The following is a 115,343-nucleotide window of genomic DNA, read 5'->3' on the forward strand; positions in this document are numbered from 1 at the left end:
TCTCGTATTTTTAGATCCTTATGCGATGGATTATATTTTTCTTCATACTCATTTTTAACTATACTACTTTATCAGCTAAAGAATGGAAAAGTCTTAGGGTTTATAAAAAAGAGACTCAAAAAGATACGCTATTACCTTCCGATTGGTTAAAACAAGATAGAACTAGAAATACCTTGGTATGGCAAGAAGCTAATCTGTTTAATCTTAAAAATAATTCATCACAAGAATACAAAAGCATTTCTCAGCGACGCGATTTTTACAAATGGCTTTTTAATGAATTGAAAAAAAAGAAACATGAGGTTGTTTGGGTGAAAATGGCCTATTTTATTTCAAAAAAAATGCATCTTATGGAAGTGTTTCCTTATTCAATCTTTTCAAAAAAGGATATAAAAACCTATGCAAAGAAAGGAAGTGAAACCGTTTTTAATAATGTGTTTATTGAATTACAAAGACTTTATAATTCCCAATCAATATTAAAAACAGAAAAGGCTTTGGAATGGGATAAAACTATTTTAAAAAAGGAGCAATACGAATGGATAGACAATATCTATAAAACCATAGATGCTAGGAATTTAAAAACCTTAGAGCGTATTGCAAAAGGAAAGTTTTTATACGGGCTATTAGTACCAAAGGCTGTCAGGTTTAAAGGGGAGCTTTCAAAAGCTGTGACACGCTATAATTATGCTATTGAAGTACTTAAGCCATATTGTGAAAACAGATACAAATAATATCATACTATCTTAGATTTTAGTTGTATATTTGCACGCAATTATAACGTAATTGCATCATGACTGCACATCAAAATAAAATAGTAGGAGAAGGATTAACCTACGATGACGTCCTTTTAGTTCCAGCTTTTTCAGAAGTTCTTCCACGTGAAGTTAATATTCAAACAAAATTTACTCGTAACATTACTATTAATGTACCTGTTATTTCGGCAGCAATGGATACAGTTACCGAGAGTAAAATGGCTATAGCCATGGCGCAAGAAGGAGGTATTGGCGTTTTGCATAAAAACATGACTATTGAAGCGCAAGCTTTAAAAGTTAGAAAAGTAAAACGTGCTGAGAGTGGTATGATTATAGATCCTGTTACTTTGTCTCTTACAGCCAATGTTAAAGATGCCAAACAGAATATGGCAGAGCATGGTATTGGAGGAATTCCCATTGTTGATGATGAAGGTGTATTAAAAGGCATTGTAACGAACCGTGATTTGCGTTTCGAGCATGACAATTCAAGACCCATTGTTGAAGTGATGACTGGTGAAAACTTGGTGACTTCTTCTGTAGGTACTTCTTTAAAAGATGCTGAAAAAATCCTTCAGAAGCATAAAATTGAAAAATTACTTATTGTTGATGATTCTTATAAATTATCTGGGTTAATTACGTTTAGAGATATCACGAAGCTTAGTCAGAAACCAATAGCTAATAAAGATCAGTATGGGCGTTTACGTGTTGCTGCTGCTATAGGTGTTACTGGTGATGCTGTTGATAGGGCTGAAGCTTTAGTAAATGCTGGTGTTGATGCTGTTGTCATTGATACAGCACATGGCCATACTAAAGGTGTGGTTGGTGTATTAAAAGAAATAAAATCTAAGTTTCCGAGTTTAGAAGTTATAGTTGGTAATATTGCGACAGGTGCAGCTGCAAAATATTTAGTTGATGCAGGAGCAGATGCCGTAAAAGTTGGTATTGGACCAGGATCAATTTGTACAACACGTGTTGTTGCAGGTGTAGGATTTCCACAATTTTCTGCGGTTTTAGAAGTTGCTGCTGCTTTAAAAGGTACCGGTGTGCCAGTAATTGCAGACGGTGGTATTCGCTATACAGGAGATATTCCAAAAGCGATCGCAGCTGGGGCAGATACGGTCATGTTAGGGTCGCTATTAGCAGGGACTAAAGAATCTCCTGGGGAAACTATTATTTACGAAGGAAGAAAATTTAAATCTTACCGTGGTATGGGGTCTGTGGAAGCCATGAAACAAGGTAGTAAAGATCGTTATTTTCAAGATGTCGAAGACGATATTAAAAAACTAGTACCAGAAGGTATCGTTGGTAGAGTGCCTTATAAAGGAGATTTATACGAAAGTATTCATCAATTTATAGGTGGTTTACGAGCTGGTATGGGATATTGTGGAGCTAAGGATATAGAGGCATTAAAAGAAAATGGGAAGTTTGTAAAAATCACGGCAAGTGGTATTAATGAAAGCCATCCTCACGATGTAACTATTACTAAAGAATCACCTAATTATTCCAGATAAAGTAGTTTTTTTTGTTATTATATAAAAAGAGAAATTACAATAAGAGCGTAATCAAACGGGTTTTAATGCTGTGTTGTGTTGTATAGTGTTTCAACTAAAGTTGTAATTGGGCAAGGCATCGTTTTTAATTTTTCCAAATATTAATGTTTTCGTTATCCGATTTGTATAATATTAAATTTGGTTTAGGCATTGCTCCATTAAAAACTAATTTTGAAGAGAATAACAGTTTTTCATTACCGTAGTAGGCTACCCAATGAGGAACAAACGGTTTTTTAAGTTGTATTATGGTTTTTCGAGTTCCATCATTATTCAAGATGTCAAAAGACCGTTTCCCCCAATATGCTAATAATAATTCTCCATTTTTAAAGTCGGCATCAAATATTTGATTTCTATTAATTGGAGCATCACTAATTTGTAAGTCTATTAAATGTGTCCATTCTTTAATTATTTTTCCTGTTTGATCAGTTAACCAACAAGAACTATCACCTAGAAGAAGAATTTGATTGTTGTTAATAGCTCTTATTCTTTTGATTGGAACGTCAAACTTAAAATACTTTTTTGAGTTTTGACCTTTTTTCAAACTATAGATATTCGGGTATCTTCCAAAAATAATTTCTTGATCAGAGTTCATGAAAAAACCGCCATCTCCAATTCGCCATTTATCTTCGAACCAACCCCAAATTTCAGACAGTTTTTCACCAATTTGAGTTTTAAGAATTCTTATTTCAAATTTATCGGTCTTCTCTAGATATCTTTGTTCAATTATGTAAATATGGTCCCCATTGCTAGAAAACATATAATCACTCGCAGGAAATTCAGATTTCAAAAGTATTTCAGGATCTGAATTTGGATCCCAAATCATTACACATGCATGATGATCTGTATCATTAATAGGGCTAACATACGACCAAAGAACATATTTGCCTACGACTATCATATTACCTCCAGGATGTGCAAAAACTTGAAAAGAAGTAACAAATGCTATAATAAATATTATTCGTCTAATTTTTTTCTTCATTACCTTCAATTGTGCCTAACTATGCTTCCCGATACAGTCTTGTTTTAGACCTTGAATAAATTTGGATGGCAAGTTATTTTTGATAAACTAAAATAAGGATTTTTATTACTAGTAGAAAAAATATTGTGAAGAGGTAGTATGTTCTTTTTAAATAGTGGCTAATTTTTTATAATTAATAAGTGTAAAAAGCGCATTATAGGTGATTTTAGCCGTTGTAGACTTGTCCGCGATGTGGTTTTAAAGCATCTCTTACAGGTTTCATTTTATCTTCTTCAACAACTAAAAAGGCTATAACATGTGTATCATTTAAATTTTCAATGCCAGTGATAGAAATATTTAGATTTTCTAATTGGATGTATTCTTTTAAGTGAATTTCATGATGTTGTGCTATTTTAGTAGCATCTGGTCCGCGAAAATCCCAAATAAGTTTTAATTTGCGCATAAAAAGAAAAGTAATAATATTGCAATCCAAATATAATCTAAAAAGCGTAATAATAGCCTTTTTTAATCGTTTATAAAACAACTTGTAATATAGGTTTATATTACTATTTTTGTAAACCATTGAATAATTTTTCACTCTCATGCCATTAAGATATTTAGTTACTTTTTTATTAATCACATTAATATTAAATGTTAAAGCACAATCTGCCCAAGAAGGTGTTCTTTTTTTCGTTGATGATAACCCTGTTTATACATCGGAATTTTTAAGAGTGTATAACAAAAACCTGGACTTAGTTCAAGACGAATCTCAAAAAGATGTTGATGAATATTTAACACTTTTTACTAATTACAAATTAAAATTAAAAGAAGCTAGAGCTTTAGGGTTTCATGAAAAGCCATCATATAAAAGAGAATTAGCTAGTTATAAGAAGCAATTAACAAAAAGCTTTATGACCGATGCTAAGGTTACTGATGCCATGGTAGAGGAAGCCTATGAACGTATTTCTTATGATGTAAAAGCAGCGCATATTTTAGTGAAAGTGGATGCAAATGCAAGTGCAAAAGATACACTTATAGCTTACAATAATATTTTGAAGCTTCGAAATAGAACTTTAAATGAAGGGTTTGAAGTTGTTAGAAAAGAAGTGCATAATGGACAAACTGTTTTTGGAGAATCATTAGGTTACTTTTCTGGTTTTAGAATGGTATATAAGTTTGAGACTGCCGCTTTTAATACTAATGTTGGAGAGATATCAAAACCTTTCAGAACCCGTTTTGGGTACCACATAGTTCATGTTCTAGATAAGCGTAAATCTAGAGGAGAACGCACCGTAGCACATATTATGGTTGCTGAAAAAAAGGTAGGGGCTTTAGCTGAAAAACCAGAAGTTAGAATTCAGGATATTTATAAAAAAATTAATCAAGGTGAAGACTTTGATGTTTTAGCAAAACAATTCTCTGATGATAAAAGCTCTGCTTCGAAAGGCGGCGTACTAAAACCTTTTTCAAGCGGACAATTGGGGTCGCAAGAATTTGAGGATGTTGCTTTTGGTTTAAAAAAGGTTAATGATGTATCAGAACCTTTTAAAACTAAATATGGATGGCATATTGCTAAATTAATAGCAAAAAAGCCAATACCAGAATTTAAAGCTATCAGACCTGAATTAGAAGAGAAAGTAAAACGGGATGATCGTTCTAAATTAATAGACGAAGCTTTATATGCATCATTAAAAACAAAGTATAATATTAAAAAAGGACAACCGGCATTAGATTATTTTGAGTCTATACTTAATGATGACTATTATAAAAGAGTATGGAAGTTACCAGGTGATTTTAGCGAGAATAAACCATTAGTTAAAATTGGTAAAAAACAGTTTTTGTATAAAGATTTTGGTCACTATTTATTAAAAACACAGCGAATAGGTGTGCAAAGGACTTCAATTAGATTAATTGTTTTAAGTAGATATGACGATTTTTTAAACTATCATTTAATTAAGTATCAAGAGGATAATTTAGAAACTGAAAATGAAGAGTTCGCTCATATTATTAATGAATATAGAGATGGTTTATTATTATTTGATTTAATGGAAAAGACCATTTGGAATGCAGCTAAAACAGATTCTATTGGTATTCAGGATTTTTACAAGGTACATAAAAGTAAATATATATTACCCCAGCGTATTGATGCTATAGTAGCTTCTTCATCAAAACAAAAAATATTAAAAAAAGTAGCCAAATTGTTAGACCAAGGCATGGCATTAGACCAAATAAAAAGACTTGTAAACAGTAAGGATAAAGTAGAAGTGATGTTTACTTCTGGTATCATGGATGCAGAACATCAGGCACTTCCTAAATCTTTTCAATTTAAAAAAGGCATTTCAAAGATTTATAATCATAATGGAGCTTTCGTGATTGTTCAAGTTAAAGACGTATTACAAAAAACGAATCAAACTCTTGAAGAGGCTAAAGGAATTGTTATAAGTGACTACCAGACCTTTAAAGAAGAAAATTGGTTAAAAGATTTAGGTAATAAGTATAAAATTAAGATCAATCAAGAAGCTTTAAACAAGATAAAGAATCAAATTAAAAAGTAAATAAGTAGGTGGGGGACAAAATCATCATATTTTTTATGTTATTAACGGTATTGTCATGTGATTTTTTTAAAAAAGCAGATGAGCAAATTCCGGTTGCTAGAGTAAATGAAACCTATTTGTATTACGATGATATCAAATATTTAGTATCTGAGGGAACATCAAAAGAAGATAGTACTTTGGTAATACAGAGTTTTATTAATCGTTGGGCAACGCAACAGTTATTTGTAGATGGAGCTATGCTTAATCTAAGTGAAGAAAAGCAAGAAGCGTTTAATAAATTAGTGGTTCAGTATAAAAACGATTTATATACCAAAGCATATATAGAAGCTTTAGTTAAAAGAAGTATCGATACCACAGTTAATAAAGAAGAAGCTCAAGATTATTATGATGGTAATAAAGAAGTTTTTAAACTAAATGAAGAGCTTCTTAAATTTCGTTATATACATGTAGATGAAAATATTATTGATTTTAAAAATATTAAAGAAAAGTTTAAACGTTATAATGATGAAGATAAAAAAGAATTGGACTCTATATCTATACAGTTTAAATCCTATTCATTAAACGATTCTATATGGATAAAATTAACTCAGATAGTTGATAAAATTCCGGTAGTTACCCCCGAAAATAAAAATCAACTGTTAAAAAAATCTAATTTTGTACAACTCAAAGATTCATTAGGAGTATATTTGATGCAAATTAATGATGTTTTATTGAGAAATGATAATGCTCCCCTTGAGTATGTTAAACCTACCATAGATCAAATAGTTATTAATAATAGAAAACTTGAGCTTATTAGAGAATTAGAAAAAGACATAACAAAAGATGCCATTAAAAATAAACAATTTGAAATTTACGATTAATTTGAAACATATATCAGTTTTATGCATAGCCTTACTAATAGTAAATGTTATGTCTGCACAGGAAATTATTGAAGAAGAAGCAAAAAAAGAAGTCGTTAAGAAAGTAGATTCAACGCTTACGCAGAATGCTAAAAAAGTGGATGGAGTTGCCGCCGTTGTAGGTGATTATATTATTTTAGATTCTGATGTGCCAAGAGAAAGAGAGCAAATAATAGCGTCTGGAGGCTCGGTAGAAGGCGTTACAGATTGTCAATTATTAGGAAAATTACTGGAAAATAAATTATATGCACACCATGCCATTCAAGATAGTATTCAAGTATCCGATGCAGAAGTTAGGCAGGAAGTTGAATATACGATTCAGCAATTTTTACAGCAAAAACCAGATATAGATGAGCTTGTTAAATTTTATAAGCAAGAAGATGAAAAAGGCTTAAGGGATTATATATTTGAAATTATTAAAGGAAATAAACTTTCTGGCAAGATGCAAGCTAAGATTGTTGAAGAAGTTGAAATAACTCCAGAAGAAGTTCGCATATTTTTTGATAAAATACCAGAAGATGAACGGCCTGTTTTTGGTACCGAACTTAAAGTAGCCCAAATTGTTGCTAAGCCAAAAATATCTGAAGAAGAAAAACAAAAAGTGATAGATCGTCTAAAACAATTCAAAGTAGACGTTGTTGAAAATGGTGCTAGCTTTCGTTCAAAAGTCGTTCTTTATGGTCAAGATCCAGGCATGAAGCAGTCAGGATATATTTATACATTGAACAGAAAGAAGCCTAAGATGGTAAAAGAGTTTAGGCAAGTAGCTTTCTCACTTCAAGAAGGGGACGTGTCGGATCCTTTTGAGACAGAATATGGTTATCACATAGTATATTGTGAAAAAATCAGAGGCCAGGAATATGACGTAAGTCACGTTTTGTTATTCCCAAAAGTTTCAAGTGAAGCCGTAAAAGAAGCTAAAGAACGTTTAGAAAATGTAAGGAAGCGTATTGTTGATGGAGATATTACATTTGCGGATGCTGCAAGAGAATCGAGTGATGAAAAAGAAACGCGTGGCGATGGTGGTCAACTTATTAATCCAAGAACTCAAGATTACAATTTTGATTTGACAAAAATGGGTCCTGAACAATATGCACAGATCCAGAATTTAAAAGATAATGAAGTGAGTCAGGTTTTAACAGAACAAGATCGCAAGGGGAATCTTTCATTTAAGATTATGAGGGTTACAGACAGAATAGATGAGCATGAAGCCAGCTATGCAAGAGATTATTTAAAAATTAAAGAATTAGCACTTACCGAGAAAAAAATTAAGGCTATTGAAAAATGGCAAGAAGAAAAAATATTAGATACATATATAAAAATTAGCGGATCACATAGAGGTTGTGAATTTTCAGGTAATTGGTTAAAAAAGTAAATATATGTCTGATGTAGTTGCTATCGAACAATTTGTAAAACAATATAAAGATTTAAAAACTGAAATTGCGAAGGTAATTATTGGGCAAGATGATGTTGTAAATCAAATTTTAATCTCTATATTTTCAGGAGGACATTCATTACTTATAGGTGTTCCTGGATTAGCAAAGACCCTCATGGTAAATACTATTGCACAAGCATTAGGGTTAGACTTTAAGCGTATTCAATTCACTCCGGATTTAATGCCAAGCGATATATTAGGGAGTGAGATTTTGGATGAAGATCGTCATTTCAAATTTATAAAAGGACCTATTTTTTCAAATATTATTTTAGCCGACGAAATTAATAGAACCCCACCAAAAACACAAGCGGCTCTTTTAGAGGCTATGCAAGAAAGAGCAGTTACTGTTGCTGGACACCATTATAAATTAAGTTTACCATATTTTGTTTTAGCAACCCAAAATCCTATTGAGCAAGAAGGAACTTACCCATTACCTGAAGCGCAATTAGACCGTTTTATGTTTGCAATCAATTTAGATTACCCTTCTTTTAAAGAAGAAGTAGAAGTCGTTAAAGCCACTACTTCCGATACTCAGGCTAAAGTTAATGCTTTGTTTTCGGCGCAGCAAATAATCGATTTCCAACACCTTATTCGTCGTATTCCAGTAGCAGATAATGTTATTGAATATGCAGTTTCCATGGTAAGCAAAACAAGACCTAACGGAAATGTGGCAGCAGATTTGGTTAAAACATATATAGATTGGGGAGCAGGACCAAGAGCCTCTCAGAATTTAATTTTGGCAGCGAAAACACATGCAGCTGTTAATGGTAAATTCTCCCCGGATATTGAAAATGTTCAGGCTGTAGCGAATAGTATTTTAAGGCATAGAATCATCAAAAACTACAAAGCAGAGGCCGAAGGTATTTCAGAAGAAGAAATCATTAAGAGTCTGTTTTAAATTTTTGTACATTGAGGTCATATCGATGTATATAAATAGTAAGCATAGAATTTTTGGATTAGATATTATTAGAGCATTAGCTATTTTATTGGTTTTATGCTCACATTCTACACTGTTACTTTTTCCAAATCAAAATAATGTATACCTAACTGTCACTCAGTTTTTCGGAACAGTTGGAGTAGACCTTTTCTTTGTTTTAAGTGGTTACTTAATTGGAGGGATCTTGCTAAAACAGATCAATGAAGGAAAAGTAACGGTTAAAGACTTTCTGTATTTCTGGGTACGAAGGTGGTTTAGAACTTTACCAAATTACTTCTTAATTCTTATTTTAAATATTCTGCTCTTTTATTTTTTACATGAAAAAATCATCGAAAATATTTTTTATTTTTTTGCTTTTTTACAGAATTTTTCAAGCCCACACCCGGGCTTTTTTACAGAAGCGTGGAGTTTGTCCATTGAGGAGTATGCCTACATAGTTGGCCCTTTAGCCCTACTTATTTTAATGACCTTTTTTAAAAATTGTTCTAAAAAGACTTTATACATAGTAATGTCGCTGGTCATCATAATTATAATAACTTTTTTACGCATAAATTATCATACGAATCATGATATCATTTCACATCACGATTGGAGTAAGCACATAAGGAAAGTAGTTATTTATAGAATAGATAGCATTTATTATGGTTTCCTTGCTGCATTTTTAGCGCAAGTATTTCATTCAGCTTGGAATAACTATAAAAAATGGTTTTTAGTACTAGGGATATTGTTATTTATTGGATTGCATAGCTGTGTTTTCTTATTTAATATGCAACCGGAAAATTCCCAATTGTTTTTTAATGTTTTTTACTTACCATTATTATCAATAAGTCTATTGTTGTTTTTTCCTTTTTTTAGTAGCTGGAAAACAGGTGGGCCTTTTAAGAATACAATCACTAAGATAAGTGTCCTGTCCTATGCTTTATACCTTATTAACTATTCTATAGTGCTGCTTACAATTCAAAACTTTATTAGTGTAGAGGGGACACCATTGGTGATCAAATTTTTAATTCTCTTACTGTATTGGTTTTTATCATTTGGATTATCATATTTATTATTTAAATATTTTGAAAGACCAATGACTAATTTAAGAGATTCAAGTTTTTTTAAATGAATAAGGAGATTTATAAGAGCTATGATTTATTCCGATAGAAGAAAAGAAATGTCTCTTTTTAATCGATTAACTTCTTCGTCAACCAATATATTATAAAACCCTCTTATGGATTGTTTTTTATCAACCAAGGAAACATAACTGCTGTGATAAAAATCAAGGCCATCTTTTTTAGGCTTAAAATCAGTTATAAATTGATTAGCCTGATCTCTGGTTTTATCAGTATTAGCATATAAAAACTGCCATGTATCATTAGGAATTTCCGTTGATTCTGAGTAAGATTTTAAAACGGAGATGCTATCATTTTTTGGATCGATTGTATGCGAAACGATCATAAAATGATGGTTATTTTTAAAGGCTTTAGCAATGTCTATTAATTCATCCCTCATTGGTGGACAAATACTTGGACAGCGCGTAAAGAAGAAATTTGAAATGAAGACTTTATTCTCGATATTTTTAGTGCCAAAAGTTTCATTCAGTTGATTCGTAAATCCTTCGTATTTAATTGAATAATGTGTTTTATTTCCTGAGTCATCAATCTTATAACTTAAAACAGGAAGCTTTTCTGAATTGTTTTGACAACTCAAAATGAGCAATAAAATAAGAACCCTAAGAAGTTTCATCTGGCTTTTGATTGTATCTTTTTAATTTTTCATCCATCTCCTTGTCATATAAAAACATAAACATACTGGCCATCATGTCTTGATTAATATTTGAGGTATTATTCGTTTTTAAAACTAACTCGTATTTGTGATCGGAATAAAGTTCAATGCCTTTTTCACCAGAAAAATAGGTAACCTCCTCGAGGCCTATTTTATTTATATAATTTTTCGCTTTACTAACAAATAATGTAGAGTCAATAGTTTTGTCTCTAAAAGATAGAGTTTCAGAAAAAGGATGTAAATGAGTAGCAATAAGGTGTAAAGTGGTGTTTTCTGATAATTGTAACTGTTCAGTAATATCTGTTTTATAAATAGCCTCACCTGGAAAAATAACCCAGTGTCCAGAATAAGAAATACCATCTTTATAAGTATAACTATGATTTTTAGTCTCAATAGGTAAACACATATTTGGGTTTTTTGTAGTTGGACCATCATAAGGGTTTTCGGAATCGTATGGTAAAACAATCATAACTGGTTTTGTCATAATTGGTTTCATATTTTCGTTGTGCTTCTCATAGCCAATATTTATTTCATGTTTAACAGAAAATGCATCTCCAACAATATTATGATTTAGAGTTTGAGTGGTTAAAAATAAATTTTCGTTACTAAAAACAGGAAAGCCAAAACCTTTAGGAAGTCGATAATTTTCAATACCACTAGTCATTGTTGTTAAACGTGGATATTGTGAGCCAATTCTATGATTTAATCCCCACCTCCCATAGTGTTCACTATCATAAAAATCAATATTTGTGTGACATATAAAGTCATTTGAAATGTCGCTATCTTCGTTGTTATTTATGGCTTTAGTTTCAAAAGAAGTTATCCAAAGTAAGTCTGATTTTTTAGAATTTAATTGAAATGGTTTTATTACTTGGGGCCCTTCCATAGATTTATATATATTATCAATTACCATCGTTGGAGTAATTAGTGAAATAGAATGATCTTTTGAAGTTATATTCCATGTATTGTCAACGAATCCAAGTTTGTGAGACAGGTATGTTTTTACAATAGCTTTATGTCTATTAGAAAGATTTAGATAATAGAGACCGGCAATTGTAATTACCAATAAAATTAGAAAAACAAAATATTTTGTTACTTTAGATTTCATTTAAACCATTTCATTATTAGAATAACGAAAATACTAATTAAAACAATAGAGTAATAATGTCAAAAAGGTTATTGATTAGAGTATTATTAATTATTAGTTTCGTAATTCCATTAATATTAAGTTTTTCTGTTTGGTTCTCAAATAGAGGATTTCCAACTACACCATTATTTTTTAAAACTTTAGAATTTAATTATTATATAGATGTATTGCTATTAATAGTTTTTTGTGCGTCAGCTGTTTGGTTTCTTTTAAAAGATAAGGGGAGCGGAGGCTTATGTTTTTTTCTTATATACATTTTATTGTCTGTTTTTGATCAAACACGAATTCAACCTTTCTTTTTTGAAATTGCCATAATTATTTTCTTTTACTATTTATTTAGGAATAATTTTAATCATTTTAAAATGGCCTTTTTCCTGCTTATGGCAGGTACTTACATTTGGAGCGGTTTACATAAAGCCAATGTTGTTTTTTATGAATTTTGGTTTGAAGGCTTAAATAAAAGAATACCATTTATCCCCGTTTTTTTTAGACAAATTTTTACTTGGTTAGTGCCTTTTATCGAGGCATTATTTGGAGTGGCATTACTGTTTAATAAAACTAGAAAACTTGGTATTTATATGTTAGCACTCATGCATGCAATGGTTTTAATAACCTTGATTTATAGTGGTGTAGGTTTTACTGTATTTCCATTAAATATGATTAATGTTGTATTGCTTTTTATGCTATATAATGGTTTTGATTGGAATATATTTAAATTAAGGAATAGCAAGAGCATAAAAATAAAAATCGTTGCTTTTTATGCTTTAATATTACCAGCCTTAAACCTGATAGGTTATTATGATCATTTATTGGCATTTAGTTACTTTTCCGGCAAGCCATCATATTGCAATATCTTTTTTTTAAATAAAGAAGACAAAAGTAAAGTTCCTGAAAAGGTTCAGAGCATTATAAGAGAGCACGAAGGAAGATATTATATAAATGTAAATGAGTGGAGTCTTGTTTACGTAAATTTATTATGTTATCCGGAAGATCGTGTTTATTTATATTTACAAGATTATTTAGAAACGTTTACAGGGACGAAGACAACCTCCTTACAGTATTATAAAAAATAATATGAAGCAAAGAGTTTTTGGCTTAGATTTAGTTAGAGCAATTGCTATAGTCATGGTTGTTTTTTCACATGTTGCATGGATAATCCCTAAAGACAAGAAGTTAACATTGGATGTCTTGAGTGTTTTTGGGGTTCTTGGTGTAGAAATCTTCTTTGTACTCAGTGGGTTTTTAATAGGCAGAATTATATTTAGAATATACACTTCTGATGATTTTAGTTTTTCGAGTATTTTTTATTTTTGGATCAGGCGTTGGTTTAGAACGTTACCAAATTATTATTTAGCATTACTGATTAATATTTGTGCAGCTGTTTATATTGGAATGACACTACCAGATGGTTTATGGAAATATGTTTTCTTTATTCAAAATTTTTCATCGGAAATGCCAAGGTTTTTTATGGAGTCATGGAGCTTATCTATTGAAGAATTTGCATATCTTTTATTACCATTATGCTTGTTTTTTACACTTTTTATAAAAACAAAAATTTCAAAGCCTAATACGTTTTTAGGGATGACGCTTCTAATTATTTTTCTATTTATTATTTCAAAGACAATTTACAATTTTAATGAGCCAGTTCGAACATTGATTAATTGGAATAATAGCCTTAAATCTATCGTTATTTATAGAATAGATGCTGTTTATTACGGTGTATTAGCTGCTTATATTTCAATTGTAAAAACGAAATTTTGGAAGCGCATAAAATATACTTCTTTTGGTTTGGGAATGCTTCTATTTTTAAGTTGGAATGTATTAATGTTAATCAAAGCAGTGCAAATTGAAGAATATTCTTTTGTATGGAATGTATTATATCTCCCAATGAACTCTATTATAATCATGTTAATGTTTCCTTTGTTAAGTCAAATGAATACTGCTCCTGAGTTTATTTTGAAACCTATTACTTTTATTAGTGTTATTTCATATGCCATATACGTTATACACTATTCTGTAATATTACAATTACTTAAATACTTTATACCCTCTAATAATTTACCTGATTTTGATATTATGGTCTATATCATAGTATATATATCCTCGACTATCTTGATATCTTATATCATTTATCGATTTTTTGAAAGCCCAATAACTAAATTAAGAGATTCAAATTTTATCAAAAAAAGATTTATTTAATAAGAAGACTTATTAAATCATCAATTTTATTCATTTTTTAGTGATAAAACGTAAGTCATATTAATTAATAATGTCACTATAACAAATTAATATTATCAGGTAATGTATTGCACCGTTTATTTTTAAAACTTTGTTTTTATTTTGTAATTTGCATGACTTTTAAATTAACTGATACTTAAAATATTTTTTATGGCATTTGACATCGATATGATTAAGGGTGTATACACCAAAATGGTTGAACGCGTTGATAAAGCGCGCGAAATAGGCGGAAAACCATTAACACTTTCTGAAAAGATTTTGTATTCTCATCTTTGGGATGGGAATCCTACAAAGACATTTGTAAGAGGAAAGGACTATGTAGACTTTGCACCAGATAGAATAGCGTGTCAAGATGCGACAGCTCAAATGGCATTATTACAGTTTATGCAAGCTGGAAAATCTAAGGTAGCTGTGCCTACTACTGTGCATTGTGATCACTTAATACAGGCGAAAGAAGGTGCCAAAACAGATTTAAAACATGCTAACGCAGTAAGTAGTGAGGTATTTAATTTTTTAGAGTCTGTTTCTAATAAATATGGTATCGGTTTTTGGAAACCAGGAGCTGGGATTATTCACCAAGTAGTTTTAGAAAATTATGCTTTTCCGGGAGGTATGATGATAGGTACAGATTCTCATACAGTAAATGCAGGTGGATTAGGAATGGTTGCTATTGGTGTTGGAGGTGCTGATGCTGTAGATGTGATGGCGGGTATGGCTTGGGAATTAAAGTTTCCTAAACTAATAGGAGTCAGGTTGACTGGTAAATTATCTGGTTGGACAGCTCCAAAAGATGTTATTTTAAAAGTAGCTGAGATTCTTACTGTTAAAGGTGGAACAGGAGCTATTGTTGAATATTTTGGTCCAGGTGCTACATCTATGTCTTGTACAGGAAAAGGTACTATTAGTAACATGGGGGCTGAAATTGGAGCGACTACATCAACATTTGGTTATGATGATTCTATGGAGCGATATTTACGTGCCACAGATAGAGCAGATGTTGCAGACGCTGCAAATAGTGTAAAAGAATATTTAACTGCTGATGCAGAAGTGTATGCAAATCCTGAGCAATATTTTGATCAGGTTATTGATATAAATTTATCTGAATTAGGTCCCCTTTTAAATGGACCTTTTACACCAGATTTATCTACTGAAGTAGGCTCAGCAATGACGGAAAAAGCAAAAGCTAACGATTGGCCAGTTAGAGTAGAATGGGGCTTAATAGGTTCTTGTACAAATTCTTCTTATGAAGATTTATCACGTGCCTCTTCCATTGCTCAACAAGCTTTAGATAAAGGGTTGAAAATGAAGGCAGAGTTAGGTATTAATCCAGGTTCTGAGCAAGTTCGTTATACGGCTGAAAGAGATGGTATTCTCAATGTGTTTGAGAAATTGGATGCTAAAATATTTACGAATGCATGTGGGCCTTGTATTGGACAATGGGCTAGATATAGCGATCCTAAAAATGCACCTAAAAACAGTATAGTACATTCGTTTAATAGAAACTTTGCTAAGCGAGCAGATGGCAATCCAAATACACATGCGTTTGTTGCTTCTCCAGAATTAACAGCCGCAATAGCTGTTGCAGGACGTCTAGATTTCAACCCACTTAGAGATAAGTTAATTAATGAAAATGGACAAGAAGTTATGTTCGATGAACCAACAGGGTGGGAATTACCACCAAAAGGTTTCGCTGTAGAAGATGCTGGTTATGTAGAACCAGTTGCAGATGGAAGTAGCGTAAAAGTATCTGTTAGCCCAACATCAGAAAGGTTACAATTATTAACACCATTTGAACCAATTGGAAATGAAATTAAAGGTGCTAAATTATTAATTAAGGCATTTGGTAAATGTACGACAGACCATATATCTATGGCTGGACCTTGGTTGCGTTTCCGTGGGCATTTAGATAATATTTCTAATAACTGTTTTATTGGAGCTGTTAATGCGTTTGGACAAAAAACAAACTTTGTTAAAAACCAACTAACAGGTGATTATGCTGGTGTTCCAGATACGGCGAGGGCTTATAAAGCTGCTGGAGTTAAAACCGTAGTTGTAGGAGATCATAACTATGGAGAAGGTTCATCTCGCGAACACGCAGCTATGGAGCCTAGACATTTAGGTGTTGCTGCTGTTATTGTAAAATCATTCGCACGTATTCATGAAACAAATCTTAAAAAACAAGGGATGTTAGGATTAACGTTTGCTAATGAAGCAGATTACGATTTAATTCAAGAAGATGACACATTTAACTTTACAGATTTAAATGCATTTACTCAAGGAAAACAGCTAACTTTAGAAGTAGTTCATGCGGATGGAAGTAAAGATATTATTATGTTAAATCATACCTATAACCAATCTCAAATAGAATGGTATAATGAAGGATCTGCCTTAAACTTGATTAAAAAACAAAATGCTGTATAATTAACAGTATTTTATTTATAAGTAAATCCAGCTTTTTAAGCTGGATTTTTTGTTTTATCATAATAAATAAAATCATTTATAATTGTATTTTTACTAAAACACTATATATGAATTCTAGAACGGCTCAACTAAAAGCTTTTGATAGGTTGTTAACTATCATGGACGAACTTCGAGACCAATGTCCGTGGGATAAAAAGCAAACTATGGAAACTTTACGTCATTTAACAATTGAGGAAACATATGAGCTAGGTGATGCTATTTTAGATAATGATTTGGATGAGATTAAAAAAGAATTAGGAGATGTGTTATTACATATAGTTTTCTATTCAAAGATAGGAAGTGAAACGAATGATTTTGACATTGCAGACGTTTGTAATAGTATTTGTGAAAAGTTAATTAGTAGACATCCACACATTTATGGTGATGTTAAAGTTGAGAATGAAGAAGATGTAAAACGAAATTGGGAAAACTTAAAGTTAAAAGAAGGAAAAAAAAGTGTTTTAGAAGGTGTACCTAAAAGTTTACCTGCACTAGTAAAAGCAAATAGAATACAAGAAAAAGTAGCTGGCGTTGGTTTTGATTGGGAAGCACCTAATCAAGTTTGGGAAAAAGTAGAGGAGGAGTTAGCAGAATTTAAAACAGAAGTACAATCTGGGAATCTAGATGCGATGGAAAGCGAATTTGGAGACGTTATGTTTTCTATGGTAAACTATGCCAGATTTTTAGATATCAACCCAGAGAATGCTTTAGAACGCACTAACAAGAAATTCTCTAAGCGCTTTCAATACCTAGAAGAAAAGGCTAAGACAATTAATAAACCTTTAAAAGATATGACTTTAGCAGAAATGGACGTTTTTTGGGAAGAAGCAAAATTGTTATAGTGTCTGAATAATTCAAAATATGAATTTTTTACAAAAATTTTCAATTCTCATTTGTGATCTATGAATAAAACTGCCATTATTATTGGTGCTGGGCCAGCAGGATTAACCGCAGCTTACGAACTAATTAAGCGAACAGATATAAAGCCCATAGTTGTAGAACAATCCAATAAAATAGGCGGTATTTCTAGAACTGAAGTATATAAAGGAAATAGAATTGATATTGGAGGACATAGGTTTTTCTCCAAGTCAGATATCGTGATGCAATGGTGGCAGCATATATTACCTGTACAAGGTGCTCCTGCTAAGGATGAGTTTAATTTTAAAAATGAAGTTGATAAGAAAAAATTATACAGAAAATTAAAAACAGATGGACCTGATCCAGAAAAAGTAGATAAGGTGATGCTTATAAGATCTAGGTTATCGAGAATCTTCTTTTTAAGAAGGTTTTTTGATTATCCGATTTCTATAAATTGGGAAACAATATCTGCCTTGGGGTTTATAAAGCTCGTTAAGATAGGGTGGACATATTTGTTAATTAGAGTTTTCCCAATCAAAAATATAGAATCGCTTGAAGAGTTTTTTATCAGCAGATTTGGTAAAGAGTTATATGAGACATTTTTTAAAGATTATACTGAGAAAGTATGGGGAACACCATGTTCAGAAATCTCAGCTAGTTGGGGAGCACAAAGAATAAAAAAATTATCGGTCTCAAGAACAATACTTCACGCTATAAGATCACTTTTTATAAAAGCAAAGACTATAGAACAAAAGAAGACAGATACTAGTCTTATTGAACAATTTATGTATCCAAAGTTGGGACCAGGTCAAATGTGGGAAACTGTGGCTAAACTAGTGATTGATGGAGGTGGACAAATAATTATGAATAGCAAAGTGACCAGTATATCTTTTAAGGATCATCAAATTAAAGAACTGGGATATTCAGACTCTAATTCAGATTCGATAATGACTTTAAAAGGCGATTATTTTTTATCTACAATGCCGGTTAAACACCTTATTAAATCAATGGGGAAAAAGGTCCCATCTGAAGTGCAACGAATAAGCAAAGGGTTACAATATAGAGATTTTATAACCGTAGGGATTCTTTTAAATAAACTAAAAATTAAAAGTGCTAATAAAGGATTAATATCAGATAATTGGATCTATATTCAAGAAAAAGAAGTAAAAATAGGAAGGTTACAAATATTTAATAATTGGTCACCATATTTAGTTGCTAATGATGACAAAGTATGGATAGGGCTTGAATATTTTTGTAATGTAGGAGATGAGCTATGGCAAAAAGAAGATGATGAGTTTATCAAATTTGCAATTAAAGAATTAGCAAGCATAAATATTATTGAAGAATCTGAAGTGATCGATAGTACCATTATAAAAGTTCCTAAGGCCTACCCAGCATATTTTGGAACTTATTCTCAATTTAATGAAATAAGAAATTTTACAAATAAAATAGAGAACCTATTTTTAATAGGAAGAAATGGTATGCATAAATATAATAATCAAGATCATTCTATGATAACAGCCATAACTTCAGTTAATAATATTATTAATGGAGAATTGTCTAAAAATAATATATGGGATATAAATCTAGAGAAGGAATATCATGAAGAAAAATAATTTATATATAATATTAAATAATCCTTTATATATTTCGATTTTTCTTTTTGTTGTATTGTGTTATATAGCCCTTTGGCCATACATGGGATATGATGAAGGTCTTTGGACATACATTGGTAGGGTTTGGAATAGAAACGGAATAAGACCATATATTGGTGTTGTAGAAAATAAAACACCAGGAGTTTTATTTTTGTATGCTCTTTCTGATTATTTATTTAAAGGCAGTATATTATTCATTAGAATTATTGGCGTCTTATCAGTAGTTATTTCTTCGAATATTCTTTTTTTGATAGTAAAAAAACTTCATACTCAGCAAGCAGGAGTATTTAGCATGTACATATATGGATTTACAATGAGTTGGATCATGATGGATGGATTTGCTTTTGCTCAAACAGAGACTTTTATGGTTCTGTTCTCTATTATTTCTTTCTATTTTATAATACTCGGAAGGGATACTAAGAACATTAATTTATGGTTGTTTTTAAGCGGGATCTCTATGGGATTTGCAATAGCATTTAAACAAATTGCTTTAACAACTTTTATAGCATTAACCATATCTTTTTTAGTGCTTATAGCCAAAAATTCATCTAAAAAACATAAACTATTTGGGATCTTTTTAATGGGTTCTGGAGTTATAGCATCAACATTGTTTACTTATTTTATTCTTTTTATAAATGGAGTGCCATTCAATGATTATATTGAAGGTGCTTGGTTAATTCTATTAAATTCAGGTTCTAGAACTCAAGGTTTAAAAGATCATTTTAATAATTTTATTACTATTTTTTTGTCTTCTAGAATTACATGTTTTTATCCTTTTGTTGTTTTATTTTTTCTTCAAAGAAAAAGAAAATACTTGAAAAGTGAATACTTTTGGATATTGATAATATGGTTATGTTTTGATTTTATAGGCGTGAATGCATCTGGATATTATTACGGACATCAAATAAAACAACTTATTCCTGTTTTGGCAATTATTACAAGTATTGTATTAGTTGATATAATAAATGAAGAATCATATAAAGACGTAATAAAAAAGTATTCTACAAAATTTATAATAGCAATAATTATATTGTTTTTTCCATATGAACAATTAATTAGAACAACAAACTTGTTATTGAATGTTTCTCAAGCACCATATGAGGAAATAGGGAATTGGATAAAAGGACAAACAGAGGAATCTGATTATATATATATAATTGGAAATGATTCAGATCTGATCAAATCACTTTCATTCTCTAATAGAATATCGTCAAGTAAGTATCTTAACTCATTATTTATTAATGGAGAAAAGGAAAGGAGTATAGTTTATTCAGATTTAATGAATAAACCTCCTAAATTCATATTAAAAGAAGAAAATGACACTTTGAGTGTAAAAAGATTAGGAAAAGAAATTACTAAATTAGTAAATGATCATTATAGCTCATTTACTATAAAAAAGGGAGCCGAAATTTTAAAGAGAAACTAAAGTAAGCCTTTACCATTAAATTTTCAGAGAATGTACTGAAAAAGACTGATTTATTCATGGATAACTGATAAACGATAAAGTATTGACATTTCATCCTTTTAAATTATCATTTGGTGTATAAAGTTGATTAATCAAAAATATATTTCTTTAAATTGTATATTTTTAATTATCAACTTTTAAATTGATGTTTTGTAGAATAAGTACTTTGTTAATGCTTTTGGTCTTTTTCGTTATTGCTAATAGTAGTGCGCAAAATATTGCTCCAACTTTATCTGCAACTGGGAACCAAGTGTACTGCCCTTTAAGTCAGATTAATATAGTTACTGATTTTAATATTGTAGATCCAGATGATACAGGAATAGATGCGTTATTTGTTCAGATCTCAACAGGATATCAGTCAGGAGAAGATACCTTGTTACTAACCGGAACACATCCAAATATTATTACATCGTGGAATGCTCTCGAAGGAAAACTAACCTTAGAAGGAATGGTGGCTGGACCTGTTAGCTATGTTGATTTAATTGCAGCAATAAAAGATGTTGTGCTTCAAAGTACAAGTACAAGCCCATTAGATAAGTCTTTTTCAATTACTATTGGAGACGCTAATTATTTACCTTCTACAGACCATTATTATGAATATGTACCTTCATTAGGTATTACTTGGACAGATGCTAAAACTGCCGCAGAAGCCAGAACTTATTTTGGAATTAAAGGGTATTTAGCAACAATAACATCTCCAGAAGAAGCGCAATTATCAGGAGAACAAGCTGCTGGAGCAGGGTGGATAGGAGGTAGTGATGCAGGAACTGAAGGCGTTTGGAAATGGGTTACTGGCCCTGAGGCTGGCACTATATTTTGGAACGGTGGTATTAATGGCTCAACTCCAAATTATGCCAACTGGAATACAGGAGAACCCAATCAAGTAGGGGATGAGGATTATGCCCATGTAACTGCTCCAAATGTTGGTAGAGCAGGTTCCTGGAATGATTTGAGTAATACAGGTGCTCCATCTGGAGACTATCAACCAAAAGGCTATATAGTTGAATATGGTAGTCCATCTGAACCAAGTCTTAATATATCAGCAAGCACAAGTATTTATACTGCTAGTATTATAGATAACAAAGGGAGTTCTAGGTGCGGTGATGGAACGGTCACCATTGAAGCTACCCCTTCTTTAGGCGCCACTGTATTTTGGTACGATTCAGCAATTGGAGGCACTCAATTAGGCTCTGGAAATTTATTTACTACACCAGTAATTAGTACAACAACAACATATTATGCTTATGCATCTATTAATGGGTGTCTTGAAGGTGATAGAACGCCTGTTCTTGCAGAAATTATAACAATTCCAACTATATTGTCTGTTGATGATGCTATAGTATGTGAATCAGGTTCAGGAGTTTTAAGAGCAACATCATCATCAGGAGTTGTAAATTGGTATGCTTCTTTAACCGGAGGTGCCTCACTTTTTACAGGAAATAACTTTACCACACCAGTTCTTTCCAATACAGCGACTTATTACGTCGATGCGACGTTTAATGGTTGTACAACGGCTTCTAGAACTCCAGTAACTTTAACAGTACAGAAAACACCACCACCAATAGCTAGTGTATTACAAACTTTTTGTGATATTCAAGATGCAACAATTTCAGATTTAATTGTTACTGGTATTGCTATTCAGTGGTATACAACAAGTACTGGAAGCGTACCATTAGATAGTACTGAAAAATTAACTAATACTACCTATTATGCAGCTCAAACGATTAATAATTGTGAGAGTGTATTAAGGTTTGCTGTTGATGTAGAAGTTTATGAGACAGTGGAAGCGCTTCAGCCAGCTAATATTCCTATTTTGCACGCATGTGATACGGATGTAGATGGGGATGATACGAATGGTTTTTCTACTTTTGATTTAACCTTAAATGAAGCTATTTTATTAAACGGAAAAACTGCTGCAGACTTTACTTTTTCTTATTTTATTGATACTGCTTATAATACTCCAATTCCAACACCTTCTAATGCTTTCGAAAATACGATTAAAGATGGCCAAACTATATACGTGAGAATATCAAATAATATTGATAGCAATTGTTATACGGATATTTCTTTCGATATTGAAGTAGATGTATTGCCAGTAATTCAATCTGCAATTGTATTTAAAAACTGTGATGAAGATGGCACCCCTGATGGAATTACCGATTTTAATCTAAATGAAGCTAACGATGTTATTACGAATAATAATGCTTCCAATTTAACTATTACGTATCATTTATCGATGATAGGTGCCAATACAGATACTGATATGGTCAATAATGCCATGTTATTTAATAATTCAACCGCAAATACCGTTTATGCACGAGTAGAAAACCCTAGTGGTTGCTATCGGATTTCAACTGTTAATTTGCAAGTTTCAACAACTTCATTTCCGTTAAATTATTTTGAAACATTGGAATTTTGTGATGATGATGATACCATTGATGGTTTGCGTGAGTTTGATTTAACGCAAGCTTCAGCATTATTTATTGCTCAATTTCCTTTAGGGCAAAACTTAAGTGTTCACTATTTTAGAAACTTAAGTGATGCACAATTAGAACAGAACGAAATTGTAACTCAAACCAATTATGTAAATGAAGAAAGTTTTGAGCAGATTTTGTATGTACGTGTTGAAAGTGATGATAATGGAGATTGTTTTGGGCTTGGACCTCATTTAGTTTTAAAAGTAAATCCAAGACCGGAATTTGAAGTGGATCAAACGGAAACCTACTGTTTAGATAATAACCCCATCACGCTAACAACCTTTAACCCAAACGGTAATTATACTTACGAATGGCAAGATGAGGATGGAGCGGTTGTAAGTAATTCATCAGATGCAACAGTTGTTTCTGGAGGAACATATAATGTTATTGCTACATCTGGTTTTGGTTGTGAGTCTTTTCCCGTTTCGTTCACGGTTGTTGAATCTGCAAAGGCTAGTATTGATATAGATGATATTACTATTGTTGAGTTATCTGATAATAATAGCATAGCTATTAATAATGATAATAATAATTTAGGCATAGGTGATTATGAATTTGCTTTAGACAATGAATTTGGCTCCTATCAAGATGAACCCTTTTTCGATCAAGTAGGTGCTGGATCACATACTGTTTATGTAAGGGATAAAAAGAAATGTGGTATAGCCAAATTAGATGTGTTTATTCTTGGATTCCCTAAATTCTTCACCCCTAATAATGATGGAAGTAATGATACGTGGCAAATAAAAGGTATAGAAACAGATTTCTCCAATGCATCGGTTGTGAATGTTTATGACAGATATGGTAAATTAGTTAAACAACTAAATGCTAAAAATGGTAAATGGGATGGCACATTTAATGGTAGTCAATTACCAACGTCTGACTATTGGTTTGTTGCACAACTTATTGACCAAACAGGTGTTAAACGTATTTACCGTGGGCATTTTAGCCTAATTAATTAACTAAAATTGGGCTTTTAAAAATTATATATTATATAACAGTGTTTTTTGTTTAGTTAATAAACCAGACTAATTAAACCCAATTTTGAAATTCAATAGTTACTGTTAATATAACTCCTTAATTTTTTGAAGCTTGCTTTTCCAAAGCTTTAGAGATTCTTTGTGTGTTTTAATATTTTGATGAACTTCTTTTACAAGCGGGTTATCATCGTTAACATTTGTGAAAAACTGTAAATTGTTTTCTAACTGATTGATTTGACTTTTTACTTCATCAATTTTTTTACGAATAAAAGAGCGTTCATTGTCTAAATTTCTGTGATCATCATCAGAAGTATTAATGCTATCAAGTTTGTTTTCAAACTTAATCATTTCAACTTCATTTTTATCCATATTTAAGCTTGTGAGTAAACCATCAATAGTCTTTTGAAATTTACCTTCAATATATCGTTTATCATTTGGTACTCTTCCAAGAGTTCTCCATTGTGTAATCTGCTCTTTTATAATTGCTAGATTCTTATCTTTAGTATCAGTTAATTTTAAATCTTTAAGCGCGCTTAAGAAATCGTGTTTTTTATTAAAAGCATCTATGTTTTCTTGATTTGCAGCATTTCTTTTAGCATGCAACTTATCAAAATAACTGTTGCACGCGGATTTAAATTGTTTCCAAATTTTATCACTGTCTTTTCTAGGGACATGTCCGATTTTTTTCCAATCACTTTGGATTTTCTTCATTAAAGGCGTTGTTGCTTCAAAATCATCACTGTCCTTATTATCTTCTGCTATTTTAATTAAATCTAGTTTTAGCTGGAGGTTTTTATACTGTTCTTTTTTAAGCCCTTTATAAAAAGCATTTTTTTGTCTATTAAAAATACGTACAGATTCTTTAAACTTAGCCCAAGTACTTTCATTCAATTTTATAGGAACTTTTCCGGCATTAAAAAAGGCATTACGTAGTTCTTCAATCTCTTTAATTTTCTTTTGCCAAGAGCTATGGGATTTACTTTCTTGTGTATTTATAGCATTAATGTTAGCTATAATTTCAAGCTTAGTTTCAAGGTTTTTTTCGTAAACTTTATCTATTTCTTGATAGTAAACTTGTCGTTTATCATTAATAATTTTTGTTGCGGCTTTAAAGCGTTCCCAGATTTCTTCTCTATGTTCTCTACCCACAGGACCAAGCTCTTCTTTCCACATTTTATGTAACTCTTGTAGCTCTCTAAAAGCCCGCATGACATTGTCATCTTGAGCTAACTCTTCAGCGCGATCAATAATCATTAACTTTTTCTCCAAGTTATGTTTGAAATCTAAATCGCGTAGGTCTCTATTTAAATGCAAGAAGTCGTAAAATATCTCCACATGGTGATGATAACTATTCCATGCGTTATTATACTTATCCCTTGGAATAGGACCTGTTGTACGCCAGCGTTCTTGTAATTCTTTAAAGTGCTTGTAGGTTGTATTTATATTCTCTTCAAGATTAATTAAGCCTTTTAACTCTTCGATGATCTCCAACTTATTCGCTAAATTTTGCTTTAAGTTTTTTTCTAAGCTTTGGTAATGTTCATTTAATCTTCTTCGATATTCTTTATATGCTTCTTTAAATCTTTTTTGAACGGGGGAAGAATAATAAAAATCTATTTCGTTGCCACCATCATTCAAAAACTCTTCTTTTTTCTCGTCTATTAGAGCTTGAAATTTGGTTTTAAACTCGGCATTTATATTATCTACATGAGATTTTATAGCTTGTACCTTTTCATTTTTTAAAAGCTTTTCTAATTCAATAGCAAGGGCTTCTAAAGACATAGTATCGTAGTCTTTAACTTCAATTGTATGTCTCTCTTTATTGCCTTCGTCTTCTGCATCTTCTGCATTAGATTCTTCTATTTCATTAATAACTTCATCACCTTTTTCATTCGTTTCTGAAGTTTTGGCTTCTGCTGCTTCTTTCGCAACATTTTCGTTCGCATCTGGGATTTCAATGTTTTCGCTCGCAACTTCATCAACTGTTTCCTCAGAATTGACAGTATCAGCCTTTTGAGTTTCATTAGATTCTAATGATTCATCATTCGTTAAACCATTATCAGGTTGGCTTACAGTTGCGTTATCTTCGTTGCTTTCTTCTTTTTCTGTAGTTTTAGCTTCTGTATCAATCTCAATATTTTCGCTTGTATTAGGGGCTTCAATGTCTTCATTAGTAACATTATCAACAGTTTCATTGGTATTAACTGTTTCCCCAGAATCGACAGTATCAGCCTTTTGAGTTTCATTTGATTCTAATGATTCATCATTCGTTGAACCATTATCAGATTGGCTTACAGTTGCGTTATCTTCGTTGCTTTCTTCTTTTTCTGTAGTTTTAGCTTCTGTATCAATCTCAACATTTTCGTCTGTGTCTGGGATTTCAATGTCTTCATTAGTAACATCATCAACAGTTTCATTGGTATTAACTGCTTCTTCAGAATCGACAATATTTGCCTTTTGAGCTTCATTTGATTCTAATGAAGAATCGTTCGTTAAGTCAATATCAGATTGGCTTACGGTTGAATTATTTTTGTTACTTTCTTCTACTTCTTGTAGTTTATCAATATCAGACATTTTAAAAAATGTTAAGGTTCATCAAATTACTTAAGACTTTAAAGATACTAACAAGTCTTATTATTTACAAAGATTAAGAAGGGGTTTTAACTATTGTAAGATAGGTCTTACTGTAAATTCCATATAGACCAAGCTTTTTCTGCTTGTAATTTTAACATATTAAGTCCATTAATTGTCACTGCCCTATTTTGTTTGCCCAATTTTAAGAATTTAGTTTCTTCGGGATTATATATTAAATCGAATAGAATATGGCGGTTTGTTATAGATTGATATGGAATATTCGGGCAATCGTCAATATTTGGAAAAGTGCCTAGTGGTGTACAATTTATGATTATTTGATGTTTTTTAATGTCATCTTCAGTCAAAGAATGGTAAGTGAAACCAATTCCTTTAGACTGTTTTCTCGAAACATATTGATAAGAAATACCTAATTTTTTTAAACTGTAAGCAATTGCTTTACTCGCTCCCCCAGTTCCTAAAATCAAAGCTTTTTTGTGATGCAATTTTAAAAAGGGTTCTAGCGTTTTTTTGAAACCATAACAATCTGTGTTGTAGCCTACTAGTTTTCCTTTTTTAGTAATTTTTATAGTGTTTACAGCACCTATGGCCTTCGCTTTTTTATTTACTTTATCAAGATATGGAATAACGACTTCTTTGTATGGTATTGTGACATTTAAGCCCTTCAAATTTGTAGTATTTTTTATTATAGAAGGGAATAAATTGATAGTTTCAATATCGAAGTTTTCATAGGTTGTATTTGTTATTTGTTCATCTTCAAATTTCTTTTTGAAATATGCTCTTGAAAAAGAGTATGATATATTTTTACCTAAAAGACCTAATTTATTCATGTGTTTTTCTAGTTTTTTGACCATACCATTCTAAGGCTAATACAATAGCGATTCCGAAAAAAACGAATGCTATTGCATAATAAGTTTCTGTATTTAATTCTGGAATGAAACGCTTATAATTTTCTATTATTTTTTGGCCTGTTGAATCTAATATAAAATGGCCATCAATAGTCGTTTTATAGATTGTTTCTTTCCATGGCCATACAACACCCAGTGATCCAATAATAAAGCCTATAATGGTAGATGTTGTAATATTTTTATAGTATTTGAGAATATAGCTTAGAACATGAGAAAAAGTAACTAAGCCTGTTACAGATCCTAATGTGAAAATCGCCAGAACTTTAAGCATTCTTATGCGTTCAGTATTGTTAATAAAGGAGAAATTGCCCCCTAAAATCTCATAGAAGGTATCATAAAGAGCATTTACCGAATCTACGAGTAGTAACACATAGTTGCCAAGTAAAATTAGTATGAAAGAGCCTGAAAAACCTGGGAGTGTCATACCAGATACACTTATGATACCACAAAAAAACACAAACCAGAGATTGTCGTTTTCTTTCGCGGGATTAAAAAAGCTAATACTTAAGCCCAATATAATCCCTAAGGCTAGTGAGCTATAAGTTTTATAATTCCTACCTCTAAAGTCTTTGTTGATGTAATAAATAGAGCCTATAATCATTCCAAAGAAAACACTCCAAACATAAAGTTCATAGTATTTTATTAGATAATCTAAAACTTTAGAAACACTAAAATAACTAATAATCATTCCTAAAAAGAGAAGACTTAAAAAACGACCGTTTATATAATTAAAAAAACTTTTATATCGACCGTTTATAAGTAATTTGAAAGCTTTACCATTTACCTTTTTAAGCGAATAAATAAACTCTTCGTAAAAACCAGCGACAAAGGCAACGACACCTCCAGATACGCCAGGAACTTTATTGGCAGCTCCCATGCCCAATCCTTTTAGAATGAGAAAAATTTTATCAGTAAATGTTCTGGTGCTTTCCATTATTGTTTTTTTGAACCTATTTTTTCTAAAATGAAAATAGTTAAAAAACCAATAACCATTAAAATGATAGCAAACAAAAGTTGGCTTTCACCATTGAAAGAAAGAGGAGAAATGCTTTCTTGTAAAACGGGTGTTTTTATGCCTTTAGAGTTAGTGTGCCATGTTATGGTTTCTTTCCATGGCCATACTTTATTTAACGATCCAAAAATAAAACCGGTAAGTAATGCTAATGTAATATTGTGATAATGTTTGAAAAGCCATTTTAAAACATGACTAAAACTAAGTAATCCTACTATAGCACCACCGGCAAAAATCAATATTTTTTTTATGTCCATATCATGGATAGCATCGCTAAGTGTTTTATAAGCTCCTAGAATTATTAATATAAAGGATCCTGAAATACCGGGTAATATCATAGCACAAATAGCAATAGCTCCAGCAAAAAATAAAAATAAAGGGCTTTCATTTGTTGCTAAAGCAGGAAGTCTCGTAATATAAAAAGCTATACCAGCACCAATAATTAAAGCTACGATTACTAATATATTCCATTTAGAAATTTGTTTTCCAATAAAATAAATACTAGCCACTATTAATCCGAAAAAGAAAGACCAAATTAAAACAGGGTGATTTTCTAACAAATATTTGGCAAGTTTCATAAATGACACAAAACTTATTATAATACCTGACGCCAATGCCAGTAAAAAGTTTCCGTTTAATTGTGCCCAAAAAGCTTTTAAACCTTTAGCGAAAAGTGTTTTAAAAAGAGACACGTTTATATTACTAATCGACGAAATTAATTCTTCGTAAATACCAGATATGAATGCTATAGTGCCGCCAGAAACACCTGGAACAGCATCGGCCGCTCCCATGGCTAAGCCTTTTAAAGAAATAATTAAATAATCGGTTAATCGTCTTTGCATATTCTGATTTTTAAGCTAAAATCAAAGGTATACATTTTAACCCAAATTATGTATTAGAAAATCTATTACAACTTAAAACAACTGCAAACCATAACGCTTCTCTACTTTTATAAATTTCAGCATAACATCGCCATGCTAAAATTTATAAAAAGTCATAGTTTTTTGTGGTTTTAACCTTCATAACGAAGTTCTAATGTATGACCTGGGCTTAATGAAATATCCATTGATTAAAAATTAAATCGGAAATAAAAATAACTATTTTGGATACCTACATTTAATACCAATTAACAAATAAAATGAGCCTTAAATAATTTGAATTATAGTGTGCTTAGATAAAATAGAAAATTAAAGCATAGCCTTAGCTTATGGTTTAATTTTATCTTGAAATATAAGTGCAATAGAAGCGAATTACTAGGTTTATTTTATTTGTTAATTGGTATAACTCCTTTAAAAAGATAAGATATTGGCTTAAAGGTTTGTTTTAAGTAGTTTTTTAACTAATATTCTGTTAGAAACCTCAGGGAAAAGCTCTTCAATTATAAAAGCATATTCCTCGTTAGAAACGATGCCGTTTTTTAAATGAAATATGCCTTTATCGTTTTCATTTAAAGAAAAATATAAACCAGCTAAACGATATTCTAATTCTGCGTTTTCTGGATAAAACTCCAAAGCTTGTTCAAAATTATAAATAGCAGCTTGTGATTCGCCAAGCTTAATTAATAAATCGCCACGAGACAGCCATGTATTGAGTTCATAATTTCCTAATTCTAAAGTTCTTTTGAACCCGCGTTCGGCTTCTTCATAAAAATTGAGTCTCTGGTTAATTTGGGAGTATAACTTCCAGTAGATAACATTTTCAGGATCAATATTAATTGCTTTGTTTATATAATATAATGCTTTTTGATAATTCTTTTTCCCATTATAAAACTTTGTTATCGCTATCCACCCTTTATCTAATAAAGGATCTTCATGTACAGTTTTGTAATAATATTGAACCGCCAAGTCATCATTTTTTAACTTTTCATGACAATTACCTATCCTTAATAAAGCAAAAGAAGTGGGTTCGTCTAGTTTTAAAGAGATACTATAATTTTCAATGGCATCATCATAACGTTTTAGAGCTTCAAGTACTTTGCCTCTTTCGAGATATGCCCCTACAAATGTATCGTCGGAGATAATAGCAAAATCAAAAGCGGCTAATGCTTTTTTGTACTTTTTTAAGGTATAGTATTGTTTGCCTAATTGGTGCCATGCTACTTCGCAATAAGGGTTTTTATCTAGAAATACGTTTAAATAAGAAATGGCTTCTTCATTTTGACTTAGATACTCAAAACAATATATGATATTGTAAAGAGCAGAATAATCTTCTAAATCTTCTTCCAAACATTTCATGAAATACATTTTAGCATTTTCAAATTGGTCTAAAAAAAGATATTCCATACCAATTAAAGAATATAAATCAATCACGTCATTTGTAAGTTCTAATGCTTTCTTTAATACGTCTATAGCTTGTTGATGCTCATCCTTTTTTGATAATATATTAGCTTTTTGAATGTAGATTTCCTCATTCATAGGGTCTAAACTATAAAGTTCATTTAATAAAGTATCTGCTTCAACTAGTTTGTCTTCAAATACATAAACTTCAACTTTAAAAAGTTTTAGATTAATAGAGGTGGTGTGCTGGTTTAAACCTAATTTAATGGCCTTCTTTGCCAAAGCTATTTTACCATGATTTAGATAATGGTGAATAATGTTTTCAAACTCTTCAGAATCGAAAAACAAAACATGATTTGTTTTTAACATCGATTCGAATTTTGATAGAGGCAAATTGTTGTTGTCGTTATGACTAAACTCCATAAGCACTTTTGTAAGTTTCTACTTGAATAAATTTAAGCTTCTATTTGTCTTTTTAAGACAGATTAAGCAAATGTTTTTAACAAAGTAATCAACAACCATGCCTTTAGTAGGGTTTTTGGGAGCTTTTGTTTTGATTTTTAGAACGTTGATGGCATGTAATTAATCCTGAATTGCGTTTAAAACGGTAATGATTATTGAGCATCCTTTAGTGATTTCTTCATTTGAAATAGTTAAAGGGGGTGTAATTCTTACTGCTTTAGGTTCAAAAAGGAGCCAAAATAGTATTAAACCTTCTTCTTGACACTTAAGAATTAGTGAATTTGTTATTTTTTCTGAAGTAGTTATAATGGCAAGCATGAGTCCTTTGCCTCTAATTTCTTTAATTAATGGATGGACTAAAAGTTTGCGAAACAAGGTTTCTTTTTCTAAAGTTTGATGTATTAAGTTGCTTTCTGTGATCTCTTGTAAGGTTGCTAGGGCAGATGCAGCAATAACCGGGTGACCTCCAAAAGTCGTAATATGTCCTAATTTAGGGGTGTTTTGTAGTAAATCCATGAGTTTACTTGATGCTGTAAAAGCACCTATGGGCATACCGCCACCTAAACCTTTACCGGTAACTAAAATATCTGGAATACAATTATAATGTTCAAACCCAAAAAGTTTACCTGTTCTGCCTATACCTGGTTGTATTTCATCTAAAATTAAAAGTGCTCCAACGGTATTGCAACGGTTTCTTACTTTTTCTAAATATCCTTTTTCTGGTTCTATAAAACCAGCACCACCTTGTATGGTTTCTAGGATAACACATGCTGTTTTAGTGGTGATGCGCCCTAAATCGGTTTCATTATTAAAAGAAATGAATTGTACGTTTGGTAGTAATGGTCTATATGCTTGTTTTCTTTCTTCAAAACCCATAACACTCATAGAACCCATAGTATTACCATGATATGCTTTATGTGCTGCTATAATTTCACTTCTACCCGTAGCGCGTTTTGCTAGTTTAAGGGCACCTTCAATAGCTTCAGTACCAGAATTGGTTAAATATGTTTTTTCTAAAGAGGAGGGGAGTTTATTTGCCAATAATTTAGTAAGCTCTACAGCTGGTTTTTGTATATATTCCCCATATACCATGACATGTAAGTAGGTGTCTAATTGGTCTTTAATGGCATTCACAACTTTGGGATGATTATGTCCTAAAGGGCAAGCAGATATGCCAGCAACAAAATCTAAATGTGCTTTATTATTGATATCATAAATATAGGAACCACTAGCATGAGAAATTTCCATAGCTAACGGATGAGGCGAGGTTTGCGCTTGATATTTAAAAAAATCAGATGTCATTATTATTTATCTGAAACCTTAGAGTTTCTAAGCTTTTTTTGATTTTCTATGATAGACTTTGGTCCCAAAAAATTTTGTTTTTCTTTTGCCGATTTAGGTATGTTTCTTGAAGCTTTAGAAGGTTCTGTCTTATCGGTTTTCTCTCGGTTATCTGCATTTTCAATACGTTTTAACAGCTCTTCATCAAAGAAATCTTCTTGAGGAACATAATCTTCTAACCCTTTTATAACTGGTAAAACTAAAGGAGGATCATCTTTAAATAAATCTTCAACGCTCATGGGGCGCTCGTCTTCACGCCAATCAAAACCTTTTAAGATTTTTTCTTTTTCCGGATATTGAGATTCAGGATATAATTTACCGTCAACTTGATTTATTCGGTTATACTCTTCAATATCGCCTTCAGCAAAAAGCATGGAAATACTTCCAGATTTTGCTTTATCAATCCCTATAAGTTCTTGTTTATCATTACGTGTATAAAAAATAGACTCAGCATTTTTAATAATATCAACTTGTCTTAACTGGTTTTCTTCATTAAATAGCCCTATTAATCTCATACCGTAAATTTGATTGTATCCATTTTCGCTTATAGTGTCTTTACTTATAATAAAGGCATTATTGAAAACTCTCAGAGAGTCTATTTTTTCTGTTTCGGGATTTGAAATTAAATGAATGGTATCGCCTGTCATTTGATTGGCTATATTCCAAAGGATAGGTTTTCGTTGCGTAGAAAATTTATCGTCAGACGAAAAACGGTTTATATTTATTAATTGCGTAATACCGGTTTTTTGGTTAGAATGTATGGAGTCTGCTTTTCCACTTAGATCCGACTTGAATATTTTAGCATTGTAATAGGCTCTAACAATACGGTGTTCAGGTTTACCGGTTACCATGATTCTATCTGCATGCATATAGATAGAATCGTTTTCTTGTTGTGTAATTGCTAGGGCATGTTTTGTAATAAATAAAGAATCTTTTTCTTTAAAAACCTCGGCGTAATGCCCTTTTATAATACTATTATTTATAGTGTCTGTTACTTTTATATTATTGGTAGCCGAAGCAAAACTAATGTTATTGTCAAAATATAAACTGTCGCCTTCTATAATACGATTATCGTAATCTATTCTTGCTTTTTTAAGAGCATAACCTACTTTGTTTTCGGTGTCATAAAACCCTTTTTCACAATATGTTACACTTGTTTCTGTTGTTATGGTCGAAGGACCAAATAAGTAGGCATGACCACTGTCTGAATAGAAATCGAAAAAATTAGAATTAATAGTTGACTCCTTATTTACTAATACCACATCCTCAACAAATTGATATTTTTTAAGGTCCATGTAATACCGACCAATTTTACTGGTAATCGTTCCAGAGGAATCTTTTACAACAGTTCCACCATTTTTATAAAATGCTTGTTGTTTGATGCGGTCTAAATACAGGGTGTCCGAAGATATTGTAGAATTGGGATCTTTTAAAACAACATCTCCACTTGCAAAAGCTAAACCACTTGCTCCACTATATTCAACATACTTGGAGGTCATATTAATAGTATCCCCTTGTTTCATTTGAACATTACCATAGGCTTCGATGAAATTTTCTTTACCGTAGTGTATGGCTTTATCACACCACATGTCTGATCCCTTGTGCTTTATATGTACTTGTTGTGAATCATCACGTGTTAATACTTTGGCACCAGGGTAATTTTCTTCATCAATAGTAAGTTTACCGGCATATTCGATTTCAATTTTCTTTTTTTCCTGAGCCTCGGTAGCTATTGAAACAAAGCCAATAATAAGCGTAAAAAATAAAACTTGTAGTTTGTTCAAAATATAAAAAGTTTGTCACAAAAATAACGATAATTATAATGTATAATTGTATAAATTAAATGATCAGTTATAAAACTTGACTTTTCACTTAAATAAAAAAGGAAAGATGGTTTCTATTTTAAAAAAAATTAAATTTTCCGAGGAACTATAAATTTAAGTTGTAGAAATCGAGTTAATGATACCCTTGAGTAAAAAACTCAAGAGTATCTCAAATTAACTCAAAAAATAAACAAACTAACTAATTTATTCAATAATATATGCTTTAATTTCAGCCATTGCAGCATTTTCAGTACCATCATGTGATGATGTAGAAATGAATTTTAAATACCTAAATGTTTGAGCTGATGTAAAATTCACATCTTGTACCTCTTTTATATTTTGTAACTCAAAATTACCCAATGAGGACCAACTTGAATTATCTGTACTTACTTGTATCTCAATATTTTTAACAGTTCTAGATAAAGACTGTCTTTGTGCAAATCTTATACCTAATACTTCCGTTTGTGCTCCCATATCTATAGTAATATGGTGTGGTGAAGTTGCAGTACAACCGCTCCAACAAGAGTGCCAATAGGTATCTAAATTATCATCTAAAACATCGGCAGCACGACCTGTATCTCCTTCTCCTCCTTTGTCTTCTTGAGTACTATAGTCGATAACCGACCACGAACTCCTATCTAATAATGTCACAGGAGTTGGAGGATCAGGAAGTTTAGGTGTTTCTAAGGAATTGAAATCTATATTTGGTGAAGCCCCAGACGCTGTTCTTGAAAATGCTGTATTTGGCTGTACATTAGCATTAAAAAATCCACAGTTTTTTAGAAAAAAGGTATTGCCATTGGTACCCCCTTCATAATCTAATCGATCTCCGTTACTTGCAGTTGCATCTGCAGTAAATGTTCCGCTTGTCATTTCTGCCCATGCGTTATCGGTTGTATAGACCCATTGATTACCATAATTTACGCGTCTAGAAAGATATCCAGTACTAGGGTTGAAATTTTCTAAAAATGAATGTAATCTTTTTAAATGAGTATTGGTTTTTGGTCTTCTTAAACCTGCAATCAATTGCCAATCTCCAATTTCTGGATCAAAGAAATACGCTGTATAATCTGTTGATTCAGGAATAGTAGAAGGTTCTCCTTTCAACAAAAACTTATAAGTAACTCCAGCTTTCCAATCTACATCTTTAAAACACTGTATTCCTGACCCTTCATTACCAAAATCTTGAACAGTTACTCCTGTTCCATTTCCTAAATTAGTAACCTTATAATCTTCAGGAATCTGATTAGGGTCGTCTGTACTGAAAGCACTCCATATTGAGAATAATACACGTCTTTCAGTAGCTGAATTTACTTGTATACCAAAATAACCTTGTGCATGTCCGTTAGCCATAAAAAATGATCCTATTTTATCATCACCTTCTGGAACTGTAACTTCATTATAAAACCATTGTACATCTTTCCCTGATGGTTCATCATAACCCATGTGTACCGAAGGTCCTCTTCTGCCAAAGTAAAAATTACTTGTGGGGTTAAACGTTACTCCTGAAGCTATGGCAACACCGCCGAAAAGGATATCGCTAATATCAACGATATAATCTCCTGATTTTTCCAATCCTTTTATTTCTACATAATTATATCCAGCCGGTACTGTAAATGTTCCAATTTCTTCTGTTTTATAAGTCGTACTAGAACTCGTGATTTCTTTAGACGTATTGCCAACTGTAACTTTTATTTTTGAGGAACCATCTGAAGATTTCATTTTTAATCCGACATTTAATTCACCAGCTCCTGTTTTAACATAGGTACGAATAACATCATCTAAGGACGACCAATTCTGGATCCCAGATTCTGAAATTATATTTTGGTCCTGAGTAAGATTGTTCATAACCCAACTATTAGCACCTATGGGGATTGTTTTTGTTAAACTTAAGGTTTCTTCTTCTTCCTCTTTTTCAACTTCTTTTGATTCGGAGGTATCACTTTTTGAACATGAAGAACAAGAAAATGATATATTAATGAGAAGTATAAACACCAGAATAGTGTTTCTTAAATTTAATTTCGTAATTATATTTTTCATATTTTAAATTTTATTTGAATATTTTAAATGTTTGATGAGCATCGTTATTATTAGCGACTAAAACGAGGCTACCTTGAACACTTTTTATATGCATTATGGCTCTTACATCTCCATCTACATAAAGACCTATAGAATGATTAGGGATATACTGAAATTCTCCTTGGTTTTTACCTTTTAAAAACGTTCCTATTCCAGCGTCTGCACGTGTTGTTTCAACTTCAGAATGATAGTTATTTCCAGCCATTAAAAGGTCTTTTATATTATCACCATCAAAGTCTTTATAAACGATACTGTTTATTGGAGATTTTTGTGCTTCTATCTGAAAAGGCTCAAAAGTGAATTGACCATTTCCTTTATTTATAAAAATCCCAGATCGAAATTCTGTAACTTCATAATGTAATGAAGATTGAATTCCATCACCAAGAATACCTTGTAAATCTAAACTTGCAAACTCACTATAAGTTTCTATCTTTTCTTTTAGATTAGGCATTTGTTGCGCTGTACAGCCTTTACCTCTTACAGGCACTTGTTTATCGTTATAATGTTTTGCAAGCATAATATCTTCAATACCGTTGCCATCAAAATCTTTCGTATAGACATGGAAAGGTTTTTCTTTTGATGCATGGAATTTGTAATTAAGCCCCAAATTCCCGGCAATGATGTCTTTATTTCCATCTCCGTCAATATCTTCAATCACTACAGAATTCCACCATCCTTTTGCTGAAGCTAAAGAACTATAAGTCTCGTTTTTTGAAAGGAATCCATTTTGATTTGTAAACACCTCAATCCCCATCCATTCACCAGTAATAATTAAATCTTCGTCAGAATCATTATCAATATCTGCCCATTGGGCATCTGTAATCATTCCTATAGTTTCTGCTTGTGGTGCTAGTGATGCAATTTTATTCTTAAAAGTTCCTTTTTCATTAATGAGTAAGAAATTGGTTGGAGCATAAGGATATTTTCCTGGAATAACACGGCTCCCTATAAATAAATCTAAATCACCATCATTATCAAAATCTGAAGCCCTAACTACTGAGCCTGCTGTTCTTATGTTTGGTATTTTTGATTGAGAGCGTTTAAAATTAAAATTCCCATGGTTTATATAAAGTCTATCTTGAAGTATATCTGAATCTTCAGTAAATTCATAGCTTCCGCTTGCAACATATAAATCCTGATCTCCATCATTATCGGCATCAAAAAAGCAAGCAGCTACATCTTCATGATTTTTATCTTTTGTAAAATCTGAGATATTGACAGCATGAAAACCGCCCTCTTTATTTGCGATTAGCAATTGCCCCGATTGTTGATGCGCTCCACCAATAAAGACATCATCAAACCCATCATTATTTAAATCTGTTTTGGCTATTGCTGGACCTGTTTGTGATAGTTTATGTGGTAGCAATAATTGTTTATCATAATCATTGAAAACTTTTTCTTCATGTAAAAATTCAAAAGTCTCATCTTCAACAAATAGCTTTGTGCTTAAGCTTAGATTACTTATATTGGTACTATTAGAATCTATTTGTTCTTGATATTCTATTTTTAATGATTGGTTTGCTTCAATATTTTCTAAAACCTGAACATTTCCATTAGACCATGTTACTTCTATTTTTTTAATAGTTTTGTCTTTACCTAAACCAAAATGTAATTGGTTTGGCAAAGCAGAAAGGTAGCCTCTAGAGTTAATTAGCTCTCTAAAAAGTATAACGCCGCTATTAGTATGAACTTTAACTTTAGTTCCTACTCCAAAGGGATTGTTTTTTTGCCCTTTAAAAGAAATTTGAAGATAATTTCCTTTATTTAATTCTCTACTGTTATTCTTTAATATAGTGGCAGGTTCATCTAAATTACTAGTAACTAAATCTAAATCGCCATCATTATCTAAATCTACATAAACGGCACCGTTAGAAAATGTTTCTTTTATATCTGACCACGCTTCTGTTTTTTTGCTAAACGTTAGGTTACCTTCATTTTTAAATAAGTAATTCTTTAATTTTTCCTGAGGAAGTTTCTGAGATAACCTAAAAAAATCTTCTTCTTTAAGATCTTCTTTATTGGTATTTATATAATCATCAATTTTTTTATTAACATCTCTATCTTGTACATTTCTATACATTCCATTTGTTACATACAAATCATTATAACCATCTAAGTCAAAATCTGCTAATAGAGTTGCCCAACTCCAATCTGTTTTGGCAACACCAGAGAGGTAAGCAATTTCACTAAAAGTACCATTGCCATTGCTTAGTTGTAATACATTATGCATGTACTGATAGTGATGTCCGTTGGCAGTCATAGCATTAAACCTTTCAATAGGCATCATAGCCATGGTTGTTTTAGACCTTACATAATCTTCGGGACTCATATCAGCCACAAACATATCTGTAAATCCATCATTATTAATATCAGCAATATCGGCTCCCATGCTGTAATGTGAAATATGCTTAAATAACTCTTCACTTTTGTCTGTGAACGTGCCGTCTCCATTATTAACATAGGCAAAATCTGGCCCCGTAAAGTCATTGCTAACATATATATCTGGCCATCCATCATTGTTTAAATCTCCAATTTGGGCATTTAAGCCATAAGCCAAATCTGGAACAATTCCAGCCTTATGACTTACATTTTCAAATGTACCATTGCCATTATTACGATATAACCTATCACTACTTTTGTGCTTAGCAGTACCAAATCTGTTATTCTTTATATGCTTAAGATTTAATACTTTACCAGCGTATTTAGAATTTTCGAGTGTGTTAACAACATATAAATCCAAGTCGCCATCTTTATCATAATCAAAAAAAGTCGAATTTACAGACCTGTTACTATCTGCTATACCATATTCTTTTGCCTTTTCAGTAAATGTTAGATCGCCATTGTTTATGTATAGCATGTTAGCGAGTTTTACATCACCTTTATACCAACCTGCTCTATTAATGTATATATCAAGATAACCATCATTATTAACATCTGCTAAAGAAACTCCTGTATCAAATCCAGGGCGTTTAATAATATTAGCTTTTTCAGTGATATCTTCGAATTTAAACCCGCCCTTATTAAGGTAAAGTTTATTGGAATAGATATTAGAAATAAAAAATAGGTCTTTTAGACCATCATTATTAAAATCACCTGCTGCAACACCACCCCCACTATATAAGTTTACATACTTATAATAGTGTAACTGTTCTGTTTCATAAACTTTATTTTCAAACGTAACTCCAGAAATTTCTATGGGAACACTTGTAAATAATTTATCAGTATTCAAATTCTCAATTCCCTTACTACATGAAAATATACTAACTACTGACACTATATATAAGACATGTTTTTTCATCGAATATCTATTAAATATCAAATTCCACAATACGCTGATCTAAAACCTTTACTATCTAAGATTTAGTTGATCGTGGAATGGTGTGAATAAATAAAAAATATTAGTATAAACCCAAAATATTATCCATTTTGGGTTTATACTAAAAAAGTGTAATTTAAAAATAAGGAGCCATTTCTGCCAAAGCAGCATTATTTGTTCCGTCAAAGACTTTAACGACATTAAATCTAATATAACGACCACTAACTGTTTGATCTAAAGCTATATCTTGACCTGTCTTTACTTTTTCTAAAGTAAATTCCCCTAAAGAAGTCCAGCTAGAATTATCCGTACTAATATCTATCGAACAAACCTCAATGTTTCTAGAAAGAGATTGTCTCTGCGTAAGGATAATACCATTAATTTCTTTAGATTCTAACATATCTATAACAAAATAATGTGGAGGTACTGCAGTACAACCTGCCCAGCAAGTATGCCAAAACGTATCCGGGTTTCCATCAAATGTATTAAAAACCCTTCCATTACCTGCTCCTTCTCCGTCTTGATCTTCCTGACTTGTATAATCAGTAACTACCCAACCTGTAGTGTCTAAAGGTACTGGTGGTAATTTAAGACTCGTATCTATAAGTATCTTATCTGGGTCACATGATTGTATTACCAATAAAGTGACCATTGTAAAAAAAGTGGCAACTGCCAAGGTTATCTTTTTTTTAATTTTTAAGTTTTTCATATATTTTAGTTTTTAATGTTCCAAAAGAGTTTATTATAAACTCTTTTGGACATTATGTATTAATCATTTTGAATCAACGAAGGTTGTAATAATATCTGCTGTTCTGGAATAAATTCTATAATGGCATTGTTTGTAGCATCAATTTCAGGGAACGGGTTTGAGTTATCTAGATGCGTACCTGGGTACCTTCTATTCATGATTCTTCCATTTCTAAAAACATCAAACTTTCTATGTCCTTCAAAAGCCAGCTCTAATTGACGCTCCTCTAAAACAACATCTAATACGGTTTGTCCTACAGGCAGTGTTGCCAATGTATAAGGAGGTACTTGCGCTCTATTCCTTAGCACATTTATATTATCTAACGCAGCTTGGTCTGCACCTTGTTTAGCTAAAGCCTCAGCTTTATTTAAGTACAGTTCTGCTAGACGTGATACTGTTGGCGACCATAAATGCAAATCCTGTTCTTGGTATGATGCTTTTAGGATATAAAAAAATGGAAATCCATTTCGCTTATTCATATCAAAATCGAAAGTTACATCTTGTCGTCCATTTGGTCCGTTAAAATAGTACGCAGTTCGTCCACCAACAACTTCAGATTCCAACGTATAATTGTTTCCTTCATAATCAAAGGTAATTGTGCCTCCATTATCTGTTGTTCTAGCAAATTCGTAATCATAACCATTCTGATCACTACCAACTACCCAATTGACAGCTGGTATTTTTTGTCCATTGTCATCCTCTAAATACTGAGGCTCTATAAAACTTCCCCTTAGGTCACCTTCATTTTTAGCTAACAAATCAAGGTAAGTTTTAGACGCACTCATTTCTCCCCAACCTACGCCATCAATTTTTGCATAAAAAGAACCTATTGTGTTCCAATCATCTGGAAAACCTCCACCTCCAGCAATATCAATACCTTTGGTTAAGGTAATAGAAAATATGGCTTCTTCATTCTCAAATGGAGCTAACTCATTCATCTTAGCAAAGCGTTCACTTGATAATAAGCTATAAACGCTAGAATTAATCACTTTATCGGCATACTCAATGGCCTTTGCATTATCACCCATATACAGATATACCCTTGATAACAATGCTTGAGCTGCTTCTTTTGATGCAAAAGAAGGCCCTTTATTTTCATTCATTAATTCTTCTGCCTTCAGTAAATCAGCAATCACTTGATCATATACTTCACCTACCGTATTTCTGTCTGGAATATCATTTAAGTCTGCAGTTAATTTTAATGGCACTGATAAGTTTGAAACACCTTGATTATATGGTTTTCCATAAATATTACCCATTTGAAAATAAACCAAAGCTCTTATGTAGTAGTTTTCACCAAGTACTTGATTCGCTTCAGGTGTGCCTTCTTCAAGTAATTCTAGTACGGTATTAACTCCAACAATAGCTTTATAGGAATTTCCCCAGAATCTGTTGGATCTCCCGTTAGTAGCTACTCTTTGATAATTGTAAAAAAAGAATAATGCATCTGTTGTTCCTCCAGTAATCATTACGTTATCTCCAGAATATTCGGACATTCTATGTAAATCGTCTGACCATCCATTAAAACCTTCATCTCCTTTTAGGAATAAATAATTTCCTAATGTTGCAGCTTGAGCAGCTCCAGGATCTGAAAAAAGTTGTTCGGCCGATATTTCTGTAAAAGGACCTCTATCTAAATCACACGAGGTAGCAACCACATTGATTAATAATAGTAGTATATAATTTATTTTTTTCATCATTATATTTATTTTTTTAATTAAAACGAAAGATTAAGACCTAAAGCAAAACGTCTTGGTATAGGATAGCTTAAATTTGTTGTACCTAAAACCGTTCTACCAGAACCATCAGTATCATTAACTGTTGGGTCTACACCTGTAAACTTAGTAAGCGTAACCAGATTATCTCCAGAAACATAAATGTTTGCACCAGATATTCCTACTTTGTCTAATATAGACTGAGGTAAATTATAAGATAATCTTACATTGTTTAATCTTAAATAACTACCGTCTTCTAAGTCGCGTGTAGATGTTTGATTACTTGATAGATACCCGCCTACCTTTGGTAATGGATGCGTTACGATATCTCCAGGCTGTTGCCATCTTGCCCATCCATTAGGCAATACCATCTGATTAAATGCTAGGTAAAATCCATCAGAATCAAACAAGGTCCGTGATCCGTTTAATAATTCAGCACCATAAGAAAAACTCCAGTTAGAACTTAAGGTAAAATCCTTATACCTAATATTTGTATTAAAGCCTCCTGTAAAATCAGCATTTGCTGATCCTGCTACCTGTAGTGTTGCAGCATTGTAATCAAAAGTTGTAGATCTTGTTCCATCTTCATTAACAACTTCAAAAACTGGTTCTCCGTTTGCAGGATGCACTCCAAGCCATTTTCTTAAATAAAATGCTCCAAATTCTTCGCCTTCTCTAATAATGGTATTACCAGCACCAAAAATGTCTGATCCATCAGGTAATTCATTTACCTCATTATTATTAAAACTAATATTAGCTCCTACACTTATACCAAAATCATCTTTGTTTACAATATGAGCAGAAACTCCAATTTCTAGTCCTTTATTGGTAACCGATCCAATATTCTGAAATCTTCCCGAAAAACCAGACAAATCTGGTAATCGTCTAAAGAATAATAAATCGGAACTTTCTTTATTATAAACATCTACCGTTAAATCTACGGCATTAAATAGCGTAGCATCTAAACCAATATTGGCTTCAGTAATTTTTTCCCATGAGACATCGGGTGTGCCTAATCTTGCAGGCTTAGCTGCTAATACTCCCGCATATTGAAACTCTACATTATACGTTGTTAAATAGGCAAAACCACCAATTAGATTACCTACAGATCCATAACTTCCTCTTAATTTTAACTTATTTATTTTATCTGTATTGAAGAAACCTTCTTTATGAATGTTCCAACCTGCTGCTGCCGCATAAAAAGTACCATAACGATAATCAGGAGCAAAAGCAGAAGCTCCATCTACTCTTACAGAACCTTTTACAAAGTATTTACTCTTGTAATCATAATCTGCAGTAAATAAAAAGGATTGCTGAGCAGATTCTCCTGCGGATCCTTGAATTTCTGTTGCCTCTAAGCCTATATTCTGTACTTGGCCATTAACTAAAACATTTTGAGATTCAGCACTAAACCACCGCGACGATCTATCGTTATATTCATAAGCTGCTAAAACATTAAGCGTATGGTCTTCGTTAAATGTATTAGAATACTTTAACATTTGGTTGGTAAACCTACTTAAAGACCTAGAGTTATAATCATAAACAGAACCATTAAAAGCACGACCTGAATTAGATCTTGGATCTGTGTAGCTGAACGACTCAAAGTGACCCCATCTAAAATTGTTAGTAGAGACAAAGGTTAAGTTAGGTAACAACTTATATTCAAAATCAAAACTTGCAAACAAGTCAAATGACCTTGAATCGGTATAATTCCACTGGGCATCATAAAAATAATTACCTCTATCCCTGCCTATCCAATCATCACCTGGTGCCGTTTGTGCATTGACTACCGAACCATCTGATGCAAAGGGTAAATCCCAAGGCATGTTGGTATAGGCTTGATATAATGAGGCTTCGTTAACGTTTTCTCTTCTATCAAAAACAAAATAAAGCTTTGGCTTAATAGTTAACTTATCTGTTATGTTATAATCTAAATTGGTACGGAAATTATATCTTTTTAAATCGTTACCAATTACTGTACTTTCTTCATCATAATAACCAGAAGATATTAACAAATTATGTGTATCAGTAGCAGAAGTAAACCTTATAGAGGCATCCTTTACCAAAGCGTCCTGTGTTAATCCTTCTACCCAATTATAATCTCTTTGCAATAAATCTTCGGTAAACCAAGGTTCAGTATTCCCTAGCTGCTGATGAAAATCATATAACTGTTGAGAATTCATTACTTCAAAATTCCCAGTATTAAATTGGTTTATAGCCGTTTTTAAGAAAACCTCCATCTTAGGCTTTGTTCCTTTAACACCTCTTTTTGTAGTAACAATTATTACACCATTGGCTGCTCTATTACCGTATAAAGCGGTAGCAGATGCATCTTTTAAAACCGATAAGCTAGCTACGTCATTAGGGTTTAACTTAGGGTCTGAATTACCAAAAATAACACCATCAACAACCCATAAAGGCTCGTTATTTCCGTTGTCTATAGATGAACGCCCTCTAATAAAAACGTTTGGCGATGACCCTGGCCTACCACTACTAGGCAAAACCTGAACACCTGCGACCTTACCTTGTAGCATAGTTGCTACTTCTGGCACAGTTACGTCTGCTAATTTTTCTGATTTAACTTCTACCACAGATGATGTTAATGTTTCTTTTTTCTGTATACCATAAGCTACTACAACTACCTCATCTAAACCAGAAGCATCTGTTTGTAAGGTTACATTAATAACTGTTTGGTTATTTATTGTTATCTCTTGAGGGAAGAACCCTAAATACGAAATAATAAGAATAGCATTGGTATCAGCTACATTTAAAGAAAAATTACCATCAAAGTCGGTTTGCACTCCGTTGGTAGTTCCTTTTTCTATAATGTTTGCTCCTGGTAAAGGCTGTCCATTTGTATCTACCACTGTTCCTTTTACAGAAATTTGCGGTTTTACTTCTGGTAATGGAATGCTTACTCGTTTTACTATGACAGTTTCATTTTCTGTAAACTCAAAAGTACATCCTATAGGTTTTAAGCCTATATCTAATAATTTTTTTGCAAGAATGACACCTTTTTTCAATTCAATCTTAGGAGCATTTACTATTAAGTCATCACTATAAATAAATTTATAGCCAGCTTGTTGTTGAATCATCTCAAAAATTTCAGCTACCGATATGGTTTTATTAGCATCAATTTTAATTTTTGCATTCTGAGAAAATGTACTATTAGGCGAAAAGCTGAAAGCTGTTGTGAAGCATAATAATATAAATGTTCTCATAATGGTTAGTAATAGTTTTTTCCTTTTATGGAGAAAAACATTAGTAAAGTTAATTTTCATAAATTTGCATTTTAGATTAGTTAAACAATATGATTAATCTTACTTAAAAGGAATGAAGTCTAAACTGTAGGAGGTGGTGACTTTATTCCTTTTCCTTTTTTTTATTCAATGATGACAATATTATTTCCTATACGGTAATTTATTTCATTAGTTTTTTGTATATAAATTAATATTTGGTCTATGGTACTTTCTCTATCTAATACACCTGAAAAACTTTTATTCTCTATCTCCGGGTTTCTAAAAATATACTCTACATCATACCATCTGGATAATGTCTTCATAATGTCTTTCATAGTTTTTTGTCTAAAACTAAAATAGCCCTCTTTCCAAGCAATTTCATCAAATAGTTTATTGACTTTTTGAACAGTAATGCCTTGTCCTTTCATATTGATTATAGACTGTTCAGAAGGTTTAAGAAATTTAGATTCTATACCGTTACCAACTTTTACCTGACCTTCTACTAAAGTTGTAACAATATCATTTTCATCTTGGTAAGCTTTAATATTAAATTCTGTACCTAATACTTCTATTTCCTGCATTCCTGTTTTAACCATAAACCGATCTCCGTCATGCATTGTACTTTTTGAAACCTCAAAATAAGCTTCTCCATAAATTAATTCTACCATACGGGTTTGTCCCTCAATAAAGAAAACAGGATATTTCAGTTTAGAATCTGAATTTAGCCATACACGTGTGTTATCTGATAATTGTACGAAATATTGCCCACCCCTGGGTATTGTTAAATAATTAAACTGAAGTGCTTGTTTCTTTTTAGATCCTGATTTAGAATCATATATCAGTTTATCTTCATTAAGTGTACGTCCTTTTAATGTCACTTTTTTTCCCTTTTCTAAAACAACTTCAGACCCGTTTTCTAAGGTAAGTATGGCTTTGTCCATACCTGGTAAAATAGTTGCGTCATTTTTAGTGTTACTAATTTGTTCTTCTTTATCAAAAGAAAAATTATTTATCAGATATGCATATCCTAACCCTATCGTAACTATAAATATTGCTGCATATTTAAAGACTCGTTTAAAAGCACTTTTTCGTAAACTGGTTTTGTCTTGCTTTATCTTTTGCAGTACTTTTTCTCTTTCACCTTCTATATCAAAGTCAAGCATATTGGAGTCTATTAAGTAATTGGTATTAACGAAATTCTTAAAAACCAAATAATTGGATTCTTCACGCATCCATTCCGTTAATTCGATCATTTCATCTATGGAAGCTGATCTGGAGAAGTACTTGATTATTATGGTTTCTATATTTTTATTTGGCATTTTGGCTGCTCATTTGAAGTGAGACGTACCAAAATCACATAATACTTACGCTTTTTATTTTTTTTTTATATTGTAGCATAATTTTTTTAAATTTTATCCATTGTATACTGATCTCTCAAATATTAAAACATTAGTCCAAGAGCTTGAAAAAGGTAATCATCAAGCATTGGTGTTTTTAATGAATACCTATCATCACCAGCTTTGTTTATATGCTTATAGTCTCTCGAATGATTTTGATGGTGCTAAGGATATTGTACAAAATGTTTTTGTTAAAATATGGGAAGACAAACATAAACTACAACATGTAAAATCTATAAAGAGTTTTTTATATAAATCTGTGTATAATGGCTTTATAGATCAATGGAGAAAGGATAAAAAAATGTTAGCTATTGAACAAAAACATTTTGAAGCTTTGGAAGATATCGTTAAAAACGAAAATGCAGATGTGTTAAAAAAACAACTATCACTGGTTAAGCTTGAAATTCAAAGATTGCCTCCAAAATGTAAAGAGACATTTTTATTGAGCAAGCAGGAAGGTTTAACCAATATTGAGATTGCTAATTTTATGAATGTTTCTATTAGAACTGTAGAGGCGCAAATGAATAAAGCTTTTAGAATACTTCGCAAAAAGCTTCAAAATAAGATTAAACCTATGTTGTTTTTATTATTTGGCATTAATTTTCATGTTGAAAGTTAAATAGAATAGGTATTTTATGAGACAAAATTTTCAATATCCTTAATTGATTACATTTCTAAAAAATACTTAAAATATTTTGGTAGGAATTAGAATGATATTCAGTTTTAATTTATAATAGTAAAATGCCTTTGAATAAAAATTCAAAGGCATTTTTGACTAACTAAAAATAATCAAAATTACGACTTAGTGTAATGAATGATGTATATTAAAATTTTGTTTTTGATTCATTATCAGTTCTATCATTTTAAGGGTTTGACAATAAAATGAAAGAATCTAATTGCTTTATTTTTCTCTTTAAAATGGGACTTTAACAATAACAGTATCTCCTTTTCCATTATCATCTGTTATGCTTTGTATGGTCCACAAATCCTTTAAATTATCACCATCAATAATACTGCCGCTATAATCGCCCCACGCAACGCCATCCGTAAATCCTTTTCCTTCACCTAAACTTACAATTTCACGTAACGTACCTTTTGGGTCTTTTGCCTTTCTAAAAGCCAATCTTGGACTAATAAACATATTTTCATTTGTTTCTTGAAACCCAACAAGTACATCATTTTTCTTGTTAACGGCAATGGTAGTTTGAATGTAATTAGAATGCTCACTACTAATTAGCCCTGTTTGAACAATAGTCCCATCTGTTTTTATCTGGTGCCATTGTACTGCTGCCCTATCATTAATATTAATGGTATGTGAAAACCAAATGTAATCATTCTGTAAAACCAAGTTTTTAGGGTTTCTATCTCCCGAAGATGTCAATTGATCTGTATTTTTTTGAGGTGATTTAGGCGGCCACTTAAAATGATCTAATTTTGGCATTGTTTCAGCAACAAGCTCACAAACAGGAGACCCATCTTCTGCTGTAACAATGCGTCTAATTACAAATCCACCTTGACGAGTTATTTGAAAAAAGTATAAGTCATCTATCTTATCTTGAGTGGCTACTGGGTGTCCCAAACTACCTGGGAAATGATAAACTGTAGCTGGTTTTCCAGATTTGGCTTCTTTCATTTTCATAACAAAGGTTCGTTCTTTTCCTCCAGGAAAAGAATAACCTATCCATTTTTTACTATAACTAATACCACCGCCATCAACACCATTTGGGGCTGGTACTGGATATGTATTCCAAGCCTGTGTTGGATCTTTTGTTTCTGAAATGGAAATATTTACGGGTTTCTTCTTTTCTTTATCCCAAGGGTTCCATAAATCAAAACCAAAAACCTTATTATGTGGGTCGAAAAATAATTTAGGGTCAATGCCTTTATTAAAACAATTTTGAGATACACCTTCTATAAAATTTCCTTTTTTATCATATATAATTAAGCCACTATTACTTCCATGTAATACATAGCCTCCTCCAACAGCAATTTGTGGATCTACCTGTCTATTGCCGTCCATAGAGCCATCAAAAGCTAAATAACCGGCTTCTTTTCTCGGATTACCTCCTTGTTTACGCTCTTTACATTTACCATTATTATTGAAAGACGTTTTTTTAATTGGTAAAATAACTTCTGTTCGTGATGGTTTTACTATTTTATTTAAAGGGGTAACCTTATTATTTTGTGCCCCTAAAGAAAGGACACTACTCGTAATGGCTAAAAAAAAGAGATTGTTTATAAACTGCTTCATTATTTGACTTTTATTTGTTTTGAGAATGACTATTTCTTTAAAGTTCAAAAATTAATAAGTATCCTTAATCCAGTTATAAGGTTTACGTTTTACCCACATGCCCCTAGTAAAATCTGGGAAATCTTGTGGTTCTCCATTGTTCTCTATTGATAGTTCTGATAATGGCGTTACTGCACTCCATGCTGCTGCATCGTAAGCATCCATTGGTGGTGCTATATTTTGTTTTGCAGATTCTACAAAGGCATTCATTACGAAAAAGTCTATTCCACCATGACCAGCTTCTGTCGCATCATTGCCATATTTTTTCCATAAAGGATGATCATATTTTTTAAACCATGCATCCATATCTTCCCAGCCATGTCCTTTTGTTACACCTTCTATATGAATACGTTGTGTATGGTAATCGAAATCTGTAAGTCCTTGTACACCTTGTACCTTAAATCCTAAAGAGTAGGGGTGTGGGGTATTTACATTATGTGTTACAATAATAGTTTCACTATTAGAAGTCTCTATTGTAGATGTTATAATATCTCCTTGTTTCCATTTCAATTTCGCATTAGGGTGATCCTTACCTCCATTGTCAACAATATATTTGTTCAATCCAATGGCTTTGGTAGCGTGGGATGTTAAAGAGAGGAAACGATTACCTCTGTTTACATCTGCCATGGTAGCTACTGGTCCTAGACCATGAGTTGGATATACATCTGCATTTCTTAACAACGAATGCTGTGTTCTCCATGTCGATTCTGAAATACCTTTTTCTCCAAATTCAACTCCTTTTCCATAAGCTGTTTTTCCGTCGTTAAGTTTTACATGTCTAAGATCATGTTGGTAACCACATGTAAAGTGTAACAATTCTCCAAACACATTTTGCTTTACCATATTTAGTACAGCCAAAACATCTCTTCGGTAGTTTACATTCTCTAGAATCATTAGATGTGATCCAGTTTCTTCATGTGTATTTACCAAATCCCAACATTCCTCTAAGGTATTAGCTGCAGAAACTTCTAATCCTGTATATTTGCCAGCCTTCATAGCATCTACAGCCATTTTTGTGTGCCATAGCCAAGGAGTAGCTATAATGACTGCATCTATGTCTTTTAAAGCTAATAAATTTCTATAATCATAATCACTTTTACCAAATACTTGTGGTTTTTTATGATTCGCTTTTTCTATTTTATCTAAGGCTATTGAAATTCTTTTTGAATCTATATCACAAATAGCTAATACATTTACATCGCTTCTTTGCAACAAATTTCCTAAGTGATTGGTCCCTCGTAGTCCAACACCTATTATTCCTATATTTAATTTTTCTCCTCTTCCTTTATTAGATATCCCAAATGTTAAGTTTGGAGCCATAGCTATTCCTGCTCCTGTTATAGCAGATTTCTTTATGAAATTTCGTCTTGAATTCATGTGAATTTTAATAAAAAGTTATTAATGTTAAAGCTTAACCAAAAATACTATACACAATTAATAATCGTGATGATATTTTAGTCATTTTGGAGTACTATTTAGTTTAAAAGTATGGTTTGACTATTTTTTACTCCTTTTTGATTAATATACCTCTCTCTTTGTTCTTGTTTATAGCATTTCAAATAAACTCAAATGGAATTTATTAATATATTTACATGATTCTTTCTTTTTACAATATTTAGTAGTTTTTAAAAAAATAGCCCTTACAAAAACTATTTTTCACTAAAAATATAATCAATGCTCTCATTAAAACTTTATCATTTTCTACTCATTGCTTTTTTTTACTCTTCATTTTCGTATGGGCAAAATCATGCAAATTTTAAGCACTTATCACCAATTTTTAATAATAAATCTGTAGCTATATCAAAAACAGCTCAAGATCAACAGGGAAACATCTGGATGCTTTCAGTTTATGGTATTTTAGTGTATGATGGATATAATTATAAAGCAGTAAAAAATGAAACTATTTTTCCTAATTGGAAAGAAGAAGATGTTATAAAGGATATTGTTTTAGATAATAATAATAACATATGGATAACATCTACATTAGGGTTGGTGTCCAAATATAATGCACCAAAAGGGCAATTTGAAGATATTTCAATACTGGTAAAAGATGGCATTACAAAAGTTCGCCCAAAAGAAGAAAATGTTTGGTTAATTTCAAAAAACAGTGCGATATATTGTTATTCAGGCTCTAAAATTGATCATATTACAACAATTTATAATGAGGGTTTACCTCTTAAAAACAGTATTGATATTGATTTTGTAAAACCAAATGAGTTATATGTAAGCACAGACAATGGGAAAATTTTTAACTATTCCTTAAAATCAAAAAAAACGACTGAATTAGTAGGTGTCTATACCGATTACCCAGGGACTATAATTCTAAGAACAGATAACAATAACAAACTTTGGATAGGTACTGAAGCCTTTGGAGTTCTTGTGTATGATAGTGTACTTAAACAATTCATTCAAGAATCTCTTTTTGAAAAAAAGAGCTATAATATTAATAAAGAAATATTCTTAACACTGTTTTGCGATAAGGAAGGCTATATGTGGGGAGGTACAGATGGAGGTGGTTTGTACAAAATAAATTCTAACAATGGAGAAATTGAGATATTCACTAAACAAGATTCTAATGAATTTTCTTTGGGGAGTAATACCATCTTAAATATTAATGAAGACAATCATAAAAATATATGGATATGCACAAATTATGGTAAACTTAACGTACTACCAAGTGCTAATAACAATATTAAATACCATGAAGGTTCCGCAAACAATACACCTCTTAGAGTTTTATCTGTCTATAAAAGCTCTCAAGGCGACTTATGGGCTGGAACAGATGGCTCTGGCATAACAAAAATCAGTTATAACTTAGATGGTTCTACGAATGAAACACAATACTTTAATAATATAGCATTAAATAAAGGCTTTTATGTACAATCTATAATTGAAGATAATCAATCTAATATTTGGTTTGGTACCTATAAAAATGGACTTTATTTTCATAATACAAAGAAAGGGACTTTTGAAAAAGTTAATATTGTTAATTCTAAAAAGCAGGAAGCTACTGATGTAAGAACTGTATTTAAAGACTCTAAAGATCGTATTTGGGTTGGATCAAATATTTCAATAAATGTCTATTCTTCTAATTTAAGCCTATTAGCCTCTTTTGAGAATAATACAAAAGGTTTAAAAGGCTCTATTGTTGAAAGTTTTATTGAAGATGAAACAGGTGCTATTTGGTTAGGAATTTATCAAGGAGGTTTGTTTATGTTTAATGAAAATAAAAACAACCTAAAGCACTCAACGTTTTCAAATCATTCTTATAGTAAAAATAATGAGAGTAAAAACCATAGAGTCAAGTATATGGCTCTTGGAGATTCCAATGATATATGGTTAATAAATAGCGTTAGCAAACTTTTAAAGTTTCACACAAAGAGTAAATCATATTCAACTTTTGACCATATAGAATCTATTAACGAGCAAGATTTTAGTTCTGTAATAGTAGAAGACAATAATAATATTTGGTTGAGTTCGAACAATGGGATATGTCATATAAATATTGAAAAAGCCAGTTTAAAAAGATATTACAGTACAGATGGTCTGCAAGATAATTCCTTTTTATCTAGAAGTGCTTTTAAAGATAAGCAGGGTACCATGTATTTTGGCGGACTTAAAGGTTTAAATTATTTTAATCCAAAACAGTTAAGCAAAAAAGTACCGCACCCTTCACTCTCTATTAATACTATAGAGATTCTTAATCAACCAGCCGATGCTTTAATTCCTTCACAAATTCCTTCGGGAATTTCTAATGTTGAATTATTAAAATTAAAATATAACCAATCTTCTTTTTCGTTTAGGTTTTCTGCTATTGATAATATTCTCAATCCAAAATATTATTATGCATATAGATTAAAAGGATTTGATGATGATTGGATAACTAGCCGTTCTGAACGCATTGCTACTTATACAAATATTCCTTCAGGTAGTTATATTTTTGAAGTTAAGGCAGGCACAAAAAAAGGTGTTTGGGATATTCCAAAGAAGCAAATTACTATAGAAATAGACCAGCCTATTTGGAATAAACCAATAGCATATTTTATTTACATGTGTTTTTTTGGGTTATTTATATTTGGACTAAAACGGTGGTATTCGTTGAAAAAAAAATTATTCTTAGAAAAAGTTAGCCATAAAAAAGAAAGTGAGTTACATGACCTTAAAATGAATTTCTTTACTAAAATGTCTCACGAAATTCAAACTCCAATAACACTAATTTTAGGTCCAATTGATGATATGTTAAGATTGGCCGAACAAAATGGAAACTTACTACTTAAACAACGCCTAAATATTATAGCCAATAATACGAATCGACTTTCTAAAATAGCTCGCGAGTTAACCTTAGTTAGGAATAAAGAATTAAACAAGTTAAGGTTAACAGTTACTAAAAATAATTTGTTTAAAAATATTGAAGACATTTCTTTGTCATTTAAAGAATTAGCAAGAAAAAAACAAATTGATTTTGCTATAAACTGTCCAGAAAATTTGTCAGAAGCATGGTATGATAAAGAAAAAATAGAACACATTATATATAACCTACTTTCCAATGCATTCAAGTTTACTCCAAAAGAGGGAAATATTCAGTTAAGTATAATTCCAATCAATTCAAAAAAACAAATAAAATTGTCTGTAATAGATTCTGGTCCTGGAATTCCCAAAGAGGAATTAGATACTATTTTCGAATTATTCTACCAATCTAACATAGGTAAAAAGAACAAAGGTTCTGGTATTGGATTGGCACTTACAAAAGAATTGATAGATTTACATAGAGGAACAATTAAAGTTGATTCAACCCACTTAGAAGGCACAAATTTCACTATTACATTACCTGTTACAGAAGAGGCTTATCTAGATTCTGAAAAAATTATAACTAGTGATTCTGAAAAACCAATAGTTGATATTGAAGATAAAAACGAAAATGAAAAGGAAAGTGAAGGGCCTAACCTGTATAAAAAAACAATCCTAATAGTAGAGGACAATTATGATTTGCAGACTTTTTTAAAAGAACTGTTATTTGATCAATACAATATTATTCTTGCTGAAAATGGTGAAGAAGGTTTTCATTATGCCAAAAGTAATTTTCCTGACCTTATTCTAAGTGACATCATGATGCCTAAACTTGATGGCATTGAAATGTGTAAAGCATTACAAACAGATCACTTAACAAAGCATATTCCTATTATATTACTGACAGCAAAAAACTCTACAAATGCTAAGATTTCTGGACTAAAATCCGGTGCTATAGAATATATTAACAAGCCCTTTAATACTAAAGAGTTATTGTTAAAGGTTAAAAATATAATTTCATCTAAAGAACATATAATTTCAAAATACCGCAAAGAAATAATTAGTCATCCAAAAATAAAATTAGAGCAATCCCCAGATGAGGTTTTTCTTGAAAACTTAACATTTAGAATAAATTCAAAATTAGATGATGCTAATTTTAAAATAGAAACGCTTGCAGATTCTTTAAATATGAGCTATTCTAGTCTTTATAGAAAATGTCAATCTTTAACGGGGCACAGTTTAGTTGATTTTGTTCGTCTAATGCGGTTAAAAAAAGCGGCCATTTTAATTGCCAAATATGGCTATACAATTTCTGAAGTTGCTTTTATGGTAGGCTTTAATGATCCGAAATATTTTTCTAAATGTTTTAAAAAACTATATAAGAAAAACCCTAAGAATTTTGGAATTGAAGCAAAAAAAATGGGTGTTGACGAATACCTCAAAAAGCATCGTTTAGAAAACATCATTTAGAGGACATTGTTTATTGATGCATAATTTTAAGACAAAAAAAGTGCTCCAAAATATTTTGGAGCACTTTTTTTAATATATAGAATACTTAGTGAACTAATTGTTCTCTAAATATAGTCTGTTTTCTATCTGGTCCTACAGAAACAATGGTGATAGGAATTTCCAGTTCTTTTTCTAAAAAGGCAATATACTCGTTTAAAGCCTGTGGTAGTTGAGATGCTTCAGACATGGCTGTTAAATCTTCTTGCCAACCATTAAACTCAGTATAAATTGGTTCTACATTTTCTGGTTCAATATTATAAGGGAAATGCTTAATAACTTCACCTTTATATTTATAAGCGGTGCATACTTTCAAAGTTTTAAAACCAGAAAGCACATCGCCTTTCATCATCATTAATTGAGTAACACCATTTACTTGACATGCGTATTTTAAAGCAATTAAATCCAGCCAGCCACAGCGTCTAGGTCGCCCGGTAGTCGCACCAAATTCATTACCAACGCGTGCCATAGTTTCACCATCTTTATCGAAAAGTTCGGTAGGGAAAGGTCCAGAACCTACACGCGTTGTATAGGCTTTAAAAATACCAAATACATCACCGATTTGGTTAGGAGATACCCCTAAACCAGTACAAGCACCAGCAGCGGTTGTATTACTTGATGTTACAAATGGATAAGTTCCAAAATCGATATCTAGTAACGATCCTTGAGCACCTTCTGCCAAAATGGTTTGTCCAGATTTTTGTGCTTGATAAATATATTCTTCAGAATCTATAAACTTTAAAGACTTTAATACATCAATAGCTTTAAAAAAGGCTGTTTCAAGTTCTGTTAAATCATACTCTATATCTACATCATAAAAAGAAATCATAGATTCGTGCTTATTAGCTAATGCTCTATAACGTTCTTTCCAGTCACTTAATTCTAAATCTCCAACACGAATACCATTTCTACCAGTTTTGTCCATGTAAGTTGGACCAATACCTTTAAGAGTGGAGCCTATTTTTGCTTTCCCTTTAGAAGCTTCACTTGCAGCATCTAATAAACGGTGCGTTGGTAGAATTATATGTGCTTTACGAGAAATAACCAGAGATTTTTTGTAATCTACACTTTGTTCTTCTAATTTGTCTAGTTCTCCTTTAAAAATAACAGGATCTATAACAACACCATTACCTACCAAATTTGTAGCATCATCATGAAATATCCCTGAAGGAATGGTATGTAAAACATGTTTTCTTCCGTTAAAAACCAAAGTGTGTCCAGCATTAGGCCCTCCTTGAAAACGAGCAATAATATTGTAGTTGGAGGTAAGTACGTCAACAATTTTTCCTTTGCCTTCGTCTCCCCATTGTAATCCTAGTAGTAAATCTACTGCCATTGTAAAAATTAGTTAAGTGTTTGATTTTCTATTTCCGTAAAAATAGAGTGAGTGGTTATTAATTTCAATATCAAAAATTTCTTCGATTGTTTTTTTTATAGATTCAATTCTAGGGTCGCAAAATTCTATAACCTCTCCAGTATCTGTAAGTATAACATGGTCATGTTGTCTATCGAAATAGGATTTTTCGTAATGTGCCTGATTCTTTCCGAACTGATGTTTTCTTACTAAACCACATTCTAGAAGTAATTCAATAGTGTTATACAGTGTAGCACGAGACACACGATATTTCTTGTTTTTCATGCTAAGATATAACGATTCTATATCGAAGTGTTCTGTATTATTATAAATTTCTTGGAGTATGGCATAGCGTTCGGGCGTTTTGCGGTGTCCGTTACCTTCTAAAAAGCTAGTAAATACGCTTTTAACTATGTCTTGATTTTTTGTATCTGCCTTTGCATTCATAATTTCGTCGCAAATTTACACTTTTTTTACACTCTAGTAACCTTATCTATACCATTAATTTTTTTTAGTTTCTCTAAAAGCTTTTTTATGATAGTATTATTTTTTACAATAACATTGATTTTTCCGGAAAATAAACCGTCATCACTTTCAAAACTTAAGCTTTTCATGTTCACATGCATGTTATCTGAAACAATTGAGGTAATATCACTTACTAAGCCTATATGATCAATTCCTGTAATTTTAATTTTAGCTAGAAATTCTTGTTGAGTAGAGTCAACCCATTTAGCCTGCATAATCCTGTAAGCATAATTGGATTGTAAACTGAGTGCGTTAGGGCAATTTTTTTTATGAATCTTAATACCTTCACTAACAGTTAGAAAACCAAAAACTTCGTCACCAGGAATAGGATTACAGCAATTTGATATTTTGTAGTCTAGTTTTTCTTCTTCCTTACCAAAAACTAAAGAATCGTATTTGGCTGTAACTTCTTCTTTTTCTAAATCTTCTTTTTTAATGGCCGCTTTTCTTGAGATTTTATTTTTAATAAAACTCATTAAAACATTGCTTCTGGAAGCAGCGTAACTTTTAAGCATGGTATTATCAATAGTACCAATGCCAACCCTATAAAACAAATCCAGACTTGTTTTAAGTTTAAAATAGTTAACTAATTCATTTGTAGAAGCTTCATTGAGCGTGATTTTTAGTTGTTTTAATTTTCTTCTAAGGATTTCTTTACCATCTTCGCCTATAAGTTTTTTATCTTCCTTTAAAGCAGATTTTATTTTACCTCTAGCTCTAGCTGTGGTGGCATAATCCAACCAGTTAGCATTGGGTTTGGCACTTTCTGAGGTCAAAATGTCTACTTGATCACCACTTTGCAATTCATGACTTAACGGTACTAACTTACCATTTACTTTCGCACCCCTGGTTCTCATACCAACCTCGGTATGAATATTAAATGCAAAGTCTAATGATGTAGCCCCTTTGGGTAATGATTTTAATTCTCCAGTTGGAGTAAATACAAATATCTCTTGTGAATATAGGTTGAGTTTAAACTGTTCAACAAAATCTACGGCATTTGTATCTGGGTTTTCTAAAGCTTCCTGGAGTTTATTAATCCAGCTTTCTAAATTATCTTCTTTTTCTTTGTCTTGCTTGTATTTATAGTGAGCGGCATAACCTTTCTCAGCAATTTCATTCATACGATCACTTCGTATTTGAACTTCTACCCAGCGTCCTTTAGGTCCCATGACAGTAATATGTAAAGCTTCATACCCAGTAGACTTAGGAGAGGAAATCCAATCACGGAGTCGTATAGGATTAGGTCTAAAATGATCTGTTACCACGGAGTATATTTTCCAAGCGAAAAACTTTTCATTAGCCTCATCACTTTTATAAATAATTCTTACTGCAAACTTATCGTATACTTCATCAAAAGACACACCCTGATTAAGCATTTTTTTTCTAATCGAAAAAATAGATTTTGGTCGCCCTTTTATGGTGTATTCAAAATTTTCTTTATCTAAAGAGTTTTTTATAACCTCACTAAACTCTTCAATGTATTTATCTTGTTCTTCCTTGCTTTCTTTAATTTTATCAAAAAGATCATTATAAACATCTGGTTCGGTATATTTTAAGCCTAAATCTTCAAGTTCGGTTTTAATGTTGTATAAGCCAATTCTATGTGCTAAAGGTGCATAAATATATAATGTTTCAGAGGCTATTTTTTCTTGTTTATCAGGGCGCATGGATCCCATTGTTTGCATATTATGGAGCCTATCTGCAATTTTTATTATGATAACACGAACATCATCATTAAGAGTAAGCAGCATTTTACGAAAGTTTTCTGCTTGTAAAGACACATTCATGTCTTTTTCTTTACTTAAAGAAGATATTTTTGTGAGCCCATCTACAATAGTGGCTATTGTTTTTCCGAATAGTTTTTCAATGTCCTTTATAGAGTAATTTGGACTATCTTCAACAACATCGTGAAGTAAGGCAGCAGCAATGGAAGTACCATCCAACCCAATTTCTTGAGCCACTATTTTTGCTACGGCTAAAGGGTGAAAAATATAAGCTTCCCCCGATTTTCTACGCTGATCCTTGTGTCCATCTATAGCAACATCAAAAGCTTTACGTATTAATTTTTTATCATCACCAGATAGCGTTGTATAGCTAACTTTTAATAATTCTTTGTAGGCTTTAGTAATTGCTGCATTTTCTTTTTCTATAGCTTCATCTGTCATAAATTAAAAATAACATAAAGAAAATTAACCACCAACACGAAATCTGATTTTTTATACCTGTTTTGCTAACCTTTATTATTCATGGCTTTCGTTATGAAAAGTTAAAATGTCAATAGATTTAGGAAGCATAATAATTTTTAACGGATAAATTGTTACTTACTTTTGAGGTATAAAAATTAAGAGGACTGTTAAAGGTAGTAGGCAGTTTGTCTTTGGAATAGAATAACTGTGAATAATGCAGGTTAAGATTTTAAAAAATCAACTAACTGAAGTACGGCCTTTCCACGATGCCCAATTCTGTTTTTTAAACTTAAATCCATTTCAGCAAAAGTTTGTTGGTATCCTTTGGGCTTAAAAATAGGATCGTAACCAAAACCAGATGCTCCACTTTTAGTGTTCGTTATTTCTCCTTCGCATATACCAGTAAAGATGTATTGTTTGTTATTGAGTTGGAGCGTAATAACCGTTTTAAACTGACCATTTCTATTGGTTTTATTTCTTAATTCGGTTAGTAATTTGTCCATATTATCATCGGCATTACGTTGCTCTCCGGCATAACGGGCTGAATAAACTCCTGGTGCACCATTTAAAATAGCTACTTCTAATCCTGTATCATCAGCAAAACAATCGTACCCATAATGGGTTTTTACATATTTCGCCTTCTGAATACTATTGCCTTCAATCGTGTTTTGAGTTTCAGGAATATCTTCAAAGCAATCAATATCATTCAAGCTTAATAACTTAATGTGGTTAGGGATCAAAGCTTGTACTTCTCTTATTTTATTAAGGTTGTTGGTAGCGAAAACAAGTTGCATATACTAAATGAATTTAAGTTTTCAAAAATACCATTATAATGATTTATAAATAAAAATATTTTATAAATTTTTATGATTTTTGTTACTGTAAATTATTTTAAAAACGCGTATCTTAGATTAAGAATTTTAATATAAAAAGAGAAATAATTATGACAGTAAATATTCAGTATGTAGGAGTAGATGTAAGTGAAACACTTTCAAGTTTCACCGAAGAAAAATTAAAAAAAATATTTAATCGTTATGAGTTTTTAATAAGTGCAAAAGTGCATTTTAAGCAAGATGAAAATCAACACGATATAGGTAAAATTTGCAATATAGAACTAAGTTTGCCAGGACCTCGAATTTTTGCAACCTCTAATGAGCGTAATTTTGAAGTGTCTGTAAGAGAGACTATCAAGGATTTGGAACGTCAATTACAAAAACGAAAGGAAGTTTATAAAACGCATTAATTTGGGTTAAATATTTATATAAGATGAATATTGAAACTTATCGATCGTATTGTTTATCTAAAAAAGGAGTCACTGAGTCTATCCCATTTCCTAAGCTACCGGATGTTCTTGTTTTTAAAGTAAAAGGCAAAATGTTTACAGCTACGGATATAAATACATTTGACAGTTTTAGTATTAAATGCGAGCCGGAAACTATAGAAGAACTTCGTGCGCAATACGATGCATTAGAAGAACCATCGTATTTTAGTAAAAAACATTGGAGTAGAGTTTTGGTTGATGGTTCAATTTCTGATAAAATATTATGTGAATGGTTAGATGTTTCTTACCATTTAGTTGTAGCTAAGCTTACTAAGAAAGCCCGTTTGGAATTAGAAAGTTTATAACTTACCTGTGATGATAAGGCTCATTCTTTAAAATTGTAAAACCTCTGTATAGTTGTTCAATAATGAATAAACGGATCATCTGATGGGAAAATGTCATTTTTGATAATGATATTTTCCCATTTGATTTATTATAAACATCTTGTGAGAATCCATAAGGACCACCAATAACAAAAACCAATTGCTTAATACCAGAGTTCATGTGCTTCTGTAAGTAGGCAGAAAACCCAATGGAATCTAATTGTTTACCGTTTTCATCTAATAAAATTAAAACATCTGTAGTATTAAGCTTATTTATAATGAGCTCGCCCTCTTTTTGTTTTTGTTGCTCTTCACTTAGATTTTTAGTGTTTTTTATGTCTGGAATAATTTCTAGTGAAAACTTAATATAGAAGCCTAAACGTCTTATATATGCATTAATTAGCGATTGAAGTTCCTTATTATCAGTCTTGCCAATGGCGAGAAGTTTTATAGTCATAGTAGCAAAATTACTATTTAGTATTTATGAAAAGCGCATATTTAGATGAAAAAAATAAAAATTTCATAAATGTAAAATTTAATTTAGTAAATCAATTTCTTATTTTTGTTGCAAACCAACTATTTATATGATAACACAAGAGCAATTTGATACAGAAGTTAAAATGATAATTTCGAATGCTATAAGAGAAGATGTGGGAGATGGTGATCATAGTTCTTTAGCTTGTATTCCAGAAAATGCTAAAGGCAAAGCAAAACTTTTAGTTAAAGATAAAGGTGTTATCGGGGGCGTTAATTTTGCCAAAAAAGTATTTGCTTACGTGGATAAAAACTTGAAATTAGACGTAAGAATTGAAGATGGGACAGAAGTTACTTATGGTGATATTGTTATGTATATTGAAGGGCCTTCTCAATCTATTTTAAAAGCAGAGCGGACCGTATTAAACGCTATGCAACGTATGAGTGCGATTGCAACTAAAACAAGAATGTTTGTCGATTTATTAAAAGGGACTAACACTAAAATTCTTGATACGCGTAAAACAACACCGGGAATTCGTGTATTGGAAAAATGGGCTGTAGTTATTGGAGGGGGAGAAAATCATAGATTTGCGTTATATGATATGATTATGCTTAAAGACAATCATATTGATTTTGCAGGTGGTATTACGAAAGCCATTGAGATGACAAAATCATATTTAAGAGAAACTGAAAAAGATTTGAAAATTATGGTTGAGGCCAGAAATTTAATCGAGGTTGAAGAAATATTAAAAAGTAATGGTATTTATAGAATTTTACTTGATAACTTTGACTATGAAGATACAAGGAAAGCTGTAAAACTGATAGGAGATAAATGCCTTATTGAATCTTCTGGTAATATAAATGAAATTACTATTAGGCATTATGCAGAATGCGGTGTAAATTATATTTCGTGTGGTGCTTTAACGCATTCTGTCCATAACATGGATTTGAGTTTAAAAGCTATAAAATAGTTTTATCACTCTTAATAGTCGTTTAGTTTTCTTGATAAACAAGAAATTTTAAACTTTTAAGCTAAATTAATGACCAAGCCCGTTGAAGACAAACTTGATAAGATTCCAGTAATAAATGTCTTGGCGCGAGTTTTTAAGCAAATAAAATTACCAGGCCTTGAGGGGTTATCGTTTTACGATTTATTAGAACTTTATATTATAGGTATTTTAAGAGGAGCTTTAACAACCCGGGCAAGTGCTATTGCTTTTAGTTTTTTTATGGCACTGTTTCCTTTTTTATTATTTGTGTTAATTATTATTCCATATGTACCGATTGATGATTTTAAAATTGAATTCTTGACCTTTTTGGAATCCTTTCTACCACCAAATACATCTGATTTTTTCGTTGAAAACATATTCGAAAACATTGATAAAACACAACGAGGAGGCTTATTGTCTTCTGTTTTTGTATTATCAATTGCATTAATGGCAAATGGTGTGAATGCTGTATTTTCTGGTTTTGAAAACTCGTATCACGAGCAATTGACCCGTAACGTTTTCAAACAATATTTGTATGCTTTAGGTATTGCGTTGATACTGGCATTTTTACTTATTATCACCATCGCTGTTTTAGGGTATTTCCAAATATATGTCGTGCAGGAATTATTTGCTGCTCTAGAAAATCAAGGCTATCAAGTTGAAAACCAAAATGTATTATGGACAGATATTGCTAAATATGCTTTCTTTATTATGATGGTATATTTAGCCACAGCAACTTTATACTATTTTGGTACTCAAGAGGGAAGGCATTCTAAATTCTTTTCTGTAGGTGCTTTATTTACAACTTTACTTATTATTTTATCATCATACCTATTTGGTCTTTATATTGAAAATTTCGGACAATACAATAAACTTTATGGCTCTATTGGAGCGTTATTAATTCTATTATTTTATTTGTGGCTTAATGCCAATATTTTATTGTTAGGTTACGAATTAAATGCATCTTTGAATAAACTACGTAAAAGGTGTTAGTTTATGTCATATTTTATAGACGTTATAATTCCCGTACCTCTTAAAAAACTCTTTACTTATCGTATAAGTGTTTTAGAATCTGATTTTTTAAAACCCGGAATGCGTGTTGCAGTACCCTTTGGGAAATCGAAAATCTATACTGGCATTGTTTACAGAGTTCATAATGAACCACCAACAGCTTATGATGCTAAAGATATTCAGCAAATTTTAGACGACTTTCCTATTGTAAATGAAAAACAATTACAATTGTGGCAATGGATAAGTAACTATTACATGTGCACGTTGGGTGATGTGATGCGGGCAGCTTTACCTAGTGCTTTTATTTTAGAAAGTGAAACAGTTATCTTAAAAAATAAGACTAAAGCCATTGATGAAGCGATATTAAAGGATGATGAGTTTTTGGTTTACGAAGCATTGCACCATCAATCATCTTTAAAAATTCATGATATTTCTAATATTCTTGATAAAAAGAATGTATTGCCAGTTATTAAGCGATTAATTGAAAAGGAGGTTATTTCTGTCGAAGAAGAAGTATATGAAAAATATAAGCCTAAATTGGTTCGTTATGCAAAACTACATGCCAGCTTTTCTTCAGAAGAGGCACTTCAAAAGTTATTGGATGATTTAAGTAGAGCACCAAAACAACGGCAGGTCATTATGACTTTATTTTCTGTTTCTGCGACTACCAAAAAACCTGTAAAGGTTGCTGATTTATCTACTCAAAGTGGTGCGTCAACTGCTATCATAAAATCATTGATTGATAAAGAAATTCTCGAGGAATATTATATTCAAACAGATCGTGTTCAATACTCTGGAGATGAAAATGAAGCTACTAAAAACCTTAATGAGTATCAAGAAGTAGCTTTAAAAGAAATAAAAAACGCTTTTAATAAACACGCGGTTACATTGCTTCATGGAGTGACTTCTTCTGGTAAAACTGAAGTATATGTAAAGCTAATTGAAGATGTTTTAAGTAAAGGAAAACAAGTGCTTTACTTGTTGCCGGAAATAGCGTTAACCGCACAACTAATTACACGATTGCAGAATTATTTCGGAGAGCAGGTAGCTGTTTTTCATTCTAAATATTCATCGCATGAACGTGTAGAGGTTTGGAATCATGTTTTAAATAATTCAGTAAAGGCAAGAATAGTTTTAGGGGCGCGTTCTTCTATCTTTTTACCATTTGATAATTTAGGACTTATAGTTGTTGATGAAGAGCATGAACAGTCTTTTAAACAGTTTGATCCAGCACCACGTTATCATGCCAGAGATACTGCTGTTGTATTAGCAAATATGCACGAAGCAAAAATACTTTTAGGCTCTGCTACACCGAGTTTAGAAAGTTACTTTAACGCCAAACAAAACAAGTATGGTTTTGTTGAAATAACAAAACGTTACAATAATGTTTTGATGCCGGATATTGAATTGATTGACATTAAAGATAAGTTCAAGAAAAAGCTGATGAAAGGACATTTTAGCGATAGGCTTATCGAAGAAATGACAGAGACTTTAAGAGAAGGGCATCAAATTATATTATTCCAAAACCGACGTGGGTTTTCTCCTATAGTGGAATGTAATACCTGCGGTAATTCGCCTCAATGTCCAAATTGTGATGTGAGTTTAACCTATCATCAATATAGAAACCAATTGCGTTGTCATTATTGTGGTTATAATTCGGTTATGATAAAAGATTGTGCGGCTTGTGGAAGTGCCGAATTAGATAATAAAGGATTTGGTACCGAACAAATTGAGGAAGAGGTGAAATTGTTATTCCCAGATTATAAGGTAGCAAGAATGGATTTAGATACTACAAGGGGGAAATATGGATATGAAAAAATAATTACAGCCTTAGAACAACAAGAAATAGATGTTTTAGTAGGAACACAAATGCTAACCAAAGGCTTAGATTTTAGAAATGTCAAGTTAGTTGGTATTATGAATGCAGATAATATGCTCAATTTCCCTGATTTTAGAGCACATGAGCGTAGTTTTCAGCTGATGTTACAAGTTTCGGGTAGGGCTGGGCGTACAGATGAAAGAGGTAAAGTATTAATACAAACATATAACCCATATCATAATATTTTACAACAGGTCTCAACTAATAATTATGTAGAGATGTACAACGAACAAATGAACGATCGTTATAATTATAAATATCCGCCTATTTACAAACAAATAAAGATTACTTTAAAGCATAAAGATTACAATAGGGTAGACGCGGCTTCAGTTTGGTTGGGAAAGGCTTTAAGACAGGTTTTTAAAGACTATGTATTAGGACCAGAATCTCCCCCGATTTCTAGAATAAGAAATCAATTTCATAAAAATATTCTGATAAAAATTCCTAAACAGCAATCATTATCAAAAACAAAAAAAGCTATCATTAGAATAAATAATAGCTTCTCAAGTATAAAAGATTTTCGGTCGGTTAAAATAATTTTAAATGTCGATAACTTTTAATTTAGTTCGGTTTAATTGGTTAGTTAGTTGTTGGATCTAAATATTATTTAAAGCATCAACCAACTGAGTCTTTTTATTTCTACTTAAAGGAATTTCATAAGCTCCAACTTCAACATTTTTACTGTTAAATCTGTCAATTTTATCAAGATTAACAATATATGATTTATGGATTCTTAAAAACTTGCCTTCAGGTAATTCAGCTTCGAAAGATTTCATTGTAGATAATACTACTAAGCTAGTTTCTTCCGTCACTAGTTTTACATAATCACCAAGCGCTTCGATCCATTTAATATCCTTAATATAAACTTTACGTTTTTTAAGATTACTCTTTACAAAAATATGCTCACCTTCTTCTTCATTAAAGTCTAAAGTCAATCTATGTTGCTCTAAAGCTTTATCTACAGAGGTGTTAAAACGTTCTCTTGTAATTGGTTTATGTAAATAATCGGTAGCATCATAATTAAATGCTTTAAAAGCATATTCGGTTTTACCGGTTACAAAAATAATTTGGGGTTTGTTGTTTAATACGTCTAAAAGTTCAAATCCATTTAGCACTGGCATTTCAATGTCTAAAAAAATTAAGTCCACTTGATGCGTATTTAAACCATTTTTAGTTTCTAAGGCACTACTATACTCTGCAATTAAGTTAAGTGAAGGATGATTCTCTACTAACTTAACGATAGAGAGACGTTGTATTGCCGAATCGTCTACTACTACACAGTTTAATGTCATAACATTTTATATTATTTCGGTTAAGATATCGACAATAGTACGAAAAATTCGGCTAAAAACCAAAAATCATCGTTAAAGCGTTCGTTTTAACATAATTTTAACATTTATAAACAAGTATATATTATGCTTAAGTTATTGTTGTTTTATATGTATATATTGACTATTTTTGCACCCAATTTTTAACAATAAAATAGATTTTTATGAATCATTATGAAACTGTTTTCATCTTAAATCCCGTTTTATCTGAAGATCAGATAAAGGAAACAGTAAAGAAATACGAAGATTTTCTTGTTTCTAACGGCGCTAAGATGATAGCTAAAGAAGATTGGGGGCTTAAAAAATTAGCTTACCCAATACAAAACAAGAAAAGTGGTTTCTATCACTTATTTGAGTACACTGTACCAGGAGAAACTATTAATGCTTTAGAAGTAGAGTTTAGACGTGATGAGCGTTTTATGCGTTACTTAACCGTAGCATTAGATAAACATGCTATTTCATGGGCAGAGAGAAGAAGAGTTAAACTTAAACAAAAAGCTTAATTATGTCATCGATAGAACAACAATCAAAAGGAAAAAAAGACGGAGAAATTAGATATTTAACACCGTTAAATATTGAGACAAACAAACAAAAGAAATATTGTCGTTTCAAAAAATCTGGTATTAAGTACATAGATTATAAAGATCCAGATTTCTTATTAAAGTTTGTAAACGAGCAAGGTAAAATCTTACCAAGACGTTTAACAGGAACTTCGTTAAAATACCAAAGAAAAGTATCTGTAGCTGTAAAAAGAGCGCGTCACTTAGCTTTAATGCCATACGTAGCAGATTTATTAAAATAAAATACCGATAACAATGGAACTTATATTAAAACAAGACGTTGAAAATTTAGGATTTAAAGACGATGTTGTAACAGTTAAGAACGGTTATGGTAGAAATTTTTTAATCCCTCAAGGACAAGCTATTCTTGCTACGTCTTCTGCTAAGAAAGTATTAGCAGAAAATTTAAAGCAAAGAGCTTTTAAAGAAAAGAAAATAGTTGACGATGCTAATAAAATTGCTGAAGCTTTAAAAGCCTTAGAAATTAAAATAGCTGCTAAAGTTGGTACTGGAGACAAATTATTTGGTTCTGTGAATAATATTAATGTCGCTGAAGCTCTTGAAAAAGAAGGACAGTCTATTGATAAGAAATTCATTACAGTTGCAACGATTAAACGTACAGGGAAATATAATGCTGTGATACGTTTACACAGAGAAGTGTCTGTTGATTTAGCTTTTGAAGTTATTGCACAAGCAAACTAAAATATTGACATTTAGTCAATAAACTTTTAAATATTGTAAAGCCATTCTTATGAATGGCTTTTTTTTGTTTATTTTTGTTATGATAAAATGCTATGCATGCATAATAGACTAACTTAAACTAAACTAAAATCAAATGAAAAAAACAACCCTCACATTTTTTTTCTTGTTTTTTGGGTTTCTTGCATTTTCGCAGGTTACTACATCAAACATTAAAGGTCTCATTTTAGATGAAAATGCCGAACCGCTTCCAGGCGCAAATGTACTTGCCATCCATACACCAACAGGTACTAAATATGGAGCAGCTACAAACTTTGATGGAAGATTTAACTTATTAAATTTAAGAGTAGGAGGCCCTTACTCAATTACGATTAGTTTCGTTGGTTTTCAGGAACAATCTTATAATGATGTATTTCTAACTTTAGGGAAAACAACAAATTTAGATGTTACATTAGTGACCGATAGTCAGGAATTAGATGCTGTTGTTATTCAGGGAACGGGAGGTACGGGAACTTTTGGTAGCGATCGTACAGGTGCAGAAACTAGTGTAGGTAGACGTGAAATAACACGTTTACCAACCATTTCAAGGTCGGCGTCAGATTTTACAAGGTTAGAGCCTACTGCGAGTGGTAACTCTTTTGGAGGTAGAAATGATCAATTTAATAACTTCTCTTTAGACGGTGCTATTTTTAATAACCCATTCGGGTTGGATGCGGCAACACCAGGAGGGCAAACAGATGCGCAACCTGTATCATTGGATGCTATAGACCAAATACAAGTGTCTACGGCTCCATACGATGTCACACAATCTGGATTTACAGGAGCCTCGGTTAATGCGGTAACGAAAAGTGGTACCAACGAGTTTCATGGTACTGTTTATGGTTTTTATAGAGATGAAAGTCTAACAGGAGGAAAAGTTAAAGGTGACGATGTTGTAAAACCTAAGTTGGAACAAACTCAGTATGGCGTTAGTATTGGAGGTCCTATAGTTAAAAACAAACTATTCTTTTTTGCTAATTTTGAAAAGGATGATCGTACAGATTTAGGAACCAATGGTTGGGCTCCAAATTCTGGGTCTGGAGCTATTAATGAATCGAGAGTTTTAGAAAGTGATTTAATAGCAGTAAGAGATGCCTTATTAGCAGTTGGATACGATCCAGGAAGTTATGAAGGATTTACGCATGCTTCAGAATCTACTAAAGGCATTTTTAAACTCGATTGGAATATTAATGATAACCATCGATTGGCTATTATTTATAATTGGTTAGATGCATCAAAAGAAAAACCTGCACACCCTACGGCAATTGGTTTTAGAGGCCCAAATGCTTCTACATTACAGTTTCAAAACTCAGGTTATCAAATTAATAATAAACTAAAATCTGTACAAATAGAACTAAATTCTACATTGTCTGATAATGCAACTAATAAATTTCAATTCGGATACACACATTTTGATGATTTTAGAAATCCGTTTTCAACGCCAGCACCATCAATTAACATATACAAAGATGGATCGCCTTACATTATAGCTGGGCATGAGCCCTTTTCAGTTCATAATAGATTGGATCAAAAAGTAATACAGCTTACTAATAATTTGAACTTTTTTAACGGAGCTCACACCTATACGGTTGGATTTTCTTTTGAAAAGTTTCAATTTGATAACTCTTTTAACTTAACGGCTTATGGTTTTGACCTTTTTGGAAATGTAGATATTGGAGCTTTTGATGCCACTAGTTACGATTTTGCTGGACCTCAGGCTACTTTTGATGCTAATAATGCGGTGCCAGATGGAGAAGGATGGGCGCTAGCCGAAACAAATGTAGGTCAATTAGCTTTTTATGTACAGGATGAATGGGCCATTACAGATAAGTTTAAGTTAACCTATGGTGTTCGTTTTGATAAACCTTTATTCTTTGATTCTGCCGAAAAAGCACAAAACGTTATCGACAGAGGTTTTGTGTTACCAGACATACCATATTATAACCCCAATACGGGAACAAATGTTTTAATTGATAACACACAAATGCCCAATAATGATTGGTTAATTTCTCCCAGAGTTGGTTTTAACTATGATGTTAATGGCGATGATACCTTTCAGCTTCGCGGTGGTTCGGGCTTATTTACCGGTCGTTTTCCTTTTGTATGGTTAGGAAATCAAATTACGGCCCCAGATGTATTCTTTCTAGAGGCGGTAGATCCTGATTATAAATTTCCTCAGGTTTGGAGAACGAACATTGGAGCAGATAAAAAGTTAGAAAACGGATTGGTTTTAACTGCAGATCTATCTTACACTAAAGATTTAAACGGTCCTCATGTACAAAATTGGGCATTATTGCCTCCTTCAGGAACTTTGAATGGTGTAGATAACAGACCTATTTATACAGCAGCAGATTATGGTGGTGCTATTGCAGACTTCGGATTGGGAGCTGGGCCTTACGTTTTTACAAATTCTGATAAAGGACGTATATGGAACGCTTCGGTGAAGGCTCAAAAAACATTTGATAATGGGTTGTACACAATGCTGGCTTATAGTTATTTAAATGCTAAGGATGTAAATTCTATTGAGGCAGAAATAACAAGTGATGCCTTTAATGGAAACCCTATTATTGGAAATGTGAATGATGATGTTTTGGGGTATTCAAAGTATGGTAATACGCATCGTTTTATTGGTGTAGTTAGTAAAAAATGGGATTATGGAGATGATACTTGGTCTACGACCATATCAACGTTCTTTGAGTATGCACAAGGAGGTAGGTTTAACTATACCTATGGAGGCGATATAAATGGAGATGGTTCTGGAACAAACGATTTAATTTATATCCCGACTGCTAATGAGATTGGGCAAATGCAATTCTCTGGACCTGGCCAGGATACAGCTTTGGAAAATTATATCGCTCAGGATGATTATTTAAGTGGAAGACGTGGACAATATGCTGAACGCTATGGCGCTTTAGCTCCTTGGAGAGGAAAATGGGATCTTAAGTTTTTACAAGATTATAGATTTAAAGTTTCCGGAGATAAAACCAATACCATTCAGTTTAGTATTGATGTTTTAAATATTGGTAATCTTTTAAGTTCAGATTGGGGGCTCGTTCAGCAACCAAACAACATACAACCCATTGGAGTGAGTGTTGATGGAACGGGAACTCCAACTTATACTTTTAATACAAATCAAACAGAAACTTTTGGCTACGATTCTAGTTTAGCTTCCAGATGGCAAGCACAATTTGGTTTACGTTATATTTTCTAAAATAATAACAGATATATTATTAAATTTGCGCTCCCAACTATGGGAGTGCATTTTTTTTAGTGAAATTCAATTTTGAAAAGTCTAGAAGACGTATACAAAATTGTAAATTGAACTAATCCCGCTTTTTAGCGGGATCATACCCAAATATTATGAAACTTGTTTTGTAATTGATTTTTAATTTATATGAAATACTCAAGACTTACCAAAGAACAGTTTGAAGAACTACACCAAGAGTTTATTAACTTTTTAGCAACACAATCTATCACTGCTGATGAGTGGACTAACCTTAAGGCAAACAAACCGGAATTGGCAGAAATGGAGCTGGATGTGTTTAGCGATCTCATTTGGGAAGGCGTTTTAAATAAAGCAGAATACCTGGAACATATATCTCCTCAGCATATGTATTTGTTTCGTTTAGCTGAAGATAAAATGTTCGTCATAGCACTTACTTTAAAAAATGATGTGGATATTACCACTAAAGAGGGATATAATTGGTTACGTGAAAATTTAATGGATGAAAACGTTGAATTTTTACAAGCAGATAAAGACTATACAGACGATAAAAACTTAGATAAATTTAAAATGATCGAACAGGGCGCTGTGATTACTAAAGGCGATTTATTTAAGTATTTTGATAAGCTGATAAATTAATTCTTTAAGGTAAAAGGGAGTCTCTAGTTGTTTATGATACCGAGTTTATCTTGTAGAGATTATACATAGAATTATTATATTGCATATGAGAATTTTTCTCAAATAAAGTGGTTGGAAGAAACATCAAGATCGCTCGAAATTCCTGAACCATGGAAAAGTAATAATGTTGTTATTCAAGAACAAAAATAACAAACCATTTTACTTTGTATAAAAATTTCTAATTAAATCAAAAGCATAAAATATATGAAGTTATTTAAAACCTTTTTGACTTTTATATTGGTTGTTACTTTATCTCAGTGTGTAAACAAAGAAGCAACTCAGGAAAAAACTAAAATTGACTTAGAACAACAATTGTTAGAATCGATAGATAAATTTAACAAAGCCTTTCAAGAAGGAAATGTAAAAGTATTGGAATCTATGATAACTGAAAACTATTTACATACTAATGGAAACTCGAAATCGATAAGAAAAAAAGATTGGATCAATTATTTGAGTAAAAGGGAAAAAGAAATTCAATCAGGGAATCTTGAAGTTATAGAATACAAGCTGAGCGAAACAGAAATTGAATTATATGGAAACACTGCAATGGTGACTGGAAAGGTAACCGTATCAAATAAAAAAAGTAGTGATATTAAAAATAATGAATATCGAATTACCAATATTTGGGTATATGAATCTGGAGCATGGAAAAGAGCTGGGTTTCATGATGGGAAAATAAAATAATGAGGGTAGTTATTAATTTCAATTTAAAAAGGTTACTACGCTTTTTTCTATAGAAAAAGCTCGTAATGACAATTTCATTATATATTTTTGCCGTTGATTTAAGCATTGAGTTGTTTTGTCGTTCCTACGGAAGTAGGAATTCACTATTAAAGAATAATAATCATAAAAAATATTTCTGCTATAGTTAATCTTTAGCGGAGTCGAAAGACAGGTACTAGATATGGCTCAAAAACCAAGTATACCAAAAGGCACCAGAGATTTTAATCCAGAACAAGTAGCAAAGCGTAATTACATTTTTAATACCATTCGAGGTGCATTTGAAACGTTCGGGTTTCTACCTATTGAAACTCCTAGTTTTGAAAACTCTGATACTTTAATGGGAAAATATGGCGAAGAAGGGGATCGTTTGATTTTTAAGATTTTAAATTCTGGAGATTATTTATCTAAAGCCAATAATGAAGCTTATGATACAAAAAACTCTAATAAATTAACATCAAGTATATCAGAAAAAGCACTCCGATACGATTTAACCGTCCCATTTGCACGTTATGTAGTACAACACCAAAACGAGATTGAACTCCCCTTTAAACGTTACCAAATACAACCCGTTTGGAGAGCTGATAGACCACAAAAAGGACGTTTTAGAGAGTTTTATCAATGTGATGCTGATGTCGTTGGTTCTAAGTCTTTATGGCAAGAGGTAGAGTTTATTCAATTGTATGATAATGTTTTTTCAGCTTTAAAACTTGAAGGTGTTATCATCAAAATAAATAATAGAAAGATACTTTCTGGAATAGCCGAAGTTATAGGAGCTTCAGATAAATTAATAGATTTTACCGTTGCGTTAGACAAATTAGATAAAATAGGAGAGGAGAAGGTCAAAGCAGAAATGCTAAGCAAAGGTATTTCTGAAGAAGGTATTGCTAAACTTCAACCCTTATTTACTTTATCAGGGTCTTTCGAGTCTCAAATTGATAGTTTAAAAAGTATTCTTGGTACTTCCGAAGAAGGAAAAAAGGGTATTGAAGAATTAGCATTTATAGATACAGCGATTTCAGAATTAGGATTATCTACTGCAACTTTGCAATTGGATGTAACGCTGGCACGTGGACTAAACTATTACACAGGTGCTATTTTTGAAGTGTCAACACCGAAAAATGTGAAAATGGGCTCCATTGGCGGTGGTGGTCGCTATGACGACCTAACGGGCATTTTTGGAATGAAAAATGTGAGTGGTGTAGGGATTAGTTTTGGTTTAGATAGAATTTATTTAGTTCTTGACGAATTGGATTTGTTCCCAGAAGCAGTCAATAAAAATGTTGAGGTACTTTTTATAAACTTTGGTGATAAAGAAGCTTTGTTTAGTTTAAAAGCTATTAATGAATTACGATTACAAGGCATAAAATCCGAATTATACCCAGATGCTGCTAAAATGAAAAAGCAAATGAATCATGCGAATAAGCGTGCTATTCCGTTCGTTGTTTTAGTAGGAGAGGAGGAAGTAAGTTCAAACACGTATACATTAAAAAATATGAATTCTGGAGAGCAACATAAAGTGCCTCTGGATGCGTTAATCAATCTTGTAAAATAAAAATGAGTCCTAAAAATTAATTTAGGACTCAAAGTATAGTTAAGTAAAAAACAGATTTGGGGTTCAAGTGACTAACTCAAATAAAACTAACTCAACTAACTCTTTTTTTCAATACTTTTTTAGAAATAGGTTCATTTAGTTTGAGACTAAATATTTGTTTATAAATATTTCATAGTAAATTATTTATGAAGCTAATATACATTTTATTTTTAATAAAACACGATAAAACGCATAAAAACACGATGAAGTGTGTATTTTTAACATTTGCTATCAAATAAAAATATAGAATTGTTGATACGAAAACGACTATTAATCTGTTTTCTATTTTAAATGAATTGATAAATTTTACTAATAATTAACCAAAGGGAAACTATTATTTAACTAATACTTTTTTGGATATTTTTCCATCTTTAGTTTCTATTTTCAATATATAACTTCCTGTTTTAATTTGGCTTACGTTATATTCTATATAGTTGGTATTAGTTTTAGGCTCAAACTGTAATAAAGATTGACCAAGTATATTAAACATTTCAATAGATTCTATGTCTTTTAATGTTGGATTATGAACAATAATGCTTTCTTTTTCATTAGAGAAATATACCTGAAGTGCTGTATCTTCAATATCATCAACATCTAACGAGTTTGATGATGAACCATTTGAAAAAGTGATTTCAAAACGATCTAAATGATTTCCAACTGGTAAGTATACTTCATAATTGCCATCTCTTAGGTTGTGATAAATATCTAATTCTTTATCATTTAAATAGATATCTAAATCATTGCTTATATTTTCTAGGTCATCTATTTTAATAGAAGCAATACCTTCTTTACCAATTCTAATGCCCATTGGTAGCTTTTGTTCTAAATTAAAATTATTTACAGCTTGAATAATATATTCATTATCTGAAAATACCCAGAACATGTCTTCTTTATTGTCTTCAATTAATGGCGCGTCATAACCAATATCACATCCATTAGTTGTATGCTCATCAACTCCAACTAATAATTGACGATGATAGCCATCTGGAGAATCAAACATTAACTTGATTTTTTGTCTGTTATCAATTTTTCCTTTTTGGGTTTTGCTTTTTTGCTTTTTTGTATTTCCAGGTTTGAGAAAAGAAGAAGAAGCTGATGCTTCTGTAACGAAAGTACGTTGACTATTTTTAAATGTTATAGTGCCGCCAGTATCTGCCACAACATAAAAGCCTTGTCCTACAGGAATGTATTGTCCCGGTGTTTTTGTACCTGATGCACCAGTATTATTAATTCTAGTATCATTAGATATGGCAACTGTAGTTCCTATAAGAGTATATGTGGCATAGCCTCCCTGATATTCTTTTAAAAGATGTGAGTCAACAGCAAAATGATCCCAAAAATAAAGGGTTCCATTAATAATATTGCTTGCTGCTCTACCTAGACCATCGCTAATATTATCTAGTATAAATTCATTAGCATCAATAGCAGAAGGGTATGGGTTACCAATTAAATAATCATTACCAGCAGATAAGCTTAAAGTGATTTCACCATTATTTGGTTTACCACTAAACACATAGTTTTGGGTTTGTGTTATAAGGCCTCCCGTATCTTCAACACCTTTCATGGTAAAACCTTCACCAATATTAAGTAAACCATTACTTCTAATATGCTGCCAGGAAGGGTAATTATCGGTCGGTCTATTAGCGTACTTCCATATCCAATAATCTGCAATTCCAATTGGAGTAGTTCCTACAGTCCCCGGTGTACCATTATATCCAGATGTTAAAAAATTAATAGTAAGAGGGTTGGCAGAATCTAAACCGTCATTGAGTATTTCAGGAAGCGTATAGTTAACATTATTGTTTGAAGTATTAGTTCTTCCAACAGGAGACGACCAATAATTATATGTGTATAAATCTCGTGTACCTTGTTGGTCACGTTCTAATGATCCTGAACTACTGGTGTCTAAGTCACTATCTACAGTTTGTATCAACTGTGATTCGCCTTCTAAATCAATGGTACCGTCAAGTTTTAAATAATGAGAAACTGTTAATGCATAACCAGTATTTGTAGCATTACTACCGGCAATTTGTAATTCACCACTATTAATAATTAAACCTAATAGCGTTCTGTTACCATTTCTCGATGCAGGAATGAGTAAATTATCGGAATTGTCCATAGTTACATTATGATCGATTTGAACAATATTATAATCAATGGTTTCCAGTGCATCTAAATAAGAATCAACTCCTGGTAAATATTGTACATTTCCATTTTCCCAAGTAGCCGAATCATCCCAGTCACCGTTTTGAATTGTTTTGTAAGGTAATGGAGCGGTTTGCACATCAATACCATCATAATTTATCATCGATGCGTCATTACCGCTATTAGATTCATCTTTAATGCTGCCAAAAACTATCATACTCATTGGGTAATAAGCAATTAAGTTATTCCAGGGAATAGACATTATTTCGTTTTTTGTGGTAGCTAATGGTAAAACTTTTCCATCGGCATTTAGTGCCCCATTTTCTTCAATTTCTTGATTCATAATGTATCGAATCTGATCACCGGTAAGGGTTACATCCCAAACACGTACTTCATCCACATTACCTTTAGCTTTTTGCTGTCTTTTTATGTGATGAGCAGCTCCTATTATAAAATGAGCATCAGAGGGTGTATTCATGGCGTTTAGTGTATTGTCAGAATCTTCCAAATAACCATCAATGTACAAATTGGTCATATTGGTGCCAGAATCGTATGTAGCTGCGATATGATGCCATTCTTTGGATGGTATCATGGCAGACGTTTCCATGACATTATTGGCAGAATCTTCGGGGTCTCTCCATACCATTCTAAATTTACCATCTGTGTTTATTCTAAACGAATAACCATGTGTATAAGTTTCAGAAGGTGGCCCTGGGGCTTCGTGAAAGTAGTTTCGCTTTGAAATGATATCAAATTTAATAGAATCACGTTTTACCCATGCACTAATGGTATAATCCATATTAGCTAAGTCATTTACATCGCCAGCAGTAATGTACGAGTCTGTACCATCAAAAAACACGGAACGAGAACCTAGGTCAACTTCTGGAGTAGACCCAAATGTAATATACTTAGTACCTTCAAAATAAAAGTCAACTTCTAATTCGGTGCCAACATCTTCCATGGTTGCCGATGTAACATTGGTTGTAAATAAAGCATCATCAGCAACGATCATGACATATTCCTCTCCGCCTGGATTGGTGGCTGATACCATAGATTCTGGAATAGAAAGTTTTATAGTTGGAATAGAATCTGTAACAACCATTTTCCATTTTCTTACTATAGGTGTGACATTTACATTGGCTGTAACTCCTGTACCAGCACCAAAATCTTTAGTAATATCTGTAGTTGCTGTTGTTGCACCATTATCATGCCCCCAGATTAGGAATGTTTTATCTGCAAAAAAGGCGTTTGTATTTGTGCTATTGTTCGTAGCAATATCTTTAATCCCAATAGTAATATCATCCGTTGTATTAATAGATTTAGATTGTTTTTGGTTTAATTCTGATTTGTCATCTTGTCCAATTCCAGTTACGTTATAGTTATACCCGGCATTATCTGATTGATCCCAAATAACTCTATTATCAGAATCTACATAATCTTGAGATGTTCCGTTAACACCTAGAGTAATACCGTATTTTATAGCTAGGTAAGATTCTATTTTCCATCTATCTGCTTGTGGTACTTTGTAATTGTATACAATCATTTCTGCTATACCACCATTCCATCTAGTTGAAGATGTTGAAAGATTAGCTCCAATACCAGCTGTAAAGTTTCCAGAAAGGGTATTTGCATTCGTGTTAACACCTGGTACTGTTTGTACAATACCATTGATAAACAATCTATTTTTTTCACCAGTAAGGTGTCTATAATTTATCAAATATGGTGTTCCGCTTGTAGTTGCAGTTAAATCATTACTCACTACACCAGATGTTGATGAAGCACTATCAGTATAGCTACCTTGAAAAGTTGTTGCAGCAGTTTGTTCTACGTAAACAGACCCATTTGCACCATTATCTAAATCTATTAAACTTTTGGTTGAGCTGTATGCTCCTTCAGCAACAGCAAAAATTGTAATTTGAGAATTGGTAGCAGCACTAGCAGACATTTCATGATTTGTACCATCAAAATCTACCGTGGGGTTAAAGTTAATAGTGTTTTCTGCAAAAATGGGCTTATTTAATCCTGTGGATTGAATTGCATCATTATTGTTTATGGTATGATCCAACCAATTTAATACAGGGTCTGTATCTTCGGCACTATCACTGGCAGCCTCTTCAACACCAGAGTCTGCTTTAAGCCATAATTCTAAGTTAGTGGTAATACCACCTGGTCCTTCCGTTTGAACTGGGGCAGGAGCAACAAAATTAACTATTTGGATTTCATGAGCCATGGTGCTACCACTTCTGTGAGACCAGTGTGCGGCTTCAGTTAAAGAGTTGAAATAATAATTTCTCCAACCTCTAGCATAAAATGCGCTGGTACCACTTGTAGTGGAAGATCCAACAATTAATGCTTGACTTAGATCAGTTAACCCGGCAGAAGTTATATCAATAGTGGATTCATCTGCGGTACTACTTGTATCCTGAAATCGTGCAACAGTAATATTTGAATTTACTAAAACATGAGTGAAATGCCTGTTTGTACCAGCAGAATTATGGTCACCATTAAATGTCCAGTCTACACTTTGATTATCTGAACCAGGATCCATTAAAGGCCAGTTATCTGACCTTGCATCATTAACATTATTTGTACCTGTATCTCCAATATGGTGACTAAAGATAATGGCTTCAGACCAATCACTTACAGATGTGCTAGTTCCAGAATTTCCATCTTCATTATCATTAAGGGTAATGGTACCCGTATCGGCACTTACACTACCAGAATCACCATGAAGAACTGTCCAGTTAGATCCCGTAAATTCTACAACAGTTATATATACGGTTACATTATTTGCGTTAGATCCTTTTAAAACATTAAGCGTTGTAGCATTAGATAAGTAAGCTATAGCCGTACCCGAATCTGCACCTTGTGATGTCACATTATTCATTATACCTGTAATAAAAGGGATACACTTATTTGCATTAACGACTCCAGTTAATGCTTGGGTTGCACTAATTGTTGTTCCGTTTAAAGGAATAGCATATCTTCCTCTTATAATCATTTCATTAGCACCTCCACCAGTTCCAATATATTCCCATATAGAGGTATTGAAACGCATACCAGCAGCTACTGGATCTGAACCAGATTCTCGGTAATAAGTTAATGTGCCAGTTGCTGTAAGTCTTCTGGCTCCTGCTAAATCATCTCCTTGAAAAGCACTACTGGTTCCAGAGCTCCCCGCATTTGTTTTACGGTTATTATTAGCTAAAGCAAAAGCGCTATTTGTAGAAGACACAGCAGTAAAACTAGTGTTAGTACCGCCAGTATTACCAATATCATCTTGTATATGCTGTATCTTAAAATCTTGAGAAATAGCAGTGAAGCTATAACATAGAAATAGCCCAAAAAGGATGTACTTGGAGAATGAGGAGAAATTTTCCATAAGAGGTTAGAATTTTAGTTTGGGGCTAAATATTTGAAGCAAACGTACTACAATATTCCGTGAAATGCAAAAATAATCGATGAAATGCATTGTGTTTTTAATGTATTTTCTGTCTTTTTTGATATAAATATCTGTTTTTTAAGTTTTTATGTGTCATTTTGTATTTTTGTAATACTTATATTATTGCTATATAATACTTGTATTATTTATGTGTAATATTTGCTTTATGTTTTGAGACGGTTTTAAAAATTAGCCACCCAATTTGAAAAGAATAATAGTTTTGGTGTATTAATTAATTTACAGAATTTTTATTTAAGGGAAGAGTCATGCTTTTGTCTTTAGATATGAAGTTTTTTTGCACATCATAATATCGCTACGATATAATAAAAAGACAAAATATGGGAAATAAAGAATTTCTTGAAACCAACTATCCCCAGAGCAAGCCACATGGGCATTTCGCTGGTTTCATTTTGACCTTAGGGTCAAAAACCAAAATTCTGTTATTTAGATTCCCGTTTTATTCATAGATACTAATTTCAAATTTTTGTATTCATGAATCTTCGATTTCACGGGAATGACAATTTCTGTGGAAACCCCGACGCAAGCATCGGGGAATTCTTTTCGATTAAATTCAATTTAGTATTACAAGTAGTTTTCAGTATAATTTTCTATTTATAATCAACCTTTTTGACATGTTTTAAATGCAAAGAGTTCATTTTATTTAGTAAATAGACAAGAAGTATAATAGTATTGATCCTTTGCAATTTAAGGGCAATGTGTTGAAAATCTATAGCTTACAGTTATAAAAGATTTTGAGTTGTTAGTAAGTGTAGGATAATGTTTATAAGTCTGTTTGAATTTTCGCTATTTGTTGAAAAAAAATACTAACTTGTTGAAATACTAACCAATCTTTTTAAACATGAAAACAATTAAAAGTTTATGTTTATTGCTATTTATTTTATTTTTTAATTTTCTCTCCTCTCAATCCCCTAATGTCATTGTCGTCATTGCCGACGATATGGGCTGGTCACAAGTCAGTACGGGATTAACAAATTTGAACAACCCAAGCGATTTCTACGAAACTCCAACCTTGGAAACACTGGCATCGGAAGGCATTGCATTTCCATATGCTTATGTCAATGGCGCCAATTGTGCACCTACGCGAGCTGCTATTTTAAGTGGTCAATATGCTTCACGTCCGAACAATAATATTTGGGCAGTCGATAATTTAAATCGAGGAGGTAGTAGTACTTTGCTTATTGGACCCTCACAAGGATTACCATCTGGCATTGATGAATTACCAGTAAGCGCTGTTACAATTGCAGAAACAATGAAAACTGTAGGTTATGCCACAGTTCATCTTGGAAAATTTCATGTAGGTGAAAACGAAAGTACAAACACAACAAATAATGCTGCTACAGATCAAGGTTTTGATACTAATTATGGTGGCGGTACAAAAGGAGCCCCAGGGAGTTATTTTGCTTCTAGCAGTGCTCCATATACTTTTCACAGTAATATTGGACCTGAATTAGATGTATATGCTTCTCCATATACCGCAGCAGAATCTATTTCTTTATCTGTAAATGGAGATAACGCATTAGAAGGAACTAAAAAACATGTTAGTGATGCTATGGCAGATGCTGCCATTGATTGGATGGAAATAAATAAAAGCACACCTTTTTTTATGCATTTTAGCAATTTTGCTATTCATGGTCCTTTTGATACTGGAAATGCTCGCCCAGATCTTGTGACTAAATATCAAGCTAAAACACCAAGCCAAATGGGACACAATAGTATTGGTCAAGCTGCTATTGCTGAAGGTATGGATCAAACTATTGGTAGATTAGTAAATTATTTAAAAACTACTGCGGATCCTAGAAACCCAGGAAAAATGTTATCTGAAAACACTTTAGTATATTTTATATCAGATAATGGTGGTGCAATAGGTACTGATGATAATGGTCCTTTAAAAGGAATGAAAGGTGAATTGTATGAAGGCGGTATTCGTTCTGTGACAATAGCTTGGTCTGAAGCTCCCTGGTTGGCTAATAAAGGTACAGTAAATAATACACCTATTCTTGCTTTTGATTTGTATCCAACAATCGCAGAAATTGGAGGAGCATCTCTTCCTGGTGGATATGATATTGATGGAGAAAGCCAATGGCAAATGTTGAGCAATGGTACAGCAATGACAAGAGAATCACTTTTTTGGCATTTTCCTGGATATCTTATAGATTCAAATAGAGACCAACGACCAGTATCTGTTATAAGAAAAGGGGATTATAAATTGATTCATAATTACGAAACAGCATCTTATGAGATGTATAATTTGATTACTGATATTAGCGAAACAACAAACTTATTAGCTGGTAGTCCAGATCAAGCCACATTAATTATTGCTAATGACTTGAGCACAGATTTGCAGAATCATTTGATAAATATTTCTGCGCCTTTACCAACATTCAGAAGTAATGGTACAACAGTACCTTTACCTTATATAATTGATATTAATGGAGGTACTCCTAATTCTACAGATGGTTGTCAACCAACAAGTGGATATGAAGCTTATTGGGATTTTGATATAGCTAATGCAACCATAAGTGAAGATGCTTCTGGAAATTCACACAATCCAATAACTACAGTTGGAGTGATTACCGGAGATAATTTAGATTTTAAAGAGGGTGATCAATCTGCTGTTTTTAATGGTTCAACAAAAATACAGTATAGTGATGGAACATTTTTAAATGCAGCTACAACAACTAGAACTATGATGGTATGGGTTAAACCAACTAATCTTACTGGTTTACAAAATGTATATGATGAAGGAGGTGGATCTATTGGTATAGCCTTGAGATTAAATGGGAGTAATTTAGAATATGTTGTAAGAGATAGCGGTACAACTTTTGTACAAATTAGTTCTCCATTTCCAAATGATGGTAATTGGCATCACGTTGCTTTAGTATATGATGGCGGAAATGTTATTCAAAGACTTTATATTGATGGTGTTGAGGTTGCTTCGGGAATTGCGCCATCCTCAATAGGAACGCATACAGGGTTTGGTGGTATTGGTGGAAGGCTCAGTGGAACGGATAGTTTTAAAAATACTACTGATGCTTTTTTTACAGGGAAAATGGATGCTTTTGTAGTTTACAATGGGGTCTTAGGTGCAACAGAAATTAATGATTCAGCTTGTACTGCACCACCAGTTGTAGTTGCAAATGCAGGGCCAGATGTTACAATTTGTGATGGCGATAGCACTACCTTGACAGCTTCAGGCGGCACCACTTATTTATGGAATACAGGAGCTACTACTGCAAGTATTTCAGTAAGTCCAACAAGTACTACAACATATACAGTTACAGTTTCAGATGGAAGTACATCAGATGATGACGATGTTATAGTAACAGTAAATGCCTTACCAGTTGCAGATGCAGGGGCTGATGTCACCATTGATGAAGGAAATTCAACTACTTTGACAGCCACAGGAGGGGGTACCTATTTATGGAGTACTGGAGCGACTACAGCAAGTATTAATGTAAGTCCAACATCCACAACAACATATACAGTCACAGTTACCCAAAATGGCTGTAGTTCTATCGACGATGTTATTGTAACGGTAAATTCAGTAGGGTGCTCTTACTCTGTTATTAACTCCGAAAACTTTGAATCTGGATGGGGTATTTGGAATGATGGCGGGTCAGATAGTAGAAGAAGTTCAAATGATGCGATCTATGCTAACGGAACTTATTGCGTGAGGTTAAGAGATAATACTTCAACATCTGTTACAACTACGGATAATTTAGATTTGTCAATTTATGAAGAGATTACTGTTGATTTTGGCTATTACTGTAGAAGTATGGATAATAGTAATGAAGACTTTTGGCTGCAAATATCTACAGATGGCGGTGGAAATTTTACAACAGTAGAAGAATGGAATAGAGATGATGAATTTGTAAATGATCAATTTTATACAGATCAGGTTATAATTTCTGGTCCGTTTACTTCTACTACTCAGCTAAGGTTTAGAGCTGATGCTTCTGGAAATTCAGATTGGGTATATATAGATGATGTTGTTATTAGTGGTTGTAGTTCTGGTGGATCTTCAAAAATAACTTCTAATAAAACAAAAACAGACATAGGAACTATAGACGAAGAGGAACTTAATTTAACAGAAATTGAAACTATACTTTATCCTAATCCGTTTAAAGAGGAGTTGATTATTAAAATCCAAGCTGAATATATTCAATCTAATATACGGATATTCAATATGCTTGGTCAATTGATTATCGAAGAGGATTATTCAAAAGAAACATTAATTAAGATACCAACCTCGAATTTAGAAAGTGGTCAGTATTTAATTAATATAAATATTGATGGAAAAACCATTCGCAAGCGAGTTGTAAAGAATTAAAATAAGATAAAAACGCATTGCAATTTTTATTAAAAAGAGAAGGATATAATCCTTCTCTTTTTGCTTTTTTAATTAGATTAATTTCTTACATAGCATGTAGTATTTATATAAAAAACCGATAAAATGATGTTTTTATTCGATAAAATACATTATTTTTGTTAAGACTATAAATTATTAACTCCCAAATTTATGAAAACAATAACTACTTATTTATTGCTGTTATTTTCTATTGTAGTTAATAAAGTTTACTCTCAATCCCCAAACGTCATTGTTATTATAGCAGACGATATGGGGTGGTCTCAAGTTAGTACAGGATTAACTAATTTAAATAACCCAAGTGATTTTTTTGAAACACCTAGACTGGAAACATTAGCTAGTGAAGGTATAGCTTTTCCTTATGGTTATGTTAATGGCTCAAACTGTGCGCCAACAAGAGCGGCACTTTTAAGTGGGCAATATGCTTCACGGCCAACAAATAACATATTTGCTGTTGATAATTTAAATAGAGGGGGGAATTCTACCTTACTTGTTGGTCCAGATAATGGGTTGCCGAGCGGAATAGATGAACTTCCTGTTACAGCTATAACCTTAGCAGAAACCATGAAGGTAGCCGGTTATAGAACAGTACATTTAGGAAAATACCATGTTGGAGAAAATGAAGCAACTAATGTTACTGATAATGCAGCAACTGATCAGGGGTTTGATGTTAATTATGGAGGCGGAACCAAAGGGAACCCAGGTAATTATTTTGCATCCAACAGTGGAGCTCCATATACTTTTGGCAGCAGTATTGGACCTGAATTAGATCCGTATGCAGATCCTTATACCGCAGCAGAATCTTTAATGTTGGCTGGAGATAATTCTTTAGAGGGCACAGCAAAACATGTTACCGATGCGATGGCAGATGCAGCTATGGATTTTATCGATGCAAATATTAACAGTCCTTTTTTCATGCATTTTAGCAATTTTGCTATACATGGTCCATTTAACCCAAGTGATGCACGACCAGATTTAAGGGCGAAATATAATGCAAAAGCTATTAGTGATCCAAGCTCCATGGGGCATGATAGAAAACCTGGACAAGCAGCTTTAGCTGAAGGTATGGATCAGACCATAGGTAGATTAATAGATTATTTAAAAACGACAGCAGACCCTAGAAACCCAGGGCAAATGTTATCGGCAAATACCTTAGTTTATTTTATTTCAGATAATGGAGGGGCAGTTCATAGTGATGATGCTGGTCCTTTAAGGGGCATGAAAGGAGAATGGTACGAAGGCGGGATCAGATCCGTTAGTATTGTATGGTCTGAAGCACCATGGTTAGCAAATAAAGGAACCATTAATACAACGCCTATTATTGGGTTTGATATATATCCAACATTTGTAGAAGTTGCCGGTGGTACTTTACCAGCTAGTTATGATATTGATGGCGTAAGTCATTGGCAAATGCTAACTAACGGGACTGCTTTAGGTAGAGATGCCTTATACTGGCATTATCCAGGGTATCTTATAGATTCAAATCGTGATGCCAGACCCGTTTCTATTATTAGAAAAGGAGATTATAAATTAATTTATAATTATGAAACAGAATCTTATGAATTGTATCACTTAATAAATGATATAAGTGAAACTACTAATTTATTAGCAGGTAGCCCAGATTCAGCTACATTAATTATTGGTAATGATATGAGTACTGATTTACGAAATCATTTAATAAATATATCTGCTCCTTTACCAACTTACAGAAGTAATGGACTAACAGTTCCTTTACCTTATATAATTAGTACTTCTGGAAGTGGTTCAAATTCAACAGATGGTTGTCAGGCAGTAGCAGGATATGAAGCTTATTGGGATTTCGATTCCGTTAGTGATGCTAATGACGCTTCTGGAAATGGACATGATCCAAACCCCGTTAATGGTACATTAACCTATGATACTATAGATTTTAAAGAAGGAGATCAATCAGTCATATTTGATGGAACGGTTGATATAAACTATAGTAGTGCTACATTTTTATCTGAAATAACAACTGCTCGAACAGTTTCAGTATGGATAAAACCTACTAACTTGTCAGGAATTCAAGAAATATTTGATGAAGGAGGTAATACGGTAGGGATAGCAATGCGCCTTAATGGTTCAGATTTAGAGTCCATAGTAAGAGAGTCTTCAATAATTTCAAATAGTTTGAGTGCCGCTTTTCCGTCTGATGGCGATTGGCATCATGTCGCTTTAGTATATGATGGATCGATTACGAGCCACAAACTATATATTGACGGTGTTGAAGTAGCTACAAATAGTTCAGCACCAAGCTCTATTGGTTCTCATAATACTACGGGAGGTGGTATTGGAGGAGTGATTGGTAGTTGGGATAGTTTTAGTGTTTCAGCAGATAGCTATTTTTCAGGTAAAATGGATGCATTTTCTGTTTATAATACAGCGTTATCTACTTCACTAATTCAAAATGCCTCGTGTTTAGTTGTTGCCAATTCAACTGCTGGTTGTCAACCAACAAGCGGATATGAAGCCTATTGGGATTTTGATCTAGCAAGTAATGCGGATGATGCTTCTGGAAATGCACATAACCCAACGGCTTTAACATCTACTGGAATTACATATGATATTTCAGATTTTAAAGAAGGAGACCGGTCTGTAGTGTTTAATGGAACGGAAGCTATTCAATATGCAACTAATTCTAGCTCTCCTGATAGTTTTTTAAATGCATCGACAAGTTCAAGAAGTATTGCAGCCTGGATGAAGCCAACTCATTTAATAGGAATTCAAGATATATTTGATGAAGGTGGCCAAAATATTGGTATAGCCATAAGATTAAATGGAAGTGATTTAGAATCTATTGTTAGAGAATCTTCTTCAGTTTCTACTAGCTTAAGTGCGGCATTTCCATCAGATGGTGATTGGCACCACATAGCATTAGTATATGATGGCACCAATACAAAACATACTTTATATATAGATGGTAGTGAGGTAGCAAATAGTAATAGTGCACCTTCTTCAATAACTAGTCATTTTAGTTATGGTGGTATTGGAGGGAAATTAAGTGGAAATGATAGTTTTCAAAATTCTTCAGATGCTTATTTTACTGGTAAAATGGATGCATTTGCAGTTTATGATATTGTTTTGACACCTGTACAAATTCAAGATCTTAGTACAACTTGGTATTTAGACTCAGATGGTGATAATTATGCAATATCTACCACTCAAAGCTGTACCAGCCCAGGAGTAGGTTATACCGCAACCGTATTACCAGTAACCGATTGTGATGATTCTGATATTGGGATTAATCCAGACGCCACCGAAATTCCTGATAATGCTATTGATGAAGATTGTGATGGAACGGCTCAAACAACTTTAAGTGCTAATAGCTTCAACCTTGAAAATGTATCTATAACACCCAATCCATTTAATGAAACTATTAACGTAAAAGTGCCATTAAATTACAATAATGACACGTTAGATATTGTACTATTCGATTTAAACGGAAGAATTATTTACAATAAAAATGTAGTAAGTAAAAATGATAAAGTTGAAATACCGATAGGTTTAAACCAATTAAGTAAAGGCGCTTACTTTATTAAAATTACTAGTAAAAACTTTGGAACTACTATTACAAAAAAGTTAATTAAATATTGAAAAAGTTTAAACCGCTTCATTGATCTATAAAATAGAAAACCTTAGTTTTATTAGAATAAAAATGAGGAGGTCTAGAAAGCCTATGTAATTTGTTTTTTTATAAAGTATTACAAGGTTGATAAGAGAAAGAAGGCGCGTTAAAAATTTTAGGTTCAATTTCTTTTGAGGTATAATAGGCTAAGAGGGTGAATTTTCTGATTGCTATTAAAAAATGATATATGAGATATTGATTATTATCATCAATTTTATCTTCTTTTTTTTCTATAAATTCTAGTATTTCTTTTTGTTCTGAAATGTTTTTTTTGAAATAATGACTTAACATGTCCTCAAAATTTTTTCTTGTTCCTTTTTCAACGCTTTTATCAAACCGTTCTTGAAATTTATTTTGAAAAATGCGACCACCTCTTAAAAAAAGGTTTTGCTCTTTTTTTGAAACGACATTCTTTAAAAGAAGATCTATAAATTGTGGTGTATTCACTTCTAATGCCCCTATATTTTCCCCTTTAGGTAAAATAATATCAGACAATTGCTCCACAACAAAGGCTTGTGTTGTATTTAAAAATATAGGTTTCCAACCTGTTCCGGTTTTAGATTCACAGGAACTTAGCAGATGGAGTAGTGCGGGTGTAGCCATTGTATACCCAACTGATGCTCCCATTATTTTTAATAAACGTCTTCTATCCATTTTTACTGTTTATTCAAGTGATTAAAGCTTTTTGATTTTATAGTTGATTCCTAAATCATTATTTCTAACATCTTTTAATTTTTGCTTTAATTTTTGTTTAAAATATGCTACCTCTTTTTCGTATTGAGGAAGTTTAGCCAAATTATGATATTGCTTCGGGTCGGTTTCCATATCAAATAGTTCAATACCTTCTGATGCATCTTCATTATACTGAATATATGCCCATTTTTTTGTTCTTAATAAAAACGTTTTACCTCCTTGAGTCACAGAAAAAGCCATATCGCGTACTTTATGTTTAGGATTGTTTATTGTTTTGACTAAACTTTTTCCTTGTACATGCTTTGAGTAGGGTAATTTTGCTAATTCTGAAAGCGTAGGATATAAATCGATTAGCTCAACAAAAGAATGACAAACTTGAGGAGATTTACCAGGGACTTTTATAATTAAAGGGACTCGTGCAGATTCTTCTTTTAAGCTAACTTTCATCCAAAATTCATGTTCTCCCAAATGAAAACCATGGTCCGAAGTAAAAATAACAATCGTGTTATCTTCTAAACCTTCCTCTTTTAAGGTTTTCATTATTTTACCTACTTGTTTATCCATATAAGCAACTGATGCATAGTATGCGGCAATGGCCTTTTTTTTCTGGGGGTTTGTTATTTGATCTTTTACACTATTTACATAATTGATTCCTTTTTTTGGAATATCGTTCCAGTCTCCATCAAAATTATAAGGTAATTTTATTTCTTGAGAAGGATATGGTTCGAAATAGCTTTTTGGGGCTACAAAAGGAACATGAGGGCGCACAAAACCTACAGCTAGAAAAAATGGAGTGTTTTTATGTTTGCGTATCAATTCTGAGGCTTTGGCTGCTGTTTTTCCATCAGAATGTAACATATCATCACCATCGGCTTTAACAATGGTCATGACATTTCCCCCTCTAATAGGTTTGGTGCCATCAGGATTTCCCTGTACCAGTTCACCTTCACCTTTAGCTTTCCATTCGGGACCTTGACTATTATATCTTTCATTCCATGAGGCGATATCATCGGTTCCGTCTGTTCCCATTTCAATATCTATAGGAACTCCCATATGATAAATCTTGCTAACTCTTGCTGTGAAATAATCATTTTTCTTGAATATTTGAGGTAGTGTATGACGTTTATCACCTATATTTTCTCTTCCGCTAACATACCCATAAGTTTGAGTAGCACTTGGGTAATAACCGGACATTAGGGAGGCTCTGGAAGGACCACATACGGGATATTGGCAATAGGCTTTGGTATATTGAATGCCTTCTTTTGCAATTTTATCTATATGAGGCGTTCTGGAAACACCATTTTCATAACAGGAAACAGCCGTAGTTGTTAAATCATCTGCTATTATAAATAAAACATTCATTTTTTCTTGTACTTGAGCATTTAATAAGCATGTACTTGCCAAAAAGGAAATTAGGAAGGCTAATCTGTTTTTCATTTTACTATTATAGTTTTAGTCTAATCAAATGTTCTGCTTTTTAATTGCAGTACGGCATGTTTTACTGCACGCGCTGTTAGTGCCATATAAGTTAGAGAAGGGTTCTGATAGGCAGATGAGGTCATACAGGCTCCATCGGTAACATATACATTGGGTACTGTGTGTATTTGATTGTTTTTATTTAAAACAGAAGTTTTAGGATTATGACCCATTCTGGCAGTGCCCATTTCATGGATTCCATGACCAGGAAAACAAGGATTATCATATCCTTTTACATTTTTAAATCCTGCTTCTTTAAGCATTTTTACAGCTTCTTTTTGTATATCTTCCCGCATGAGCTTTTCATTTTCTTTAAACTCACAATCAAACGTAACCGTAGGAATGCCCCATTCGTCTTTTTTTTCCGTATCTAAATACATCTTATTTTCATGATATGGTAAGCACTCCCCAAAACCTGTCATTCCTATTTTCCATGGACCCGGTTTAAATAGTTCTTCTTTTAATTCTTCTCCAAAAGATAGTTCTTTTATGGCTCTTTGCCAATTGCTTCTGCTAGCACTTCCTTGAAAACCAAAACCTCTTAAATAGCGTTGTTGCGTGTTTTTATCTCCAAGATTTCTAAATCGAGGGATATGAAAACTTGTGGGTCTTTGTCCTTCATAAAATTTATTATCAAAACCTTCAACAGTTGCTGTGGCACCTACCTTAAAATGATGATCCATTAAATTGTGTCCCAGCTCTCCACTATCATTACCCAAACCATTAGGAAATCGCTTCGATGTAGAATTCAATAATATGGCTGTACTGGCAACAGTAGAAGCACAACAAAAAATAACTTTTGCCGAGAACGTCATTTTTTTATGGGTTATGGCATCAATAACTTCTATACCTGTTGCTATTTTTTTAGTATCATCGTATAGGATTTTGTGGACGATCGAGTGTGGTCTCAAAGTCATGTTACCCGTTTTTGAAGCTGCTGGTAGTGTAGAGGAATTACTACTGAAATAGCCACCATATGCACAGCCTCTAATACATTGATTTCTGTATTGACAATTGCTCCTCCCTTCATGTTCTGTATTTCCAGTTAAGTGAGCAAACCTACCCATAATTAAGTGTCTATTGGTGTAATTTTGTTCGATCTGATTTCTGAATTCTTGCTCCACACAATTTAATTCCATGGGAGGTGAAAAAATACCATCTGGCAAATGTGGCAAACCTAATTTTTCACCACAAACACCAATAAACTTTTCTACTTTATCATACCAAGGAGCCAAGTCTTTATAACGAATAGGCCAATCGACAGCAATGTCTTCTTTTTTATTGGCTTCAAAATCCAAATCACTTAACCGTAAGGTTTGTCTTCCCCAAGTAATGGAACGTCCTCCTACATGATAGCCTCGTATCCAATCAAATCTTTTTTCTTCATTGTAAGGATGTTGTAAATCATTTACAAACCAATGCTTACTTTCGGCTCTTATAGTATAACCTGTTCTGTTTTGTTTTTCTTGTTGTTTTAAATCTTTATGATTTACCAATCCGCGATATTTATAGTCCCAAGAATTCTTATTTAAGGTTGGATAATCCTGGATATGTTTAACCATCCTACCACGCTCTAAAACGAGCGTTTTTAATCCTTGTTCGCACAATTCTTTGGCAGCCCAACCTCCAGAAACTCCAGTACCTATAACGATGGCATCATAAGTTTCTGCATACTCCTTTACTTCATTCATTCACCAAAAATTATTTACCTAAATCTTTAATTCTTATTTTTCTAAACTGTAATTCAGAACCATGACCCAAAAAGGCGATATGCCCTTTATTTCTTTTTAAACCTGGATGATCTTGGTGGTCTGCAGTTCCATTCTTAGCAGCCTCTTTTATATTTCCATCTACAATAATAGTGCCATTTAATGTGATTTTTATATTATCACCTTTAACTATTACTTCCTGAGAATTCCATTGACCGATAGGCTTTAAAGCACCTCTTTTTGCTGCTATAATACCATATACAGAACCATGATACTGGTAAGGTTTTAGGTTTTTGTAAATAGGAGCGGTGTTGTCTAAAATTTGCAGTTCTTTTCCAACATAAGCAACATCACCTTTTAATGGCGCATGAATACCTAAACCGTTGTTTGCTCCAGGAGTTAATTGAAATTCGAAGCGGAATATAAAATCACTGTATTCTTTTGCTGTATACAAATTTCCATGTCCTCCATTTTTTGGGCGTACTGCCAACACACCATCTTCAATTAGATAATCTGTTTTATTTCCAATCCAGTAGTCCAAATTCTCACCATTTAGTAGAGAAGTAAAACCATCTTTTTTTTCTTCTTCTGTTAATCCAGAATCACCAGAATGTATTTCGCGTACATAAACATTTCTAAACCCTAAATCTTCACCGTGTGCTTGCAATTCAATGGCTTCTTTTGTGAAAATGGGTAGCTTTCTATCCCAATAATTTTCTAATACCACATTATCGGTAACTAATATGCCATTTAAATGTACGGTAACACGATCTCCAACCATTTTAATACGGAATGTATTCCATTCACCAATAGGATTGTCAGCCACTGTTAATGGTGTTTTTTCATTTTTTTGATTGTTGTATAAGCCACCGCTACCTACTTGTGCTCCTACATTGGTTCTAGCTATATCCCATATTTGTACTTGCGGCGTTCCTCTTAAGTAAATGCCACTATCGCCTCCATTGGTAATTTTCCAGTCTACCAACATTTCAAAATCACCATAATCTTTAATCGTACAAATATTGTTATAACCTTCACCTTTAAACCCTATAATACCATCCTTAACAAACCAATCTCTAAGCATTTGCGCATTTGCTGTTTTTTGAGCTTTAGCTAACGCATGTTTACTCATTTTTGCTCTTGCTATCGGATTTTTAACTAAGCCTTCCCATCCAGAAAGATCTTTTCCATTAAAAAGAGAAACATAGCCTTCATCATTAGGCATCTTGCTTAAAAATTCCTTTAAATCAATTTTGATATACTGACTATCATTTCCTTTTAAACCTTTAATTATTTTTTCAACGACTCCTCTAACAAAATCTCCTGAAAATTTATTTTTCTCTCCCGGTTTAGGTAATAATATTGAAATGGCCGATTGCATGGCTGTTTGAGAAAAGACTTCCTTATCGATATAGTTAGATACAAATACCAATGACAGGAACGTTTTTACTTTACCAGCTGTTTGAATAAGCTGACTTGTTTGGTTATTCGTTTTTGCATAAGAAGTCAATTTTCGAATCCATAATAATTTTTGGTCTTCTGGTGCAGTTGAGCCATTTATTTTTGAAAGATATGCGGTAAATACTTTTTCTATATTTCCATTTCCTTCACGGATAAAATCGTATAAATATGGTAATACATCGTCACTTTTCCATAGCAATAGTGCGTTAGTTGCCGCTTTTTTAGTTGCTATATCAGAACTTTTCAATGCGTCCTTAATAAGTTTTAATCCTTCTTTAGAATTAAGTACAGGAAAAATGGGTAACAACTTTTCTTTGGAAATTCCAGATTTGAAGGCCGCTATGAGTTGATCACTTCCCTTATTATTGTTTTTAGAAATAACAAAAGACAAGGCGGTTTGAAGCTTCTCAATATATGCTTTCTTATCAGTAACTTCAAGCATGGCAATTAATTGTTGTACGTCTTTAGCCGTTGAAATACTAGGAATTGTACGGTATGCTACTTCTTGTAATTCGTTATTTGATTGGGCTGCTAGTTTTGATACAAAATCGAAATGTTGTGTAGCTCTTTTATCTCTCAACAATTCCAATACTACCTTTTTTGAGGCTTTTGGAAAAGTACTAAAATTAGCTACTAGTACATCTGTGTCTTTTGCATTAATTGTTCTCTGCAAAGCATGATATAGAGCTTGAAGTTCTTCTTTAGAATGCTCATTTTTTAATAGCCTTTCTAATACAGGTACCGCTTTTTCGTTTTGATTTATAGCTAAAACTTTTATGGCTTCTATTCTTAAAGCTTCATTTTTACTTTCTAATGCAGGAAGGATTCCTTTTGTTAAAACATCTTCTTCTTTTCTGTGAGCCAATGAGTTTAGTAATTGTGCTTTTCCTTCATTTGTTAGCTTTTTCAAAACTTTTAACCAAGGTTTTATTTCCTTTGAAGTCATCCCTTTATTGGCTTCATTAAAAATAGCTTTGCGGTATTTTTTGTTTGTTGTGTTTGTAGCTTCTTTTAATAAGGCTTTCGTAATTTCATTTCCAAAATGGTCTCGAAGAATACTATAGGCAGCTGAACGAACATGCCATTGATTTTCTGAAGTTGTATTTTCTATAATGTCATAACACACTTCTTTACATAAACCTTTATTTCCATTGATCCCTAAATTTCTAGCGTATTCAATATAAGCTATAGTAGCATCATCATTTGATATTGCAAAATGTGCTTTTTCAGCTGCCTCAAAAAGGATGCTTTTTGATTGCGGAGCTCCTATTTTACTTAGAGTATATAAGGCTTCTTTTTGAATTTCTTTATCAGTAGAAGCCGCTAATTTTGTTAGTTCAGCCAAGGCCCCACGATACTTTAAAACCCCAAGTGCTTTGATGATTTCTTTTTGTGCATTTTTATGATGAATAGCTTTTAATAAAACACTTCCTGCTTTTTCTGAATCAATGCTTGTTAAAACACCGATTACTGGAGCATATAGTTTGTCATTAGACAAAAGACTACTCATTAACACTGTACTTACATCCGTAGCACAATAATTTAGCCTTCTTATTAAAAACGTTTTTACCTCATTGTTTTTAACTCTTACGATAGCTTTTAAAAATGCTTTTTCTACAAGAGCTCTACCTGTGTTGTGCTCTGGAGCTGCACAATATTGAGCTAAACTTTCTAAAGCATAACGGGTCTGCGTATCATCACCTTGTCCTTGAGGGATCAGCATGTCTGTAAATTGAACTACTCCTGATGGCCCAAGATCAATTATTTTTTGAGAAAGTTGATCTGCATGTTCATTACTCTTAGCAGGGTACTGAGCTAAAATATCGGCTACTTTGGTTTCTAGTGTTCTATGCTGTTGTGCTTGTATCGATGTGGTTAATCCAACTATTATTATAAATAATTGTACAATTCTATAATATTTTTTCATAATTAAATTTACTTTTTATAGGATTTCTATTGTTCGATATATTTTTGATCCAAAGCTTTCGAATCTTTATATTTTATCCTTAATTCTGTTAATTTTATTTTTAATGTTTTTACAATGTCTGCGTATGCAGGATCCTCATAAACATTTTTCATTTCTTGTGAATCTTTTTTACGATCATACAATTCCCACTCATCAACATCATGATAAAAGTGAACTAGCTTATATGCTTTAGTAACAATTCCATAGTGTCTTTTTACAGCATGCTCACCTGGGTATTCATAATAATGGTAATAAACAGATTCTCTAGTCCATTTATCATCTATACCTCTCAGAAGAGGCATCAGGCTTTCTCCTTGCATATCTTCGGGTGCTTTAATATTTGCAGCTTCTAAAAATGTTTGAGCAAAATCAAGGTTTTGTACCATGTCATCATTGGTAGTTCCTGCATGAATCTTATGTGGCCATCTAATTAGTAATGGTGTTTTAAAAGATTCGTCATATATAAATCGTTTATCAAACCAACCATGCTCTCCCAAATAGAAACCTTGATCGGAAGTATATATCACTATAGTGTTTTCTGCAAGTTTGTTGTCATCTAAATAATTCAATACCCGTCCTACATTATCATCTACTGAGGAAATACAAGCTAAGTAATCCTGCATATATCTTTGATATTTCCATTTCATCTTTTCTTTTGATGTCATTGTCGGCCAATTTTCTTTAAAAAAATGGTTTATTGAGTCTAAAATGGGACCATATTGAGAACGTTGTAAAGAGTTTGCTCTCCCATAAGAAGCGTACAGTCCTCTTTTTAAATCTGGAACCTCTGGTTGTACATTACCCATTTCTGCTATAGTTTCTGGTTTTATTTTAGAATCATGACTATACATCATATGGGTTAATATATTCATCTCAGCTGTTTTGGCTGCCGTACCCCTATTTTCATAATCATCAAATAGTGTTGATGGTTCTGGAAACTCTTTTTTGGTAAATTCTTTAAATTTTTCAGGACTAGGCCACCACGAACGATGTGGCGCTTTATGCAAATACATCATTAAAAAAGGCTTTTCCGGATCACGCTTTTTATCCAACCAATTGATGGACATATCTGTTATGATATCTGTTACATATCCCGTTATGGTTGTATCTCCTTCTTTAGTAATAAACCTTGGATTAATGTAATCACCTTGCCCGGGAAGAATCATAAAGTCATCCACACCTTTAGGATTGTTTCCAAAATGCAACTTACCAAACATGGCCGTTTGATACCCTGCTTTTTGAAATAATTGAGGAAAGGTAACTTGAGTAGTATCAAATGGCGTTAAATTATCTATTTTACCATTTATGTGCGTATGCTTTCCTGTAAGAATAGTTGCTCTGGAAGGCGCACAAATAGAATTGGTTACACAAGCATTAGTAAATAACATACCTTCATTTGCTATTCTGTCTATATGTGGTGTTTCTATTAGTTTATTACTATAAGCACTGATTGCCTGATACGCATGATCATCAGACATAATAAACAATATATTTGGTCGCTCTTGTTTTTTCTCTGGTTCTTCTTTACAAGAAAAGAGAGACAACACTAAAATAAAAATTAGTGCTGGTATATTATAGATCTTATTATTTTTCACATGAATAAAATTAAGTTGATTTCTTAGACAAAATCTATATTCTCCATGCTTCTCGCATAGGTTGGTTTATTAATCTATTGGCTTCATCATCATTTATAAATTCTTGTTTTACCGGGTCAAATTCTAAAGTTCTTCCTAATCGCAAGGCAATAATTCCCATATTAACGATAGTACAGGAATGATGTCCATTTTCTTCATTCAATGCAAACTTTTTACGTGTTCGGACAGATTCTGAAAAATTCATAATTTGTTCTTCGGGGTCAGGCATCGTATCAATCATTTCTTTTAAATTTGGGATAGTCGATTTGAACCCGTTGTAAATTTTCCCGTCAGGCCCTTCTATATAAGCAGCATTTTTATCACTATTTTTTCCATCTAAAATAATCTGGCATCCATCCGCATAGGTATACACTATTTTTCTCCATGTACCAATAGCATCGTAATGTTGTTGTGGTGCATCTACTTCTACTTTTATGGGACTTGTATTGTCTTTTCCAAGAAAATACTGAACAGGGTCTATATAATGTTGTCCCATATCTCCTAATCCACCTCCATCATAATCCCAATAACCTCTAAATGTGGCATGTACTCTATGCGAATTGTATGCTTTTTCGGGAGCTGGACCTAGCCACATGTTATAATCTAAATGTTCGGGAATAGTTTGTGGCTGCAAATTTTCTTTTCCTACCCAATAAAATTTCCAGTTAAACCCAGTTATACCACTAATGGTTACTTTTAAAGGCCAACCTAATGCACCACTATCAACTGCCTTTTTTAGATTTTTAACGGGCGTATTCATGCCGTAAAAGTTGTCTTTAAAACGAAACCATGTATTTAATCTGAACATACTTCCGTGTACTTTCATGGCTTCCATAACTCTTTTTCCTTCACCTATAGTACGAGTCATAGGTTTTTCGCACCATACATCTTTTCCTGCTTCCGCAGCCATTACAGACATTATACCATGCCAGTGAGGTGGTGTTGCTATATGAATTATATCTATATCAGGTCTTTGTAATACTTCTCTAAAATCTCTATAACCTTTTACATCACTACCAACTTTTTTAAGTGTATTTGCTAAGTGATTACCATCTGCATCACAAATAGCCAAAAGTTTTGTGCCTTCATAATTTAAATGACCTTGTCCCATGCCACCAACACCAATAACGGCTTTGGTAAGCTGGTCACTTGGGGCTAAAAAATTAGTTCCTCCCATAACATGTCTTGGAATAATACTTATTCCAGCTGCTATTACCAACGATTTTTTTACAAAGTCTCTACGATTTGACCCTTTTTTTTCCATAAGTTATAATTTTCTATGATTGACTTTATTTTATTCTTGTAACAAAGAAATGGGAGGTCGTGTAAAATAAAGGGTAACAAAAGGGGTACTAAAAAATATTATTTCTTAAAATGCTAAAAATTGGAGGTATAAAAACAATATGTTTTTAAATATTCGGAAAAAAATTAGCTAGAAGTCATATCTTCAAAAGAAACGGCATAGGTTTCTTTATATATTTTGTAATAAAGTTTCACAAAATTGTCATACGCTTTATAGGCCAGGCTCAATTTTCCTTGTTGAATTAATAATTGAAGCTTTAGGCTATGTGCTTTTTCATTTAAGTCATCGTAAATACAAATAACATCTGTTAAAAGCAATAGTAAATTACAATGTTTTTCTTTGTCTAATATTTCTATAAAATCTAAGCATTGCTCTATAATTTGATTGCTGAATTTCTCAATAAATGGATCTAACCAAGATTCACTTGAGCCTGAGAATAATCGCCCTGTTTTTAAAATAGTTAGAAATGTAGGCAGTATGTCTTCTAATTCTTTAACTGAAAACTCATTTATTAAAAAATCATCTAAGTAATTTTGAATAATTAAATAATCATAATAACAATTTTCAGATAATTCAATAAACCAAAATTTATCTTTAAAAACGAGATTGATTCCTGGACAGCTTCTTAGCCTTGAACGTAAATTATTAGTATTTGTACCTCGTGTGTTTTTTGCTTTTTGAGGACTCATTCCTGGCCATAAAAACTCTGTAAGTTGTTTTGTAGAGATGCCTTTTTTGTTGTTTTGGTGACTGTGTAATAATATGACAATAAATAGCTTTTTAAGCAAAGGCGAAAAATTTTCAGCTATATCTTGCCCGTCTTTGTCTAGAATTTTTAGTTTCCCGAAGCATAGAATACTTTCATTTTCTCTATTTTCATGATCTTTAGCAAATACCTGCTGTTCCTTTTTTACTTGTCTATACTTTTTATGGTTATGCTTTTTTAGGTTTTTAGATTTATGTTTAAAGAAGAGAATAAATATTATTATTAAAAGAGTACCAAAAATAATAAGACCTACTGTTATTTTATTATTTAGAGAATTTTCTGCTTTACTTTTAAATAACGTTGATACTTCTTTTTCGTTTAGTTCTCGTTCCCAAATTTTAATTTCATCCAGATAACCTTCAAAAAACTCTTCCCATAAATTTGTTCCAATATGTATATTATAATCAGAGGTCATCACATATTCAGAAATTAATTCAACTTTTTCGGTTAGTTTTCCATTGACGTAAAAAAATAAGCTGTTGTCTATTTGTGAATGCACTAAAGCAATATGTGACCATTTGTTTAAAGGAATAGGCGATGTTCTAGAAATATAATCTTTTATACGGGTCATGGTAAACGTTAAAAAACCATTGCGAAGTTTTACTGCAAAACTTTCTCCTTTTCCTAAAATACTGTTGTCTATTCCTAAAGAGGTAGGTTTTATCCAGGCACTTATTGTAAAACTATTACGTAAAGAATTTTTACTTTCTATTCCTGTGTCTATATAGCCTCCATTTTTAAAAAAACCAACGTTTCCCCGAGTTGAATCTTTCTTAAATTTTACATTGTTTATTAATAATCCTTTACTGTTATCATTCAATTTGTTTTTAAACTTTGGGTCGAATACATAATAATCCGATAAGCCAAAATTCAAGTCTAATTGAAACGCTTTAAAGTTTTTGAGATTTTCTAAATTTTTTTCTGTAGTATGAATGATATCTGGCGAAAAATGATAGCCAGCTTTATAGGGAATTAAAATAGGAAGGCTATCTTCATTAATAATTGGAAAATTAAAATATCCACCAGCTGTTGATGATTTGTATTTTATAAACTTCACATCATTTATCAATGATTCAGCATCTGTTTTAATGGTTCCAGATATCGTTTTTAATGAATTTAAATAAGAAACAACACTGTCTGCTTTAACAAGCAAATTACTATTTATTTCAATGAAATTGGGGCGTTTCCCATATTGATCCCAAAAATTTATCAAATGTTTGGTGCTACTTAAATGAGTTCTTGTAAGTTTTTTTGTGTTTATGGGTTGGACAAGTCTGTTGTTTATAGAGTTAAGGTGAATCGTTTCAATTTTATCAGGAGGAATTTGAAATACTGAAAGGTTGCCATCTAAAAGGGAATCGATATTTTGCTGTGTGATAACAACCACCTCTTTTCTATGTTTTACATACTTTTTTAAATGGTTTAAATGTGTCGTTTTTGATATTTCAAAAGCTAGGGGTGTACTACTATTACTTAATAAAGAATCTAATTTGAATGTAAAAGGGTTTTTTTCTATATCGATTAAAATATAGGATTTTGAAAGGATGTTTTCTTCTGAATAACCACTTTTATTTTGAGCGAGGCTAAAATGTGTTATTGTAAATAACAGGAGAATGGATAAAAAACAAGAAATAGTTTTATTCAAAAGATTTGTGCATATTTTTTCAAATTTACTAAAATCCGATTAAAATTTAATGATATGATTTTATATTAAAGATTGTGTACAAACCATTTTAAGAGAAGTCAAAGAAATTCAATGTTTCCCTCTAATTTGTGGAAAAACTACATGGATTGGATTGTACAATTGTAACGCTTAAAACCATATAGTTGAGGTTTAGCTTTATATGAGATATTAGAAAGAAAAATAGAGTATAGTAAAAATCTTAATTGTTGTACCTATGTTGTATCCAAATAAAAAACCCAAGATAAAATCTTGGGTTTTTCTTGTAGCGAGAGGGGGGCACGATCCCCCGACCTCCGGGTTATGAATTTAGTGACTAATATGATGTTTTGTGTTTAAATAGTTGAAAATGAGTGATTTATTTGTTTTTGAAGTTCAATAAAAGCCAATAATACCTATTGTAAACCACAAAATGTTTTAGGTAGAATGAAAATCAAGTTTTATCTTTACTCTATTAAATAGACCCTATGGGCATCGATAAAAGTAATACTTTGGAAGCATGATAAGAAAAAAGATAACACTTTTCCTCTTGTTATTCGCGTAACGAAAAATAGAAAGACACGTTATATTTTTACAGGTGAATATGTGCTTCAAAAGGATTGGGATGCGGAAAAGAATGTAATCAAAAAGTCTCATCCAAATGCAACGCGGATGAATAGTTTTTTACTTAAAAAATTAAGCGAAGCACATGATGTTGTATTAGATGTTAAAGCCAATGATAATAAACAATCTGTTTCAAATATTAAGAAGAAGATAGTCAATGAGCAAAACACGGACTTCTTTACAATATCAAAAATCTATTTGAATAATTTAGAAAAGAGAAAGAAGTTCCATCAAAAAGATAGTGATGCTGGACGGTTGAATATCTTTAAAGCCTTTTTGGGTAAAGAGCATCTTGATTTTAATGATTTGAATGTTTCGTTGTTAGAAAAGTTTCAAAATCATCTTAGGTATGAGAAGAAGCGCTCTGAGAGAACAATAGCCAATTATATGATTCTCATTAGAACGATTTACAATTTAGCCATATCACAATCAATTATTGACCGTAGAGATTATCCCTTTGGAAGGGGCAAAGTTCAAATTAAAATTCCAGAAAGCGAAAAGATTGGTTTGAACCTTGATGAGATTCAGTCGTTAGAGAAGGTTACCGGTATTACTTCTGCACAACAACATGCTGTCAATGTTTGGCTAATCAGTTTTTATTTTGCAGGAGTAAGAGTGGGGGATGTTTTAAAATTACGATGGTCAGATTTTAAAGATGGACGACTTTATTATCGTATGGGAAAAAACAAAAAACTTGTTTCATTAAAAGTACCTGACAAGTCGCAAGTTCTTTTAGATGGTTACAAAGAAGAAAAGCAAAATATAAATGACTTGGTATTCCCCGAACTCAAAGCAACAAACTTTAAAGACGAAAGAACTTTAACGACAAGGGTTAAAACCGTAACACGTAATTTTAATCGACGACTAGAAATTGTCGCAGGAAAATTAGAGATTGATAAAAAACTATCCATGCATATTGCTCGGCATAGTTTTGGCAATATCTCTGGCGATAAAATACCTATTCAGATGTTACAGAAACTTTATCGTCATTCTTCAATTACGACTACAGTAAATTATCAACAAAATTTTATGCACAAAGAAACGGATGATGCGTTGGATAAAGTGATTAACTTTTAAAAAGAGAGTTACCCAATATTTAGTGTTTTTTTGGAACATTTATTAATAAACTTATTTTTTTATTAAATTGCTCGTGGCTTGAATTATGTTTATAGATTTATTCATATTAAACACTTAACCATGAAAATTAAAAAGCACCAACTTCTTTTTGAAAAATCACTTATTGTTTTTATGCTATTTCTATTCTTGCTCTTTTCTTGCAATACGCCAAAATATACTTATATGTTTGAAACTGGAAAACATTTAGACTTTAGTGATGGTAAATGGCTATTAAATAGATCTAAATCCAATTCTAAAGTTTTTGATGCAGAACTTTATTATCAATCGAAAGAACAATTTGGGGAAATTCTTGGAAAATCATTATTGGAAATACATGATGTAAGGCTTACAAGAATAATTGCACCCGAAATTGCGTTTAATTTAGAAAAAAAAGAACTTATACAACTTCATAAAGATGCAGGCTGTGATTTCTTAATAAACATAAGAGGCAAAATTACAACTGAAAATGTAGGAGGCTTTTCTTTACCATCTTCTTCTGCTGATTACTACGCAACAAACGAAGCATACGTTTCTATTAAAATATATGATCTTAAAACCGGACATGAAGTATCCTCTTCAAAAGTTTATGGTAAAGTAATAGACAGAGGATATGATTCTAATAAACATAGAGTAATTCCAACAATTTCTACTAGCTCACATAACACTATGTTGTTAGCGGCTAAAAAATTGATTAGCAAATACAAAAAATATCAAATAAAAAAAGGGAGCTGATTATTAGCCCCCTTTTTCTTCTTTATTGGATAAATTTAAGCCAAGTTTTACTTGAATATTCAAAGGAAAAAAGCCACTATTTCCGAGTGTGTCAAAGTAGTAGGTTGGTCCAACATCAACAAGGAAATGCAATTTACCGAAAGCCCGCTGAAGCCCCCATGTAGGGCCTATTAAAAAATCAACATCATCAGTCCTTGTTACATTGTCAGCTATTGAAGCTCCTCTACCTCTGACTCTAATAGAGACAAAATTACCTGAGTTAAATGCTATAGGCTTTCCTTCCTTCATACGTTTATCCCTATTATAAATAAGCTTATATTGCACACCTATAAAAGGAGCTATGACATATTGAAAGCCATTGTTCTCAATCAATGTAATTTCATCGAATGCCCCAGAATAACCAATACCTAAATCTGTTGAAATTAGCGATTTATCAGAAACAGCCCAATCGAAACCTAAGCCTGGGCTTAAAAAATTTAACCTGAATAAGTTCTCAAGAGAGTTGTTTTGGGTTTCCTGTGAAAAAATTGGGATTATGCAAAACATAAGCATAACGACTATTATAATTTTTTTACTTTTTTTCAAATTAAAACTTTATTCTATTTTTCCAACTATACGTTTACCTTTCCACACTCCATTTCTCAGGGCAGCACCGTAAATATCAATATCCAAATTTTGATACTTTTTTGCGTTAAATTGATCTGTGAACGTCTTAAAGTTCGCATTACTGTTATTTGTAAGAGTCAGAAGAAAATTTGAATCAAAACTTTCCTTGACCTGAGAACCATGTTTTTTAAGTATGTCAGCTCTTACAACTTTGAATTTATTAGGTAAAAATTTTATAATATTGACTCCAATCCTATCATTTTCTAAATCAGTTGCAATATCATCTCTGTCACCTGAAAGCCCCTTGTAATTTGAGCGAATCAAGCTCAGTAACTGATTGATCGACTTATTAGCGTCCTTTCCGCTTAAAGAGTAAAACAGTTCATTCCCAAAAATCTCGATATCAATTTCTCCAATGGTAGCATTTTGGGGGTAAGGCCATGCAGTAGGGTTAACTGGAAATTTTGGAACGACATTTCCTTGCAAGTCGTAACCTTTGCCTTTGTAGTTTACTACAACCCTATTCGGATCAAATGGATTTTGTGGAGACAGTGGTGATTTGTATGTATAAATAGCATGATTGATTCCCAATCTAACTTCATCGGCTGTAACGGATTCTGACCAACCGATAAATCTCTTTTTTTGGTATTTGGCTGAGACCCCAATACTCGCAAAAAGAAAATAGTTCTCATTCCATACTTTAGTTTGGATTCTATGCTTACTGTCATGATAGTCATTGCATTTAACGGTATTTCCGAATACTTGTTGGAACAGGCTGTTTTCAGAATATTGACACATGCCAAAATTTTGTGAAGCAAGCATTGGAATTGAAACAGTAGTGCTCGAAGGAGTACCTGATCCTCCGCCAGATCCTCCATTACCTTCTTTATCTTCATCAGGGGGGACGGGTTGATCATCTGTCTCAAAAGCACTAATTCTTGAGTCTATTTCCCTTACTTCCCCACTAATAGGTGCCAATGAAAGTGTTTCACCAGCAGACTTATTCGTTTTTATAAATGCTGATTTACTGGTCAATGTATTTTTCATATTTTTCAAATATTCTTTGAGATAATCTTCATCTTCAATCTTGCAAAAATACAACGCCTTTGTTGTATAAATAAAATACTTATCACCTACATAAATTTCTCTGTTCTTATTTAAGATGGAGGCAAACCTAGTATCTGATATTAATTCATCATTAAGATCAATCTCTTCCGAAACATCCTTTAAGCTGTAGAGGTAATCTTTCTTGGCAATTTTCGATTTTTTTTGTTTTAAAAAATCATCTATTAGTACATCATCATTCTCATCAAAAACGGGTCTAAGAGAACTAAAGCCTTTATCACTTAAATTTTTGATTTCATTTTTAAATTCTTCTTCTGTTTTCTGCTTTACAAATGTAGCTAGAGACTCATTATTCTCAAATTTTAGTTTATCGTCCACAACTTGGACATTGATTAAATTATTTTCGAAACTTGAATCATCCAGATTTGTTTCTGGTTCTTTTTCACAATTCCAATAGGTTAATGCCATGAAGAGCATTAAAACCCCGATTTTCGTTAGGCGCTTCAATTTTTGTTTTTTCATGTGTAGTTAATTAAATTATAAAAGTAATTAGGATCTAAATATAAAACACATGTAGGAAACCACATCGATAAAGAGTGATTAAATTAAACACTTTATCGAATTTTTTTTTTTTTGCTGTGGGAAACCCGTAGTTTTTAAAAATTATGAGTAGACCAGAAATGATATAGATAGTTTTTTAATCATCTATATAAAGCTTTTCTTATAAATAGTTTGATTTATCAATAAGTCTTAATAATTTACGACAATGGATTTTAAAAAATATTAGATGGAAGTAGTATGTCTACAAGAAGAAGCGTTTTATAAACTTTTTGATAAGGTGGTTGAGCATGTAGAACAAAACCGTAAAGATCAACCAAGAAAATGGATTGATGGAGATGAGGCTATGTCCATTCTTAATATTACTTCTAAAACAACGTTGCAGAAATTAAGAGATGAAGGGAAAATCCGTTTTTCTAAACCACAGCCTCGTATCATTGTTTATGACCGTAACTCTATCAATGAATATCTAGAAAGTAAGGCTCATGAAACTTTTTAAACTATGGAAGAACAAACAACAGTTGATAAAGATTATTTAGAGGTCTTTAACCAAGGCTATGAAGTAGCTAAAGAATTGGGGCTAAAGCCAGATGGTGTCAACGACCTCTTTTTTATTCCTAAGTTAAGATTTTATATTAAAAAAACACTGATAGTTGTATCTGTATAAAAACCTTTATGTATTTTTTATACTAAATGTTATTTCGCTTATATTTTGTTTATGCTTTAGAAAGACTTTAATCTCAAAACCTTCTTTCTTCCATATAATATACAACGGTTTTTCTTCGAAACTGCCTTCTTTTAAATTGAGCGTGCTTTTTCTTAAGCGTTCAACAATTTTCCCATTATCATCCTTTATAACACTTTCACTTTCAACTTTTCTATTTTCGATTATTTGTATGTTATCTGGCTTCCCATACTTTTCAATAAACACATCATAAAATTGGCGATCGATCACTTTTTGAAAATGAACTGTAATTGATTGTACAGTATCTTTTTCATTAGTCATTATTGTTAGCATGTTATAGCGCGTACCACAGAACTCCTTTTTGATAAGCTCATCAGCTATATAATAATAACTCTTTCCAAAAAGCTTATTTTCAAAGTCAGTTCCAATAACTTCTTCTGCGATAGAAATATGTTTTCCTAATACTTTTTCAAATTCAATATAGTCCACAAAATAACTGTTCTGGTTTATAATTAAAATCAATAACAAGCTAATAAAACTTTTCATCATTCACAATCAAAAGGGTTACTTATACCTAAAACACTAGTAATGTATGGGGCAGGGCTGGGTATGTTAAAAGGAGAATTAACAGTATTAACACTGCCTCCCCAAGCTCCCATAAATGTCTTAATACTATCCTTAAAAAATTCACCCAATGCGTGTTCAGATACATGAGGGTTATTAGCAAAATACAAATCTGTTGATTTAATTGCAGAAGTTACGGCAAGAGCAGTAAGATTAGCGGCACGACCATTAGTCATAAAAGAAGGTGCTGTAAAATATGCTATAGGAACATTAGAATCTATAATAGGTATTACAACAGATCCACTAGTTGTTATCTGTGGAAGGGAATAAAATGTATGATTAAAATTTATTACCGCACATCCTCTTTGTAATGCTCCGGGTGGTTGAGCATACTCGAAACTTCTACAATCTGCACCCAACAAAGGGTTGGCAGTAGGATTAGCTATAAAAATCTTAATAGCAAATTTTGAAAAGTCTTTATCGACATCCGTGGGATCATCTCCAAGAAGCGTATTAATTTGACTTGCTTTTGTCCTGTTTTCAGAAAGCCATATAAGTTCTATCAAAGAGAGTGAATGCCCTAATTTTTCATTAATCTGGTTGGGATCCGCTGTTGGTTGATACACTATTGAACCATCTGGGTTTCTTAGTGGAGTGGTTACTGTAGTGCCATCTGGGACGGGTGGAGTAACACCTCCTCCTGTTGGTTCAGTTGGAGGAGTAGGTGAAGTAGGGTTTGTTGGACCACTAGGTGTTGCGCCCGTTCCATCTTCACAATGTGAAAAATTATAAACTACCGTTATTTGAGTACCAGTACACACACTACTACAAGGTGGGAAGTTTCCAACACCATGCACCCCACCTGAATGTTGACAGGCATATCTTTTTCTATGGCGTCCTCCTCTATTACAAGGTCTTATTTCCTCGCTTCTGATACCTTCACATCCACCATCTCCATCAGTTATTGGGACAGAGGTAAGATCACGCCCTGTTAAATATGGACTTATAGCGTCAATATCCAAATATTCTTCATTTATTTTATGTATGGTAGATTTTTCAATGTCCTCTTCATTGCTCGTTTTATCTTCAATATAGGAAACTAGAAAATAGCTAAATTCGTCATTAAACTCTTTAATCAACAAATTTTCAAAATCAGAGGTTTCAAGAACATTTTTATTTAACTTAAAAGTCCAAGAAGTAGCATCTTCGGTTTTAATCTTAATAATTTCATCAGTTGAAATAGACAAAACATGCTTATCATTTTTTGAGGAACCTTTGCTACTAAGGTTTTTAGTATGAAAGCTGAAATGCCTTTGAACTTTGTTTAGAGGAGTAGAAAAATTTGAATCAGAAGCCAACTGCTTAAGATTTAAGCTTTCAAATTCAAACCTTGAAATATCTTCCTGTTTTTCTAAGTCATTAGAAGCTAATATTTCCTCGTTTTAACAATTCCAAAACAAAAAGGAGACACAAATTAAAATATATAAGGCTAAAGGTCGTTTTTTGAGTTTTAGTTTTTTCATGAATTACATGTTTAAGAATTTATAATTATTTTTTTATAATTAATTCTTAGAGGGGAAAATTTGACATCTCAAATCTATAAAACTATTCTTACTTTGACTAATTTTTTTATAATTGTCTTGTGTCATATAAATCTAAAAGATTCTTTCTTAGGTTAAAATAATATGCAACGATTGACGGGAGTATCAACGATAGTTTTGTGATTTAATAAATGGTAAGCTACGGTTTCATCGATACAGAATTTTTCTAAATTCCAAAACCTCGTTTTAAAACGCTCAACTGCTTCTGTGAAATCAAATATATTACTTTGCACCCCTCTTTATTGTTCATCTATTTTACTGAATAGATTCATTAAAAAGTGAATTTGTTATCGCTCTTAACGAAATGGAAGTTCTAAAAATTATCAACTAACTTTAGGAAGAATTAGAAAGATATTAAAAAAGGATGAAGTATTTTAAAGAAATAATTTGTTTTAGGTATGTTTTAGGTAAAATAAAAAAGCTGAGACTAAAATCTCAGCTTTTCCTTTGTTTACTTAGTAGCGAGAGGGGGGCACGATCCCCCGACCTCCGGGTTATGAATCCGACGCTCTAACCAACTGAGCTACCTCGCCATAAATTAAGGCTGCAAATATAAAAACAATATTATTGTCAGCAAACAGATATAAGATAAAATATTATTAAAAATTGTTATTATACTTATCAATTAATGTATATATTGGGAACATAAAATTTTTAAGGTATTTATGGACGATAAAGTTAAATTTGATATTGAATTTCCAATACATGCATCTCCTCAATTGCTGTATCAATATATTTCGACACCTTCAGGTTTATCTGAATGGTTTTCAGACAATGTAAATTCACGTGGTGAATTATTCACTTTTATATGGGATGATAGTGAAGAACAAGCAAAATTGTTAAGTAAAAAAAGTGGAGAGCGTATTAAATTTAAGTGGTTGAATGATGAAGACGATCAAACTTCGTATTTCGAAATAAGAATTCAGGTTGATGAAATTACTAAAGATGTATCATTAATGGTCACCGATTTTGCTGAAGAAGACGAAATTGAAGAAGCTAAAATGCTTTGGGAAAATCAAATTTCTGATTTAAAGCAAGTACTTGGTTCTGCTTAATTCTATATTTTAAATTATATTTGTCCCGCTCTTATTAACTAGAAGAGTGGGATTTTTTTATGACAAATTTTAATGGAAATATTCTAGAAGAAAACACGATTCTTTCAATTGAAAATAGAGGCTATAACTATGGTGATGCCTTATTTGAAACCATAAAAACAAGCTTTGGTAAAATCTTATTTTGGGAAGATCATTATTTTAGACTTATGGCGTCTATGCGTATTATGCGCATGGAAATTCCAATGAATTTTACTATGGAATATTTAGAAGAACAGATTCTTAGCACGTTGGAATCTAATAAATTATTAAAGTCTTCTGCCAGAGTAAAATTAATGGTATATAGAAATGAAGGTGGATTATATAATCCAAATTCGAATCATGTGAGTTTTATAATTTCTGTAAAACCCATTCAAGACGATTTTTATATGCTTCAAGATGATTTTTATGAAGTTGATTTGTTTAAAGATTATTATGTTTCACCGAGCTTATTATCTACATTAAAAACTAATAATAAGGCATTAAATGTAGTTGGAAGTATTTATGCAAAAGAGAACAATTTACATAATTGTTTGGTTTTAAATACAAATAAGCATGTTATTGAAGCACTAAACGGTAACGTTTTTGTTATAAAAGACAATATTATAAAAACGGCTCCAATAAGTGACGGTTGCTTAAAAGGCATCATGCGTAAACAGATTATAGATATAATAAAAAATATACCTGATTATGAGATTGTTGAAGAATCAATATCTCCATTTGAACTTCAAAAAGCCGATGAAATTTTTATAACTAATGTTATTGTTGGAATTCAACCTGTAACAAAGTATAGAAAGAAGGTATATCTTAATGAGGTATCTAAAAATTTATTACAAAAGTTGAATGTAAAAATAAGGTTGAATAATACCAATTGAATACTAAGTAAGATGCGTATAAATAAATTGAATTATTTTTTGATTAATTGAATTTTGAAAATCTAAGCATAGCAATAGTTACGGTTCTATTTTTAAATGTAAAGTAGGTGAAAAAGTAACTGTTTATATACGATATTTTTGTATCTATTTGGTATCAATTATAGTTCGGATTTTCTGGTGCATTAGACCAAATACTATACTCACCTCCAAACTCTAACATTTTTTCTTTCCAAAAAGACTTGTAGTCTTTCTCTATAATATTATTTTTATATCCATTCTCGGTAACTACCCATGAATTGGCTTTAAGCTCTTCTTCTAATTGATTTGCTTCCCAACCGGAATATCCGAGAAAAAAGCGAATATCCTTTTCATTTATAGCACCTTTTGTAATAAGTTCAGCAACTTTACTAAAATCACCTCCCCAAAAAATGCCCAAGGAAATTTCAATGCTTTCCGGGATTAATTTCGGTATTTTATGAATAAAATATAAATTATCTTGTTCTACTGGACCACCATTGTAAACTTTATAAGTGGCTTCAACTTCCGGAACCAGCTCGTTAATAGTGTAATCTAGTGGTTTGTTAAGAATAAATCCTATAGAGCCATCTTGCGAATGGTCTGCAATTAATACAATTGAGCGATTAAAAGAAACATCACCTATTATCGCAGGTTCAGCGATTAACAAATCACCTTTCTTTGGTTTTATTGTTATCATGCTTTTGAGGTATTAGCAACTAAATCTAATATTTATTTATTAGAAAAGCAACTGTTTTATTGATAGAAATGGTTTAAACTTTTTTGATTGAAGCGAAAAATAGTGATTTCCTGCCTGTCAGCAGCTACGGTGTACCCACATCTTTTTAAGTAATTATCCCTGTTCGTTTAATTACTGTAAACTATGATTGCTATCTAAACTTTGAGGATCTACAGGTACTAAGACACGAATTTCACAAATATGCACGAATAGAATCACTTAAAGTAGAGGGTTATTATACTCAACATAAACACGAATCTGGCTTTCAGTCTGCCAAACCTGTCGATAGACAGGAATATTAGTGAGGCCGGCTGGTCGGGTATGTTTGTGCATTCGTGACGAGCTTTTTTAAACTATGGTATGTTTCCATATTTGTGGGTACATTAGCTGCAAGCAGGCAGGCATTTCCAAATGAAAGCTTTTTTGAGATACATAAGCATTGTTATGGAGTAATAAAAAACAAAATGTGGGGATGAAAGGGCATTTTGCAGCCAATTATAAAAACATGTGCTTAGCTTGATTGGGTAGTTTGAAACCACTTCCATAAAAAAATGCCTTCAAATTTTGAAGGCATCTTTTAATATAAAAGAAGTAAATAACTAGTTTACTGCACTTGATAAATCTGATCCAGCTTTAAACTTAACAACGTTTTTAGCTTTAATTTTGATAGTTTGTCCAGTTTGAGGATTTCTTCCTTCTCTTGCAGCTCTTTTAGAAACTGACCAAGATCCAAATCCAACTAAAGAAACTCTATTACCCTTTTGTAAAGCTCCTTCAATTTCAATTATTGCGCACTCTAAAGCTTTTTTTGCAGCTGCTTTAGTGATCCCTGCGTGTTCTGCCATTGCGTCGATTAAATCTGTTTTGTTCATAATATAAATTTTAATTATTAATAAAATTGGTTAAACATTATTGTTAAATCCTACTACAAATTTATACGGATTATGAAACCATGCAAGTAATAGCAAGCGAAAAACACGGTATTGTTAATAACTTGATGCTTTTGTTAATAAAGGAAGTGTATTTTATCGATAATTTGTAATATCAATGAGAATAAGGGTTTAGAGCGCTTTCGCATTTCTTTCAAAAGCGTAACCGTTTAAAAGCGATTTTATATCCATAGTTCGTTTGCCAGGAAGCTTAATTTCTTTTATTATGATGTAACCATTTGTAACAGCAACTTTTAACTCTTTCTTATTAGAAATTATGGTTCCAATATTATTTTTATGTGGCACCATTTCTTTTTCTGCTTGATAGATTTTTACATCTAACTCATGATCTCCATTTATTAAAGTACACCAAGCTGCCGGGTACGGACTTAAGCCACGTATCTTATTATATATATTGTCTATAGATGCGTTCCAATCAATTTTACAATTGTCTTTATTTAATTTATAAGCCGTTCTAATATCTTTAGTTGCTTTCTGTGGTGTAGTTTTAACATCTCCCTTTTGTATTGCGTTTACCGTTTTTAAAACTAAGGAACTTCCTATAGTCATTAATTTATCATGTAAACTGCCTACGTTTTCATCAGCTTCTATTTCAATTTCTTTTTGAAGAATCATATCTCCCGTATCAATTTTTTCATCAATGAAGAAGGTCGAAACGCCTGTTTTGGTTTCACCATTAATAATAACCCAATTAATGGGGGCTGCTCCACGGTAGTTAGGTAGTAATGAGGCATGCAAATTAAAAGTACCGTATTCTGGCATTTGCCAAACCAGCTTTGGTAGCATTCTAAAGGCCACTACAATTTGAAGGTTTGCTTTAAGTGCTTTCAGTTCTTCTAAAAAACCGTCATGCTTTAAATTGGTTGGTTGTAAAATTTTTAAGTTAGTTTCTTTCGCATATAATTTCACAGCACTTTCGTTTAGCTTACGTCCACGTCCAGCAGGTTTATCGGGAGCAGTTATAACACCAACTATATTATATTGGTTTTCTACTAATGCTTTTAAAGTGGCAACAGCAAAATCTGGTGTGCCCATAAATATGATTCTTAAATCTTTCATCTATTGAATATTCATTTTTATCTCTGTCAGGTGTCATGTGCTTCTAAAATAATTTAAAATTCAAGGAGCTCATTTCATATATGACTTAATTTATATGTATTTGTTGGGGTAATAATAATGATGTTATGCTCTAATAACAATTTTAAGACTATTTTTAAATCAGTTTCTTTACAATTTAATGTTGAAATCATTTCTCTAGATGATTTATCACCTTTTTCTAATAATTTTATAATGCGTTTTTTTGTAGTATTAATGTCTAGTGCGTTAGTATCTTTTTTAGAGCTTGTACAAACCGAGCAAATACCACATGGTTTTATGTCTTTTTCCCCAAAGTAGGTGAGGAGTTGTATGCTTTTACAAACCGAATCGTTTTCAATATAATCAAGCATGGCATTAACCTGATTCTGTTTTAATTTATTTTGTTGTTCTATAGTTGATGCAATTTTGTTAATTGTTTTTTCATCTTCACGAGGTTCTATAAAAGTGACCTGAGCATCTGTTTTTGCTAAATTAAGGGTAATGATTTCATCACTTTCTAATTGTTGAAGTGTATGGATTAATTTACTTTCGGTTACCGATGCTTTTTTAGAAATTTTCATCAAATCAATTTTGGTAACATGGTCGAAAATGCCACCATACATTCTTAATATTGATTTTACGATAATATTAAAGTCTTGATGAGTTTCTAAATAATTAAAAAGAGCCGCGCTCGATATAATAAATTGAACAGTTATTTTGTTTTTAAACTGTTTCGATAAGGTGATAATACTATTTCTATCTAATAACAATAAGGCATTATAGCACAAAACAGAACTAAAATTATAGGTTTTACAAAAGGTATTAAACTCAAAATCAAAAGTTATGTATTCGCCCTCACCATACGCTATTTGAAAATAGTTACATAATTTTCTATAAACTTGCTTAACAAAATCTACTGTTGGTAAAACGCTTAAAAACTGATTTTTTACTAAAATGGAGTCGCTATTGTTTTTTAGAATCACAGCAAAAGCTTTTTCACCATTGCGCCCTACACGACCAGCCTCTTGAAAATAGCTTTCAATACTCTCTGGCAAATTAAAATGAATTACAGTTTTAACATCTGGTTTGTCAATACCCATACCAAAAGCATTAGTAGCGACCATAACCTGTTTTTGGTTTTGTGACCATGCTGTCATGTTGGTATCTTTTTCAATATTTGAAAGGCCACCATGATAATAAGTTGAAGAGATGTTTTTAGATGCTAAAAATGTGCTAATTTCTAAGGTTAATTTTCTATTTCTAACATAAATAATTGATGATGATGTGTATTTTTTTAAAATGGTTTCAAGGCGGTAATATTTATCATTTTCATGATATACCATATACGCTAAATTTGGTCTGGCAAACGATCGTTTAAATATTTTAGGTTGAATAAAATCAAGTTCTTTTATAATATCTTTAACGACTTCTGGTTTTGCTGAAGCGGTTAAAGCAACCACATTTGCACTAGGTTGTATTTGACGTAATAGTGATATATTTTTGTAAGCAGGCCTAAAATCACTTCCCCATTGCGAAATACAATGAGCTTCATCAACTGCTATCAGATTCACATTCATTTGTTTGATGCGACCCTGTACCAACTCTTGTTGTAAACGTTCTGGCGATACATATAAAAACTTATAATTTCCGTAAATACAGTTATCTAAAAGAGTGTCTAATTGGCTGTAACTTATCCCGCTTGTAATTGCCATAGCTTTGATACCTTTATTATTTAAAGCTAATACTTGGTCTTTCATAAGGGAAATTAAAGGTGAAATAACGATACAAATACCATCCTTAGCTAAGGATGGTATTTGAAAGCATAATGATTTTCCACCACCAGTTGGTAATAACACAAAAGTATCTTCACCATCAATGACCGCATTAATAATAGCTTCTTGGTTATGCCGGAACTCTGTAAACTTCCAGTAACGTTCTAATATGTTTATGGGGTGTTCCATATTACATATTCAAGGTATTTAAAATAAAATCAGTTCTATTTTCAACGGTGTCAAAAGGGACATCAATAAGGTTATAATTAAAATATTGATAGGTTTTAAGTAAGTGTTTATGAATATCCAAAGCCTGTTCATAATTTTCGTAGCGTTCATTATCACTCTTATATATAGACTCCCAAGGTTTTAAAATAAAAACCCTATCGTAGACCAAATTGTTACAAGTATTTACAAAGTCCTGCGGATAGATGTCTCCAATGTAATCCATGTAAGCTAACACATCTGGAAGCCCTCTATCAAAAAAAGTAATTTCAGATGAAAACGTGCTGGCATTTAAAAATTGTTGCTGTCTACCCTTTAAAAGCAATTCACTAAATAATAGCGGGTTGGTTAAAAACAGCTGATCAATGCCTTCTTTTTTTGCATTTAAAGTAACCTGACGTGAAATTTCTTCAAGGCAGGTGTAGCCTCTATTAACCAACTCATTTATTAAAGTAGATTTTCCTGTTCCAGGACCACCTGTGATTACAATTTTTTTTGTGCTCAAATCGGGATTATTTTACCGTAAAAATCGTAATTAAACTGCGATTAAAAAAATGCAAGGAAAAACAGCTATAACTAACGTTTTTAATTCACGGTATCATATTTGTACAAATGCTAATTCGTTGTGAGCAGCAAAATCTAAGTATACTATTAAAAATAAGGATATAAACAGATGAAACTGTATATTTGCATGATATAAAAATGACTATGAATACACCTTCAAATCCTGAAGAAT

At 32.2% G+C, this 115,343-nt stretch carries 79 protein-coding genes and 1 tRNA gene (1 of these 80 cut by a window edge); 37 read left to right on the top strand and 43 right to left on the bottom strand.

Translation table 11 applies throughout. The features are described from left to right. Window positions 1-20: 20 nt before the first annotated feature. Together Q4Q47_RS23015 and guaB are read left to right on the top strand one after the other, a co-directional pair. A complete protein-coding gene (locus tag Q4Q47_RS23015; RefSeq protein ID WP_303309078.1) occupies window positions 21-728 on the top strand; it encodes an Insecticidal toxin complex protein in 708 nt (235 codons plus the stop codon). A gap of 59 nt (window positions 729-787) precedes the next feature. Beyond that, window positions 788-2,260, top strand: a complete 1,473-nt coding sequence (gene guaB / locus Q4Q47_RS23020; RefSeq protein WP_303309079.1) for an IMP dehydrogenase — start codon at window positions 788-790, stop codon at window positions 2,258-2,260. A 124-nt stretch (window positions 2,261-2,384) separates the two neighbouring features. Here guaB and Q4Q47_RS23025 read toward each other — a convergent pair whose 3' ends face one another. Both Q4Q47_RS23025 and Q4Q47_RS23900 read right to left on the bottom strand, forming a co-directional pair. Continuing rightward, complete coding sequence (locus tag Q4Q47_RS23025) at window positions 2,385-3,278, bottom strand: hypothetical protein (protein ID WP_303309080.1); 894 nt, start codon at window positions 3,276-3,278, stop codon at window positions 2,385-2,387. A gap of 205 nt (window positions 3,279-3,483) precedes the next feature. Next, a complete protein-coding gene (locus Q4Q47_RS23900) occupies window positions 3,484-3,720 on the bottom strand; it encodes a hypothetical protein (protein WP_303309183.1) in 237 nt (78 codons plus the stop codon). A 139-nt stretch (window positions 3,721-3,859) separates the two neighbouring features. Here Q4Q47_RS23900 and Q4Q47_RS23035 point away from each other — a divergent pair, with 139 nt between their 5' ends. Genes Q4Q47_RS23035 through Q4Q47_RS23055 form a run of 5 tightly spaced genes read left to right on the top strand, consistent with a single transcriptional unit; the run spans window position 3,860 to window position 10,194 of the window. Continuing rightward, window positions 3,860-5,812 (top strand): peptidylprolyl isomerase, encoded by a 1,953-nt coding sequence (locus Q4Q47_RS23035; protein WP_303309081.1) that lies wholly within the window; start codon window positions 3,860-3,862, stop codon window positions 5,810-5,812. A gap of 35 nt (window positions 5,813-5,847) precedes the next feature. Next, window positions 5,848-6,672 carry a peptidyl-prolyl cis-trans isomerase gene (locus Q4Q47_RS23040; protein WP_303309082.1) on the top strand — a complete coding sequence of 275 codons (825 nt, stop codon included), beginning with the start codon at window positions 5,848-5,850 and terminating at the stop codon, window positions 6,670-6,672. Then, complete coding sequence (locus tag Q4Q47_RS23045) at window positions 6,635-8,086, top strand: peptidylprolyl isomerase (protein WP_303309083.1); 1,452 nt, start codon at window positions 6,635-6,637, stop codon at window positions 8,084-8,086. The genes Q4Q47_RS23040 and Q4Q47_RS23045 overlap by 38 nt, the downstream gene beginning before the upstream one ends. Before the next feature lie 4 nt (window positions 8,087-8,090). Continuing rightward, window positions 8,091-9,044: an AAA family ATPase gene (locus tag Q4Q47_RS23050; protein ID WP_303309084.1), complete on the top strand. Its 954-nt coding sequence runs from the start codon at window positions 8,091-8,093 to the stop codon at window positions 9,042-9,044. Window positions 9,045-9,069: 25 nt separating this feature from the next. Further along, window positions 9,070-10,194: an acyltransferase family protein gene (locus Q4Q47_RS23055; protein ID WP_303309085.1), complete on the top strand. Its 1,125-nt coding sequence runs from the start codon at window positions 9,070-9,072 to the stop codon at window positions 10,192-10,194. A 26-nt stretch (window positions 10,195-10,220) separates the two neighbouring features. Here the strand turns inward: Q4Q47_RS23055 and Q4Q47_RS23060 are convergent, their stop codons facing one another. Further along, window positions 10,221-10,814, bottom strand: a complete 594-nt coding sequence (locus tag Q4Q47_RS23060) for an SCO family protein (RefSeq protein WP_303309086.1) — start codon at window positions 10,812-10,814, stop codon at window positions 10,221-10,223. Next, window positions 10,801-11,961 carry a hypothetical protein gene (locus Q4Q47_RS23065; protein ID WP_303309087.1) on the bottom strand — a complete coding sequence of 387 codons (1,161 nt, stop codon included), beginning with the start codon at window positions 11,959-11,961 and terminating at the stop codon, window positions 10,801-10,803. The genes Q4Q47_RS23060 and Q4Q47_RS23065 overlap by 14 nt, the downstream gene beginning before the upstream one ends. Window positions 11,962-12,017: 56 nt before the next feature. Between Q4Q47_RS23065 and Q4Q47_RS23070 the strand changes: the two genes are divergently transcribed. The 7 genes from Q4Q47_RS23070 to Q4Q47_RS23100 all read left to right on the top strand — a co-directional run bounded on the left by Q4Q47_RS23070 (window position 12,018) and on the right by Q4Q47_RS23100 (window position 24,112). Further along, complete coding sequence (locus Q4Q47_RS23070) at window positions 12,018-13,073, top strand: MauE/DoxX family redox-associated membrane protein (RefSeq protein ID WP_303309088.1); 1,056 nt, start codon at window positions 12,018-12,020, stop codon at window positions 13,071-13,073. Between the two features lies 1 nt (window position 13,074). After that, window positions 13,075-14,199, top strand: a complete 1,125-nt coding sequence (locus tag Q4Q47_RS23075) for an acyltransferase family protein (RefSeq protein WP_303309089.1) — start codon at window positions 13,075-13,077, stop codon at window positions 14,197-14,199. Between the two features lie 189 nt (window positions 14,200-14,388). Then, window positions 14,389-16,659 (top strand): aconitate hydratase, encoded by a 2,271-nt coding sequence (locus tag Q4Q47_RS23080; protein WP_303309090.1) that lies wholly within the window; start codon window positions 14,389-14,391, stop codon window positions 16,657-16,659. Window positions 16,660-16,766: 107 nt separating this feature from the next. Beyond that, window positions 16,767-17,540: a nucleoside triphosphate pyrophosphohydrolase gene (gene mazG / locus Q4Q47_RS23085; RefSeq protein WP_303309091.1), complete on the top strand. Its 774-nt coding sequence runs from the start codon at window positions 16,767-16,769 to the stop codon at window positions 17,538-17,540. A 60-nt stretch (window positions 17,541-17,600) separates the two neighbouring features. Then, window positions 17,601-19,172 carry an NAD(P)/FAD-dependent oxidoreductase gene (locus tag Q4Q47_RS23090; RefSeq protein ID WP_303309092.1) on the top strand — a complete coding sequence of 524 codons (1,572 nt, stop codon included), beginning with the start codon at window positions 17,601-17,603 and terminating at the stop codon, window positions 19,170-19,172. Next, a complete protein-coding gene (locus Q4Q47_RS23095) occupies window positions 19,159-20,637 on the top strand; it encodes an ArnT family glycosyltransferase (RefSeq protein ID WP_303309093.1) in 1,479 nt (492 codons plus the stop codon). The genes Q4Q47_RS23090 and Q4Q47_RS23095 overlap by 14 nt, the downstream gene beginning before the upstream one ends. A gap of 184 nt (window positions 20,638-20,821) precedes the next feature. Next, complete coding sequence (locus tag Q4Q47_RS23100; protein ID WP_303309094.1) at window positions 20,822-24,112, top strand: Ig-like domain-containing protein; 3,291 nt, start codon at window positions 20,822-20,824, stop codon at window positions 24,110-24,112. Between the two features lie 102 nt (window positions 24,113-24,214). On the opposite strand, the gene Q4Q47_RS23105 is transcribed toward Q4Q47_RS23100, so the two are convergent. From Q4Q47_RS23105 to Q4Q47_RS23165, 13 genes are all read right to left on the bottom strand, one after another. Beyond that, window positions 24,215-26,704 (bottom strand): DUF349 domain-containing protein, encoded by a 2,490-nt coding sequence (locus Q4Q47_RS23105; protein ID WP_331497788.1) that lies wholly within the window; start codon window positions 26,702-26,704, stop codon window positions 24,215-24,217. Between the two features lie 107 nt (window positions 26,705-26,811). After that, complete coding sequence (locus Q4Q47_RS23110) at window positions 26,812-27,552, bottom strand: shikimate dehydrogenase family protein (RefSeq protein WP_303309095.1); 741 nt, start codon at window positions 27,550-27,552, stop codon at window positions 26,812-26,814. Beyond that, window positions 27,545-28,564, bottom strand: a complete 1,020-nt coding sequence (locus tag Q4Q47_RS23115; protein WP_303309096.1) for a DUF368 domain-containing protein — start codon at window positions 28,562-28,564, stop codon at window positions 27,545-27,547. Before Q4Q47_RS23115 ends, Q4Q47_RS23110 begins: the two co-directional genes overlap by 8 nt. Then, window positions 28,564-29,484 carry a DUF368 domain-containing protein gene (locus Q4Q47_RS23120; protein ID WP_303309097.1) on the bottom strand — a complete coding sequence of 307 codons (921 nt, stop codon included), beginning with the start codon at window positions 29,482-29,484 and terminating at the stop codon, window positions 28,564-28,566. Before Q4Q47_RS23120 ends, Q4Q47_RS23115 begins: the two co-directional genes overlap by 1 nt. Before the next feature lie 468 nt (window positions 29,485-29,952). Continuing rightward, on the bottom strand, window positions 29,953-31,341 hold the full coding sequence (locus Q4Q47_RS23125) for a tetratricopeptide repeat protein (RefSeq protein WP_303309098.1): 1,389 nt from the start codon (window positions 31,339-31,341) through the stop codon (window positions 29,953-29,955). Window positions 31,342-31,500: 159 nt separating this feature from the next. Next, a complete protein-coding gene (locus tag Q4Q47_RS23130; protein ID WP_303309099.1) occupies window positions 31,501-32,682 on the bottom strand; it encodes an aspartate aminotransferase family protein in 1,182 nt (393 codons plus the stop codon). Window positions 32,683-32,684: 2 nt separating this feature from the next. Further along, the gene (locus tag Q4Q47_RS23135) at window positions 32,685-34,505 is read right to left on the bottom strand and encodes an OstA-like protein (RefSeq protein ID WP_303309100.1); all 1,821 of its coding nucleotides are present in this window, start codon (window positions 34,503-34,505) and stop codon (window positions 32,685-32,687) included. Window positions 34,506-34,748: 243 nt separating this feature from the next. Beyond that, entirely contained in the window at window positions 34,749-36,584 is a 1,836-nt protein-coding gene (locus tag Q4Q47_RS23140; protein WP_303309101.1) for a DUF3472 domain-containing protein, read from the bottom strand. A 10-nt stretch (window positions 36,585-36,594) separates the two neighbouring features. Next, window positions 36,595-39,921, bottom strand: a complete 3,327-nt coding sequence (locus Q4Q47_RS23145) for a VCBS repeat-containing protein (RefSeq protein WP_303309102.1) — start codon at window positions 39,919-39,921, stop codon at window positions 36,595-36,597. A gap of 154 nt (window positions 39,922-40,075) precedes the next feature. Then, window positions 40,076-40,648 carry a discoidin domain-containing protein gene (locus Q4Q47_RS23150; protein ID WP_303309103.1) on the bottom strand — a complete coding sequence of 191 codons (573 nt, stop codon included), beginning with the start codon at window positions 40,646-40,648 and terminating at the stop codon, window positions 40,076-40,078. 59 nt (window positions 40,649-40,707) lie between these two features. Continuing rightward, window positions 40,708-42,387 (bottom strand): RagB/SusD family nutrient uptake outer membrane protein, encoded by a 1,680-nt coding sequence (locus Q4Q47_RS23155; RefSeq protein WP_303309104.1) that lies wholly within the window; start codon window positions 42,385-42,387, stop codon window positions 40,708-40,710. Between the two features lie 17 nt (window positions 42,388-42,404). Continuing rightward, entirely contained in the window at window positions 42,405-45,623 is a 3,219-nt protein-coding gene (locus Q4Q47_RS23160; protein WP_303309105.1) for a SusC/RagA family TonB-linked outer membrane protein, read from the bottom strand. Window positions 45,624-45,784: 161 nt separating this feature from the next. Then, entirely contained in the window at window positions 45,785-46,960 is a 1,176-nt protein-coding gene (locus Q4Q47_RS23165) for a FecR family protein (protein ID WP_303309106.1), read from the bottom strand. Window positions 46,961-47,060: 100 nt separating this feature from the next. On the opposite strand from Q4Q47_RS23165, the gene Q4Q47_RS23170 reads away from it, so the two are divergent. Further along, window positions 47,061-47,657 carry an RNA polymerase sigma factor gene (locus tag Q4Q47_RS23170; protein ID WP_303309107.1) on the top strand — a complete coding sequence of 199 codons (597 nt, stop codon included), beginning with the start codon at window positions 47,061-47,063 and terminating at the stop codon, window positions 47,655-47,657. 294 nt (window positions 47,658-47,951) lie between these two features. Here Q4Q47_RS23170 and Q4Q47_RS23175 read toward each other — a convergent pair whose 3' ends face one another. Both Q4Q47_RS23175 and Q4Q47_RS23180 read right to left on the bottom strand, forming a co-directional pair. Then, on the bottom strand, window positions 47,952-49,289 hold the full coding sequence (locus tag Q4Q47_RS23175; protein WP_303309108.1) for a hypothetical protein: 1,338 nt from the start codon (window positions 49,287-49,289) through the stop codon (window positions 47,952-47,954). A 51-nt stretch (window positions 49,290-49,340) separates the two neighbouring features. Next, the gene (locus tag Q4Q47_RS23180; protein WP_303309109.1) at window positions 49,341-50,705 is read right to left on the bottom strand and encodes a Gfo/Idh/MocA family protein; all 1,365 of its coding nucleotides are present in this window, start codon (window positions 50,703-50,705) and stop codon (window positions 49,341-49,343) included. Window positions 50,706-51,002: 297 nt separating this feature from the next. Between Q4Q47_RS23180 and Q4Q47_RS23185 the strand changes: the two genes are divergently transcribed. Further along, window positions 51,003-55,085: an ATP-binding protein gene (locus Q4Q47_RS23185; RefSeq protein ID WP_303309110.1), complete on the top strand. Its 4,083-nt coding sequence runs from the start codon at window positions 51,003-51,005 to the stop codon at window positions 55,083-55,085. 85 nt (window positions 55,086-55,170) lie between these two features. Here Q4Q47_RS23185 and Q4Q47_RS23190 read toward each other — a convergent pair whose 3' ends face one another. The 4 genes from Q4Q47_RS23190 to Q4Q47_RS23205 all read right to left on the bottom strand — a co-directional run bounded on the left by Q4Q47_RS23190 (window position 55,171) and on the right by Q4Q47_RS23205 (window position 59,983). Continuing rightward, window positions 55,171-56,457, bottom strand: a complete 1,287-nt coding sequence (locus Q4Q47_RS23190) for an adenylosuccinate synthase (RefSeq protein ID WP_303309111.1) — start codon at window positions 56,455-56,457, stop codon at window positions 55,171-55,173. A 12-nt stretch (window positions 56,458-56,469) separates the two neighbouring features. Further along, window positions 56,470-56,922, bottom strand: coding sequence for a Fur family transcriptional regulator (locus tag Q4Q47_RS23195; protein ID WP_274186456.1), 453 nt, complete (start codon window positions 56,920-56,922; stop codon window positions 56,470-56,472). Between the two features lie 26 nt (window positions 56,923-56,948). Beyond that, a complete protein-coding gene (locus tag Q4Q47_RS23200) occupies window positions 56,949-59,168 on the bottom strand; it encodes a RelA/SpoT family protein (RefSeq protein ID WP_303309112.1) in 2,220 nt (739 codons plus the stop codon). Window positions 59,169-59,410: 242 nt separating this feature from the next. After that, window positions 59,411-59,983, bottom strand: a complete 573-nt coding sequence (locus Q4Q47_RS23205) for a non-canonical purine NTP diphosphatase (RefSeq protein WP_303309113.1) — start codon at window positions 59,981-59,983, stop codon at window positions 59,411-59,413. 149 nt (window positions 59,984-60,132) lie between these two features. Here Q4Q47_RS23205 and hpf point away from each other — a divergent pair, with 149 nt between their 5' ends. Continuing rightward, window positions 60,133-60,432: a ribosome hibernation-promoting factor, HPF/YfiA family gene (gene hpf, locus Q4Q47_RS23210; protein WP_303309114.1), complete on the top strand. Its 300-nt coding sequence runs from the start codon at window positions 60,133-60,135 to the stop codon at window positions 60,430-60,432. Between the two features lie 23 nt (window positions 60,433-60,455). Continuing rightward, window positions 60,456-60,815: an MmcQ/YjbR family DNA-binding protein gene (locus Q4Q47_RS23215; RefSeq protein ID WP_303309115.1), complete on the top strand. Its 360-nt coding sequence runs from the start codon at window positions 60,456-60,458 to the stop codon at window positions 60,813-60,815. A 1-nt stretch (window position 60,816) separates the two neighbouring features. Here the strand turns inward: Q4Q47_RS23215 and rlmH are convergent, their stop codons facing one another. Continuing rightward, the gene (gene rlmH, locus Q4Q47_RS23220) at window positions 60,817-61,290 is read right to left on the bottom strand and encodes a 23S rRNA (pseudouridine(1915)-N(3))-methyltransferase RlmH (RefSeq protein WP_303309116.1); all 474 of its coding nucleotides are present in this window, start codon (window positions 61,288-61,290) and stop codon (window positions 60,817-60,819) included. Window positions 61,291-61,417: 127 nt separating this feature from the next. On the opposite strand from rlmH, the gene nadC reads away from it, so the two are divergent. The 3 genes from nadC to priA all read left to right on the top strand — a co-directional run bounded on the left by nadC (window position 61,418) and on the right by priA (window position 65,746). Beyond that, a complete protein-coding gene (nadC, locus tag Q4Q47_RS23225) occupies window positions 61,418-62,278 on the top strand; it encodes a carboxylating nicotinate-nucleotide diphosphorylase (protein ID WP_303309117.1) in 861 nt (286 codons plus the stop codon). A gap of 69 nt (window positions 62,279-62,347) precedes the next feature. Further along, complete coding sequence (locus Q4Q47_RS23230) at window positions 62,348-63,289, top strand: YihY/virulence factor BrkB family protein (RefSeq protein WP_303309118.1); 942 nt, start codon at window positions 62,348-62,350, stop codon at window positions 63,287-63,289. A gap of 3 nt (window positions 63,290-63,292) precedes the next feature. After that, window positions 63,293-65,746: a replication restart helicase PriA gene (gene priA, locus Q4Q47_RS23235; protein ID WP_303309119.1), complete on the top strand. Its 2,454-nt coding sequence runs from the start codon at window positions 63,293-63,295 to the stop codon at window positions 65,744-65,746. 36 nt (window positions 65,747-65,782) lie between these two features. On the opposite strand, the gene Q4Q47_RS23240 is transcribed toward priA, so the two are convergent. Then, a complete protein-coding gene (locus tag Q4Q47_RS23240) occupies window positions 65,783-66,478 on the bottom strand; it encodes a LytR/AlgR family response regulator transcription factor (RefSeq protein ID WP_102754690.1) in 696 nt (231 codons plus the stop codon). A gap of 200 nt (window positions 66,479-66,678) precedes the next feature. Here Q4Q47_RS23240 and rpsF point away from each other — a divergent pair, with 200 nt between their 5' ends. The 7 genes from rpsF (at window position 66,679) to hisS (ending at window position 73,988) form a co-directional block, all read left to right on the top strand. Then, the gene (gene rpsF, locus Q4Q47_RS23245; RefSeq protein WP_303309120.1) at window positions 66,679-67,017 is read left to right on the top strand and encodes a 30S ribosomal protein S6; all 339 of its coding nucleotides are present in this window, start codon (window positions 66,679-66,681) and stop codon (window positions 67,015-67,017) included. A 2-nt stretch (window positions 67,018-67,019) separates the two neighbouring features. Further along, window positions 67,020-67,316, top strand: coding sequence for a 30S ribosomal protein S18 (rpsR, locus tag Q4Q47_RS23250; RefSeq protein ID WP_019388303.1), 297 nt, complete (start codon window positions 67,020-67,022; stop codon window positions 67,314-67,316). A gap of 13 nt (window positions 67,317-67,329) precedes the next feature. Continuing rightward, window positions 67,330-67,776: a 50S ribosomal protein L9 gene (gene rplI / locus Q4Q47_RS23255; protein WP_303309121.1), complete on the top strand. Its 447-nt coding sequence runs from the start codon at window positions 67,330-67,332 to the stop codon at window positions 67,774-67,776. Window positions 67,777-67,909: 133 nt separating this feature from the next. Then, complete coding sequence (locus Q4Q47_RS23260; RefSeq protein ID WP_303309122.1) at window positions 67,910-71,023, top strand: TonB-dependent receptor; 3,114 nt, start codon at window positions 67,910-67,912, stop codon at window positions 71,021-71,023. A gap of 183 nt (window positions 71,024-71,206) precedes the next feature. After that, window positions 71,207-71,674 (top strand): DUF6495 family protein, encoded by a 468-nt coding sequence (locus Q4Q47_RS23265; protein WP_303309123.1) that lies wholly within the window; start codon window positions 71,207-71,209, stop codon window positions 71,672-71,674. A 243-nt stretch (window positions 71,675-71,917) separates the two neighbouring features. Beyond that, window positions 71,918-72,397: a nuclear transport factor 2 family protein gene (locus Q4Q47_RS23270; protein WP_303309124.1), complete on the top strand. Its 480-nt coding sequence runs from the start codon at window positions 71,918-71,920 to the stop codon at window positions 72,395-72,397. A gap of 220 nt (window positions 72,398-72,617) precedes the next feature. Then, a complete protein-coding gene (gene hisS / locus Q4Q47_RS23275) occupies window positions 72,618-73,988 on the top strand; it encodes a histidine--tRNA ligase (protein WP_303309125.1) in 1,371 nt (456 codons plus the stop codon). A 373-nt stretch (window positions 73,989-74,361) separates the two neighbouring features. Here the strand turns inward: hisS and Q4Q47_RS23280 are convergent, their stop codons facing one another. Further along, window positions 74,362-79,554, bottom strand: a complete 5,193-nt coding sequence (locus tag Q4Q47_RS23280) for a LamG-like jellyroll fold domain-containing protein (RefSeq protein WP_303309126.1) — start codon at window positions 79,552-79,554, stop codon at window positions 74,362-74,364. A gap of 919 nt (window positions 79,555-80,473) precedes the next feature. Here Q4Q47_RS23280 and Q4Q47_RS23285 point away from each other — a divergent pair. Beyond that, window positions 80,474-83,965, top strand: coding sequence for a sulfatase-like hydrolase/transferase (locus Q4Q47_RS23285; protein ID WP_303309127.1), 3,492 nt, complete (start codon window positions 80,474-80,476; stop codon window positions 83,963-83,965). Between the two features lie 189 nt (window positions 83,966-84,154). Then, window positions 84,155-87,613, top strand: coding sequence for a LamG-like jellyroll fold domain-containing protein (locus Q4Q47_RS23290; protein ID WP_303309128.1), 3,459 nt, complete (start codon window positions 84,155-84,157; stop codon window positions 87,611-87,613). Window positions 87,614-87,710: 97 nt separating this feature from the next. Here Q4Q47_RS23290 and Q4Q47_RS23295 read toward each other — a convergent pair whose 3' ends face one another. From Q4Q47_RS23295 to Q4Q47_RS23325, 7 genes are all read right to left on the bottom strand, one after another. Continuing rightward, window positions 87,711-88,298, bottom strand: coding sequence for a gluconate 2-dehydrogenase subunit 3 family protein (locus Q4Q47_RS23295; protein WP_303309129.1), 588 nt, complete (start codon window positions 88,296-88,298; stop codon window positions 87,711-87,713). 21 nt (window positions 88,299-88,319) lie between these two features. Continuing rightward, the gene (locus Q4Q47_RS23300) at window positions 88,320-89,774 is read right to left on the bottom strand and encodes a sulfatase (RefSeq protein ID WP_303309130.1); all 1,455 of its coding nucleotides are present in this window, start codon (window positions 89,772-89,774) and stop codon (window positions 88,320-88,322) included. A 20-nt stretch (window positions 89,775-89,794) separates the two neighbouring features. Further along, the gene (locus Q4Q47_RS23305) at window positions 89,795-91,504 is read right to left on the bottom strand and encodes a GMC oxidoreductase (protein ID WP_303309131.1); all 1,710 of its coding nucleotides are present in this window, start codon (window positions 91,502-91,504) and stop codon (window positions 89,795-89,797) included. Between the two features lie 10 nt (window positions 91,505-91,514). After that, complete coding sequence (locus Q4Q47_RS23310; RefSeq protein ID WP_303309132.1) at window positions 91,515-94,910, bottom strand: DUF1080 domain-containing protein; 3,396 nt, start codon at window positions 94,908-94,910, stop codon at window positions 91,515-91,517. 26 nt (window positions 94,911-94,936) lie between these two features. Continuing rightward, window positions 94,937-96,544, bottom strand: coding sequence for a sulfatase family protein (locus Q4Q47_RS23315; protein ID WP_303309133.1), 1,608 nt, complete (start codon window positions 96,542-96,544; stop codon window positions 94,937-94,939). Between the two features lie 34 nt (window positions 96,545-96,578). Beyond that, a complete protein-coding gene (locus tag Q4Q47_RS23320) occupies window positions 96,579-97,847 on the bottom strand; it encodes a Gfo/Idh/MocA family oxidoreductase (protein ID WP_303309134.1) in 1,269 nt (422 codons plus the stop codon). 164 nt (window positions 97,848-98,011) lie between these two features. Further along, window positions 98,012-100,297 carry a LamG domain-containing protein gene (locus tag Q4Q47_RS23325; RefSeq protein WP_303309135.1) on the bottom strand — a complete coding sequence of 762 codons (2,286 nt, stop codon included), beginning with the start codon at window positions 100,295-100,297 and terminating at the stop codon, window positions 98,012-98,014. Window positions 100,298-100,819: 522 nt separating this feature from the next. Between Q4Q47_RS23325 and Q4Q47_RS23330 the strand changes: the two genes are divergently transcribed. Both Q4Q47_RS23330 and Q4Q47_RS23335 read left to right on the top strand, forming a co-directional pair. After that, window positions 100,820-102,013 carry a site-specific integrase gene (locus Q4Q47_RS23330; protein ID WP_303309185.1) on the top strand — a complete coding sequence of 398 codons (1,194 nt, stop codon included), beginning with the start codon at window positions 100,820-100,822 and terminating at the stop codon, window positions 102,011-102,013. A gap of 120 nt (window positions 102,014-102,133) precedes the next feature. Next, entirely contained in the window at window positions 102,134-102,784 is a 651-nt protein-coding gene (locus Q4Q47_RS23335) for a hypothetical protein (protein WP_303309136.1), read from the top strand. A 3-nt stretch (window positions 102,785-102,787) separates the two neighbouring features. On the opposite strand, the gene Q4Q47_RS23340 is transcribed toward Q4Q47_RS23335, so the two are convergent. Beyond that, a complete protein-coding gene (locus Q4Q47_RS23340) occupies window positions 102,788-103,330 on the bottom strand; it encodes a hypothetical protein (protein ID WP_303309137.1) in 543 nt (180 codons plus the stop codon). 48 nt (window positions 103,331-103,378) lie between these two features. Continuing rightward, window positions 103,379-104,977 (bottom strand): hypothetical protein, encoded by a 1,599-nt coding sequence (locus Q4Q47_RS23345; RefSeq protein ID WP_303309138.1) that lies wholly within the window; start codon window positions 104,975-104,977, stop codon window positions 103,379-103,381. Window positions 104,978-105,242: 265 nt separating this feature from the next. Between Q4Q47_RS23345 and Q4Q47_RS23350 the strand changes: the two genes are divergently transcribed. Both Q4Q47_RS23350 and Q4Q47_RS23355 read left to right on the top strand, forming a co-directional pair. Beyond that, window positions 105,243-105,512, top strand: coding sequence for a helix-turn-helix domain-containing protein (locus Q4Q47_RS23350; protein ID WP_303309139.1), 270 nt, complete (start codon window positions 105,243-105,245; stop codon window positions 105,510-105,512). Window positions 105,513-105,515: 3 nt separating this feature from the next. Continuing rightward, entirely contained in the window at window positions 105,516-105,680 is a 165-nt protein-coding gene (locus Q4Q47_RS23355) for a hypothetical protein (protein WP_303309140.1), read from the top strand. A 6-nt stretch (window positions 105,681-105,686) separates the two neighbouring features. On the opposite strand, the gene Q4Q47_RS23360 is transcribed toward Q4Q47_RS23355, so the two are convergent. The 3 genes from Q4Q47_RS23360 to Q4Q47_RS23370 all read right to left on the bottom strand — a co-directional run bounded on the left by Q4Q47_RS23360 (window position 105,687) and on the right by Q4Q47_RS23370 (window position 108,396). Next, window positions 105,687-106,187 carry a hypothetical protein gene (locus Q4Q47_RS23360; RefSeq protein ID WP_303309141.1) on the bottom strand — a complete coding sequence of 167 codons (501 nt, stop codon included), beginning with the start codon at window positions 106,185-106,187 and terminating at the stop codon, window positions 105,687-105,689. A 56-nt stretch (window positions 106,188-106,243) separates the two neighbouring features. Beyond that, on the bottom strand, window positions 106,244-107,509 hold the full coding sequence (locus tag Q4Q47_RS23365; protein ID WP_303309142.1) for a hypothetical protein: 1,266 nt from the start codon (window positions 107,507-107,509) through the stop codon (window positions 106,244-106,246). An 813-nt stretch (window positions 107,510-108,322) separates the two neighbouring features. Further along, a tRNA-Met gene (locus Q4Q47_RS23370) sits at window positions 108,323-108,396 on the bottom strand. 132 nt (window positions 108,397-108,528) lie between these two features. On the opposite strand from Q4Q47_RS23370, the gene Q4Q47_RS23375 reads away from it, so the two are divergent. Further along, the gene (locus Q4Q47_RS23375; RefSeq protein ID WP_303309143.1) at window positions 108,529-108,918 is read left to right on the top strand and encodes an START-like domain-containing protein; all 390 of its coding nucleotides are present in this window, start codon (window positions 108,529-108,531) and stop codon (window positions 108,916-108,918) included. Window positions 108,919-108,977: 59 nt separating this feature from the next. Beyond that, window positions 108,978-109,829 carry an aminotransferase class IV gene (locus Q4Q47_RS23380; RefSeq protein ID WP_303309144.1) on the top strand — a complete coding sequence of 284 codons (852 nt, stop codon included), beginning with the start codon at window positions 108,978-108,980 and terminating at the stop codon, window positions 109,827-109,829. Window positions 109,830-109,983: 154 nt separating this feature from the next. On the opposite strand, the gene Q4Q47_RS23385 is transcribed toward Q4Q47_RS23380, so the two are convergent. The 5 genes from Q4Q47_RS23385 to Q4Q47_RS23405 all read right to left on the bottom strand — a co-directional run bounded on the left by Q4Q47_RS23385 (window position 109,984) and on the right by Q4Q47_RS23405 (window position 115,112). Next, entirely contained in the window at window positions 109,984-110,544 is a 561-nt protein-coding gene (locus Q4Q47_RS23385) for a YqgE/AlgH family protein (RefSeq protein ID WP_303309145.1), read from the bottom strand. Window positions 110,545-111,182: 638 nt separating this feature from the next. Further along, window positions 111,183-111,455, bottom strand: a complete 273-nt coding sequence (locus Q4Q47_RS23390; protein WP_072401030.1) for an HU family DNA-binding protein — start codon at window positions 111,453-111,455, stop codon at window positions 111,183-111,185. A 189-nt stretch (window positions 111,456-111,644) separates the two neighbouring features. Then, entirely contained in the window at window positions 111,645-112,592 is a 948-nt protein-coding gene (gene fmt, locus Q4Q47_RS23395) for a methionyl-tRNA formyltransferase (protein ID WP_303309146.1), read from the bottom strand. Between the two features lie 74 nt (window positions 112,593-112,666). Then, window positions 112,667-114,571, bottom strand: a complete 1,905-nt coding sequence (locus tag Q4Q47_RS23400; protein WP_303309147.1) for a RecQ family ATP-dependent DNA helicase — start codon at window positions 114,569-114,571, stop codon at window positions 112,667-112,669. A 1-nt stretch (window position 114,572) separates the two neighbouring features. After that, window positions 114,573-115,112, bottom strand: a complete 540-nt coding sequence (locus tag Q4Q47_RS23405; RefSeq protein ID WP_303309148.1) for an ATP-binding protein — start codon at window positions 115,110-115,112, stop codon at window positions 114,573-114,575. 203 nt (window positions 115,113-115,315) lie between these two features. Here Q4Q47_RS23405 and Q4Q47_RS23410 point away from each other — a divergent pair, with 203 nt between their 5' ends. Next, window positions 115,316-115,343, top strand: partial view of a DUF493 domain-containing protein gene (locus Q4Q47_RS23410; protein ID WP_303309149.1) — the beginning only. 266 nt of this gene lie beyond the right edge of the window; 28 of the gene's 294 nt are visible here — the first part of the coding sequence; its start codon is at window positions 115,316-115,318; the stop codon falls past the right edge of the window.

Source organism: Flavivirga spongiicola (assembly GCF_030540825.1).
GTDB classification, from domain to species: domain Bacteria; phylum Bacteroidota; class Bacteroidia; order Flavobacteriales; family Flavobacteriaceae; genus Flavivirga; species Flavivirga spongiicola.

What these genes read in the sequence shown, in the direction of transcription:
- Q4Q47_RS23295 (WP_303309129.1), bottom strand. Translation starts at nt 88,298, where the DNA reads ATGGATAGAAGACGTTTATTAAAAATAATGGGAGCATCAGTTGGGTAT.
- Q4Q47_RS23280 (WP_303309126.1), bottom strand. Translation starts at nt 79,554, where the DNA reads ATGGAAAATTTCTCCTCATTCTCCAAGTACATCCTTTTTGGGCTATTT.
- Q4Q47_RS23180 (WP_303309109.1), bottom strand. Translation starts at nt 50,705, where the DNA reads ATGAATTCAAGACGAAATTTCATAAAGAAATCTGCTATAACAGGAGCA.
- Q4Q47_RS23270 (WP_303309124.1), top strand. Translation starts at nt 71,918, where the DNA reads ATGAAGTTATTTAAAACCTTTTTGACTTTTATATTGGTTGTTACTTTA.
- Q4Q47_RS23230 (WP_303309118.1), top strand. Translation starts at nt 62,348, where the DNA reads ATGACCAAGCCCGTTGAAGACAAACTTGATAAGATTCCAGTAATAAAT.
- Q4Q47_RS23900 (WP_303309183.1), bottom strand. Translation starts at nt 3,720, where the DNA reads ATGCGCAAATTAAAACTTATTTGGGATTTTCGCGGACCAGATGCTACT.
- Q4Q47_RS23045 (WP_303309083.1), top strand. Translation starts at nt 6,635, where the DNA reads ATGCCATTAAAAATAAACAATTTGAAATTTACGATTAATTTGAAACAT.
- Q4Q47_RS23335 (WP_303309136.1), top strand. Translation starts at nt 102,134, where the DNA reads ATGAAAATTAAAAAGCACCAACTTCTTTTTGAAAAATCACTTATTGTT.
- Q4Q47_RS23130 (WP_303309099.1), bottom strand. Translation starts at nt 32,682, where the DNA reads ATGACATCTGATTTTTTTAAATATCAAGCGCAAACCTCGCCTCATCCG.
- hisS (WP_303309125.1), top strand. Translation starts at nt 72,618, where the DNA reads ATGGCTCAAAAACCAAGTATACCAAAAGGCACCAGAGATTTTAATCCA.
- Q4Q47_RS23165 (WP_303309106.1), bottom strand. Translation starts at nt 46,960, where the DNA reads ATGCCAAATAAAAATATAGAAACCATAATAATCAAGTACTTCTCCAGA.
- Q4Q47_RS23035 (WP_303309081.1), top strand. Translation starts at nt 3,860, where the DNA reads ATGCCATTAAGATATTTAGTTACTTTTTTATTAATCACATTAATATTA.
- Q4Q47_RS23155 (WP_303309104.1), bottom strand. Translation starts at nt 42,387, where the DNA reads ATGATGAAAAAAATAAATTATATACTACTATTATTAATCAATGTGGTT.
- Q4Q47_RS23215 (WP_303309115.1), top strand. Translation starts at nt 60,456, where the DNA reads ATGAATATTGAAACTTATCGATCGTATTGTTTATCTAAAAAAGGAGTC.
- Q4Q47_RS23125 (WP_303309098.1), bottom strand. Translation starts at nt 31,341, where the DNA reads ATGGAGTTTAGTCATAACGACAACAACAATTTGCCTCTATCAAAATTC.
- Q4Q47_RS23140 (WP_303309101.1), bottom strand. Translation starts at nt 36,584, where the DNA reads ATGAAAAATATAATTACGAAATTAAATTTAAGAAACACTATTCTGGTG.
- Q4Q47_RS23025 (WP_303309080.1), bottom strand. Translation starts at nt 3,278, where the DNA reads ATGAAGAAAAAAATTAGACGAATAATATTTATTATAGCATTTGTTACT.
- Q4Q47_RS23320 (WP_303309134.1), bottom strand. Translation starts at nt 97,847, where the DNA reads ATGGAAAAAAAAGGGTCAAATCGTAGAGACTTTGTAAAAAAATCGTTG.
- guaB (WP_303309079.1), top strand. Translation starts at nt 788, where the DNA reads ATGACTGCACATCAAAATAAAATAGTAGGAGAAGGATTAACCTACGAT.
- Q4Q47_RS23400 (WP_303309147.1), bottom strand. Translation starts at nt 114,571, where the DNA reads ATGGAACACCCCATAAACATATTAGAACGTTACTGGAAGTTTACAGAG.
- Q4Q47_RS23075 (WP_303309089.1), top strand. Translation starts at nt 13,075, where the DNA reads ATGAAGCAAAGAGTTTTTGGCTTAGATTTAGTTAGAGCAATTGCTATA.
- Q4Q47_RS23090 (WP_303309092.1), top strand. Translation starts at nt 17,601, where the DNA reads ATGAATAAAACTGCCATTATTATTGGTGCTGGGCCAGCAGGATTAACC.
- Q4Q47_RS23205 (WP_303309113.1), bottom strand. Translation starts at nt 59,983, where the DNA reads ATGCAACTTGTTTTCGCTACCAACAACCTTAATAAAATAAGAGAAGTA.
- Q4Q47_RS23385 (WP_303309145.1), bottom strand. Translation starts at nt 110,544, where the DNA reads ATGATAACAATAAAACCAAAGAAAGGTGATTTGTTAATCGCTGAACCT.
- priA (WP_303309119.1), top strand. Translation starts at nt 63,293, where the DNA reads ATGTCATATTTTATAGACGTTATAATTCCCGTACCTCTTAAAAAACTC.
- Q4Q47_RS23065 (WP_303309087.1), bottom strand. Translation starts at nt 11,961, where the DNA reads ATGAAATCTAAAGTAACAAAATATTTTGTTTTTCTAATTTTATTGGTA.
- Q4Q47_RS23185 (WP_303309110.1), top strand. Translation starts at nt 51,003, where the DNA reads ATGCTCTCATTAAAACTTTATCATTTTCTACTCATTGCTTTTTTTTAC.
- Q4Q47_RS23015 (WP_303309078.1), top strand. Translation starts at nt 21, where the DNA reads ATGCGATGGATTATATTTTTCTTCATACTCATTTTTAACTATACTACT.
- Q4Q47_RS23115 (WP_303309096.1), bottom strand. Translation starts at nt 28,564, where the DNA reads ATGGAAAGCACCAGAACATTTACTGATAAAATTTTTCTCATTCTAAAA.
- Q4Q47_RS23260 (WP_303309122.1), top strand. Translation starts at nt 67,910, where the DNA reads ATGAAAAAAACAACCCTCACATTTTTTTTCTTGTTTTTTGGGTTTCTT.
- Q4Q47_RS23390 (WP_072401030.1), bottom strand. Translation starts at nt 111,455, where the DNA reads ATGAACAAAACAGATTTAATCGACGCAATGGCAGAACACGCAGGGATC.
- hpf (WP_303309114.1), top strand. Translation starts at nt 60,133, where the DNA reads ATGACAGTAAATATTCAGTATGTAGGAGTAGATGTAAGTGAAACACTT.
- Q4Q47_RS23350 (WP_303309139.1), top strand. Translation starts at nt 105,243, where the DNA reads ATGGAAGTAGTATGTCTACAAGAAGAAGCGTTTTATAAACTTTTTGAT.
- Q4Q47_RS23290 (WP_303309128.1), top strand. Translation starts at nt 84,155, where the DNA reads ATGAAAACAATAACTACTTATTTATTGCTGTTATTTTCTATTGTAGTT.
- Q4Q47_RS23305 (WP_303309131.1), bottom strand. Translation starts at nt 91,504, where the DNA reads ATGAATGAAGTAAAGGAGTATGCAGAAACTTATGATGCCATCGTTATA.
- Q4Q47_RS23080 (WP_303309090.1), top strand. Translation starts at nt 14,389, where the DNA reads ATGGCATTTGACATCGATATGATTAAGGGTGTATACACCAAAATGGTT.
- Q4Q47_RS23375 (WP_303309143.1), top strand. Translation starts at nt 108,529, where the DNA reads ATGGACGATAAAGTTAAATTTGATATTGAATTTCCAATACATGCATCT.
- Q4Q47_RS23340 (WP_303309137.1), bottom strand. Translation starts at nt 103,330, where the DNA reads ATGTTTTGCATAATCCCAATTTTTTCACAGGAAACCCAAAACAACTCT.
- Q4Q47_RS23190 (WP_303309111.1), bottom strand. Translation starts at nt 56,457, where the DNA reads ATGGCAGTAGATTTACTACTAGGATTACAATGGGGAGACGAAGGCAAA.
- Q4Q47_RS23040 (WP_303309082.1), top strand. Translation starts at nt 5,848, where the DNA reads ATGTTATTAACGGTATTGTCATGTGATTTTTTTAAAAAAGCAGATGAG.
- Q4Q47_RS23200 (WP_303309112.1), bottom strand. Translation starts at nt 59,168, where the DNA reads ATGACAGATGAAGCTATAGAAAAAGAAAATGCAGCAATTACTAAAGCC.
- Q4Q47_RS23300 (WP_303309130.1), bottom strand. Translation starts at nt 89,774, where the DNA reads ATGAAAAACAGATTAGCCTTCCTAATTTCCTTTTTGGCAAGTACATGC.
- Q4Q47_RS23265 (WP_303309123.1), top strand. Translation starts at nt 71,207, where the DNA reads ATGAAATACTCAAGACTTACCAAAGAACAGTTTGAAGAACTACACCAA.
- Q4Q47_RS23120 (WP_303309097.1), bottom strand. Translation starts at nt 29,484, where the DNA reads ATGCAAAGACGATTAACCGATTATTTAATTATTTCTTTAAAAGGCTTA.
- Q4Q47_RS23055 (WP_303309085.1), top strand. Translation starts at nt 9,070, where the DNA reads ATGTATATAAATAGTAAGCATAGAATTTTTGGATTAGATATTATTAGA.
- Q4Q47_RS23160 (WP_303309105.1), bottom strand. Translation starts at nt 45,623, where the DNA reads ATGAGAACATTTATATTATTATGCTTCACAACAGCTTTCAGCTTTTCG.
- Q4Q47_RS23105 (WP_331497788.1), bottom strand. Translation starts at nt 26,704, where the DNA reads ATGTCTGATATTGATAAACTACAAGAAGTAGAAGAAAGTAACAAAAAT.
- Q4Q47_RS23195 (WP_274186456.1), bottom strand. Translation starts at nt 56,922, where the DNA reads ATGAATGCAAAGGCAGATACAAAAAATCAAGACATAGTTAAAAGCGTA.
- Q4Q47_RS23175 (WP_303309108.1), bottom strand. Translation starts at nt 49,289, where the DNA reads ATGAAGCAGTTTATAAACAATCTCTTTTTTTTAGCCATTACGAGTAGT.
- Q4Q47_RS23110 (WP_303309095.1), bottom strand. Translation starts at nt 27,552, where the DNA reads ATGAATAAATTAGGTCTTTTAGGTAAAAATATATCATACTCTTTTTCA.
- Q4Q47_RS23150 (WP_303309103.1), bottom strand. Translation starts at nt 40,648, where the DNA reads ATGAAAAACTTAAAAATTAAAAAAAAGATAACCTTGGCAGTTGCCACT.
- Q4Q47_RS23070 (WP_303309088.1), top strand. Translation starts at nt 12,018, where the DNA reads ATGTCAAAAAGGTTATTGATTAGAGTATTATTAATTATTAGTTTCGTA.
- fmt (WP_303309146.1), bottom strand. Translation starts at nt 112,592, where the DNA reads ATGAAAGATTTAAGAATCATATTTATGGGCACACCAGATTTTGCTGTT.
- rlmH (WP_303309116.1), bottom strand. Translation starts at nt 61,290, where the DNA reads ATGACTATAAAACTTCTCGCCATTGGCAAGACTGATAATAAGGAACTT.
- Q4Q47_RS23095 (WP_303309093.1), top strand. Translation starts at nt 19,159, where the DNA reads ATGAAGAAAAATAATTTATATATAATATTAAATAATCCTTTATATATT.
- Q4Q47_RS23050 (WP_303309084.1), top strand. Translation starts at nt 8,091, where the DNA reads ATGTCTGATGTAGTTGCTATCGAACAATTTGTAAAACAATATAAAGAT.
- Q4Q47_RS23285 (WP_303309127.1), top strand. Translation starts at nt 80,474, where the DNA reads ATGAAAACAATTAAAAGTTTATGTTTATTGCTATTTATTTTATTTTTT.
- rpsF (WP_303309120.1), top strand. Translation starts at nt 66,679, where the DNA reads ATGAATCATTATGAAACTGTTTTCATCTTAAATCCCGTTTTATCTGAA.
- rplI (WP_303309121.1), top strand. Translation starts at nt 67,330, where the DNA reads ATGGAACTTATATTAAAACAAGACGTTGAAAATTTAGGATTTAAAGAC.
- Q4Q47_RS23060 (WP_303309086.1), bottom strand. Translation starts at nt 10,814, where the DNA reads ATGAAACTTCTTAGGGTTCTTATTTTATTGCTCATTTTGAGTTGTCAA.
- Q4Q47_RS23310 (WP_303309132.1), bottom strand. Translation starts at nt 94,910, where the DNA reads ATGAAAAAATATTATAGAATTGTACAATTATTTATAATAATAGTTGGA.
- mazG (WP_303309091.1), top strand. Translation starts at nt 16,767, where the DNA reads ATGAATTCTAGAACGGCTCAACTAAAAGCTTTTGATAGGTTGTTAACT.
- rpsR (WP_019388303.1), top strand. Translation starts at nt 67,020, where the DNA reads ATGTCATCGATAGAACAACAATCAAAAGGAAAAAAAGACGGAGAAATT.
- Q4Q47_RS23380 (WP_303309144.1), top strand. Translation starts at nt 108,978, where the DNA reads ATGACAAATTTTAATGGAAATATTCTAGAAGAAAACACGATTCTTTCA.
- nadC (WP_303309117.1), top strand. Translation starts at nt 61,418, where the DNA reads ATGATAACACAAGAGCAATTTGATACAGAAGTTAAAATGATAATTTCG.
- Q4Q47_RS23240 (WP_102754690.1), bottom strand. Translation starts at nt 66,478, where the DNA reads ATGACATTAAACTGTGTAGTAGTAGACGATTCGGCAATACAACGTCTC.
- Q4Q47_RS23355 (WP_303309140.1), top strand. Translation starts at nt 105,516, where the DNA reads ATGGAAGAACAAACAACAGTTGATAAAGATTATTTAGAGGTCTTTAAC.
- Q4Q47_RS23100 (WP_303309094.1), top strand. Translation starts at nt 20,822, where the DNA reads ATGTTTTGTAGAATAAGTACTTTGTTAATGCTTTTGGTCTTTTTCGTT.
- Q4Q47_RS23145 (WP_303309102.1), bottom strand. Translation starts at nt 39,921, where the DNA reads ATGAAAAAACATGTCTTATATATAGTGTCAGTAGTTAGTATATTTTCA.
- Q4Q47_RS23345 (WP_303309138.1), bottom strand. Translation starts at nt 104,977, where the DNA reads ATGAAAAAACAAAAATTGAAGCGCCTAACGAAAATCGGGGTTTTAATG.